Origin of the sequence: Burkholderia sp. BCC1977, assembly GCF_905339595.1 — a bacterium.
Taxonomy (GTDB): domain Bacteria; phylum Pseudomonadota; class Gammaproteobacteria; order Burkholderiales; family Burkholderiaceae; genus Burkholderia.
In genome coordinates, this window is sequence record NZ_CAJPGQ010000003.1 from 1 (window position 1) to 112,384 (window position 112,384).

104 protein-coding genes and 2 pseudogenes (1 of these 106 cut by a window edge) are annotated in these 112,384 nt (G+C 69.0%); 56 read left to right on the plus strand and 50 right to left on the minus strand.

Translation table 11 applies throughout. The features are described from left to right. Positions 1-422: beta-ketoacyl synthase N-terminal-like domain-containing protein (locus tag U5771_RS03700; protein WP_049020472.1), on the minus strand; the 422-nt coding region annotated here is incomplete at its 3' end. A gap of 227 nt (positions 423-649) precedes the next feature. On the opposite strand from U5771_RS03700, the gene U5771_RS03705 reads away from it, so the two are divergent. Then, positions 650-1,438, plus strand: coding sequence for an IclR family transcriptional regulator (locus tag U5771_RS03705; protein ID WP_321806074.1), 789 nt, complete (start codon positions 650-652; stop codon positions 1,436-1,438). 240 nt (positions 1,439-1,678) lie between these two features. On the opposite strand, the gene U5771_RS03710 is transcribed toward U5771_RS03705, so the two are convergent. Further along, positions 1,679-2,794, minus strand: coding sequence for a succinylglutamate desuccinylase/aspartoacylase family protein (locus U5771_RS03710; RefSeq protein ID WP_322022713.1), 1,116 nt, complete (start codon positions 2,792-2,794; stop codon positions 1,679-1,681). 44 nt (positions 2,795-2,838) lie between these two features. Continuing rightward, on the minus strand, positions 2,839-3,612 hold the full coding sequence (locus U5771_RS03715) for a transporter substrate-binding domain-containing protein (RefSeq protein ID WP_322022714.1): 774 nt from the start codon (positions 3,610-3,612) through the stop codon (positions 2,839-2,841). 154 nt (positions 3,613-3,766) lie between these two features. On the opposite strand from U5771_RS03715, the gene U5771_RS03720 reads away from it, so the two are divergent. Then, on the plus strand, positions 3,767-4,687 hold the full coding sequence (locus U5771_RS03720; protein WP_322022715.1) for a LysR family transcriptional regulator: 921 nt from the start codon (positions 3,767-3,769) through the stop codon (positions 4,685-4,687). A 34-nt stretch (positions 4,688-4,721) separates the two neighbouring features. On the opposite strand, the gene U5771_RS03725 is transcribed toward U5771_RS03720, so the two are convergent. Both U5771_RS03725 and U5771_RS03730 read right to left on the minus strand, forming a co-directional pair. After that, positions 4,722-6,053 carry an MFS transporter gene (locus U5771_RS03725; protein ID WP_322022716.1) on the minus strand — a complete coding sequence of 444 codons (1,332 nt, stop codon included), beginning with the start codon at positions 6,051-6,053 and terminating at the stop codon, positions 4,722-4,724. A gap of 58 nt (positions 6,054-6,111) precedes the next feature. Beyond that, positions 6,112-7,302, minus strand: coding sequence for a M20 aminoacylase family protein (locus tag U5771_RS03730; RefSeq protein WP_322022717.1), 1,191 nt, complete (start codon positions 7,300-7,302; stop codon positions 6,112-6,114). A gap of 229 nt (positions 7,303-7,531) precedes the next feature. Here U5771_RS03730 and U5771_RS03735 point away from each other — a divergent pair, with 229 nt between their 5' ends. The 3 genes from U5771_RS03735 to U5771_RS03745 all read left to right on the plus strand — a co-directional run bounded on the left by U5771_RS03735 (position 7,532) and on the right by U5771_RS03745 (position 9,863). After that, complete coding sequence (locus U5771_RS03735; RefSeq protein WP_322022932.1) at positions 7,532-8,170, plus strand: TetR/AcrR family transcriptional regulator; 639 nt, start codon at positions 7,532-7,534, stop codon at positions 8,168-8,170. A 45-nt stretch (positions 8,171-8,215) separates the two neighbouring features. Next, complete coding sequence (locus U5771_RS03740) at positions 8,216-9,199, plus strand: MDR family oxidoreductase (RefSeq protein WP_322022718.1); 984 nt, start codon at positions 8,216-8,218, stop codon at positions 9,197-9,199. Between the two features lie 85 nt (positions 9,200-9,284). Next, entirely contained in the window at positions 9,285-9,863 is a 579-nt protein-coding gene (locus tag U5771_RS03745; protein ID WP_322022719.1) for a peroxidase-related enzyme, read from the plus strand. Between the two features lie 148 nt (positions 9,864-10,011). On the opposite strand, the gene U5771_RS03750 is transcribed toward U5771_RS03745, so the two are convergent. Both U5771_RS03750 and U5771_RS03755 read right to left on the minus strand, forming a co-directional pair. After that, positions 10,012-10,878, minus strand: coding sequence for an SDR family NAD(P)-dependent oxidoreductase (locus U5771_RS03750; protein ID WP_322022720.1), 867 nt, complete (start codon positions 10,876-10,878; stop codon positions 10,012-10,014). A 187-nt stretch (positions 10,879-11,065) separates the two neighbouring features. After that, positions 11,066-11,644: a TetR/AcrR family transcriptional regulator gene (locus U5771_RS03755; protein WP_322022721.1), complete on the minus strand. Its 579-nt coding sequence runs from the start codon at positions 11,642-11,644 to the stop codon at positions 11,066-11,068. Positions 11,645-11,848: 204 nt separating this feature from the next. On the opposite strand from U5771_RS03755, the gene zwf reads away from it, so the two are divergent. Further along, entirely contained in the window at positions 11,849-13,324 is a 1,476-nt protein-coding gene (zwf, locus tag U5771_RS03760; protein ID WP_322022722.1) for a glucose-6-phosphate dehydrogenase, read from the plus strand. A gap of 175 nt (positions 13,325-13,499) precedes the next feature. On the opposite strand, the gene U5771_RS03765 is transcribed toward zwf, so the two are convergent. Next, on the minus strand, positions 13,500-14,444 hold the full coding sequence (locus U5771_RS03765) for a LysR family transcriptional regulator (protein WP_322022723.1): 945 nt from the start codon (positions 14,442-14,444) through the stop codon (positions 13,500-13,502). Between the two features lie 101 nt (positions 14,445-14,545). Between U5771_RS03765 and U5771_RS03770 the strand changes: the two genes are divergently transcribed. The 13 genes and pseudogenes from U5771_RS03770 (at position 14,546) to U5771_RS03830 (ending at position 27,779) form a co-directional block, all read left to right on the plus strand. After that, positions 14,546-15,748, plus strand: a complete 1,203-nt coding sequence (locus U5771_RS03770) for an MFS transporter (protein WP_322022724.1) — start codon at positions 14,546-14,548, stop codon at positions 15,746-15,748. A gap of 29 nt (positions 15,749-15,777) precedes the next feature. Further along, a complete protein-coding gene (locus tag U5771_RS03775) occupies positions 15,778-16,101 on the plus strand; it encodes a MoaF-related domain-containing protein (RefSeq protein ID WP_322022725.1) in 324 nt (107 codons plus the stop codon). A 16-nt stretch (positions 16,102-16,117) separates the two neighbouring features. Further along, a complete protein-coding gene (locus U5771_RS03780) occupies positions 16,118-17,086 on the plus strand; it encodes a TIGR03571 family LLM class oxidoreductase (RefSeq protein WP_322022726.1) in 969 nt (322 codons plus the stop codon). 146 nt (positions 17,087-17,232) lie between these two features. After that, a complete protein-coding gene (gene dkgB, locus U5771_RS03785; RefSeq protein WP_322022727.1) occupies positions 17,233-18,039 on the plus strand; it encodes a 2,5-didehydrogluconate reductase DkgB in 807 nt (268 codons plus the stop codon). A gap of 64 nt (positions 18,040-18,103) precedes the next feature. Further along, positions 18,104-19,219 carry an alkene reductase gene (locus U5771_RS03790; protein WP_322022728.1) on the plus strand — a complete coding sequence of 372 codons (1,116 nt, stop codon included), beginning with the start codon at positions 18,104-18,106 and terminating at the stop codon, positions 19,217-19,219. Positions 19,220-19,238: 19 nt separating this feature from the next. Further along, positions 19,239-20,201 carry a cyclase family protein gene (locus tag U5771_RS03795; protein ID WP_322022729.1) on the plus strand — a complete coding sequence of 321 codons (963 nt, stop codon included), beginning with the start codon at positions 19,239-19,241 and terminating at the stop codon, positions 20,199-20,201. A 117-nt stretch (positions 20,202-20,318) separates the two neighbouring features. Continuing rightward, positions 20,319-21,101 (plus strand): SDR family oxidoreductase, encoded by a 783-nt coding sequence (locus U5771_RS03800; protein WP_322022730.1) that lies wholly within the window; start codon positions 20,319-20,321, stop codon positions 21,099-21,101. Positions 21,102-21,187: 86 nt separating this feature from the next. Continuing rightward, a pseudogene (locus tag U5771_RS03805) lies at positions 21,188-21,550 on the plus strand (TetR/AcrR family transcriptional regulator); the annotation flags it as partial. Positions 21,551-22,027: 477 nt separating this feature from the next. Next, positions 22,028-23,416, plus strand: coding sequence for an NCS2 family permease (locus U5771_RS03810; protein ID WP_322022731.1), 1,389 nt, complete (start codon positions 22,028-22,030; stop codon positions 23,414-23,416). 238 nt (positions 23,417-23,654) lie between these two features. Next, the gene (locus tag U5771_RS03815; RefSeq protein WP_322022732.1) at positions 23,655-24,248 is read left to right on the plus strand and encodes a hypothetical protein; all 594 of its coding nucleotides are present in this window, start codon (positions 23,655-23,657) and stop codon (positions 24,246-24,248) included. Between the two features lie 228 nt (positions 24,249-24,476). After that, entirely contained in the window at positions 24,477-25,397 is a 921-nt protein-coding gene (locus tag U5771_RS03820) for a LysR substrate-binding domain-containing protein (protein ID WP_322022733.1), read from the plus strand. A 225-nt stretch (positions 25,398-25,622) separates the two neighbouring features. Beyond that, positions 25,623-26,405: an ABC transporter substrate-binding protein gene (locus U5771_RS03825; RefSeq protein WP_322022734.1), complete on the plus strand. Its 783-nt coding sequence runs from the start codon at positions 25,623-25,625 to the stop codon at positions 26,403-26,405. A 258-nt stretch (positions 26,406-26,663) separates the two neighbouring features. Continuing rightward, a complete protein-coding gene (locus tag U5771_RS03830) occupies positions 26,664-27,779 on the plus strand; it encodes a succinylglutamate desuccinylase/aspartoacylase family protein (RefSeq protein ID WP_322022735.1) in 1,116 nt (371 codons plus the stop codon). A gap of 216 nt (positions 27,780-27,995) precedes the next feature. Here the strand turns inward: U5771_RS03830 and U5771_RS03835 are convergent, their stop codons facing one another. Next, positions 27,996-28,802, minus strand: coding sequence for a MetQ/NlpA family ABC transporter substrate-binding protein (locus U5771_RS03835; protein WP_322022736.1), 807 nt, complete (start codon positions 28,800-28,802; stop codon positions 27,996-27,998). Positions 28,803-29,109: 307 nt separating this feature from the next. On the opposite strand from U5771_RS03835, the gene U5771_RS03840 reads away from it, so the two are divergent. The 9 genes from U5771_RS03840 to U5771_RS03880 all read left to right on the plus strand — a co-directional run bounded on the left by U5771_RS03840 (position 29,110) and on the right by U5771_RS03880 (position 38,113). After that, positions 29,110-30,270 (plus strand): porin, encoded by a 1,161-nt coding sequence (locus U5771_RS03840; RefSeq protein WP_322022737.1) that lies wholly within the window; start codon positions 29,110-29,112, stop codon positions 30,268-30,270. A 219-nt stretch (positions 30,271-30,489) separates the two neighbouring features. After that, the gene (locus tag U5771_RS03845; RefSeq protein WP_322022738.1) at positions 30,490-30,750 is read left to right on the plus strand and encodes a DUF2866 domain-containing protein; all 261 of its coding nucleotides are present in this window, start codon (positions 30,490-30,492) and stop codon (positions 30,748-30,750) included. Positions 30,751-30,874: 124 nt separating this feature from the next. Then, a complete protein-coding gene (locus U5771_RS03850; RefSeq protein ID WP_322022739.1) occupies positions 30,875-31,258 on the plus strand; it encodes a DUF6232 family protein in 384 nt (127 codons plus the stop codon). A 71-nt stretch (positions 31,259-31,329) separates the two neighbouring features. Beyond that, complete coding sequence (locus U5771_RS03855; RefSeq protein ID WP_322022740.1) at positions 31,330-31,557, plus strand: hypothetical protein; 228 nt, start codon at positions 31,330-31,332, stop codon at positions 31,555-31,557. A gap of 266 nt (positions 31,558-31,823) precedes the next feature. Next, entirely contained in the window at positions 31,824-34,097 is a 2,274-nt protein-coding gene (locus U5771_RS03860; RefSeq protein ID WP_322022741.1) for a TonB-dependent hemoglobin/transferrin/lactoferrin family receptor, read from the plus strand. A gap of 49 nt (positions 34,098-34,146) precedes the next feature. Further along, on the plus strand, positions 34,147-35,238 hold the full coding sequence (locus U5771_RS03865) for a hemin-degrading factor (RefSeq protein ID WP_322022742.1): 1,092 nt from the start codon (positions 34,147-34,149) through the stop codon (positions 35,236-35,238). Then, positions 35,235-36,161 (plus strand): helical backbone metal receptor, encoded by a 927-nt coding sequence (locus U5771_RS03870; RefSeq protein ID WP_322022743.1) that lies wholly within the window; start codon positions 35,235-35,237, stop codon positions 36,159-36,161. Before U5771_RS03865 ends, U5771_RS03870 begins: the two co-directional genes overlap by 4 nt. Before the next feature lie 15 nt (positions 36,162-36,176). Next, a complete protein-coding gene (locus tag U5771_RS03875; protein ID WP_322022744.1) occupies positions 36,177-37,265 on the plus strand; it encodes an iron ABC transporter permease in 1,089 nt (362 codons plus the stop codon). A gap of 17 nt (positions 37,266-37,282) precedes the next feature. Continuing rightward, positions 37,283-38,113, plus strand: coding sequence for a heme ABC transporter ATP-binding protein (locus tag U5771_RS03880; RefSeq protein ID WP_322022745.1), 831 nt, complete (start codon positions 37,283-37,285; stop codon positions 38,111-38,113). 36 nt (positions 38,114-38,149) lie between these two features. Here U5771_RS03880 and U5771_RS03885 read toward each other — a convergent pair whose 3' ends face one another. Further along, positions 38,150-38,761 carry a trimeric intracellular cation channel family protein gene (locus tag U5771_RS03885; RefSeq protein ID WP_322022746.1) on the minus strand — a complete coding sequence of 204 codons (612 nt, stop codon included), beginning with the start codon at positions 38,759-38,761 and terminating at the stop codon, positions 38,150-38,152. A gap of 8 nt (positions 38,762-38,769) precedes the next feature. Continuing rightward, on the minus strand, positions 38,770-40,884 hold the full coding sequence (locus U5771_RS03890; RefSeq protein WP_322022747.1) for a PBP1A family penicillin-binding protein: 2,115 nt from the start codon (positions 40,882-40,884) through the stop codon (positions 38,770-38,772). A 208-nt stretch (positions 40,885-41,092) separates the two neighbouring features. On the opposite strand from U5771_RS03890, the gene U5771_RS03895 reads away from it, so the two are divergent. Next, positions 41,093-41,887 (plus strand): aminoglycoside phosphotransferase family protein, encoded by a 795-nt coding sequence (locus U5771_RS03895; RefSeq protein WP_322022748.1) that lies wholly within the window; start codon positions 41,093-41,095, stop codon positions 41,885-41,887. A gap of 112 nt (positions 41,888-41,999) precedes the next feature. Here U5771_RS03895 and U5771_RS03900 read toward each other — a convergent pair whose 3' ends face one another. From U5771_RS03900 to U5771_RS03920, 5 genes are all read right to left on the minus strand, one after another. Next, positions 42,000-42,836, minus strand: a complete 837-nt coding sequence (locus U5771_RS03900; protein ID WP_322022749.1) for a bifunctional allantoicase/(S)-ureidoglycine aminohydrolase — start codon at positions 42,834-42,836, stop codon at positions 42,000-42,002. 876 nt (positions 42,837-43,712) lie between these two features. After that, the gene (locus tag U5771_RS03905; RefSeq protein WP_322022750.1) at positions 43,713-44,156 is read right to left on the minus strand and encodes a hypothetical protein; all 444 of its coding nucleotides are present in this window, start codon (positions 44,154-44,156) and stop codon (positions 43,713-43,715) included. Between the two features lie 356 nt (positions 44,157-44,512). Then, positions 44,513-45,172 carry an isoprenylcysteine carboxylmethyltransferase family protein gene (locus U5771_RS03910; protein WP_322022751.1) on the minus strand — a complete coding sequence of 220 codons (660 nt, stop codon included), beginning with the start codon at positions 45,170-45,172 and terminating at the stop codon, positions 44,513-44,515. A 166-nt stretch (positions 45,173-45,338) separates the two neighbouring features. Next, positions 45,339-45,506 (minus strand): hypothetical protein, encoded by a 168-nt coding sequence (locus U5771_RS03915; protein ID WP_322022752.1) that lies wholly within the window; start codon positions 45,504-45,506, stop codon positions 45,339-45,341. Positions 45,507-45,762: 256 nt separating this feature from the next. After that, positions 45,763-46,182: an HIT family protein gene (locus U5771_RS03920; protein ID WP_322022753.1), complete on the minus strand. Its 420-nt coding sequence runs from the start codon at positions 46,180-46,182 to the stop codon at positions 45,763-45,765. 288 nt (positions 46,183-46,470) lie between these two features. On the opposite strand from U5771_RS03920, the gene U5771_RS03925 reads away from it, so the two are divergent. Beyond that, positions 46,471-47,646, plus strand: coding sequence for a hypothetical protein (locus U5771_RS03925; protein WP_322022754.1), 1,176 nt, complete (start codon positions 46,471-46,473; stop codon positions 47,644-47,646). A gap of 193 nt (positions 47,647-47,839) precedes the next feature. After that, the gene (locus U5771_RS03930; RefSeq protein ID WP_322022755.1) at positions 47,840-49,249 is read left to right on the plus strand and encodes a serine hydrolase; all 1,410 of its coding nucleotides are present in this window, start codon (positions 47,840-47,842) and stop codon (positions 49,247-49,249) included. A gap of 63 nt (positions 49,250-49,312) precedes the next feature. On the opposite strand, the gene U5771_RS03935 is transcribed toward U5771_RS03930, so the two are convergent. The 4 genes from U5771_RS03935 to U5771_RS03950 all read right to left on the minus strand — a co-directional run bounded on the left by U5771_RS03935 (position 49,313) and on the right by U5771_RS03950 (position 52,474). Continuing rightward, positions 49,313-49,936: a glutathione S-transferase gene (locus U5771_RS03935; RefSeq protein WP_322022756.1), complete on the minus strand. Its 624-nt coding sequence runs from the start codon at positions 49,934-49,936 to the stop codon at positions 49,313-49,315. A gap of 141 nt (positions 49,937-50,077) precedes the next feature. Further along, positions 50,078-50,548 (minus strand): DUF2269 domain-containing protein, encoded by a 471-nt coding sequence (locus tag U5771_RS03940; protein WP_322022757.1) that lies wholly within the window; start codon positions 50,546-50,548, stop codon positions 50,078-50,080. Next, positions 50,545-51,798, minus strand: coding sequence for an SDR family oxidoreductase (locus U5771_RS03945; RefSeq protein ID WP_322022758.1), 1,254 nt, complete (start codon positions 51,796-51,798; stop codon positions 50,545-50,547). The genes U5771_RS03940 and U5771_RS03945 overlap by 4 nt, the downstream gene beginning before the upstream one ends. 142 nt (positions 51,799-51,940) lie before the next feature. Continuing rightward, a complete protein-coding gene (locus U5771_RS03950) occupies positions 51,941-52,474 on the minus strand; it encodes a GbsR/MarR family transcriptional regulator (RefSeq protein WP_322022759.1) in 534 nt (177 codons plus the stop codon). Positions 52,475-52,687: 213 nt separating this feature from the next. Between U5771_RS03950 and fabV the strand changes: the two genes are divergently transcribed. Then, positions 52,688-53,890: an enoyl-ACP reductase FabV gene (gene fabV / locus U5771_RS03955; RefSeq protein ID WP_322022760.1), complete on the plus strand. Its 1,203-nt coding sequence runs from the start codon at positions 52,688-52,690 to the stop codon at positions 53,888-53,890. 58 nt (positions 53,891-53,948) lie between these two features. Here fabV and U5771_RS03960 read toward each other — a convergent pair whose 3' ends face one another. Next, positions 53,949-54,653 (minus strand): SDR family oxidoreductase, encoded by a 705-nt coding sequence (locus tag U5771_RS03960; RefSeq protein WP_322022761.1) that lies wholly within the window; start codon positions 54,651-54,653, stop codon positions 53,949-53,951. 343 nt (positions 54,654-54,996) lie between these two features. Between U5771_RS03960 and U5771_RS03965 the strand changes: the two genes are divergently transcribed. Further along, positions 54,997-55,581 carry a TetR/AcrR family transcriptional regulator gene (locus tag U5771_RS03965; protein ID WP_322022762.1) on the plus strand — a complete coding sequence of 195 codons (585 nt, stop codon included), beginning with the start codon at positions 54,997-54,999 and terminating at the stop codon, positions 55,579-55,581. A gap of 34 nt (positions 55,582-55,615) precedes the next feature. On the opposite strand, the gene U5771_RS03970 is transcribed toward U5771_RS03965, so the two are convergent. Together U5771_RS03970 and U5771_RS03975 are read right to left on the minus strand one after the other, a co-directional pair. Further along, positions 55,616-56,194, minus strand: a complete 579-nt coding sequence (locus U5771_RS03970) for a hypothetical protein (protein WP_322022763.1) — start codon at positions 56,192-56,194, stop codon at positions 55,616-55,618. Between the two features lie 165 nt (positions 56,195-56,359). Beyond that, positions 56,360-56,890, minus strand: a complete 531-nt coding sequence (locus U5771_RS03975; RefSeq protein ID WP_322022764.1) for a GNAT family N-acetyltransferase — start codon at positions 56,888-56,890, stop codon at positions 56,360-56,362. Positions 56,891-57,086: 196 nt separating this feature from the next. On the opposite strand from U5771_RS03975, the gene U5771_RS03980 reads away from it, so the two are divergent. From U5771_RS03980 to U5771_RS03995, 4 genes are all read left to right on the plus strand, one after another. Beyond that, entirely contained in the window at positions 57,087-57,464 is a 378-nt protein-coding gene (locus tag U5771_RS03980; RefSeq protein WP_322022933.1) for a metalloregulator ArsR/SmtB family transcription factor, read from the plus strand. Continuing rightward, on the plus strand, positions 57,427-57,912 hold the full coding sequence (locus U5771_RS03985; protein WP_322022765.1) for an SRPBCC family protein: 486 nt from the start codon (positions 57,427-57,429) through the stop codon (positions 57,910-57,912). Before U5771_RS03980 ends, U5771_RS03985 begins: the two co-directional genes overlap by 38 nt. 118 nt (positions 57,913-58,030) lie before the next feature. Further along, entirely contained in the window at positions 58,031-58,507 is a 477-nt protein-coding gene (locus U5771_RS03990) for an SRPBCC family protein (RefSeq protein ID WP_322022766.1), read from the plus strand. Positions 58,508-58,712: 205 nt separating this feature from the next. Continuing rightward, positions 58,713-59,351, plus strand: coding sequence for a 2-hydroxychromene-2-carboxylate isomerase (locus tag U5771_RS03995; RefSeq protein WP_322022767.1), 639 nt, complete (start codon positions 58,713-58,715; stop codon positions 59,349-59,351). A gap of 23 nt (positions 59,352-59,374) precedes the next feature. On the opposite strand, the gene U5771_RS04000 is transcribed toward U5771_RS03995, so the two are convergent. Further along, positions 59,375-60,358 (minus strand): LysR family transcriptional regulator, encoded by a 984-nt coding sequence (locus U5771_RS04000; RefSeq protein WP_322022768.1) that lies wholly within the window; start codon positions 60,356-60,358, stop codon positions 59,375-59,377. A gap of 100 nt (positions 60,359-60,458) precedes the next feature. Between U5771_RS04000 and U5771_RS04005 the strand changes: the two genes are divergently transcribed. Both U5771_RS04005 and U5771_RS04010 read left to right on the plus strand, forming a co-directional pair. Further along, on the plus strand, positions 60,459-61,691 hold the full coding sequence (locus U5771_RS04005) for an MFS transporter (RefSeq protein WP_322022769.1): 1,233 nt from the start codon (positions 60,459-60,461) through the stop codon (positions 61,689-61,691). Between the two features lie 430 nt (positions 61,692-62,121). Continuing rightward, the gene (locus U5771_RS04010; protein WP_322022770.1) at positions 62,122-62,817 is read left to right on the plus strand and encodes a phosphatase PAP2 family protein; all 696 of its coding nucleotides are present in this window, start codon (positions 62,122-62,124) and stop codon (positions 62,815-62,817) included. A 136-nt stretch (positions 62,818-62,953) separates the two neighbouring features. Here U5771_RS04010 and U5771_RS04015 read toward each other — a convergent pair whose 3' ends face one another. Together U5771_RS04015 and U5771_RS04020 are read right to left on the minus strand one after the other, a co-directional pair. Continuing rightward, entirely contained in the window at positions 62,954-63,613 is a 660-nt protein-coding gene (locus U5771_RS04015) for a glutathione S-transferase family protein (protein ID WP_322022771.1), read from the minus strand. Between the two features lie 128 nt (positions 63,614-63,741). Continuing rightward, complete coding sequence (locus U5771_RS04020) at positions 63,742-64,812, minus strand: MBL fold metallo-hydrolase (protein ID WP_322022772.1); 1,071 nt, start codon at positions 64,810-64,812, stop codon at positions 63,742-63,744. A gap of 243 nt (positions 64,813-65,055) precedes the next feature. Between U5771_RS04020 and U5771_RS04025 the strand changes: the two genes are divergently transcribed. Both U5771_RS04025 and U5771_RS04030 read left to right on the plus strand, forming a co-directional pair. After that, positions 65,056-65,961, plus strand: a complete 906-nt coding sequence (locus tag U5771_RS04025; protein WP_322022773.1) for an HTH-type transcriptional regulator ArgP — start codon at positions 65,056-65,058, stop codon at positions 65,959-65,961. 165 nt (positions 65,962-66,126) lie between these two features. Next, on the plus strand, positions 66,127-66,339 hold the full coding sequence (locus U5771_RS04030) for a DUF1059 domain-containing protein (RefSeq protein WP_322022774.1): 213 nt from the start codon (positions 66,127-66,129) through the stop codon (positions 66,337-66,339). Positions 66,340-66,464: 125 nt separating this feature from the next. Here the strand turns inward: U5771_RS04030 and ltaE are convergent, their stop codons facing one another. Beyond that, a complete protein-coding gene (gene ltaE / locus U5771_RS04035) occupies positions 66,465-67,478 on the minus strand; it encodes a low-specificity L-threonine aldolase (RefSeq protein ID WP_322022775.1) in 1,014 nt (337 codons plus the stop codon). A gap of 443 nt (positions 67,479-67,921) precedes the next feature. On the opposite strand from ltaE, the gene U5771_RS04040 reads away from it, so the two are divergent. Genes U5771_RS04040 through U5771_RS04050 form a run of 3 tightly spaced genes read left to right on the plus strand, consistent with a single transcriptional unit; the run spans position 67,922 to position 70,522 of the window. Next, a complete protein-coding gene (locus tag U5771_RS04040) occupies positions 67,922-69,334 on the plus strand; it encodes a cytochrome ubiquinol oxidase subunit I (protein WP_322022776.1) in 1,413 nt (470 codons plus the stop codon). A gap of 29 nt (positions 69,335-69,363) precedes the next feature. After that, positions 69,364-70,371, plus strand: a complete 1,008-nt coding sequence (cydB, locus tag U5771_RS04045; protein WP_322022777.1) for a cytochrome d ubiquinol oxidase subunit II — start codon at positions 69,364-69,366, stop codon at positions 70,369-70,371. Then, positions 70,343-70,522, plus strand: a complete 180-nt coding sequence (locus U5771_RS04050) for a hypothetical protein (protein ID WP_322022778.1) — start codon at positions 70,343-70,345, stop codon at positions 70,520-70,522. The genes cydB and U5771_RS04050 overlap by 29 nt, the downstream gene beginning before the upstream one ends. A 45-nt stretch (positions 70,523-70,567) precedes the next feature. Here U5771_RS04050 and U5771_RS04055 read toward each other — a convergent pair whose 3' ends face one another. From U5771_RS04055 to U5771_RS04090, 8 genes and pseudogenes are all read right to left on the minus strand, one after another. Continuing rightward, positions 70,568-70,894: a helix-turn-helix domain-containing protein gene (locus tag U5771_RS04055; RefSeq protein WP_322022779.1), complete on the minus strand. Its 327-nt coding sequence runs from the start codon at positions 70,892-70,894 to the stop codon at positions 70,568-70,570. A gap of 15 nt (positions 70,895-70,909) precedes the next feature. Beyond that, on the minus strand, positions 70,910-71,053 hold the full coding sequence (locus U5771_RS04060) for a hypothetical protein (protein ID WP_322022780.1): 144 nt from the start codon (positions 71,051-71,053) through the stop codon (positions 70,910-70,912). Positions 71,054-71,132: 79 nt separating this feature from the next. Beyond that, positions 71,133-71,255: pseudogene (locus U5771_RS04065) on the minus strand (YqaE/Pmp3 family membrane protein); the annotation flags it as partial. Between the two features lie 124 nt (positions 71,256-71,379). Further along, positions 71,380-71,835 carry a TIGR00725 family protein gene (locus U5771_RS04070; protein ID WP_415859387.1) on the minus strand — a complete coding sequence of 152 codons (456 nt, stop codon included), beginning with the start codon at positions 71,833-71,835 and terminating at the stop codon, positions 71,380-71,382. 70 nt (positions 71,836-71,905) lie between these two features. Continuing rightward, positions 71,906-72,736 carry an ABC transporter permease gene (locus tag U5771_RS04075; RefSeq protein WP_322022782.1) on the minus strand — a complete coding sequence of 277 codons (831 nt, stop codon included), beginning with the start codon at positions 72,734-72,736 and terminating at the stop codon, positions 71,906-71,908. Positions 72,737-72,746: 10 nt separating this feature from the next. After that, on the minus strand, positions 72,747-73,835 hold the full coding sequence (locus U5771_RS04080) for an extracellular solute-binding protein (protein ID WP_322022783.1): 1,089 nt from the start codon (positions 73,833-73,835) through the stop codon (positions 72,747-72,749). Between the two features lie 35 nt (positions 73,836-73,870). Continuing rightward, entirely contained in the window at positions 73,871-74,902 is a 1,032-nt protein-coding gene (locus tag U5771_RS04085) for an ABC transporter ATP-binding protein (RefSeq protein ID WP_322022784.1), read from the minus strand. Between the two features lie 7 nt (positions 74,903-74,909). Then, positions 74,910-75,761: an ABC transporter permease gene (locus U5771_RS04090; protein ID WP_322022785.1), complete on the minus strand. Its 852-nt coding sequence runs from the start codon at positions 75,759-75,761 to the stop codon at positions 74,910-74,912. A 161-nt stretch (positions 75,762-75,922) separates the two neighbouring features. Here U5771_RS04090 and U5771_RS04095 point away from each other — a divergent pair, with 161 nt between their 5' ends. Further along, complete coding sequence (locus U5771_RS04095) at positions 75,923-76,819, plus strand: LysR substrate-binding domain-containing protein (protein WP_322022786.1); 897 nt, start codon at positions 75,923-75,925, stop codon at positions 76,817-76,819. 101 nt (positions 76,820-76,920) lie between these two features. Here the strand turns inward: U5771_RS04095 and U5771_RS04100 are convergent, their stop codons facing one another. After that, a complete protein-coding gene (locus U5771_RS04100) occupies positions 76,921-78,597 on the minus strand; it encodes an alkaline phosphatase family protein (protein ID WP_322022787.1) in 1,677 nt (558 codons plus the stop codon). Positions 78,598-78,848: 251 nt separating this feature from the next. Here U5771_RS04100 and U5771_RS04105 point away from each other — a divergent pair, with 251 nt between their 5' ends. Then, positions 78,849-79,070, plus strand: a complete 222-nt coding sequence (locus U5771_RS04105; protein ID WP_124611411.1) for a hypothetical protein — start codon at positions 78,849-78,851, stop codon at positions 79,068-79,070. A 65-nt stretch (positions 79,071-79,135) separates the two neighbouring features. Here the strand turns inward: U5771_RS04105 and U5771_RS04110 are convergent, their stop codons facing one another. Together U5771_RS04110 and U5771_RS04115 are read right to left on the minus strand one after the other, a co-directional pair. Beyond that, positions 79,136-82,936, minus strand: coding sequence for a DUF748 domain-containing protein (locus tag U5771_RS04110; protein ID WP_322022788.1), 3,801 nt, complete (start codon positions 82,934-82,936; stop codon positions 79,136-79,138). A gap of 152 nt (positions 82,937-83,088) precedes the next feature. Next, complete coding sequence (locus U5771_RS04115) at positions 83,089-84,528, minus strand: DUF1254 domain-containing protein (protein WP_322022789.1); 1,440 nt, start codon at positions 84,526-84,528, stop codon at positions 83,089-83,091. Between the two features lie 382 nt (positions 84,529-84,910). Here U5771_RS04115 and U5771_RS04120 point away from each other — a divergent pair, with 382 nt between their 5' ends. After that, complete coding sequence (locus tag U5771_RS04120) at positions 84,911-88,003, plus strand: heavy metal translocating P-type ATPase (RefSeq protein ID WP_322022790.1); 3,093 nt, start codon at positions 84,911-84,913, stop codon at positions 88,001-88,003. A 166-nt stretch (positions 88,004-88,169) separates the two neighbouring features. On the opposite strand, the gene U5771_RS04125 is transcribed toward U5771_RS04120, so the two are convergent. Beyond that, positions 88,170-88,649, minus strand: a complete 480-nt coding sequence (locus U5771_RS04125) for a GNAT family N-acetyltransferase (RefSeq protein WP_322022791.1) — start codon at positions 88,647-88,649, stop codon at positions 88,170-88,172. Positions 88,650-88,843: 194 nt separating this feature from the next. Between U5771_RS04125 and U5771_RS04130 the strand changes: the two genes are divergently transcribed. After that, complete coding sequence (locus U5771_RS04130) at positions 88,844-90,049, plus strand: MFS transporter (RefSeq protein ID WP_322022792.1); 1,206 nt, start codon at positions 88,844-88,846, stop codon at positions 90,047-90,049. Positions 90,050-90,134: 85 nt separating this feature from the next. Here U5771_RS04130 and U5771_RS04135 read toward each other — a convergent pair whose 3' ends face one another. The 3 genes from U5771_RS04135 to U5771_RS04145 all read right to left on the minus strand — a co-directional run bounded on the left by U5771_RS04135 (position 90,135) and on the right by U5771_RS04145 (position 92,828). After that, entirely contained in the window at positions 90,135-90,290 is a 156-nt protein-coding gene (locus U5771_RS04135) for a hypothetical protein (protein ID WP_006481665.1), read from the minus strand. A gap of 175 nt (positions 90,291-90,465) precedes the next feature. Further along, positions 90,466-92,025 (minus strand): flagellar hook-length control protein FliK, encoded by a 1,560-nt coding sequence (locus U5771_RS04140; protein WP_322022793.1) that lies wholly within the window; start codon positions 92,023-92,025, stop codon positions 90,466-90,468. Positions 92,026-92,129: 104 nt separating this feature from the next. Continuing rightward, on the minus strand, positions 92,130-92,828 hold the full coding sequence (locus U5771_RS04145) for an MgtC/SapB family protein (RefSeq protein WP_322022794.1): 699 nt from the start codon (positions 92,826-92,828) through the stop codon (positions 92,130-92,132). Positions 92,829-92,939: 111 nt separating this feature from the next. On the opposite strand from U5771_RS04145, the gene U5771_RS04150 reads away from it, so the two are divergent. Further along, positions 92,940-94,049 (plus strand): AGE family epimerase/isomerase, encoded by a 1,110-nt coding sequence (locus U5771_RS04150; RefSeq protein WP_322022795.1) that lies wholly within the window; start codon positions 92,940-92,942, stop codon positions 94,047-94,049. Here the strand turns inward: U5771_RS04150 and U5771_RS04155 are convergent. Beyond that, positions 94,022-95,650 (minus strand): methyl-accepting chemotaxis protein, encoded by a 1,629-nt coding sequence (locus U5771_RS04155; protein WP_322022796.1) that lies wholly within the window; start codon positions 95,648-95,650, stop codon positions 94,022-94,024. The two genes, U5771_RS04150 and U5771_RS04155, sit on opposite strands and share 28 nt — an antisense overlap. Before the next feature lie 273 nt (positions 95,651-95,923). On the opposite strand from U5771_RS04155, the gene U5771_RS04160 reads away from it, so the two are divergent. Continuing rightward, positions 95,924-96,367: a PaaI family thioesterase gene (locus tag U5771_RS04160; RefSeq protein ID WP_059467287.1), complete on the plus strand. Its 444-nt coding sequence runs from the start codon at positions 95,924-95,926 to the stop codon at positions 96,365-96,367. A 33-nt stretch (positions 96,368-96,400) separates the two neighbouring features. Here the strand turns inward: U5771_RS04160 and U5771_RS04165 are convergent, their stop codons facing one another. The 3 genes from U5771_RS04165 to U5771_RS04175 all read right to left on the minus strand — a co-directional run bounded on the left by U5771_RS04165 (position 96,401) and on the right by U5771_RS04175 (position 99,344). Next, positions 96,401-97,192, minus strand: coding sequence for a hypothetical protein (locus U5771_RS04165; RefSeq protein ID WP_322022797.1), 792 nt, complete (start codon positions 97,190-97,192; stop codon positions 96,401-96,403). Positions 97,193-97,340: 148 nt separating this feature from the next. Continuing rightward, complete coding sequence (locus U5771_RS04170; RefSeq protein WP_322022798.1) at positions 97,341-98,384, minus strand: CaiB/BaiF CoA-transferase family protein; 1,044 nt, start codon at positions 98,382-98,384, stop codon at positions 97,341-97,343. 195 nt (positions 98,385-98,579) lie between these two features. Beyond that, complete coding sequence (locus tag U5771_RS04175) at positions 98,580-99,344, minus strand: IclR family transcriptional regulator (protein WP_322022799.1); 765 nt, start codon at positions 99,342-99,344, stop codon at positions 98,580-98,582. Between the two features lie 135 nt (positions 99,345-99,479). On the opposite strand from U5771_RS04175, the gene U5771_RS04180 reads away from it, so the two are divergent. The 6 genes from U5771_RS04180 (at position 99,480) to U5771_RS04205 (ending at position 106,021) form a co-directional block, all read left to right on the plus strand. Next, positions 99,480-100,262 carry a crotonase/enoyl-CoA hydratase family protein gene (locus U5771_RS04180; RefSeq protein WP_322022800.1) on the plus strand — a complete coding sequence of 261 codons (783 nt, stop codon included), beginning with the start codon at positions 99,480-99,482 and terminating at the stop codon, positions 100,260-100,262. Positions 100,263-100,333: 71 nt separating this feature from the next. Next, positions 100,334-101,554 (plus strand): CoA transferase, encoded by a 1,221-nt coding sequence (locus tag U5771_RS04185; RefSeq protein ID WP_322022801.1) that lies wholly within the window; start codon positions 100,334-100,336, stop codon positions 101,552-101,554. Continuing rightward, positions 101,551-102,351, plus strand: a complete 801-nt coding sequence (locus U5771_RS04190; protein ID WP_322022802.1) for an enoyl-CoA hydratase/isomerase family protein — start codon at positions 101,551-101,553, stop codon at positions 102,349-102,351. Before U5771_RS04185 ends, U5771_RS04190 begins: the two co-directional genes overlap by 4 nt. Positions 102,352-102,445: 94 nt before the next feature. Further along, positions 102,446-103,498 carry a porin gene (locus U5771_RS04195; protein WP_322022803.1) on the plus strand — a complete coding sequence of 351 codons (1,053 nt, stop codon included), beginning with the start codon at positions 102,446-102,448 and terminating at the stop codon, positions 103,496-103,498. Positions 103,499-103,508: 10 nt separating this feature from the next. Further along, positions 103,509-104,831, plus strand: a complete 1,323-nt coding sequence (locus U5771_RS04200; RefSeq protein WP_322022804.1) for an MFS transporter — start codon at positions 103,509-103,511, stop codon at positions 104,829-104,831. Positions 104,832-104,866: 35 nt separating this feature from the next. Further along, positions 104,867-106,021, plus strand: coding sequence for an acyl-CoA dehydrogenase (locus U5771_RS04205; protein ID WP_322022805.1), 1,155 nt, complete (start codon positions 104,867-104,869; stop codon positions 106,019-106,021). A gap of 427 nt (positions 106,022-106,448) precedes the next feature. On the opposite strand, the gene prpF is transcribed toward U5771_RS04205, so the two are convergent. The 4 genes from prpF to prpB form a co-directional block, all read right to left on the minus strand. Next, the gene (prpF, locus tag U5771_RS04210) at positions 106,449-107,639 is read right to left on the minus strand and encodes a 2-methylaconitate cis-trans isomerase PrpF (RefSeq protein WP_322022806.1); all 1,191 of its coding nucleotides are present in this window, start codon (positions 107,637-107,639) and stop codon (positions 106,449-106,451) included. A gap of 26 nt (positions 107,640-107,665) precedes the next feature. Beyond that, a complete protein-coding gene (gene acnD / locus U5771_RS04215; protein ID WP_322022807.1) occupies positions 107,666-110,260 on the minus strand; it encodes a Fe/S-dependent 2-methylisocitrate dehydratase AcnD in 2,595 nt (864 codons plus the stop codon). 80 nt (positions 110,261-110,340) lie between these two features. Further along, entirely contained in the window at positions 110,341-111,513 is a 1,173-nt protein-coding gene (gene prpC / locus U5771_RS04220; RefSeq protein ID WP_322022808.1) for a 2-methylcitrate synthase, read from the minus strand. 116 nt (positions 111,514-111,629) lie between these two features. Next, positions 111,630-112,384: the 3' portion of a methylisocitrate lyase gene (gene prpB / locus U5771_RS04225; protein ID WP_322022809.1), read on the minus strand. Its footprint extends 139 nt past the window's final position; 755 of the gene's 894 nt are visible here — the last part of the coding sequence; the start codon falls outside the window, past its right edge; it ends in the stop codon at positions 111,630-111,632.

The window sequence follows — 112,384 nt, forward strand, 5'->3', positions numbered from 1 at the left end:
TAGATGTCGGCCTGGCGCGCGAACGCGCTGGCGGCCTTGCCCATCACGAACGGCGCACGCGTCATGCTCTCGACGCCGCCGGCCACCATCAGCGCGGCCTCGCCCGACTTGATCGCGCGCGCGGCCACGCCGACCGCGTCCATCCCGGAACCGCACAGGCGGTTGATCGTCGAACCCGGTACGCCCTCCGGCAGGCCCGCGAGCAGCGCGGACATGCGCGCGACGTTGCGGTTGTCCTCGCCGGCCTGGTTCGCGCAGCCGTAGATCACGTCGTCGATCGCCGTCCAGTCGACGTCGCGGTTGCGCTCGACGAGCGCCTTGAGCGGCACCGCGCCGAGGTCGTCGGCGCGCACGCCGGACAGCGCGCCGCCGTAACGGCCGATCGGGGTACGAATCGCATCACACAGAAAAGCTTCGGTCATCAGTGTCTCCGGTCTCATGCAAGGCTGGGAAGTGATTGGAACGCGCCCCTTGCATTGCCCGCCGGGATGCGCTTAAATGTTCTATATACGAACATAAGATCGTGTATCGAACGTTCAACGCATCATAGGGAGTGCGGGGACGACCTGTCAAGCGCCCGGTCCGCGGTGCGGTTGGCGTGTCAGGCCCCATGCGCTATCTTCTCGGCTGCACGACAATCCAACCGTTCATGACAACCGAAGACATCCAGACGAAACCGGGCGACTCGTATGTGCAGTCGTTCGCGCGCGGCCTCGCGGTAATCCGCGCATTCGACGCCCAGCGCCCGGAGCAGACGCTCACCGAGGTCGCCTCGGCCACCGGGCTCACGCGCGCCGGCGCACGCCGGATCCTGCTGACGCTGCAGACGCTCGGCTACGTCGAGGCCGACGGCCGGCTGTTCCGGCTCACGCCGAAGATCCTCGAACTCGGCTTCGCGTATCTCACGTCGATGCCGTTCTGGAATCTCGCCGATCCGGTGATGGAGCAGTTGTCGGCACAGATCCACGAAAGCTGCTCGGCCGCCGTGCTCGACCGCACCGAGATCGTCTACGTGCTGCGCGTGCCGACCCACAAGATCATGACGATCAACCTGTCGATCGGCAGCCGCCTGCCCGCATACTGCACGTCGATGGGCCGCGTGCTGCTGTCCGCGCTCGACGACGCGGCGCTCGACGAAACGCTCGCGCAGAGCGGCATCCGTGCGCATACACCGCGCACGATCACCGACATCGGCGAGCTGAAGGCGACGATCGCGCAGGTGCGCCAGCAAGGCTGGGCCGTGGTTGATCAAGAACTCGAAGTGGGCCTGATGTCGATCTCCGCGCCGATCCGCAACCGGCGCGGGCAGGTGATCGCCGCGATGAACATCAGCGGCAACGCGCAGCGGCACACCGCGAAGCAGATGGTGAAGGAGTTTCTCGGGCCGCTGCAGCAGGCCGCGCAGACCGTGTCGGAACTGGTGGCACGGCGCGGGTAACGGCGCAACGCGATGGCCGGACGGGCGAGACGGCCATTCGCGGACGCAAATCGCGGACGCAAAAAAAGACGGGCGGCACCTCGCCGCCCGTTCAATGCTCTGACTCTGCAGTAACACCCATCTCACGGTACACGGAGCAAACTCCGCGCCGATCAATTTAGTGACGCGGCCAAGCCCGGTCAATCTGACGAGAACGAAAATGCACGGCGCCGCTCGGACACCGAGCCCGCCCGGAACCGCTCACGCACCGAGCAGCATGCCCTTGCGCACCGGCACCGTGCCCGTCACGCGCCCGAGCGGCGCGCCGGCCGTCACGAAGCGGATCGCGCGGCGCATGTAGAACACGCCGTCGGTGCCGCTCGACACCGTCGTGATCGCGTCGGTCAGCGGATCGACTATATCGAACAGCGGATCGCCGGCGCGAATCGTCGCGCCGATCGCCGCACGGTGCACGAGAATCCCGCTCACCGGCGCGTAGAACTGCTCGCTGCCCGCGAGCGGCGTGGCCGGCGCGGCGAGCGGCGGCAGCGGCGTGCGCTCGCCGCGCACCGCGCCGCACCACACCAGATAGTCGACGAGCGCATCGGCATCACGCGCCGCGTATTCATGCGTCACGTCGCGCTGGCCGCGGCATTCGACCGTCACGGCCACCGTGCCCGCCGCCATCGGCGTGCGTTCCGGCAGGTGCTGCCGCAACTGCGTCCACAGCAGGTGATGCGCATCGTCGAACGCGTGGCCGCCCGAATCCTCGGCGAGCAGCGACACCTCCGCGCCGAGATAGCGCGCGAGCGGCTCGACCTGCGGCCATGCCGAGTCGCTCGTGTATACGTGCATCACCGCTTCGAGCGAGCAATGCAGGTCGATCACGACATCGGCGTCATGCGACAGCTTCAGCAAGGCAAGCTGCAACGCATCGAATTCGGTACGCGGCGCGATCGCGTCGAGCGCCGCGCCGACGCATTCGCGCACGATCGCGCGATTGCGCTCCGGGTCCGTGCCGAGCCGGTCGCGCGCCCGCGCGGCGATGTCCGCGAGCGGCAGGAAGCCGCGATTGAAATTGCGCCCGCTCGCGAGATCGAACCGGCCGATGAATTGCCCGAGCAGATGGTGGTTGAGGCCGACCGGGTTCGCGACCGGCACCAGCACGATCCCGGCCGCGAGCCGGCCGGCCGCGTCGAGCTGCGCGAGACGCTGCTTGAGCACGACCGCGGCGAGCATCGCGGGCGTCTCGTCCGCGTGCAGCGCGGCCTGCAGGTAGATCTTGCGGCCGGCGTCGGCCGGCCCGAAATGAAAGCTCGTCAGCGTGCGCTGCGTGCCGATCGACGGCGACAGGAGCGGCGTGGTGCGAATCTGCATCGATGGTCTCGAATGAAAAATACGGGGAAAACGGCGCGTGCGGCTCAGTCGCCGTACGGGTTGAAATCGAAGTACTGCTTCGCGATGCGGTCGTACGTGCCGTCCTTCAGCATCGACGCGATCGCGCCGTCGATCGACGCCTTGAGCGCCGTATCCGACTGGCGCATCCCGATGCCGACGCCGCGATCGCCCAGGTCGAGCGGCGCGCCGACGAACGCGAAGCCCTTGCCCTTCGGCTGGCGCAGGAAGCCGTAGTCGGCTTCCACCGTGCCGAGCAGCGCGGCGTCGAGCCGGCCGTTGACGAGATCGGCGAACACGTCGTCCTGGCTCTTGTACGGCACCACGCCGACGCCGGCCGGCGCCCAGTGCGCAAGCGCCCACGATTCGAACTGCGTGCCCGACTGCACGCCGACGCGCTTGCCGGCCAGCGACGCGGCCGTGCTGCCGAGCCCGCGCTCGGGCCGCGCGACGAGCCGCGACTTGAAGCGGAACAGTTTCGACGAGAACAGAATCTGCTTCTCGCGCTTCTCCGTGATCGCCATCGACGACAGGATCGCGTCGATCTTGCGCGCCTGCAGCGCCGGAATCATCCCGGAGAACTCGAGCTCGACCCACTGGCAGCGCAGTTGCGCGCGGCGGCAGATCTCGTTGCCGAGATCGACGTCGAAGCCCTTCAGGCTGCCGTCGGGCGCCTTCGCGTCCATCGGCGGATAGGTCGGATCGATGCCGAGGCGCACCACGTGCGCGTCGAGCGCGTGCGCGGACGTGCCCGCGAAGCCGATGCACAGGGAAACCAGCGGAACGAGGAAGGGGCGCAAGCGTGGCACACGTTTCATGGTCGACGGAGGGCAGGAAGAGGGACAACCGGCATGAGCCGGACTGCCTGCGATCGTAGTGCGCGCGCGTCGCCGCCGGAACGCGTGGCTGTCTTATCATGATCAGTATTTCCGATCACCGGCCTCGCGCTCGACCATGGCGTTCACGCTGTCCCAGCTCCGCATCTTCCAGGCCGTCGTCGAACACGGCAGCCTGCGCGCCGCCGCTCGCGCGCTCGACCTCGCGCAGAGCGGCGTCACGCAGCAACTGCAGAGCCTCGAAGCGTCGCTCGGCGCGACGCTGTTCACGCGCACCAATCGTGGCATCGTGCCGACGGCCGTCGGCCAGCGGCTGCTCGCGCGCTCGGGCGCGATCCTCGGCGAATGCGAGCAGGTCGAGCACGAGATCCGCCAGCTGAGCGGCGCGTACGAAGGCACCGTCACGCTCGGCCTCGTGACCGAACCGCTGATCGATGCGTTCGCACCGGTGCTGACCGCGTTCCGCGCGCGCTTCCCGAAGGTCGACGTGCACCTGCGCACCGGCACGTCGCGAATGATGATCGGCTGGCTGCGTGAGAACGCGGTGGATTTCGCGATCGCGCTCGTCGCGAAGCAGACCGACACGACCGGTCTCGCGGTCACGCCGCTGCATGCGTCGGCGCCGGTGGTCGTGTGCCGCGGCGGCCATCCGCGGCAGCACGCGCTATCGCTTGCCGAGCTGGCCGACTACGCATGGGTGTCGACGCGTTCGCCGAACCTGAGCGCCGATCCGGTCGTCAACCGGCTGCTCGCGTACTTCGACGCGCACGCTCAACCGGCGCCGAAGATCATCGCGACCGTCGAAGGGATGTTCGAGACGCTGCAGCTCGTCACGCAGACCGATTGCCTCGCGCTCGAATCCGAAGCCGTGACGCGGCACGGGCCGTTCGCGGGCGCGCTCGCGAAGGTGCGGGTGCGCGAGCAGGCGGAATCGCAGGAAGTCTGCCTGCTGCAGCGCGCAGCCGTGCCGTTGACGCCGGCCGCGCAGGAACTGGCGACGATGCTCGCGTCGTACCTGAGGACCGTGCGCGGGCGGTAATCCAGGCGCGGATCACCGCCCGCGGCGGCGCACGTCAGTCCATCGACTCGCGCGCCGTCTCGCGCAGCATCGCGACCGCGATCAGCGACAGCACCACGCACGCGGCCACATAGCCGGCCGGCGCGAGCTTGCTGCCGGTCGTCGTCACGAGCCAGGTCGCGATCAGCTGCGCGGTGCCGCCGAAAATCGTCACCGCGAGCGCATACGCGATCGAGATGCCGGTCGCGCGAACATGGCGCGGCAGCGATTCGCACATCAGCGCCATTTCCGATGCCGACCCGAGCGAATAGAACAGCAGCATCAGCGCGGTCAGCGGCAGGATCACCGACAGCGTCGGATGATGGTTCATCAGCCAGAACGCCGGGAACAGCAGCAGGACCAGCACGCCGCGCCCGACGAAGATCGGCATGCGCCGGCTGCCGAGGCGGTCCGACAGCCAGCCGAACAGCGGACACGTGACCAGCATCACGCAGCCCGACGCGACGCCGACGAACATCGACAGCTTCATCGGCAGGCCGAGCGTATGGATCGCATAGGTCGGCATGTAGAAGGTCAGGATGTAGGTCGACACCGTGCCGCCCATCACCGTCAGCATCAACAGCAGCACCGTGCGCGTGTGCTGCGAGAACAGCTCGCGCAGCACGCCGCGTTCGATCCCGTGATGGCTGTCGCCGGGCGCATCGTCCGCGAGCCGCCGGCGCAGATACATGCCGACCGGCGCGATCAGCACGCCCACGAGGAACGGCAGGCGCCAGCCCCAGCCCTCGAGCGCGTCCTTCGTCAGCGTGTTCGACAGCAGCGCCGCGAAGCCCGAGCCCATCAGCGCCGCGCCGCCCTGCGTCGCGAGCTGCCAGCTCGCGCGGAACGCGCGGTGCGACGTGCCGCCCTGCTCGATCAGCGTGGACGTCGCCGCGCCGAACTCGCCGCCCTGCGAGAAACCCTGCATCAGCCGCGCGCAGACGACCAGGAGCGGCGCGGCCACGCCGACCTGCGCGTAGGTCGGCGCGATCGCGATCAGGCCGGTGCCGAGCGCCATCAGCATGATCGTCAGGTTCAGCGCGGCCTTGCGGCCCTTGCGGTCCGCATAGATGCCGAGCACGACGCTGCCGAGCGGCCGCGTGAAGAAGCCGGCGGCGAACGTCGCGACCGACAGCAGCAGCGACGTGGTCGGATCGCTCGACGGGAAGAACAGGTGGCCGATCAGCACCGCGAAAAAGCCGTACACGGTGAAATCGAAGAACTCCAGCCAGTTGCCGATCACGGCCGCCGCGATCGCGCCGCGCTTCGTGACGGCCGGTGCGCCGCGCGTATCGGTTCCGGCGGCCCCCGTCGACGCGGGGTGCAGCGCGAGATGGTCTTTCTGCATCGTTCCTGGCTCCTCTCAATGCGGCCGGAAGCGCCGGCCGCGCGCTACCGCTGGGGGGTTACTGCCCGAGGTAACGCTCCACGAGGCGTGTCCAGAACGCCGCGCCGATCGGCAGATTGCGATCGTTGAAGTCGTACTTCGGGTTGTGCACCATGCAGCCGTCCTCGCCTTCGCCGTTGCCGAGCCGCACGAACGAGCCGGGCCGCTGCTGCAGCATGAACGCGAAATCCTCGCTGCCCATCAGCAGGTCGGCCTGCTCGACGACGTGCGCGTCGCCGACCAGCTCGCGCGCGACCTGCGCGGCGAAATCCGTTTCGGCATCCGTATTGACGACGACCGGATAGCCTTCGATGTACTCGACCTGTGCGGTCGCGCCGTAGCTCGCGGCCTGCGACTCGGCGAGCTCGACGATGCGGCGCTTGAGCAGCGCGCGCACGTCGGGGCTGAACGACCGCACGCTGAGTTCGAGGCGCGCGCCGTGCGGGATCACGTTGTTCGCGGTGCCCGCGTGCATCGAGCCGACCGTGACGACCGCCGGCTGCGACGGGTCGACATTGCGCGCGACGATCGTCTGCAGCGCCATCACGATGCTCGCCGCGACCACCACCGGATCGACCGTCAAATGCGGCCGCGCCGCGTGGCCGCCGACGCCCTCGATCGAGATGATCGCCTTGTCGCCGGCCGACATGAACGGGCCGCGCCGCGTGAGGAACACCCCGGGTGCCGCGCCCGGATGGTTGTGCATGCCGAACACCGCATCGCACGGAAAGCGCTCGAACAGGCCGTCGTCGATCATCTTCTTCGCGCCGCTGTCGACGCCGTGCTCTTCCGCCGGCTGGAAATACAGGTGCACGGTGCCGGAGAAATTGCGCGTCTTCGCGAGGTGCTGGGCCGCGCCGAGCAGCATCGTCGTGTGGCCGTCGTGGCCGCATGCGTGCATCTTGCCGTGCGTGCCGCTCGCATACGGCAGGCCGGTCGCCTCGAGGATCGGCAGCGCGTCCATGTCCGCACGGATGCCGATGCGGCGCGTGCCGCCGCCCGCGCGCAGCGTGCCGACGACCCCCGTCTTGCCGACCCCGCGCGTGACCTGCCAGCCCCATTGCTCGAGCTTGTCCGCGACGAGCGCGGCCGTCTCGTGCTCCTCGTACGCGAGTTCCGGGTGGTGGTGAATGTGATGGCGGATTTCGCGCAGCCCGCCGGCGGCGGGCATCAGATCCTCGATTTCGGTGAATCGGACGTCGGTGGTCATCAAGCGGCTCCTGCTGATCGTCAGCGTGTCAGCCGCACGCGAACGGTTGCGTGCGGGAAAGCGAGCCACTATAGCGAGCCGATATCGGTTCAATAAGATGCGGAATTTTTCACCGCGATAAGCTTTATTAATCAGGGTTAATACGGGTAACAGCGGCCTGGCGTGCCGCGAACGCCGCAATCGACACACGCGCGATTGATTTTTGAGACGAACGGTCTATTATTCGCCCATGGACGTTCGAACTGATCCGCCTCGCCGCCGCGGCAGGCCGCCGAAGCAGCACGAAGACCTCGTCGCGACGCGTGACATGCTGTTGCGCACCGGGCTGGAAGTGCTCACCGAAAAGGGCTTTTCCGCCACCGGGCTCGACGAGATCCTCGGGCGCGCCGGGGTGCCCAAAGGCTCGTTCTATCACTACTTCGACAGCAAGGAAGCGTTCGGCCTCGAGCTGATCGATCGCTACGCCGAGTTCTTCGCGCGCAAGCTGGACCGTCATTTCAGCCAAACGGAACGCTCGCCGTTACAGCGCGTGCGCGCGTTCGTCGACGATGCGCGCGACGGCATGGCCCGCTACGGATACAGCCGCGGCTGCCTGATCGGCAACCTCGGCCAGGAAATGGGCGCGCTGCCCGAGAGTTTCCGCGCGCGTCTGCGGGCGACATTCGAGGACTGGCAGCGCCGGCTGGCCGAGTGCCTGGTCGCCGCGCGGCAAGCCGGCGAGCTGGCGGCCTCGGCCGATCCCGCCGAGCTGGCCGCGTTCTTCTGGATCGGCTGGGAAGGCGCCGTGCTGCGCGCGAAGCTGGAACGCAGCGACGAGCCGCTCGCGCTGTTCGCACGGTGTTTCTTCAATGGCTTGCCTCGCCGCTGAATTTTTTTTCCATTAACCAGACGATCGGTCTAGAAAGGAGGACGGATGTTCCAGGGCATCGTGATCGACAAGGACGAGACCGGTCAGCACGCGCGGCTGCAGACGCTGGACGACGCGCAGCTGCCCGCGGGCAACGTGACGATCCGGGTCGGCTATTCGACGTTGAACTACAAGGACGGGCTCGCCATCACCGGCAAGAGCCCGGTGGTCCGCAAGTTCCCGATGGTGCCCGGCATCGATCTGGTCGGCGAGGTCGAGCACAGCACGCATCCGGACTACCGTGCAGGCGACCGCGTCGTGCTGAACGGCTGGGGCGTCGGCGAAACACACTGGGGCGGCCTGGCGCAGAAGGCACGCGTCGACGGCGACTGGCTGGTGCCGCTGCCGTCCGCGTTTTCGCCGCAACAGGCGATGGCCATCGGCACGGCGGGCTACACCGCGATGCTGTGCGTGATGGCGCTGGAACGGCATGGCGTGCGCCCGGACGATGGCGAGATCGTGGTGACCGGCGCGGCCGGCGGCGTCGGCAGCGTCGCCACCGCCCTGCTCGCACGGCTCGGGTATCGCGTCGTCGCCGTGACCGGCCGCCCGGCCGATGCCGACTACCTGCGGCAGCTCGGCGCGGCGGAGATCCTCGACCGGTCGCCATTCAGCGCGCCCGGCAAGCCGCTCGGCAAGGAACGCTGGGCCGGCGCGGTCGACGTCGCGGGCAGCCACGTGCTCGCCAACGTGTGCGCGACCACGCGCTATCGGGGCGTGGTGACGGCCTGCGGCCTGGCCGCCGGCATGGACTTCCCGGCCACCGTCGCGCCGTTCATCCTGCGCGGCGTGACGCTCGTCGGCATCGACAGCGTGATGTGCCCGCGCGCCGAACGTCTGGAGGCATGGCGCAGGCTCGCGTCCGATCTCGATGTCGAGAAACTGGGCACCATCAGCCACCAGGTGGGCCTCGCGGACGTCATCCCGCTCGCCGAGGACCTGATCGGCGGCAAGGTGCGCGGCCGCGTCGTCGTGGACGTCAACGCGTGACGCGCGCAACGGCAACGCGTCGTTTCATGCCCGGCCGACGGCGCGCGCGTCGCGTTCGCCCGAGCCACTTTATCCAGGAGACCTCATGACCGCTGCAGACAACGCGCCCATCAGCCGCTTCCCGGTGCCGGCGCTGGAAGACCTGCCCGACGACGTGCGCGAACGGATCGCGACCGTCCAGGAAAAGTCGGGCTTCATCCCGAACGTGTTCCTCACGCTCGCGCATCGCCCGGACGAGTTTCGCGCGTTCATGGCGTACCACGACGCGCTGATGGACAAGCCGGGCAACCTGACCAAGGCCGAACGCGAAATGATCGTCGTGGCCACCAGCAGCGTGAACCAGTGTCAGTACTGCGTGATCGCGCACGGCGCGATCCTGCGCATTCGCGCGAAGGATCCGCTGATCGCCGACCAGGTCGCGACCAACTACCGGAAGGCCGACATCACCGCTCGCCAGAAGGCGATGCTCGACTTCGCGATGAAGGTTTCGCAGACCGCGCACCGGGTCGGCGAAGCGGACTTCGATACGCTGAAGTCGCATGGCTTCACCGAGGAGGACGCCTGGGACATCGCGGCGATCTCGGCGTTCTTCGGGATGTCGAATCGCCTCGCGAACGTGACGAACATGCGGCCCAACGCCGAGTTCTACGCGCTGGGGCGGTAACGGCCGCCGGCAACGGCGATCGCGCTCGAAGACCGGGCGTGCAGGTGCCCGGTCTTCCGCCGGCCGCCGCACTCAGTGGCACTGGCGCCGGCGGCCGGCGCGGCGCTCACACGCGCCCTCGATGCCGCGGTTCCGGTGCCGGTCTGGCCTACTTCAACGCGTCCAGCTCGACCGGCAGCTTCACGTCCGGGAACATCGTGGACAGCGTCGTATCGCGCCACCGCGCCGCCTCCTCCGCGCGCTCCGTTTCCGCCTGCTGGCACACGAACAGCGCATCGCCGCCAAGCAGCAGGCGCATCGGCACGTCGTCGCGACGCGACAGCTCGACGATCAGCGCCGCGATCCGCGCGGGATCGCCGACCTCGTGGCCGCCGTACGTGCCGAGCAATTCGAGCATCTTCCCGACCGACGGCTGATAGTCGGGCAGCAGGCCGTCGACCTCGCGCCTCGCCTCCGCGGCCCATTCGGTCCGCATGCCGCCCGGCTCGAGCGTGCAGACGCGCACGCCGAACGGCGCGACTTCCTTCGACAGCACGTCGCTGAACCCGCCGACCGCCCACTTCGCGGCCTGGTACGCGGACAGGCCCGCCATCGACGTGCGCCCGCCGACCGACGACACCTGGAAGATGTGACCCGCGCGCTGCGCGCGCATCGTCGGCAGCACCGCGCGCGTCAGGTTGACCACGCCGAACAGGTTTGTCTCGATCTGGTCGCGGAAGTCGTCCGCCCCCATCTGCTCGAACGGTGCCGTATGACCGTAGCCCGCGTTGTTCACCAGCACGTCGATACGGCCGAATGCGTCGCGAGCGGCCGCCACCGCATGCGCCGCCGCCGCCGCGTCGGTCACGTCGAGCGCCATCGGCAGCAAGCGGTCGCCATACCGTTCTTCCAGATCCGCGAGCCGCGCGGGATCGCGCGCACCGGCCACCAGCCGGTCGCCCGCCGCCAGCACCGCTTCCGCGATCCAACGCCCCAGGCCGCGCGCGGCCCCTGTTACCAGCCAGACTTTCGACATTTTCCACTCCTCGACAAAGTTGAAACCACACAAATGAATGATTACTCACTCATTAATATGAGCGATGAGACGATCGTTTTCGCCGTGCCACGCCCTGCCTGAAACCGCGTTTCATCGATGCGGCGACGCCCGCCCCCTTGCGCCGCCGATCCCCCGTCTTCGGCTTGCCGTTACGCCGACCGCTCGCTCACACCGCGTGCAGCACGGCCCACAGCGCACGAAACCCGGCCTCCCGGTACCCATCGGCCAGCGCCGGGTCGCGCGCGATCGACTCCATCGCCGTTTCCGCGATCGACGTGAACAGCGCCGCGCAGAACGCGTGCGCGTCGTCGGCGCTCAGCCCGCCCGCCGCCGCGACCTGCGTACGCAGCAACGCGCTGATCGCACCGAACCCTTCGGCCCCGGCCGCGCGATGCGCGTCGTCGATGCGGCCGCTCACGCCGAGCTGCAGCAACGCCCGCCGCCCGTCCGGATTCGCGACGCCCCACGACACATAGCCGTTCCACGCATGCCGCATCGCCTGTTCGGCCGGCGCGTGCTCCGGAAACCCGGTCATCATCGCGTCGCGCATGTCGGCCTTCAGGCTCAGGTACAGCGCGTTCAGCAGCGCATCCTTGGTCTCGAAATAGGTGAACACCGTGCCTTCCGCGACGCCGGCGAGCCGCGCGATACGCGCGGTGGTCGCGCCCGCACCATCCTCCGAGAGCGCGCGGGCGGCGGCGGCGAGGATGGCGTCGTGCTTGTCGGGACTGCGCGGTCGGGCCACGGTCGATTCCTTTAATGAGTGAGCGCTCAATCATAATCGTACCGACGCATGTCATGCAAGCCCTGTTACATACGGAGGAACCCATACGCAATCGATCAAAAGCGTGCACTATTAGCGTTTTCACGTACTGGCGCGCCAACGCACCGGCGCCCGGCGCTTCGACGTTCGTTCCACGCTCACACCGCTTCAGACCGCGAATCACTCATGACGAATAAGCCCAACCAGACCGAAGCCGACCAGCCCGTCGACATGATCATCTTCGGCGGCGGCGGCGACCTGGCCGCCCGCAAGCTGTTGCCCGCGCTGTACATGGCGCACCTGCACTGCAACCTGCCGCCGGAGACGCGCATCATCGCGGTCGGCCGCCGCGACTGGGGCATCGACGGCTATCGCAAGTTCATGGACGAGCAATCGCGCCCGTTCATCGACGACAAGGCCTTCGACGCCGACGCGTGGAGCCGTTTCCTCGACCTGTTCCAGTACGTGCTGATCGACGTGAGCGCGCCGGAAGACTACGCGCGCCTCGCCGAAGCGGCGCGCAGCGACGCGATCCGCGTGTTCTACCTGTCGACGTCGCCGGAGCTGTTCACGACGATCTGCGACAACCTGTCGGCCGCGCACCTCGTCGATGCGCGCTCGCGCGTCGTCCTCGAAAAGCCGCTCGGCCACGATCTCGCGTCGGCGAAGGCGATCAACGACGCGGTCGGCAAGCATTTCGCGGAATCGCAGATCTACCGGATCGACCACTACCTCGGCAAGGAAACCGTGCAGAACCTGATGGTGCTGCGCTTCGGCAACCCGATCTTCGGGCCGCTGTGGCAGGCGCCGAGCATCCGCAGCGTGCAGATCACGGTGGCGGAAACGGTCGGTGTCGGCAGCCGCGCGGGCTTCTACGACCATACCGGCGCGCTGCGCGACATGGTGCAGAACCACCTGCTGCAACTGCTGTGCATCGTCGCGATGGAGCCGCCGGTGTCGCTCGACCCGGACGCCGTGCGCGACGAGAAGCTGAAGGTGCTGCGCTCGCTGCGGCCGATGGCGCTGTCGGACGTCGCGCGCGATACCGTGCGCGGCCAGTACACGGCCGGCGCGGTCGACGGCCAGCCGGTCAAGGGCTATCTCGAGGAAGACAACGTGCCGGCGGACAGCCACGCGGAGACCTTCGTCGCGCTGCGTGCGCACCTCAACAACTGGCGCTGGGCGAACGTGCCGTTCTTCCTGCGCACCGGCAAGCGGCTGCAGCGCCGCCAGTCGGAAATCGTGATCGAGTTCGCGGACATGCCGTTCTCGATCATCCCGAGCGGCCCGCGCCACTACAGCAACCGCCTCGTGATCCAGCTCCAGCCGGAAGAGTCGATCCAGTTGCAGATGCTCGCGAAGGAGCCGGGCAGCGGGATGAAGATGGTGCCTGTGAGCCTGAACCTCGACCTGCAGCAGGCGATTCCGGAACGGCGTGCGGAAGCGTACGAACGGCTGCTGATCGACGTGATCCGCGGGCGCCTCACGCACTTCATGCGCCGCGACGAACTCGAGGCCGCATGGTCGTGGGTGGAGCCGATCCTCAATGGCTGGAAGCAGCTCGGCGACCGCCCGCGCCTGTACACGGCCGGCACGTTCGGGCCGGCGGCCTCGTCGGCACTGCTGGCGCGCGACAACATGTCGTGGTCCGAAGAGGCGTAAGAAGCGCGACACGCGACGGCAGGTCGGCGGCGCAAGCGCCGTCGGCATGCCGGATCACATCGGCGTGCCCGCCGCACACCGCCCGCCGCCCCGCCGTTCGCTTCGGCCAGCGGAAGTCCGCCGAGCTGTCCCGCGCCGGAACGGTACCCGGCGGCAACGACGCAGCCGCCTCGGGCTACACCGTCCCCATCCACGCAGCCTTGCGCCGCGCCGGCGCACCGCTGCCGCTGCTCCCGCCGCCCAGCACCTCGATCATGTAATCGACGAACGACGCGATCCGCGACGAAATCGCGGTATTCCGGTAATACACCGCGTTGATCGGCTGTTCGACGTCGAGCGTCTGCCGCGCGAGCACCTGCACGAGCCGGCCGGCCTCGCGATCCTGCGCGGTCATGAAATCCGACAGGCACACGACGCCCGCGCCTTCCAGCGCGAGCTGCCGCAGCGTCTCGCCGCTCGACGACCAGATGCCGGGCTCGATGCGGCTCGGCTCGCCGTCCGCGCCGAGGATCGGCCACACGTTCAGCGATTCGGGCTGCGTGAAGCCGAGCAGCGTGTGCTTGCCGAGATCCTCGACCTTGCGCGGCTGGCCGTGCGCTTCGATGTATGCAGGACTCGCGAGGATGCGCAGCCGGCTGTTGCCGATCCGCCGGCTGTGCAGGGTCGAATCCTTGAGCCGGCCGATCCGGATCGCGACGTCGGTGCGCCGCTCGAGCAGGTCGATGATCCCCTCGTTGCTGTTCAGCTCCAGGTCGACCTTCGGGAAGCGTTCGCGGTAGCCGCGCACGAGCGGCACGATCACGTGCAGCATGAACGGCGTCGCGGCGTCGACGCGCAGCCGCCCCGACGGCATCTCGCGCCGCGCGAGCATCTGCTCCTCGGCGTTCTCGACCGATTCGATGATCGCGCGCGCATCCTGCAGGAACGCGCGCCCCTCTTCGGTCAGTTCGAGCCGGCGCGTGGTCCGGCGCAGCAGCGTGGTCTTCAGCTTCTCCTCGAGCCGCGCGAGCGTACGGCTCGTGGCCGACACGGTGAGGTCGAGCTGCTGCGCGGCGGCGGTGATCGAACCGGTGTCGACCACGGCGGCATAGGCCTGGAGTTCGTCGAGCGTGATCTTCATTGTTGATCTGAAATCAAAACAATTTGGTTTATAGACCAGTTTTTCCGCAAAAGTAAAGGCGGCACACTGCGATCCATCCTTACCGGAACCTGGATCCCATCATGCCACTCGCCCTGCTTGCGCTGACCATCAGCGCCTTTGCCATCGGCACGACCGAATTCGTGATCGTCGGGCTGATCCCGACGATCGGCGCCGATCTCGGCGTCAGCCTGCCGTCGGCCGGCCTGCTCGTCAGCCTCTACGCGCTGAGCGTCGCGATCGGCGCGCCGCTCCTCACCGCGCTCACCGGCCGCGTGCCGCGCAAGACGCTGCTCGCCGCGCTGATGGCGCTCTTCACGGTCGGCAACCTCGTCGCGTGGCAGGCGCCGACCTACGAATCGCTGATCGTCGCGCGCGTGCTCACCGGCCTCGCGCACGGTGTGTTCTTCTCGGTCGGCTCGATCATCGCGACCACGCTCGTGCCGAAGGACAAGGCCGCCAGCGCGATCGCGACGATGTTCAGCGGGATGACCGTCGCCTTCGTCGCCGGCATTCCGCTCGGCACCTTCATCGGCCAGCACTTCGGCTGGCGCGCGACGTTCCTGATCGTCGCGCTGTTCGGCCTCGTCGCGTTCCTCGGCGCGGTGGCCTTCGTGCCGCGCGGTCTCCCGCAGACGCCGCCGGCGCCGCTCGCCCGCCAGTTCCGCGTGCTCACCCAGCCGCGCCTGCTGCTCGTCTATGCAATGACGGCGGTCGGCTACGGCGGCTCGCTGATCGCGTTCACCTACATGGCGCCGCTGCTCGAACAGATCGCCGGCTTCACGCCGTCGCAGGTCAGCCTCGTGCTCGTCGGCTACGGCGTGTCGGTCGCGTTCGGCAACGTCTGGGGCGGCAAGCTCGCCGACAGCGTGGGCCCGGTCAAGGCGCTCAAGCGGATCTTCCTGCTGCTCGCGATCGTGCTGCTCGCGCTGACCTTCACGGTGCACGTGAAGTGGCTCGCGGTGCTGACGATGCTCGCGTGGGGCGCGGTCGCCTTCGGCAACGTGCCGGGCCTGCAGGTGTACGTCGTCAAGCAGGCGCGCCACTTCGCGCCGGACGCCGCCGACGTCGCATCGGGCTTCAACATCGCCGCGTTCAACCTCGGCGTCGCGGGCGGCTCGTCGCTCGGCGGCCTGATCGTCGCGAACGTCGGCCTCGGCCATACGCCGTGGATCGCCGCGGTCGTCACCCTTGGCGCATTCGCGCTGACCGCGCTGAGCGGCCGCCTCGACCGCGGCCAGGGCCTGCCCGAACGCACGGCCGAACCCGTCGAACTCGCCCATTGAACGTCGTTTTTCTACAGGAACTCACCATCATGAACGCATCGACCCAACGTCCGCCGTTCGCCGGCAAGACCTTCGAAGTCCGTTACGACGGCCTCACCGCCCTCAATGCATATGACGAGGACGGCCTGCACATGCGCTACGAGATCACCGAAGGCGCGTATGCCGGCGCGAAGGGCGAAGTCGCCTGCACGTGGCAGCACATCGCCGGCGAGACCTACGCGATCTCGTGGCAGGAAGCCGACCGCGCGACGGTCGTGCACATCGACGATTTCGCCGCCGGCACGTCACGCTCGTTCTTCACCGCGTCGTCGCTCGACTTCTACAGGCTCGAAGGCAGCCTGCGCGCAGTCTGAACGGAGGCGCCCGGCCATGTCCCCCTCGCTCGACACGCTCGCCGACGGCGGCTTCAGCATCGGCATCGAACTGCCGCTCGACAACGACTGGTCACCGGCCGGCGACGCGAAGCGCCAGCATGACGGCCGCCGCCCCGGCGTGCCCGACCTGGAGCGCCACGCGGCGCTCGCGCGACTGGCCGACACGCTCGGCTTCCGCGCGCTCTGGGTGCGCGACGTGCCGGTGTACGACCCGTCGTTCGGCGACGCCGCGCAGGTGTTCGAGACCTTCTCGTATCTCGGCTACCTCGCCGGCATCACGCGCGACATCCTGCTCGGCACCGCGGCCGTCGTGCTGCCGCTGCGCGAACCGCTGCTGACGCTGAAATCGGCCGCGACGATCCAGGAACTGAGCCGCTCACGCCTGCTGCTCGGCGTCGCGAGCGGCGACCGGCCGGTCGAATATCCGCTGTTCGGCCGCGACTTCGCGTCGCGCGGCGCGAATTTCCGCGACCAGATCGCGCTGCTGCGCGACGGCGCGCGCGCTCACCTCCCGCAGGGCCTCGACGTGCTGCCCGCCGCGCGCTCGCCGGTGCCGCTGCTCGTCGCAGGTCTCGCGCAGCAGACGCCCGCCTGGATCGGCGAACACATGGACGGCTGCCTCGCGTATCCGGGCACGCCGGCCGACCACCTGCAACGCGTCGCGAACTGGCGCGCGGTAGCCGGCAACAAGCCGTACGTGAGCTTCATCCACCTCGACCTCGCGGCAGACCCGCACGAGCCGCTGCAGCGGCACCGTTTCGGCGCACGCGCCGGGCGCATCGCGCTGACGGACGAGCTCGCGGCGATGCGCGACGCGGGCGTGCAGCACATCGGCCTGCATTTCCGCCGCAACCGCCGTCCGCTCGACGAGACGATGGCCGAGATCGCGTCGGAGGTGCTGCCGGCATTCCATGCGAATGCGAAGACCGCTGCCGGCACGAACGCGCGGACGGGCGCCGCTTGAGGCCGGTGCCCCGGCAGCCGGCCCGACTCACGACTGATATTTGACTTTAAATCAAATATTTTTGACCTCTAAAGGCGTTTATCTCACTAGTTCCAAGCGCCAGAATGACTTCCATACCGCAACAGCCCCCCTTTCAGGAGCACATGATGAGCAACATTCCCGCATTCGGCCTCGGTACGTTCCGCCTGCAAGGCCAGGTTGTCATCGACTCGGTCCGTAACGGCCTCGAAGTCGGCTACCGCGCGATCGACACCGCGCAGATCTACGGCAACGAAGCCGAAGTCGGCGAAGCGATCGCCGCGTCGGGCGTGCGCCGCGAAGACCTGTTCCTCACGACGAAGATCTGGGTCGACAACTACGCACCGGAAAAGCTGGTCGCCAGCCTCGAGGAAAGCCTGCGCAAGCTGCGCACCGAGTATGTCGACCTGACGCTGATCCACTGGCCGGCCCCGGGCAACGGCGTGTCGGTCCAGGCATTCATGACCGCGCTCGCCGAAGCGAAGGCGAAGGGCCTCACGCGCCGGATCGGCATCTCGAACTTCAACATCGAACTGACGAAGGAAGCGATCGCGGCCGTCGGCAAGGAGGCGATCGCGACGAACCAGATCGAACTGAGCCCGTACCTGCAGAACCGCAAGCTGGTCGAGTTCCTGAACGCAGAAGGCATCCACGTGACGTCGTACATGACGCTCGCGTACGGCAAGGTGCTCGGCGACCCGGTGATCGGCGCGATCGCGCAGCGTCACGACGCGACGCCGGCGCAGGTCGCACTGGCATGGGCACTGCAGCTCGGCTACTCGGTGATTCCGTCGTCGACCAAGCGCGAGAACCTCGCGAGCAACCTGCTCGCGCAGACGCTGCGCCTGAGCGACGAAGACATGGCGCAGATCGCCGCGCTCGAGCGCAACGGCCGCGAAGTCGACCCGGCCGGCCTCGCGCCGAAGTGGGACTAAGCGCGCCGCCCTCTCTACCGACCCGTCCGCGGCCAGCCAGCCGCGGCACCGACAGGACACCATCATGACCCAGGACCCGCTTTTCCAACCGCTGCAATTCGGCGCGCTGACGCTGCCGAACCGCATCGTGATGCCGCCGATGACGCGTTCGCGCGCCAGCCAGCCCGGCGACGAAGCCAACGAACTGATGGCCGCGTATTACGCGCAGCGCGCGAGTGCGGGCCTGATCGTCAGCGAAGGCACCTATATCGCGCCGCTCGGCAAGGGCTACGCATGGACGCCCGGCATCCATACGCCGTCGCAGGTCGCCGGCTGGCGCAAGGTGACGGACGCCGTCCACGCCGCGCACGGCCGCATCTTCGCGCAGCTCTGGCACGTCGGCCGACTGAGCCACACGAGCCTGCTCGGCGGCCGCCAACCCGTGTCGTCGTCGCCGCTCCAGGCGAAGGGCGTGAACGTGTTCGTCGCCGGTGAAGACGGCAGCACGCCGGGCTTCGTGCAGGCCTCCGAGCCGCGCGCACTGACCCTCGACGAGATCCGCGAGATCGTCGATCAATACCGCGCCGCCGCCCGCAACGCGATCGAGGCAGGCTTCGACGGCGTCGAGCTGCACGGCGCGAACGGCTATCTCGTGAACCAGTTCATCGACTCGAACGCAAACACGCGCACCGACGCGTACGGCGGCTCGCTGGAAAACCGGCTGCGCTTCCTGCGCGAAGTCACGCAGGCGCTGATCGAAGGCACCGGCGACGCATCGCGCGTCGGCATCCGCCTCGCGCCGCTGACCACGCTGAACGGCTGCGTCGACGACGATCCGGAAACGACCTATCTCGCCGCCGCGAAGCTGCTCGGCGAACTCGGCGTGGGCTACCTGCACATCGCGGAAGCCGACTGGGACGACGCGCCGCTGATGCCGGTCGAATTCAAGCAGCAGTTGCGTGCCGCGTACCCCGGCGTGCTGATCTATGCCGGCGCCTACACCGCCGAGCGTGCGCGCGAAGCGATCGCCGCCGGCTGGGCCGACCTCGTCGCCTTCGGCCGCCCGTTCGTCGCGAACCCCGACCTGCCCGAGCGCCTGCGCACCGGTGCCACGCTCGCGCCGCACGACCGCAACACGCTGTTCGGCGGCGGCGCACAGGGCCTGACCGACTATCCGACGCTCGCGCAAGCCGCGGCGTAACGATCCACAGGAGTCCGGAATGAAAGCAACGCTCGCCCGGCTCGCGCTCGCCGCGATCCTGCCGTTCACGGCGGCCCAGGCAGCGCACGCCGCGCCGGCCGCACCCGCGGCCGACTGGTATCCGTCCGTGTACGGCGCGCACGACGAAATCGGCGCGGCCAACCTGCTGACGCCCGACGTCATCAAGCAGGCGGTCGGCCTCGTGAAGGCCGGCAAGACCTATCCGCTGGCCGTGCCGGTGGACAAGGACCTGCCGGCGTTCCGCCACCGCAGTTTCCGCCTGTACAACGTGCAGGTCGGCCAGCAGGCGGGCAAGAGCCTCGGCCCGAACAAGTTCACGTTCAACGACGAACTCGTCAACGCGTGGACCGGCGTCGGCACGCAGCTCAACGGCATCGGCCACATCGGCATCGACAACGTGTACTACAACGGCAACAAGGCAGCCGATTTCGTGACCGTCGACGGCGTGAAGAAGCTCGGCGTCGAGAAGGTGCCGCCGATCGTCACGCGCGGCGTCGTGCTCGACATGACTGCCTACTACGGCAAGCCCGTCGTGCCGGGCGGCACCGAGTTCACGGTCGCCGACATCCAGGCCGTGCTGAAGAAGCAGGGGCTGACGCTGCGCAAGGGCGACGTCGTGCTGTTCAACACCGGCTGGCTCGAGCTGATCGGCAAGGACAACCAGCAATTCCTCGACGTCGAGCCGGGCATCGGCATGGAAGCCGCGAAGTGGCTCGCCGACCAGGGCATCGTCGCGTTCGGCGGCGATACGTGGGCGTCCGAGGTCTATCCGAATCCGCACACGAAGGACGAATTCCCGATCAACCAGTACATGCTCGCGAAGCGCGGCATCTACAACCTGGAGCTGATCGACAGCCGCGCGCTGGTGCGCGACCACGCGTGGGAATTCCTGTTCGTGCTCGGCCAGCCGCTGTACGTGGGCTCCACGCAGGTCAACATCAACCCGGTCGCGATCCGCTGATCCCGCGGGCCGCTCGTCAACCGGTTGCCGGCGGCCCGCAACAACGCTTTCCCTTTCCGGCGCCGCCGGCTTCTGCCGGTGGCGCCGTTCCTTTTGCAGGTTTTGCAGGAACTCAGCATGAGCACGCAAGCATCGAAACTCGCCCTCGTCACCGGCGGCTCGCGCGGCATCGGCCGCGCCACGTCGTATGAGCTCGCGCGACAGGGCTGCATCGTCGCGGTCCACTATCGTGCCGATCGCGCCGCGGCGGAGCAGACGCTCGCCGGCATCCGCGAACTCGGCGGCCGCGGCTTCGCGATCCAGGCCGACCTCGACGCGCCGGACGGCGTCGCCACGCTGTTCGACGCGCTCGACCGCGCCGTCGCCGAACAGAACCTGCCGGCCACGCTCGACGTCCTCGTCAACAATGCCGGCGTCGCCGACGGCGGCACGCTGGACGAGACATCGGTCGAACTGTTCGACCGGCAGTTCTCGCTGAACGTGAAAGCGGTGTTCTTCACGACGCAGCAGGCCGTGAAGCGCATGCCGCGCGGCGGCCGGATCGTGAACCTGTCGAGCGTGCTGTCCAGCCGCGTGTTCGAAGCCGGCGGCAATTTCAGCGCGATTTCCGCGTACGCCGCGTCGAAAGCAGCGGTCGACACGCTGACGCGCCACTGGGCGGTCGAACTCGGCCCGCGCGGCATCGTCGTCAACGCGGTCGCGCCCGGCCCGGTCGATACCGACATGAACGCGAGCTGGCTGCGCACCGACGACGGCCGCGCGACGATGACGGCGGCCAGCCCGCTCGGCCGCGTCGGCACGCCGGAAGACATCGCGGGCGTGATCGGCTTCCTCGCGAGCCCGGCGTCGCAATGGACGACCGGCCAGGTCATCGACGCGAGCGGCGGCTACCGCCTCTGAAGCCGGTGATGCAGGTGCCGCCGGGTCGACCGGCGGCACGGATCGGCCGCCCGCGGTGCGCGCCGCGCGGCCCGCAGGCTTCACACGTGCTGCAAGACCCGCGGAAGACGGCGCCCGCGCGACTGCGCACCGCCGTCCGCGCGTTCACCCGTTCGGAATGTGACGAGGCGCCCATGCGCATCGCGCTCGACGACGCCGCGCCCCTTTATCGCGACGCCCCCGAGGCGCAGGAAGTCAAGGTCGCGGGCCATCGGATCTTCAGTGCGTGCATCCGAGAAGCGCTGCCCGGCGTGCCCGACGCCACGCATGCGCTCGCCTGCGAGCTGATCATGACGACGCTCACGCCGGGCGGCCGCGCGCTCTCCGAAACCGAACCCACGCCGGCGGAAATCGACACCTGCTCGGCCGCGATGGCCGCCATGTTCTGCGCGCATCTCGCGCGCCGTTGAGACAACAAAGGCAACACCGCATGCGAGCGCATCTCGCGCGCGGCCCCGGTATCATCCGGATGCAGGTTGCGCGCAGCCGTTTTCACGCATCTGCGCAGCCTCAATGAAAGACATGCGTAAGACTCGATGCCTCCCCCCTTCCCGCCCTGCCCGCCGGCCCCGCATTCAAATAATCGCCTTAACGGATTCGAACTAGGCGTATACACGCGTTCCGCGACGACGAAGCCCCGTTGCACGCCGATATAAGCGCTGCGACATGCGCTGCATGCTCGTCCCCCAATGGGACGTGATGGGCCGTTCGCCTAACCTTCGCTACGGCAAAGCACACGTGACGAGGTCGACCGCACCACGCGTCGTACGACGCGACACACGCGTGATGCGTCCCCACGACGCAGCCGATCATTCCAACCAGATTCGAGACACCCTGACGACGGTCCGCCACGGGCCGTTTCAGCATGCTGATAAAGGAGCAAGCTCATGAGTGATACCCCGGTGCAGCCGACGGTCGGCGTCGGCGCGGAAGAAACGGACTACGGCACCAAGGGAGTCATCGACCGGTATTTCGGCATTTCGTCGCGCGGCAGCACGCAGCGTCGCGAAATCGTCGCGGGCGTGACCACTTTCCTCGCGATGGTCTATTCCGTGTTCGTGGTGCCCGGCATGTTCGGCAAGGCCGGCTTCGACACGAGCGCGGTATTCGTCGCGGTCTGCCTCACCACCGCCTTCGGTTCGCTGCTGATGGGCCTGTGGGCGAAGCTGCCGATCGCGATCGGCTGCGCGATTTCGCTGACGGCGTTCACCGCGTTCGGCCTCGTGCTCGGCAAGGGCCTGCATCCGACCGTCGCGCTCGGCGCCGTGTTCCTGATGGGCCTCGTGTTCACGGGCATCTCGGTCACCGGCGTGCGTTCGTGGATCCTGCGCAACCTGCCGGCCGGCGTCGCGCACGGCACCGGGATCGGCATCGGCCTGTTCCTGCTGCTGATCGCGTCGAACGACGTCGGCCTCGTGATCAAGAATCCGGGCGCCGGCCTGCCGGTCTCGCTCGGCCAGATCACCGCGTTCCCGGTCATCATGTCGGTCGTCGGCCTCGCCGCGATCTTCGGGCTCGAGAAGCGTCGCGTGCCGGGCGGCATCCTGCTCGTCGTGGTCGCGATCTCGCTGATCGGCCTCGTGTTCGATCCGGCCGTGAAATACCGCGGCATCTTCGCGCTGCCGTCGCTGAGCGCGCCGGGCCACGCATCGCTGATCGGCGCGATGGACATCCGGGGCGCGCTGTCGATGGCCGTGCTGCCGAGCGTGCTGGCGCTCGTGATGACCGCCGTGTTCGACGCGACCGGCACGATCCGCGCGGTCGCGGGCCAGGCGGGCCAGCTCGACGAGAACGGCCGCATCATCAACGGCGGCCGCGCGCTGACCGCTGATTCGATCAGCTCGATCTTCTCCGGCTTCCTCGGCGGCGCGCCGGCGGCGGCCTACATCGAGTCGAGCGTCGGCGTGGCCGCCGGTGCGAAGACGGGCCTCGCGGCCGCGGTGGTCGGCGTGCTGTTCCTGGTCGTGATGTTCTTCTCGCCGCTCGCGGGCCTCGTGCCGTCGTACGCAACGGCCCCCGCGCTGATGTACGTCGGCCTGCTGATGCTCGGCAGCGTGAGCAAGCTGCACATGGACGACATGGTCGATGCGATGTCGGGCCTCGTGTGCGCGGTGTTCATCGTGCTGACCGCGAACATCGTGACCGGCATCATGCTCGGCTTCTCGACGCTCGTGATCGGCCGCATCGCCAGCGGCGAATTCCGCAAGCTCAACGTCGGCACCGTGCTCATCGCGGCCGTGCTCGTCACGTTCTATCTCGGCGGCTGGGCGATCTGACCGCGAATCATGCGCGACGTCGCCGGCAGAAGGACGGCGCGCATCGGGACGACAGCGTCTCCTCCACCATCGTCGTCGATGGTCTCCGGGCCTGGAAACGCATGTTTCCAGGCCTTTTTTGCCGGTGCGGCCGGGGTTCCGTCGTGCCGTCCGGCCGAGACGGAGCGCGGCGGCAGCGTGCGTCGCATCGCGAATCCGAGCGCGGTGCTACGATCGCGCTTTGTCCTCCGGAACGCTCATGAATCCGTTCGGCATCGTCTCCGAATCCGACACGCGGACCGCGGCGCGCAAGCCGCCGTTCATCCCGTCGTTCAGTTTCGTCGAGGTTCATGAGTCGCGGCCGATCGACGCGTCGCCGTCGCGCATCATCGACGCCGTGGCCGCGCTCGACATGCGCGCCGATCCGGTCATCGACGCGCTGCTGGCCATGCGCGAAGCGCCGGCGGCCATCGCCCGCGCGCTGCGCAACCGCCCCGCCCAGGCCGAGCCCGCCCCCTTCGGCTTCGATACGTTCACGCTGCTGCATCGCGACGACACGTCGTTGTCGCTCGGGCTCGTCGGACGCTTCTGGCGCCCGACACCCGACGTGCGGACGATCGACGACGCCGCGGCCTTCGGTCGGCACGACGATCCGAATGACGCGAAGCTGGTGCTGCGGTTCGAGGTCGTCGGACTGCCCGCCGGCACGCGACTGCTGCGCACCGAAACCTTCGTGCACTGTCCGAGCGCGCGCACGCGCCTGCTGTTCCTGCCGTACTGGCTCGCGATCCGGCTTGCGAGCGGCTGGATCCGTCGCCGCACACTCGCGGCCGTCGAACTGGCGCTCGCCTGATACGCGGGGTCGGCGTCCGACCTCGACGGGATGCGCCGCATCGCGATGGACGGTGCCACACGCACGCCCCGTCATTGGCAATCCTGATCGGTTCGCCGTCGGTCGCGGCGAAAGGATGCCGCGCACCGCCCCGCGATTTTTGTTCCGCCCCACGCCCGCCGCCGCGGCGCGCTACCCTATCGATCTTCGCGCCGGCGCCCCGGCCCGCCGCCAGATCCGAACCGATCGATGACCCGCATCCGAAACCACCTGAACATCGCGCAGCTCCAGGCGTTCGTTTCCGCCGCGCATCACAAGAGCCTGCGCGCCGCCGCGCGCGAACTCGGCGTCACCCAGCCCGCGATCACGCATACGATCCGCGAACTCGAAACGGCGCTGAACGCGGAACTCCTCGTGCGCAGCGTGCGCGGCGTCGAGCTGACCGCGTGCGGCCATGCGCTGCTGCCGCGCGCCGAGCAGCTGCTCGGCGACATACGCCGCACCGTCGAGGCCGTCGAGCAGGTGAAAGGGGAAATGTCGGGGCGCGTCGCGGTCGGCACGATGCCGTCGATCGCGCTGACCGCGCTGCCGCACGCGGTCACCGCCTTCCGCCGGTCGATGCCGAACGTGAGCCTGCATCTGGAGGAAGTGACGGTGCCGGACGCGCTCGCGCAGCTGCGCAACGGCACGCTCGACATCGCTGCGATGCACCATGTGCCCGCGCTCGACCGCGATTTCACGCAGGTGCCGCTGCTGTCGACCGAATTCACCGTCGTGATGCGCGAAGGCCACCCGCTCGCGCACGCGCGCCGGTTAGAGGAATTGCTCGACGCCGAGTGGATCGTCACGGTCGGCGCCGAGCAGTTCCCGCACAGCGTGATGATCGCGATGTTCGAGGCGCGCGGGCTGCCGTTGCCGAAGCGCCTGCTGCGCTCGCCGATGTCGTTCGCGGTGACGCTCGGGCTCGTCGCGCGCTCCGACGTGATCGGCTGCTTCACGCGCCCGCTGGCCGCGATGGTGGCGCCGCTCGGGATCCGCACGGCCGAACTCGACGAAAGCATGCCGCGCTTCGACCTGTCGATCATCGCGCGCCGCGACCTGCTGCCGACGCCGGCCGTGACGCAATTCGTCACGTGCCTGCAGCGCGCGGTCAACGAAACGCTCGGTTGAATCGTTCCTTCGTCTGAAACGGTCGCACACCGCACGCGCGGCCGTCGGGTCCGGTATCGGGGCTTGTCCTAGGCGCCCTGCCGGTATTTTGTCTTGATAATCTTGCGCACGTCGCGCGTCCGCATCGGGCAGCGAAACGGACAGTCCGACGCGAAGCCGCGCCGGACCGAAGGCTTACGGCGCGGCACAACCGCGCACCCATCGAACAAAACGAGGAGTCACCGAGTGAAAAAGATTCTTGCGGCTGTGACCGTGGCCCTGCTCGCCGTATCGGCCGGCACTGCATACGCGAAGGACTGGACGACCGTGCGCTTCGGCGTCGACGCAAGCTACCCGCCTTTCGAATCGAAAGATGCGAGCGGCAAGGTGGTCGGCTTCGACGTCGATCTCGGCAACGAGATCTGCCGCCGCATGAACGCGAAGTGCGTGTGGATCGAAAACGACTTCGACGGGATGATCCCCGCACTGAAGGCACGCAAGTTCGACGGCGTGCTGTCGTCGATGTCGATGACGCCGGCGCGCCAGGAACAGATCGCGTTCTCGTCGAAGCTGTTCAACACGCCGACGCGCCTCGTCACGAAGAAGGGCACCGGCCTGATGCCGACGGCCGAATCGCTGAAGGGCAAGTCGGTCGGCGTCGAGCAGGGCACGATCCAGGAAACCTATGCGAAGACGTACTGGGCCGCGAAGGGCGTGAACGTCGTGCCTTACCAGAACCAGGACCAGGTCTACGCCGACCTGATCTCGGGCCGTCTGGACGGCGCGCTGCAGGACGCGGTGCAGGCTGAAATCGGCTTCCTGAAGACGCCGCGCGGCGCGAACTTCGATTTCGCCGGCAAGGACATCGACGATCCGAAGACGCTCGGCAACGGCGCCGGCATCGGCCTGCGCAAGGAAGACGCCGACCTGAAGGCAAAGATCGACGGCGCGATCGCCGGCATGCGCAAGGACGGCACGTACGACAAGATCGCGAAGAAGTACTTCGATTTCGACGTGTACGGCAAGTAACACCGCGCAACGCGCGCTTCGCAACCGCGCAGACGGGCTCCGCAAGGAGCCCGTTTTTTTTGCTCGCGCGCGACCGAAAGCCGCGGGAAACGCATGAACGAAGGGCCGCGGCAACGTTATTTTTTACGCGCCAACCCGATGATTCATAAAGGAAAACGACGCACCCGGGGCGCGGTTTGATAGGTTCGCGGAAGGCAACGTACAATCGATCTTCCACGCATACCGGATCACTCGCGGCTGCGCCGCCCTCCCCTCATCATGCAAACGCAGACCCATCCGCTGATTTCCCCCGCCGTCGGCACCGAACGCCAGATCACGAGCTTCCACTACGGCCCGCGCGGCGGCAAGAAGGTCTACATCCAGTCGTCGCTGCACGCGGACGAACTGCCCGGCATGCTGGTCGCCGCGCTGCTGCGCCGCAAGATCGCCGCGCTCGAGACGGCCGGCAAGCTGCGCGGCGAAGTGGTCATCGTCCCCGTGCCGAACCCGATCGGCCTGTCGCAACACGTGTTCGGCGATCACCTCGGCCGCTTCGAGCTCGGCTCGATGCAGAACTTCAACCGCAATTTCTACGATCTCGCGGCGCTCGTGCTGCCGCGCATCGAAGGCCACCTGACGAACGACGCGCAGCGCAACCTCGCCGCGGTACGCGCCGCGATGCGCGAGGCGCTCGACGAACAGAAGCCGCGCACCGAGCTCGAATCGCAGCGCCTGGCGCTGCAGAAGCTCTCGTTCGACGCCGACATCGTGCTCGACCTGCATTGCGACAGCGACGCGGTGATGCACCTGTATACGAACCCCGATCTGTGGGAAGACGTCGAGCCGCTGTCGCGCTATCTGGATGCGCAGGCGTCGCTGCTCGCGCTGAATTCGGTCGGCAACCCGTTCGACGAGATCCACAGCTTCTGCTGGTCGGATCTGCGCAACCGGTTCGGCGATCGCTTCCCGATCCCGAACGGCGCGATTTCCGTCACGGTCGAACTGCGCAGCGAGCGCGACGTGTCGTACGAACTGGCAGAGAAGGATTCGCAGGCGATCGTCGAATACCTGACCGAGCGCGGCGTCATCGACGGCACGCCCGCGCCGCTGCCGCCGCTCGCGCATCCGGCCACGCCGCTCGCGGGCACCGATCCGCTCGTCGCGCCGGTGTCGGGCGTGATCGTGTTCCGCACGCCGGTCGGCGCGTGGATCGAGGCCGGCCAGGACGTGGCCGACATCGTCGATCCGCTGACCGATCGCGTGATCACGCTGAAGAGCAGCGTGTCGGGCGTGCTGTACGCGCGCCAGATCGTGCGCTTCGCGACCGCCGGGATGGAAGTCGCGCGGATCGCCGGCGCGACGCCGATCCGCACCGGGTCGCTGCTGTCGGCCTGAGCCGCTTGGGCCCGCTTGGGCCCGCTTGGGCCGCTTGGGCCGCTTGGGCCGCTTGGGCCGCTTGGGGCCGCTTGGGGCCGCTTGGGGCCGCTCGGGCCGCCTGAACGGCCGGCCCGCGCGCCGCACGACGCGCACCAACGAAATCGCCCGCTTGCGCGGGCGATTTGCTTTTCCGCGGCGGCATGCCCGGCGACGCGGCCGGGCAACGCCTGGCGTTCAGAACGCCGGCACGATCGCGCCGCCGAACTTCTGGTCGATGAACTTGCGCACGTCGGCCGATTCATAGGCCGCGACGAGCTTCTTCACCCACGGCTTGTCCTTGTCCTGCGCGCGCACCGCGATCAGGTTCGCGTACGGCCCGCGCAGGTCCTCGATCGCGATCGCATCCTTCACCGGCGTGAGCCCGGCCTTCACCGCGTAGTCGGTGTTGATCGACGCGGCATCGAGGTCGGGCAGCGCGCGCGGCAGTTGCGCGGCGTCGAGTTCGACGATCCTGATCTTCTTCGGATTCTCGGCGACGTCGAGCGGCGTCGCATTGACGCCGTTCGTGCCGGCCCCCGCCTTCAGCTTGATCACCCCGTATTTCTGCAGCAGCAGCAGCGCGCGGTTGCCGTTCGACGGATCGTTCTGGATCCCGACCTTCGCGCCGGCCGGCAGGTCCTTCAGCGACTTGAGCTTGTTCGAATAGAAGCCCATCGGCGCAGTGTAGGTCAGCCCGACGTTGACGATCCGGTAGCCGCGCTGCTTGATCTGGCTGTCGAGGAACGGCTGGTGCTGGAAGCCGTTCGCATCGAGGTCGCCCGAATCGAGCGCGGCGTTCGGCTGCACGTAGTCGTTGAATTCGATGACCTTGATCGCGAGCCCTTCGCGAGCGGCGACCTTCGTCACCTCGGTCCAGATCTGCGCGTCGGGGCCGCTCATCGTGCCGATCTTCAGCGTCTGCGGGTCGGCGTGCGCGCCGGGCGCGGCAAAAGCCAGCGCCGCGGCAAGCGCGCCGAGGCCGGTCAGGATCGAACGTCGCATGGTGTCCTCTTGTCCCGTGTCGTTGTTGAAGCGCGCATCGTGGCACGGGGCCGGAACGGCACCAACCAAGCTTATTTCATGTGCATATTCCTGATCTCGATCGAATCTCAGGCGGAATCGGTATAACTCCCGGCTGTACAACCGGGCAGAATCCAGTGTCGCATCGGCACCACAGAATCGTCATATGACAAAGGCTGTCACATTCATTACGTGGCCCGCCGATAAAGTTGCGACCGGTCCGTGAAAGCGCCCATAGAGAGCGCCGGAACCGCAACTGGACACGCCATTTATTCGCTCGGAGAATCCTTTGAACAAGAAACTGTTGACCATCGCCGTCCTCGCAGCAACGACCGGCGCGGCGCACGCACAAAGCAGCGTGACCCTGTACGGTGTCATCGATGCCGGTATCAGCTACGTGAACCACAGCAAGACCGCGAACGGCGGCAGCGGCAAGCTGTTCAAGTACGACGACGGCGTGGCCCAGGGCAGCCGTTGGGGCCTGCGCGGCACCGAAGACCTCGGTGGCGGCCTGAAGGCGATCTTCGTGCTCGAAAACGGCTTCAACAGCGGCAACGGCACGATCGGCCAGGGCGGCGCGATCTTCGGCCGTCAAGCCTACGTCGGCCTGAGCCAGTCGCAATACGGCACGGTCACGTTCGGCCGCCAGTACTCGTTCTCGACCGACATCCTCGGCTCGAACTACTCGACCGGCGGCAACACGGTCGCGGGTAACTACGCGTACCACGTGAACGACATCGACCAGCTCACGTCGAGCCGCATCAACAACTCGGTGAAGTTCCAGAGCGCGAACTACGCCGGCTTCACGTTCGGCGCGTTGTACGGCTTCTCGAACTCGACCGACTTCGCCGGCGCACCGTCGACGACGACGGGCACCACGACGACGGCCGGTTCGTCGCGTGCATACAGCTTCGGCCTGAACTACGCGAACGGCCCGTTCGCCCTCGGCGCCGCTTACACGGACATCCGCTTCCCGAGCCAGTCGACGCCGGCATTCTCGACGTCGATCGCGAACATCGCGCTGACGAACATCCGCGACCTGCGCACGTACGGCGTCGGCGGCCGCTACATCTTCGGCCCGGCAACGGCATGGCTGCTCTGGACGCGTACGCAGTTCACGCCGATCGCGGCTGGCGCATCGGGCACGTTCTACAACGCATATGAAGCAGGCGTGAAGTATGCGATCACGCCGGCCCTGTCGGCAGCAGTCGGCTATACGTACACGAACGCCACGCAAAGCGGCAACTCGGCACACTGGAACCAGGGCAATATCGGCCTCGACTACGCACTCAGCAAGCGTACGGACGTGTACGGCCTGGTCATTGGGCAGAAGGCGTCGGGCAACAACGTGCAGGCGCAGATCGGTTCGAGCACGAGCTACTTCAGCACGTCGGGCAACGGTTCGACGAACCAGATCGCCGCTCGCGTCGGTATCCGTCACAAGTTCTAAAGCATCCGCTTAACTATCCGCTCATCTTGCGGATGACGACGGCAAGAAGCGCCCCGCTCCATGCGGGGCGCTTTTTTATGGGCTTTTAAGTTTCGCTTAATTCTGGGCTGAGAGGATGCTCTCACCCCCCCTGTTGGCCGCCTGAGCATCGGCGGCTTTTTTTTTAGACCCACTACGGCACCACCAACAACTGCCCACAAGACAGGATCGGAGGCCAAGATGATCGAAGATACCGTTTTCAACCATCTGCACGCGATTCTGACGCGCCGGCACTCGCTGCCGGTCCAGAGCTGCCGCGTGTCGGTGGAAATGCAGCGTCCGTGGGGCCGCCCGTACCGGCTCGTCGAATGGACGATGCATCTCGACGCGCCCGCGCGGCGCCAGATCGTGCCGGCCGAATCGACCGACGAAGAGATCGCCGAAGTCGTCGCGTCGCACGTGCCCGGCCGCCTGTACGGCGACGGCCGGCTGCAGTTCTGATTTCCCCTCGTTACCCGTCGCTGCCCGCATCGCGGCCGGCCCGCACGCGTCGTGCGGCACTCGGTCTCGTTTGACGCGGCAACGAAGTCTGCTACGCTGCGCGTTTTCGTCCACGCACCATACGATGGAAAACGCATTCAACGAACGCGGCGTGATGATCACGCGCAACGGCCTGTCGGCCGCCGGGCAGGTCTTCCCGCTGCGTGACATCCGCAACGTCGACGTCGTCAAGATCCCGAAGAATCGCCTCGTGCCGTGGCTGATCTCGCTGATCGGCGTGGTCACCGCCATCGGCGGCGGCATCGGCGCATCGAGCGCCGCGCTGGTCGTCGGCGTGATGCTCGCCGTCGTCGGCTATCTCGCCTGGACCACGCAGGACATCACGTACCGGCTGATGGTCGAGATGCCCGACGGCAAGCGCGAAGCGCTGTCGAGCGTCGACGCCGAGTTCGTCGAGCGCGTCGCGCAGGTCGTGCGCGATGCACGGACGGCAACGGCCGCCGGCTGATTTCCGCTGCGTGCGCCGACCACCTACTATTGAATGAGCGGCACGACGCCGCGTCGTTCGAGGAGGTCGGCATGAACCCCCAATCGCTGTCCGGCATGCTGCGCGCGCAGGAACTGCTGCTCGTCTCGATGATCCGGTCGCTTCCTCCCGACGCCCGCAGCGCGCTCGTCGACCTCTACGCCGAACAGCTCGCGTTCGCCGAACAGGCCGGCTTCGAAGGCCACGGCGATCGCGCGACGCATGACGCGTTCATCGCGCATGCACGCAACCTGCTGATCCGCATCGAATCGCTGGCCTAGGGCCTCTGCTCACGCCAATAGCGGGCCCGAACCGGCCCGCTTCTCCCGAATTTATCCCCGCGCGGCTCGCCCGATCCGCGCCGACGGCGCGCGCCGGCATGCGCCGTTTCCGTCCTTGTATTGATAATAATTCTCATTTACACTGGTGAAGTTATCAGTTGCCTTTCAATTCGCCGTTCGCCGCGTGTCGCGCGCGAACGGGCCAGCCAGGTGAACGCGTCACCCAGCCAGCCTTCGGGCTAGTTATCGTCAATGGGAGACCACCTGTGCATTGCTATCCGCTGGCGCGGCGGCCGATCTGTGCCGCGCTGTTCGGCGCGTTCGGCCTGTCCGCCGCCCCGGCCCACGCCGATTCGTCGCCGCAAGGCGCCAACCCGCCACCTGCCGTCCTGACCACCGCCGCCGCGTCCACCCGCGGCGATGCGGCACTGCTCGACCCCGTCACCGTCACGGCCACCCGTACCGCCACCGCCGCGAGCCGCACGGCCGCGTCCGTGTCGGTGATCACCGACGACGATCTCGAGGAACAGCAGGCCGCCAACATCAAGGACGCGCTGCGCTACGAGCCGGGCGTCACGGTGCGCCGCACCGCATACCGCCCCGGCAGCGCCGCGCTCGGCGGCGGCCGCGACGGCGATTCGAGCATCAACATCCGCGGCCTCGAGGGCAATCGCGTGCTGCTGATGGAAGACGGCATCCGCCTGCCGAACGCGTTCTCCTTCGGGCCGCTCGAAGCCGGTCGCGGCGACTACGCGGATCTCGACACGCTCAAGCGCATCGAGATCCTGCGCGGGCCGGCGTCGGCGCTGTACGGCAGCGACGGGCTGACCGGCGCGGTGAACTTCATCACGAAGGATCCGCGCGACCTGCTGTCGATCTACGGCAAGCCCCGGTACTTCTCGTTCCGGCCGAGCTACGACTCGGCCGACCGCAGCATCGGCGCGACGGTGTCGGCCGCGGGCGGCAACGACCGCGTGCAGGGGATGATCATCGCCGACGGCCGGCGCGGCCACGAGGTCGACACGCGCGGCAGCAACAATTCGGCAAGCACGCTGCGCACGACGTCGAACCCTCAGGATGTCTATTCAGAATCGCTGCTCGGCAAGCTCGTGCTGACGCCCACCGCGCGCGACACGATCAAGTTCACCGCCGAAACCGTGCAGCGCCGCGTGAGCACCGACGTGCTGTCCGCGATCAACCGGCCGGCCACGCTCGGCCTCACGACCCACGACCGGCTCGAGCGCAACCGCTTCAGCGTCGACTACGACTTCCGCGACGATGCGTTCCGGTGGTTCCAGACCGCGCACGTGCAGTTCTATTACCAGGACGCGAAGCAGGACCAGACCGCATTCGAGACGCGCGGCACGCAGCCTTCGCGCTCCCGCGACAACCAGTACCAGGAGCGCACGTTCGGCGGCTCCGCGTTCGCCGAAAGCGGCTTCTCGACCGGCCCGCTCGCGCACAAGCTGCTTTACGGCGTCGACGGCAGCCTGTCGCGCGTGACGAACCTGCGCGACGGCACGGTGCCGGGCGTCGGCGAAGCATTCCCGAACAAGGCGTTTCCCGATACCGACTACACGCTGTTCGGCGCGTTCGTGCAGGACCAGATCGGCTATGGCCGCCTGCTCGTCACGCCGGGGCTGCGCTTCGATACGTACCGGCTGAGCCCGACGCAGAACGATCCGCTGTTCACCGGCACCGCGGTGTCGACGAGCGCGAACGAAGTGTCGCCGCGCGTCGCGGTGCTCTACGAGATCACGCCCGCGCTGATTCCGTATGCGCAGTACGCGCACGGCTTCCGCGCACCGACGCCCGACCAGGTGAACAGCAGCTTCTCGAACCCGGTGTACGGCTACACGTCGATCGGCAATCCGAACCTGAAGCCCGAGACCAGCGACACGTTCGAAGCGGGCCTGCGCGGCAAGGCCGGCACCGGCTACGGCGTCGTGCGCTACAGCGCGGCCGCGTTCACCGGCCGCTACCGCAACTTCATCTCGCGCACGACGATCGCGGGCAGCGGCCGCCCGGCCGACCCGTTCGTGTTCCAGTACGTGAACTTCGCCGACGCGCGCATCCACGGCCTCGAAGGCCGCGCCGAATGGATCATGCCGAACGGCATCACGCTGAAGACGGCGATGGCGTTCACCCGTGGCTCGACGCAGAACGACGGCGCGGCGAGCCAGCCGCTGAACACGGTCAATCCGTTCTCGGCGGTGTTCGGCGTGCGCTACGAACCTGGCGAACGCTGGTTCGTGCAGACCGACCTGCTGTTCCAGGCCGCGAAACGCGACAAGGACATCGACAAGTCCGACTGCTCGAACAAGGCGTGCTTCGCGCCGCCGTCGTCGTTCGTCGTCGACCTGCGCGGCGGCTACCGCTTCAACAAGCACGTGAGCGCGACGATCGGCATCCGCAACCTGTTCGACCGCAAATACTGGAACTGGTCGGACGTGCGCGGCATCGCGGCCGATTCGCAGGTGCTCGACGCGTATACGTCGTCCGGACGCACCGTCGCCGTCAGCATGAAGGTGGATTTCTGATGCGCGCGGTCGCGCGTTCCTACCCAACCGTTACTTGAAGGAGTCCGACATGATGCATTCCGCCCTTCCCGGTCAGCCGGCCACGCCGGCCCGCGCATCCGCCGCGCTGCGCGACGCGTTCGTCAAGCTCAAGGCCGAGCGCCAGCTGCGCAACCGCGACGTCGCGCAGGCACTCGGCGTCAGCGAAGGCGAGGCGCTCGCCGCGTTCGTCGGCGAGCACGTGGTGCGGCTCGACGCGCGCTTTCCGGCGATGTTCGAGGAAATGCCGCGCCTCGGCCGCGTGATGGCGCTCACGCGCAACGACACGGCCGTCCACGAGAAGGACGGCGAATATGCGCAGATGAGCCACGACGGCCCGGTCGGCCTCGCGCTCGGCGACATCGACCTGCGCATCTTCTACCGTCACTGGGCATCCGCGTTCGCGGTGCGCGACGAGACCGCGCACGGTCCGCTGAAGAGCCTGCAGTTCTTCGACGCGCAAGGTCATGCGATCCACAAGGTCTACCTGCGCGCGCACAGCGATCACGCGGCGTACGACGCGTTCGTCGAACGCTGGCGCGCGGCGTCGCAGGAGCCGGGGCTCGACGTCGTGCCCGCCGCGCCGAAAACGCCCGAGCGGGCCGACACCGAGATCGACGTCGCGGGCTTTCGCGCCGCATGGGATGCGATGACCGACACGCACCAGTTCTTCGGCATCACGCAGCGCTTCGGCGTGAGCCGCATGCAGGCGCTGCGCCTCGCCGATCCGCGATACGCGTATCCGGTCGAAGCCGCGCGCGCATTGCGTCACGTGCTCGAACAGGCCGCGCGGAGCGGCCAGCCGATCATGGTATTCGTCGGCAATGCGGGGATGATCCAGATCCACACGGGCCCGGTCGCGAACGTGCGCGAGGTCGGCGCGTGGATCAACGTGCTCGACCCGGGCTTCAACCTGCACGTGCGCGAGGACCTGATCGCCACCGCGTGGGTCGTGAAGAAGCCGACGAGCGACGGCATCGTCACGTCGCTCGAACTCTTCGACCGGCAGGGCGACCACGTCGCGCTGCTGTTCGGCGAGCGCAAGCCGGGCCAGGTCGAACGCGACGACTGGCGCGCACTCGTCGCGACACTGCCGTCGGCGGCACGCGGAGACGCGCGGTGAGCGCGCGATCGTTCCTGCCGCGGCGCCGCGTCGTGCTCGCGAGCGCGGTCGCCGGTGCGCTCGCGGGCGCGCTGCCCGGCCGGGCGTTCCCGCAAACCTCCCAGGCCGCGCGGAAACGCGTCGTCGTGATCGGCGGCGCGCTCGCGGAAACCGCGTTCGCGCTCGGCGGCGCCGACGCGCGCGGTTTCCACGGTTTCCGGCTCGTCGGCACCGACACGACCTGCACGTACCCGGACGCCGCGAAGCGCCTGCCGAAGGTCGGCTACCAGCGCGCGCTGTCGGCCGAGGGGCTGCTGTCGCTGCGCCCCGATCTCGTGCTCGCGTCGGCGGAAGCCGGCCCGCCCGCCGCGATCGCGCAGGTGAGAAGCGCGGGCGTCGCGGTCACGACGTTCGACGAGCGGCATGACGTCGATTCGGTGCGCGCGAAGATCACCGGCGTCGCGCAGGCGCTCGACGTGCGCGACGCGGGCACCGCACTGCTGCAGCGCTTCGATCGCGACTGGCAGGCCGCGCGCGACGCGGTCGCCGCGCGCGTGCCCGGCGGCGCGCAACCGCCACGCGTGCTGTTCGTGCTGAACCATACCGGCAACCAGGCGCTCGTCGCCGGCCAGCGCACGGCCGCCGACGCGATGATCCGCTATGCGGGCGCGCGCAATGCGATGCAGGGCTTCGATCACTACAAGCCGCTGACGACCGAGGCGCTGGCCGCCGCCGCCCCCGACATCGTGCTGATCTCCGACGAAGGGCTCGCGGCGGTCGGCGGCCGCGCCGCGCTGCTCGCCGCGCCCGGCTTCGGCGCGACGCCGGCCGGCCGCGCGCGGCGCGTCGTGTCGCTCGATGCGCTGTTCCTGCTCGGCTTCGGCCCGCGCCTGCCGCTCGCCGTCACGACCCTGCACCGACGCCTGTCGGATGCGCTCGCCTGATTCCGGATCGTCACGATGCCCGCTCATGCTTCGCCTTTCCCCGCGCCGTCGCACGTAGCGCGTGCGGGCGCCGCGCGCGTCGGCACATCGCGCCGCGCCGCACCGTTCGCGCTGGCCGCGCTTGCCGTCCTCGTGTGCGCCATGTCCGTCGTCGCGCTGTGCGTGGGCGCTTACCGCATTCCGTTCGCGGAGGCCTGGGCCGCGCTGAGCGGCGCCCCGGCCGCGCAACAGGCGCGTGCGGTGCTGTTCGACATCCGCGCGCCGCGCGTCGTGCTCGCGCTGCTGGTCGGCGGCGGCTTCGGCGCGGCCGGCGCCGCGATGCAGGCGCTGTTCCGCAATCCGCTCGCCGACCCGGGGCTCGTCGGCGTGTCGAGCGGCGCGGCGCTCGGCGCAACGACGACGATCGTGCTCGGCCCCGCGCTGTTCGCCGCGCACGCGAGCGCAGCCGTGCTGCCCGTCGCCGCGTTCGCGGGCGCGCTCGCGGTCGCGGCGCTGGTCTACCGGCTCGCCGCGTCGCGCGGCCGGCTCGCGCTGCCGCTGCTGCTGCTCGCCGGCATCGCGATCAACGCGCTGGTCGGCGCGGCGATCGGGCTGCTCACGTTCGTCGCCGACGACGCGCAGTTGCGCTCGCTGACGTTCTGGAGCCTCGGCAGCCTCGGCGGCGCGCAATGGTCGGCGCTGGCGGCCGTCGCGCCGTGCGTCGCGATCGGCTGCGTGCTGCTCGCGCGCGACCGCGACGCGCTGAACGCATTGCAGCTCGGCGAGACCGAGGCGCTGCATCTCGGCGTGCCCGTGCAGCGGCTCAAGCGGCGCGTGCTCGTCGCGGTCGCGCTCGCGGTCGGCGCGCTCGTGTCGTGTGCGGGCATCGTCGGTTTCATCGGCCTCGTCGCGCCGCACTGCGTACGCCTCGCATGCGGCCCCGACCAGCGCGTCGTGCTGCCCGGCGCCGCCTTGCTCGGTGCGCTGCTGACGCTCGCCGCCGATCTCGCCGCGCGCACCGTCGCCGCGCCCGCCGAGATTCCGCTCGGCGTGCTCACCGCGCTGCTCGGCGCACCGTTCTTTCTCGCGCTGCTGTGGAAGAGCCGCGGCGCGCTCGGCGGCTGACCCTTCACGCCCTCATCATGCTGACCGCCCATCATCTCGACGTCGCCCGCCGGCACCACGCCGTTCTGCACAACCTGTCGCTGTCGATCGAACCCGGCCGCGTGACCGCGCTGCTCGGCCGCAACGGCGCGGGCAAGAGCACGCTGCTGAAAACCTTCGCGGGCGAACTGACCGGCAGCGCCGCGCCGAACGGCGTGCGCGTGACCGGCGACATCACGCTGAACGGCGAACCGCTCGCGCGCATCGACGCGCCGCGGCTCGCGTGCCTGCGCGCCGTGCTGCCGCAGGCCGCGCAGCCGGCGTTTCCGTTCAGCGTCGACGAAATCGTGCTGCTCGGCCGCTATCCGCATGCACGGCGCGGCGGCGCGCGGCACTCGATCGCACACCGCGATCGCGACATTGCCTGGCAGGCGCTCGAACGCGCGGGCGCCGACACGCTCGTCGGCCGCGACGTGACGACGCTGTCGGGCGGCGAGCTCGCACGCGTGCAGTTCGCGCGCGTGCTCGCGCAGCTGTGGCCGGACGACGACGCGCCGGAAGCGGGCCCGCGCTACCTGCTGCTCGACGAGCCGACCGCCGCGCTCGATCTCGCGCATCAGCACCGGCTGCTCGATACCGTGCGCACGGTCGCGCGCGAGTGGCGGCTCGGCGTGCTCGCGATCGTCCACGACCCGAACCTCGCCGCGCGGCACGCGGATACGATCGCGCTGCTCGCGGACGGCACGATCGTCGCGCACGGCGCGCCGCGCGACGTGATGACCCCCGCCCATATCGCGCGGTGCTACGGGTTCGCGGTGAAGATGGTGGAAACGGGCGACGGGGCGCCGCCGGTCATGGTGCCGGCGTAGAACACGCGCATCGTCGCATCCGCGCGGCAACCTCGCTCAATGCTCGACGTCCGCGACACCGAACGTCCGCATCTTCCACCCGAGCCGCACGGCCAGCATCCGCGTCGTGAAGCCCGCCGCCAGCGCGACCACCGTCGCGAACCCGGCGTCGATGCCGAGATGCTGGAGCCCGACGTACAGCGTGCCCGTGAAGAACGCGACGCTCGCGTACAGTTCCTCGCGCAGAATCAGCGGCATCTCGTTGCACAGCAGGTCGCGCAGCATCCCGCCGCACACGCCGGTGATCGCGCCGGCCAGCACGACGATGATCGGCGCGGTGCCCGTCGACGCGCCGATGTCGCAGCCGATGATCGTGAACGCCGCGAGGCCGATCGCGTCGACGGTGACGAACAGCGTCTTCATCCGCGCGACGTGCCGTGCGGCCCACGACGCGACCGTCGCCGCGGCGAGCGTGATCACGAGGTACTCGGGATGCGCGATCCAGCCGAGCGGATAGTGTCCGAGCAACACGTCGCGCACGGTGCCGCCGCCGAGCGCGGTCACCGCGCCGACGAGCGCGAGCCCGAAACGGTCCATCCCGCGCCGCATGCCCATCAGCGCACCCGACATCGCTTCCGCGACGATCGCAATCAGATAAAGCGTATGCATCGCGCGCCTCAGTCTTCCGTACGGAACAGGTCGAGCACGCGTTCGCGCTCGGCCGCATCGACGGCCGCGGGCATCGGCTCGTCGGGCTTGCCGTGCTCGTCCGGCGCATCGGACACGGGCGCACCGCCACAGGCAAAACGGCTGCGGACGAACGGCGGCATGTCGGCGGTGCACGCGCCGTGCGTGTACTCGGCGTACACGAAATCGCCGTCGACGAGCGCGACGTCCTGCGGCGGCGTCGCATCGACCGGCGTGCGTCCGTCGACGGCCGTCTTCATGTAGTCGAGCCAGACCGGCAACGCGAGCGTCGCGCCGGTCGCGCGTCCCATCGGGCGCGGCGTGTCGTAGCCGAGCCACGCGACCGCGACGATGCCCGACGAATAGCCGGCGAACCACACGTCCTTCGAGCCGTTCGACGTGCCGGTCTTGCCGGCCGCGTCGTCGCGACGCAGCGCCAGCGCGCCGCGCGCGGTGCCGGCCCGCACGACGTCGCGCAGCATGCTGTCCATCACGAACGCGTTGCGTGCCGATACGACGCGCGTGCCGTCCGGCGCCGACGCGTCGTACAGCGCGCCGCCGTGACGCTGCTTCACCGACAGGATCAGCCGCGGCACCATCCGCCTCCCGCCGTTCGCGAACACGCCGTATGCGCTCGCGAGCTCGAGCGGCGTCACCGAACCTGCGCCGAGCGCGAGCGGCAGCGACGCCGGATTGCGCTGCGCGTCGAAACCGAAGCCCACCGCGTGCTGCTGCACGTAGCGCGCGTCGGCCGCCTGCATCAGGTTGACCGCGACGAGGTTCTTCGAGCGCACGAGCCCGCGCCGCACCGGGATGAAGCCCTCGTAGCGGTTGCCGAAATTGCGCGGACGCCACGGCCGCGCGCCGGTTTCCGCATGCGTCAGCGTGCGCTGCGTATCGTCGACCAGCACCCCCGGGAAGTAGCCCTTCTCCAGCGCGGCCGAATAGACGAACGGCTTGAAGCTCGAACCCGGCTGGCGATACGCCTGCAATGCATGGTCGAACACGTTGCGGTTGAAATCCGCGCCGCCGACGAGCGCGAGCATGTCCCCCGTCGCCGCATCCAGCGACACGAGCGCGCCTTCGAGCCCGTTGCGCGCATCGCGCTTTCCGGGCTGGCGGCGCAGCGTACGCGCGAGTGCGGCTTCGGCCGCGCGCTGGTCGCGCATCGAGACCGTCGTGGTCACGTCGAGGCCGAGCGTATAGGCATCGTCGTGAAAGCGCTCGACCATCATCCGGCGCGCGCGCTCCGCGACGTACGGCGCCGCGACGATGCCGGGCGGCGGCGTGGTCGCCAGCGCGATCGGCGCGTCGACCGCCGCGCGATAGGTCGCATCGTCGAGCTCGCCGAGCGCATGCATGCGGCCGAGCACGTAGTTGCGCCGCACGGTCGCGCGCGCCGGATTGACGACCGGGTTGAACGCGGACGGCGCCTTCGGCAGCCCGGCGAGCACGGCCGCTTCGCCCGCGCTCAGCGCATCGAGCGGCTTGCCGAAATACACGTTCGCGGCGGCCGCGAAACCGTACGCGCGCTCGCCGAGATAGATCTGGTTCATGTACAGCTCGAGCAGCTTGTCCTTGCCGTATTCGCGCTCGAGCTTGACGGCCATCAGGATCTCGGCAAGCTTGCGGCTCAGCACCTTGTCGCGCGTCAGGTAGAAGTTGCGCGCGACCTGCATCGTGATCGTGCTGCCGCCCTGCCCCGGCTGCCCGGTCACGACGTTCGCGAACGTCGCGCGCGCGAGGCCGGCGACGTCGATCGCGCCGTGCTGGTAGAACTTCGCGTCCTCGGCCGCGAGCAGCGCGTGGCGCATCAGCGGCGGAATGCGCTCGAGCGGCACGAACTCGCGGCGCTCGATGCCGTACTCGGCCAACAGGTCGCCGTCGCGCGAGAAAATCCGCAACGGCAGCGCGGGACGGTAGGCGGCCAGATGTTCGACGGACGGCAGTTGCGTCCAGATGCGGTGGATCGTCCATGCGCCGATGCCCGCGCACGCGAGCGTCAGGCCGAGCAGCGCGCCCGCGAGCATGCGCCATGCACGGCGGCGCGGCGATGCGGGGGGCGGGGCCGATGGCGGCGGAGGGGGGGCGGTGTGGTCGGTCATGCGGGCTCCTTCTTCGATGCGGCGACCACGGGCGCAGCAGGCGCCCGTCGGTCACGAAAGGCGCGCATTGTCGAAGGGATGCCGGAATACCGGAACATTCTTTAGCCAAAGTTTGGCTGGCTAAATTTTATTTAGGAAAGGATGCGCGGGCGGCCGTGCCGGTCGAACCGCGCGGCGCGTGAGCCGGTTCGCCTGTACCATCGTCTGCATGTTCGACACATACCTGCGCCTGTGGGATCTCGTTCCCGACGGCGGCCCCATCCTGACCGCGAGCGGCGGCGTGCTGCCTGTCGTCTGGCACGCGCGGCCCGCGATGCTGAAGGTTGCGACCTGCGACGAAGAGCGTCGCGGCAATGCGCTGATGACCTGGTGGAACGGGGATGGCGCCGCGCGCGTGTGGTTGCACGACAGCGACGCGGTGCTGCTCGAACGCGCGCAGCCGACGCCGACGCTCACCGCCCTGTCCGCCGCGGGCCACGACGACGATGCGATCCGGATCGCGTGCAACGTGGTCGCGCGGCTGCATGCGCAACGCGCACCGGCATCGCCCGCGGTCGTGCCTCTGCCCGACTGGTTCCACGCGCTGCTGTCGCACGACACGGACGACGACGTGTTGCGGCGTTCGGGCGCGGCGGCCCGTCGGTTGCTCGCCGTGCCGCCCGTCGACGCCGTCGTGCTGCACGGCGACATCCATCACGGCAACCTGCTGCATTTCGGCGATCGCGGCTGGCTCGCGATCGACCCGAAGGGGTTGCGCGGCGAGCGCGCATTCGACTACGCCAACCTGTTCTGCAATCCCGCGCACGACATCGCGGTCGATCCCGCCCGCTTCGAGCGGCGCGTCGTGCTCGTCACCGAGGCCGCGCAGCTCGACCGGCGCCGGCTGCTGCAGTGGATTCTCGCGTGGGCCGGCTTGTCGGCGGTCTGGCTGATGGAAGACGACCTGCCGGCCGATACGCGGCTGCAGGTCGCGAAGCTGGCCGCGAACGCGCTCGATGCATAGCGCGCGACGCCCGCCACCCTGCCACGACTTCGGCCGCATCGATCCGCATCGCCGATGAAAAAAACCCGCCGGCATGCACCAGCGGGTTGTCGTGTCCGACGCGCGCGACGCTTTAGCGCGCGGGATTCAGCGTCAGGTTCATGTGACGGTTCACATCCTTGTACAGCAGGTAACGGAAGCGGCCGGGGCCGCCCGAATAGCACGCCTGCGGACAGAACGCGCGCAGCCACATGAAGTCGCCCGCTTCCACCTCGACCCAATCCTGGTTCAGGCGATAGACGGCCTTGCCTTCGAGCACGTACAGGCCGTGCTCCATCACGTGCGTCTCGGCGAACGGAATCACGCCGCCCGGCTCGAACGTCACGATGTTCACGTGCATGTCGTGCCGCATGTCGCTCATGTCGACGAAGCGCGTCGTCACCCATGCGCCGTTGGTGCCCGGCATCGGGATCGGCTCGACGTCCTGCTCGTTGGTCACGAACGCTTCCGGCAGCGGAATGCCGTCGACGACCTGGTAGTGCTTGCGGATCCAGTGGAAACGCACGGCGGCATCGCTGACGTTGTGCAGCGTCCAGTCGGCGCCCGGCGGAATGAAGGCATAGCCGCCCGGCTTCAGCGTGTGCTGCTTGCCCTGCAGCGTCAGCTCGGCCTCGCCCTCGACGACGAACAGCACGGCTTCGGCGTTCTTGTCCTGCTCGGGCTTGTCGCTGCCGCCGCCCGGGTTCACTTCGACGATGTACTGCGAGAAGGTTTCGGCGAAACCCGACAGCGGACGTGCGATCACCCACAGGCGCGTGTGGGTCCAGAACGGCAGCCAGCTCGTGACGATGTCGCGCATCACGCCCTTCGGAATGACCGCGTACGCCTCGGTGAACATCGCGCGATCGGTCAGCAGATCGGTCTGCGGCGGGTGGCCGCCATGCGGCGCGTAATACGTTGTCTTAGACATAAGGCATCCAGGCAATGGGTTGGTCCGGCCCCGGGTCGCAACGGCAGGCGCGGCACGCGCGTGGGGCACGCATGCGGCGGCGGGACATCGTTGCCGGGGTGGCTTGAAGGCGCGGGCGCCTTCGTTCGGTCGGCCAGGCTTCGCGACGGGTCCGCCCGGTTCAGCGGGCGGGGCGCTCCATGCTTGCGGGTCCGGCGGCCGGGTCGCGGACACTCGGGGTCATGCGGCGGGGCACGGGGGACGGCACGGTTCGATTCCGTACGCGGGCAGCGTTGACGATAGCGAAGTCGATCCTGATCGACCAATTAAATGTTGCGATGACATCCATTCGATTTCCCACTACCCGCCGGCACCCGCGACGGCCGGTGAGCGCGTGTCGCGGACGATCGGCGCATCAGGGAAATCCTGACGCCGGGGGCAATGTGCAGGCTCGCGGAAACGGTGCGGTGACGCGGGCCGCGCGCGTCGAACGCACGCATTCGGCCAGGTCGCGACGCACGCGGTTACGCCGCTGGAGGACGCCCCCGACGACCGGCAAGCGCACGGCGACGGAGCGCTGCGTGCGGACCACGCGACCCGTTGCGGCCATGATCGGTCGACGCGTCGATCAGCGATATCGAAACGGGGTGAGCCGAACCTGCCCGGCTGCATGTCGATGCAACTGGCGATTTCGTCTACAGGCGGGAAAAGTCAAGCGGGAGAGAGGGTGCCAACCCGTCGAACGAGGCTGGGCATGGACTGCTGAAGGCGGTGAAGACTGCCGGTCTTGCCGGTGACGGCGGCCCGGCTGAAGCTGCCGGGCCGGCTGTCGGATCGGGTGCCGACGCGTCGGGCGCGCCGGTGCGCAAGCCGCGCACCGTGCCGCGCCCGCGGCGATCAGTCCCAGTCGCGGTGATGGCGATGCTTGCGGTGACGATAGCCGCGATCGCCGTGGTCGCCGCCGCGGTCGTACGAGTTGCGCGACAGGTTGCCGCCCAGCGCCGCGCCGGCGCCGCCGCCGGCGGCTGCGCCCAGCAGGCCGCCCGTGCGGCCGCCCATCGCGTTGCCGGCCGCGGTACCCGCGCCGCCGCCGAGTGCGCCGCCGATGATCGCACCGGTGCGCTCGCGACGGTTCGACGTCACGGCACCACCTGCGCCACCGCCGATCGCGCCGCCGATCACGGAGCCCGTGCTGCCGCCGACCGCGCCGCCGACCGCTGCGCCGGCAACCCCGCCGAGCGCGCCGCCAAGCGCGTTGTTCAAGTCACCGGCCATTGCCGGCAGTGCGGTCGCGCCGGTCAGCACGGCGACGACGAGAGCGGGGGCGATTTTCTTCCACATTCCCGTATTCTTCCTTGTTCGCAATCTGGTTATTGAAGGTCCGCTCGATACGACGATCTGAATCGATCGACGTCGATGCCGGCATTGTGCCGAATCCCGGACCAATTCATTTCATTGAGCTTGCGGCGAAGAATAGCACCGGTCGAGCCTGCTTGCCGTCGACATTCTGGTAACAAGTTGTTTACCGAAAGAGGATCGGAAAAGCTTGCCTGAAACCGCCGGAAAAGCCCGTCGGCCGGGGCTCCGACCGAGGGGCGGCGGCGCTCGATGGCGGTGCGGGAAGCGCCCGTCGCGCGGGTTCAGACACACGTGGCAACACATCGGGGGCGCCACGAGCCGGCCGGGACGAACGAGGGTCAGTACACGCCCGGAAGCAGCCGCCACGTATGCGCGCAGTACGCATCGTACTCGGCACCGAATTGCGCGCGCAGCAGCGCTTCCTCGGAACGGATGCGGGCGACCAGCGGGATCATCGTCAGCGCGACGAGCAGCAGCCCGACGCCCGAGCGGAACGCGAACGCCCAGCCGGCCGCATTGACGAGCAGGCCGAGATAACTGGGGTTGCGGATTCGGCGATAGATGCCGTCCGTCACGAGCGTGTGGCCCGGCTGGATCGCGACGAGCCCGCTGAAGCGCTTGCCGAGCACGAACACGGGCCAGATGCGCAGCACGCCGCCCGCGATATACAGCACGACGCCGATCCAGCGCACCGTGTCGCCGCCGAAGGTCCACACGTCGAGCCGGTCGGTCAGCGCGGGCAGGTAGGCGAGCAGGAACCCGCTGGCCGCGAAGGCCCCGAGCACCCAGCGGTTGTCGCGGTTCTCGCGCTCGCCGGCGCTCAGGTTGCCTTCGGTGAACAACGCCGCGACGGCCAGCGCGAGCGTCGCGACGGCGATGACGGTCAGTTGCGGATGCGAGAAGAAGGCGGCGAACCCGCCGATGCCGAGCACGGCGAGCCCGAGATAGACGAGCGTGGAAACGCTCGCCACGATTGCGACCTTGCGTGTCACGGCCATGGCTGCCTCGCCGGAGTGGGCTTTCCTGTGAAGTATAGGAACCCGGGCGGGCAATGCGCACGCGCGCCGTCATGCGGCGCGCGAGTCGTCCCTGCGAGAAGCGGCGGCGGCGCGCCGAACGACGGGGTCGATCGGCGTGCGGGGCATGCCCGCGCCCGCCGCGCGGTCAGCGGATGCGGAAGTTGCCGCCGATCCCGACACTGACGGGCGGCGCGTAGTAGGCCGGCGCATAGCCGTAGTAGGCCGGCGCGGGCGCGTAGTAGCCGTAAGGCGGCGCGACGTAGCAGCCGGACAGGCCACCGATCAGCGCAAACGTGATGAGAACTTTGTACATGGCTCGATTCCCGGCGAAGAGGGCACGTTGCATCTCGCGAAAGCCACGCCGTCGCAGCCTGCGACGGCCGGCACGGAAGAGACAACCGGCCCTTCCTGTCGCTCGATGAAGCAATGCGCGGAGTCTAGCGCCGGGGCCGCCGGAGCGAGTTTCGCGAGCCGTTACACGTGTTACGTCGTGTGACCGCTGAAACAGGTGCGAACGGCGTCACGGCACGCGCCCGCTGGCGCCGCCCGAACCACGAGCCGCATGCGCGTTACACGAAACGGGCGCGGATGCGCTGCGCGACCGATTCGAGCGCGGCCGCGTCGGCGATGTCGCGCGCGTGCATCCGCAAATCGACGCCTTCCCAGCGCGGAATCACGTGGAAATGCACGTGCGGGACCGTCTGGCCCGCCGCCGCGCCGTTGAACTGGCCGATGAACACGCCGTCCGGCCCGAGCGCCGCGCGTACGGCCGCCGCGACGCGCTGCGTCATGCGGATGCCGGCCGCGGCCGCGTCGCCGGACAGCTCGAAGATCTGCGCGGCCGGCTCTTTCGGGATCACGAGCACGTGACCGTCGGCCTGCGGCATGAGATCCATGATCGCGAGGGTCGCGTCGTCTTCGGCGACCTTCACGCACGGCAGTTCGCCGCGCAGGATCCGGGCGAACGGGTTGTTGTTGTCGTAGGACATGGCGTTTTCCGATTGTTGCGATTGCGGTTTGACGAGGAACGATGCCGGACGATTATCGGCCGACGGCGGGTCGGATTTCAACTTGTCAGGCCGTGTCGCCGTGACGGTGAACAATGCGCGCCGGCTCGCACGCAGCGCCCGTCACCGGATGGAATATTCGGCCGTCACCATCCGTTTATTGCAAGTGCGGGTTCGCGCGGCAAGACCGCGAACCCGCGCCGGACATCCGTCGGCTGCGCAGGCCGGCAGCCGGGATGACTGCTCGCGCTCATCAACCGGAGTCATGCCATGGACCCTCTCCCCTCCTGTCGTTCGCCCGCCCCGCCCGTGTTTGCCGTTCAGCCGCCGGTCCTCGCGCACGCCTGTCGCACGATGGCGCGCACGCTATGCCGCGCGGCTTGCGGCGCCGGGCTGGTCGCGTTGTCGTCGGCTTTCGCGTGGGCCGGCGGCGGCGACGTCATCCTGCCGGTCTCGTCGGTCACCGCGTCGACCGTGCCCGCCAACGGCGACGTCAATCCGTACGGCATCGCGTTCGTGCCGCGCGGCGTGCCGAGCTGGAGCACGCTGAAACCAGGCGACGTCGTCGTGTCCAACTTCAACGCGGCGTCGAACGCGCAAGGCACCGGCACGACGGTCGTCAAGCTGTCGCCCGGCAATACGCCGGCGACGTTCTTCCAGGGCAGCAATCTCGGCCTGACGACCGCGCTCGCGGTGCTGCGCAGCGGCTTCGTGCTGGTCGGCAACGTACCCGCGCCGGACGGCAAGACCGTGGTCCCGCCCGGCTCGCTGCTCGTCATCGGTCCGCAAGGCAATCTCGTCACGCAACTGTCGAGCGGCACGCTGCTCGACGGGCCGTGGGACATGACCGTGATCGATCGCAGCCCGCGCGTGACCGCGTTCGTGTCGAACGTACTGAACGGGACGGTCGCACGGATCGAGCTGATGATCGGCAACGACGGCGTCAGGATGCTGCCGAGCTCGCGGATCATCGCGTCGGGCTACGTGAACCGGACCGATCCCAATGCGCTCGTCGTCGGCCCGACCGGCCTCGCGTACGACCCGAACATCGACGTCCTGTATGTCGCCTCCACCGGCGACAACGCGGTGTTCGCGATCCAGAACGCCGCGACGACGAATCGCAACGGCGGCGTCGGACGGATGATCTACTTCGATGCGGCGCACCTGCACGGCCCGCTCGCACTGGCGCTCGCGCCGAACGGCCATCTCGTGACCGCGAACGGCGACGCGGTCAACCCCGACCCGCTGCAACCGAGCGAGATCGTCGAATTCACGGTGGACGGGCGCTTCGTCGCGCAGATGCAGGTCGATACCGTGCCGGGCGCGGCATTCGGACTCGCGTTCGGACACGGCAGCAAGGGCCAGCCGGAATTCGCGGCCGTCGACGACAACACGAACACCGCGACGGTCTGGACACTGCGCCTGGACAACAACAACGCACAATGACGCAGCACGTGAACGGGCCGCATGCGGCCCGTTCGAACCTGCGCGATCGACACATGCGATTCGCACACGCCGGGCACCATGCCGCCTGATCGACGCCGCCCGGCGTCACCCGCCCCGCGATTGCCACCGCTCGCCCGAACCTGCGACACTGCCGGATCGTTGCCGGCCGGCACGCCACCGAGGACGCTCGCGCATGACGATCCCCTTCAAATCGCTGATCCTGCGCGGCGCCGCCGTCGCGCTCGTCGCCGCGGTCGGCTACACCGGCTACATGCTGTCGCGGCTCGCCCCGATCGCGACGGGCTATGCCGCGAAGGCGCTGTGTTCCGGCGTGTTCGTGTCGGGCCGTCCGGCCGCGTCGGTGATCGACGTCGACATCATGGCCGGCGTGCATCCGCTGCTGAAGCTGGTGCGCCCGTCGATCGATCCCGAGCATCATCGCGCCGTCGCGACCTTCGCCGGTTTCGCGCAGCGCGAGGCGGACTTCCGGCCCGGGCTCGGCTGCACGCTCGCGCTCGGGCCGTCGCCCGGCGTGCTGCCGGCCGCGCTGCCGCCCGTCCCCGATCCGCCACCCGCGCAAGCGGCGCCGGTCGCCCTGCCCGCACCGCCCGCCGGCATCGACGCACGCAAGCTGCAGACCGCGCTCGACCGCGCATTCGACGAACCCGACCCGGCGCGGCCGCGGCGCACCCGCGCGGTCGTCGTGATGTGGCGCGGCCAGGTGATCGCCGAACGCTATGCGCCCGGCTTCACGGCCGACACGCCGCTGCCCGGCTGGTCGATGACGAAGACCGTGACGGCCGCGCTGGCCGGCATGCTCGTCGCGCGGCACCAGCTGTCGCCGGAGGCGTCGGCGCTGCTGCCCGAATGGCGCGACAGCGGCGATCCGCGCGCGGCGATCACGCTCGACGAGCTGCTGCGGATGACGAGCGGCCTGCAATTCAACGAGGACTACGACGACCCGCTGTCCGACGTCGCCGTGATGCTGTTCACGCAGCCGGACACCGCGCGCTTCGCGTCGGCCAAGGCGCTCGCCGCGCAGCCCGGCACGCAGTGGTACTACTCGAGCGGCACGAGCGCGATCGTCGCGCGCGTGATGCGTGTCGCGATGGGCGGCAGCGAGGACGACTACCTCGCGTTTCCGCGCCGCGCGCTGTTCGCGCCGCTCGGCATGCGCAGCGCGGTGTTCGAGCCCGATGCGGCCGGCACGCTCGGCAGCGCGTCGTTCATGTATGCGAGCGCGCGCGACTGGGCGCGCTTCGGGGAGCTTCTGCGGCAGGACGGGGTGTGGGACGGGCAGCGGTTGCTGCCGGAAGGCTGGGTGCGCTACCTGACGCGCGCGACGCCGCTGTCGACGCGCGAGGAATTCGGCGCGCATCTGTGGGTGAAGGTGCCGGAGCCGTTCAACGATCGCGATCCGCACGCGAGCCCGCTGCCCGCCGACGCGTTTCATGCGGTCGGCCATGAAGGCCAGTTCGTGAGCGTGGTGCCGAGCCGCGAGCTGGTGGTCGTGCGGCTCGGGCTGTCGCGACCGGAATCCGCGTGGAATCACGAGGCGTTTCTCGCGCGCGTACTCGCGGCCGTACCGGCTTCCGGCTCGTGATGGCCGCGGGGCGGCGGCGGCATTCAGGCCGCCACGCCGCCGCCGCGCGCGACAGGCGATGCGTTACGGGTTCGCGCTGCCCGCGTATTGCTTGAAGCCTTCGCGTGTCGCCAGACGGTCGATGTAGCGCTGCACCGCCGGGAAATCCGGATGCTCGAACGGCGTGCCGAACCAGCGGTTCACCGACAGGCCGATTGGAATGTCGGCGAGCGTGAAGCGGTCGCCGGCCACGAACGCGCCGGTCGCTTCGAGTTGCGCGTTCAGGATTTGCATGTGCTTCGTCCAGCCCGCGATCGACTGCGCGATCGCCGCCGGGTCCTGGTGATCAGGCGACTTGCGCACGAGGCCGAGGAACGCGCCGACCCACGAACGGTTCAGGTCCGTGCCCTGCCAGTCGATCCACTGATCGACCCGCGCGCGCGCCTGCGGCTCGCCCGGATAGAGCGCGTCGCCGCCATAGCGGTTCGCGAGATAGCGGATGATCGTGTTCGACTCCCACAGCACGAAGTCGTCGTCCTTGATGACCGGCACCAGGCCGTTCGGATTCAGCGCGAGGTAGGTCGGGTCGTTGGTCGTGCGAAAGCCCGCGCCCCAGTCTTCCTGTTCGAACGGCAGGTTGAGTTCGGTGCACAGCCACAGCACCTTGCGGACGTTGATGGACGGGATCTTGCCGAGGATGTGCAGCATGCAGGCTCCTTGTGAGGTCGAATGCGAAGTGTGCGGGGCGCGCGACACGGCCCGGACGCGCTCCCGTCGAAGTTATACACGAGCGCGCGGGAATCGACAGGGCTTCAGGCGCAATCGGTATTGCCAGCCCCGTTGCCTCGCTCACATCGGCTTCACCACCATCAGGAAATAGACGGTCAGCATCGCGAAGAACGCCGGATAGCCGAGCCGCTCCCAGCGCTTCGCGTAGCGCCAGTAGCGCGCCGGCAGCGCGGCGTCGCCGTTCGCATGCGCGAGCTTCGCCATCGCGGCCAGCTCGATCTGCAGCCACACGACCGGCAGCCAGCACGCGCCCGCTACCGCGTACAGCACGATCGACGCGACGAGCCACGGCGTCGTCCAGGGCCAGCCGGCCGTATGCGCGAGCCACAGCCCGGACGCGGGCTGGAACAGCACGGCCGGCGTCGTGAACCACCAGTCCGCGCGCACCACGAGGCGCGACACGGCGGCGATCGCCGGCACCGAGCGCGTGCGGTTCGCGAAGAACAGGTAGAACGCGGTGCCGAAGCCGGTGCCGACCATCAGCACCGAGGACAGGATATGCAGCGTCTTGATCACGAGATAGGTGTTCATGCGTGTTCTTCTTCTGAAAACAGGATCAACAGGATCGCGAGAATCGGCACGTTCTTGAGCACGGGACCGAACGGCTCGGCGAGCAGGCCGGGCATCGTGACCGCGATGACGACCGAATACGCGACGATCAGCGCGGCTTGCGCGGCCCACAGACGGCGGGACGGCACGGCGATCGTTGCCACCCCGAACGCGAAGTCCAGCGCGCATGCGGCGTAGAGCGCGATCAGCGCGGGCAGCCCGGTCAGGTGCGCGCGGGCGAGCATCGCGAGGCTGTCATGCCGCGGATGGATGAACGCGCTGACGATGGCCGTCCAGATCCAGACGATCGCGAGCGCGCCCAGCAGCAGCGGCCGCCGCCACATCGCGAGCGCGTCGCGGCGCAGCGCGAGCGCGTCCGCGCCGATGAAATTCCGCAGCCCGCGTGGCGGCCGGCCGAGCACGGCCGCGAGCGCCGCGGGATCGCCGGTGTTGCCGCCGCGCAGCATCGTCCACGTGTCGCGGGTCAGCATCGCGCCCGGCAGCGTGCCGAGCAGCGCGGCCGCCGCACCGACCAGCGGGCCCGGCAGCGCGATGCGCGCCGCCGGCGGGAAGCCCAGCGCGGCGCGATAGACGCTCAGCATCTCGCGGTACTCGACTTCATCGCCGCCGACCGCGTCGATCACCGGGTTGCCGGCCGCCGGTGCATCGACGAGCCGCGCGACGAGTTCGGCGAGATCGTCGACGTGCACGGGGCGCAGCCGTTGATGGCCGCCCGCCGGCAACGCGTGCACGGGCAGGCTCGCGAGCATCCGGAAGAACCGTGCGGACGTGCCGGACGGCCCGTAGACGAGCGCCGGACGCACGATCCGGCAATCGAGCGGCAGCGTCTGCAGGAAGGTGTCGGCTGCGTACTTGCTGGCGAAATACGGCGTATCGCCGCGCTCGACGCCCAGCGCCGAGATCTGGATCACGCGTCGCACGCCGGCACGGCAGCATGCGGTGAAGAGCGCGCTGGGTGCCGCGCGATGCACGGTGTCGAACGTCGCATCGCGCCGGTCGGCGAGGATCCCGACCGCATTGATCACCACGTCGACGCCGCCCAGCCGGGCAAGCCACGCGTCGGGATCGTCATCCTTCGCGAAGTCGATCGCGACGTCGCGCGGGCCGACCGCATGCCGCACGCCGCGCAGCACGCGATGGCCGCCGGCTTCGAGCCGCGCGCCCAGCGCCCGCCCGATGAAGCCGTTCGCGCCGCAGACGAGGATGTTCATGTTGCGCTCCGCGGTGCGGCATGCCGGTGGATCGAGACAATGGCCGCGCTCATTTTTCATCCTTTATTTACAGTTATTTCTGTAACGACAGAAATTTCAATTTCAAAAAAAGCGGGCTGCGTGCCCGCACGTCCGGTGCCGCCTACTTCGACGACTTGCGCCTGACCGTCTGGCTGATCTTCGCGCCGATCCCGAGCGCCTTCATCAGCGTGTCGGGCTTGAGCCGCAGCATCTCGTCCGACCAGGTCGTGAGCGTCTCGACGAACTGCAGCGTGTCGCGGATGCGCTGCTCGGTCTCGCGGCTCTCGTCGGCGATCTCGGGGCGCGTCAGGCAATCGCGCAGCACCGTGAGCGTCGGTTCGATCTCGCGCTGCCGCCGCCCTTCGACGATCAGCTTGAACAGTTCCCAGATGTCGGTCGAGGTCTCGAAGTGGTCGCGGCGATCGCCCAGCACGTGCACGACCTTCGCGAGCCGCCACGCCTGCAGTTCCTTCAGGCTGGTGCTGACGTTGGAGCGCGCGACGTTGAGCGTCTCGGCGATCTCGTCGGCCGCGACCGGCCGGCCGGCCAGGTACAGCAGCGCGTGAATCTGCGAGACGGTGCGGTTGACGCCCCACCGCGAGCCCATTTCGCCCCAGTGGAGAATGAATCGTTCGGCAATCGGTGTGAGTTCCATGTCGGTGAATTTAGTTTTTTCAGTTATTTCTGTCAATAGAGAAATAACCACCACCCACGCCACCCACGCGCATCGCCGCCTCGACGGTCCGCCCCTGGCCGACCGCGACCGCCGTCGCCGCCCGCCTTTCCCGCCCTGCCCGCCCGCTTCCATTACAATGCGCGGGATTTTTCCGATTTCAGGCCGTCCCCGCCTTTCTGACTAGAGGTTCCCATGATCATCAAACCGCGCGTGCGTGGCTTCATCTGCGTGACGACTCATCCGGTCGGCTGCGAAGCCAACGTCAAGGAACAGATCGACTACGTGACTTCGCACGGCCCGATCGCCAACGGCCCGAAGAAGGTGCTCGTGATCGGCGCGTCGACCGGCTATGGCCTCGCCGCCCGGATCTCGGCCGCATTCGGCTCGGGCGCGGACACGCTGGGCGTGTTCTTCGAGCGCGCCGGCAGCGAAACGAAGCCGGGCACCGCCGGCTGGTACAACAGCGCCGCGTTCGAGAAGTTCGCCGCCGAAAAGGGGCTCTATGCGCGCAGCATCAACGGCGACGCCTTCTCCGACAAGGTCAAGCAGATCACGATCGACACCATCAAGCAGGATCTCGGCAAGGTCGATCTGGTCGTCTACAGCCTCGCGGCGCCGCGCCGCACGCATCCGAAGACGGGCGAAACGATCAGCTCGACGCTGAAGCCGGTCGGCAAGTCGGTCACGTTCCGCGGCCTCGACACCGACAAGGAAGTGATCCGCGAAGTCTCGCTCGAGCCGGCGACGCAGGAAGAGATCGACGGCACCGTCGCCGTGATGGGCGGCGAGGACTGGCAGATGTGGATCGACGCGCTCGCTGAAGCCGGCGTGCTGGCCGACGGCGCGAAGACGACCGCGTTCACGTATCTCGGCGAGCAGATCACGCACGACATCTACTGGAACGGCTCGATCGGCGAAGCGAAGAAGGACCTCGACAAGAAGGTGCTGTCGATCCGCGACAAGCTGGCCGCGCACGGCGGCGATGCGCGCGTGTCGGTGCTGAAGGCCGTCGTCACGCAGGCGAGCTCGGCGATCCCGATGATGCCGCTCTACCTGTCGCTGCTGTTCAAGGTGATGAAGGAACAGGGCACGCACGAAGGCTGCATCGAGCAGGTGTACGGGCTCCTGAAGGACAGCCTGTACGGCGCGACGCCGCACGTCGACGAAGAAGGCCGTCTGCGCGCGGACTACAAGGAGCTCGATCCGCAAGTGCAGGGCAAGGTCGTCGCGATGTGGGACAAGGTCACGAACGAGAACCTGTACGAGATGACCGACTTCACGGGTTACAAGACCGAGTTCCTGCGCCTGTTCGGCTTCGAGATCGCCGGCGTCGACTACGACGCGGACGTGAACCCGGACGTGAAGATCCCGGGCATCATCGACACCACGGTCTGACGATGGCCGGACCCGCCGCGCGCACGCGCGGGCGGCGGGCCGTCTTCCGCAGGCGACGTCAGAGCGGCGTCGCCTCGTCCAGATACACGCCGGCCGACAGCGTGGCCTTCACCTGCCGCGTGAAGTCGTCGGTCGACACCTCCTCCGCCCCGGATTCGATCGCGTCGTACGCCTGCCGCACGACGTCGGCCGGCGTCGCCTTGGGCACCTCGAGGCCGCGCGTCAGGTCCGTATCGATGAAGCCGGCATGCAGCCCGACCACCTGCGTGCGCTGCTCCCGCAGCGAATGCCGCAGCCCGTTGGTCAGCGCCCACGCAGCCGACTTCGACACGCCGTAGCCCGACAGGATCGGCCGGTTCACCCAGCTCGCAACCGACAGCACGTTCAGGATCGCGCCGCCGCCATGGCCGGCGAGCGTTCCCGCGAAGGCGCGCGACATCGCCAGCATCCCGAACACGTTGGTTTCGAGGTGGTCGCGCAAGGCGTCGACCGCGCCGTCGTCGGTCAGGCTGCCGAGTCGCGCGATGCCCGCGTTGTTGATCAGCAGCGTGACGTCGCGCGCCGCGTCGGCGGCCGCGGCGACCGCCGCCGGATCGGTCACGTCGAGCTTCACGGGCACCACGCCCGGCAGCGTCACGCTGGCCGGATCGCGCGCGCCCGCATAGACCTTGCGCGCCCCGCGTTCGAGCGCCTGCTTCGCGAACTCGCGGCCGAGCCCGCGGTTCGCGCCCGTGACGAAAACGACTGCACCTTCGATCTTCATGATCGTTCCTGTCGGATAGAGGACCCGTTCGCGCCGGTTCGCCGCGCGCTCGGAATCCGGTGAAAAAACACGCTGCCATCGCGTACCGAACCGTTGCTCCGCCGGTGCCGGAGCGCGGGCTGTCGTGCCGCCCGCGCCCTTGCGCCCCCAGACCGGGACCGACGTCCATCCGTGCCGCGCCGCCCCGCTCGCTTCGTTTCGTTCGCGAAGTCGGCTACACTGGATGTCAATGTCGATCACCATTGTCTTTGCGGTGCATTGTGTCAGCGCGAATTCGACAAGTCAATGGCGATCACCATTGTGTTTTTCAATCGACGCAATTGCCGGAATGAGGGAGGGATCGATGGGCGTCTCGAGACAACAGGCTGCCGAAAACCGCAACGCGATCATCGCGGCCGCCGAGCGGCTGTTCCGGGTGCGCGGTGTCGACGCGGTGGGGTTGACGGAGCTGATGAAGGAAGCCGGCTTCACGCAGGGCGGCTTCTACAACCACTTCAAATCGAAGGATGCGCTGGTCGCCGCGGTGATGGAGAAGGCGATCCAGGACCGCGCGGATTCGCCGAACGCCGGCAGCGTCGCGAAGCAGGCGACGGCGTACCTGTCGTCCGCGCATCGCGACAACGTCGAAGCCGGCTGCCCGCTGTCCGGCTTCGCGGGCGATGCGCCGCGGCTGACCGACGCTGCGCGCGCGTGCTATACGCACGGCGTCGCCGCGTATCTCGACCGGCTGGAACGGATGGTGGCCGCGGAAGGCGCGGCCGCAGCGGACACGCGCCGCGACGCAATCGCGGTCTTCAGCCAGATGGTCGGCGCGCTCGTGCTGTCGCGCGCGATCGCCGGCACCGATCCGGCGCTGGCCGACGAGATTCTCGATGCGGGGCGACGCACGCTCGGCGCGCGGCCCGACGATCCGGCCGTGCCCGCATAGCGGCGCGGCGGCACACGCGCGTCGCGCGCGATCGCTATTCCACGGCCCTTGCGGCGTCCCACAGCGGCTGCTGGCCGAGGGCGGCATGCCACGCCGCGAATTGCGTGCGCCACGACTCGAACGGCTCCGTCAGCGGATGACGCGGATCGTCGCTGAGCGCATACGCCATCCCCTCGATCAGCCAGCGCGGCTTGGTCGCGACCGCGAGGTTGCCGAGCACTTCGGCCTGACGGTGATGAATCAGCTCGTGCGCGAGAAAGTAGGTCTGCCAGCCGCGCGGCGCGACGACCACGCCGAAATCCCCGAGCGTCAGTGCCGCGCGTTCGCCGAGACCGAACTGGTCGGCACACGCGCGCGTCGAGCAGAACACGACGCGCGGCGCGTCGCGAAACCGGCCCACGGCCGCCTCGGCACGCGCATAACCGGCACGATAAAGCTGCTGCGCGGCGCCGAACTTCGCGGCATCGTCCGTGCAGATGTCCGCGCTCGGGCATGACACACCGGGCAGCAGCGCGGGCGCGACGACGCGCAGCGGCTTGACGAGCGCGTAGGCGGCGATCGGCAGCGCGACGAGCAGGCCCGTGAGGGCGAAAGCGACATGGGAGCGTTTCATCGAGGCGGTGATTCCGTTGGCATGGCGGTGGCGTGTCCAGCACGAATATATCGGAGCCGCGCCGCCGCCGACCGGCTTTTCTTTGCCGCCCGGCCGCCGATCCGGCGCCGCGCGCCGCTGCACACGCGCCGATCGCGAACCGGATCGTGATCGCATCTGGCCCCGTTACGCGAGCTGCTTGTGAAAATACGTCGTCGCGCACAACGCGCCGTCGGGCATCAGCGCATAGTTCGGCACGACGCCGACGCGCTGCCAGCCGGCCCGCTCGTACAGCCGCTCGGCATCGCTGCCCGTCACGGTGTCGAGCACGAGCACGGTCTTGCCGGCGTCGCGCGCGGCGTCGTCGGCGGCCGCCAGCAGCCGCGCGGCGACACCCTGCCGGCGTGCATGACGCGACACGAGCATCTTCGCGACATCCGCGCGATGCGGCTGGTTCTCCGGCTGCCCGGTCACGAGTTGCACCGTGCCGACGATCCGGCCGGCCGCGTCCTCGGCGACCAGCAGGATGCGCTCACCGCTCGCGACGCTGTCGGCAACCCGCGTCCAGAACGCGACGGCGGTCGAGCGTTCGATCGGCAACATGAAGCTGACGGACGCGCCGCCTTCGACGCAATCGATCAGCACGTCGGCCAGCGCGTCGATGCAGGCATGCGCTTCGCTCGCGTCGACGCGGCGGACGGTCACAGGTTCTGTCATACCCTCTCCGGTATATCAGGCGGGGCACGCGTTCGGTCGGCGTGCGCCCGGATCGCATGGAATGCCGGCCTGCGCCCGATCCATGCGCAACGCCGGCGAGTGCCCGGCAGCACGGCGCCCAACCCGGTCGGCGCGTGTTACCACCCCATCATCCTAAGCGATGAAAATTCCCGTTGCATCGCCTATACTTAGCCGCATGGCTAACTTTCAACCCGGTATCAGCGACGTATTCCACGCACTCGCCGATCCAACGCGCTGCGCGATCGTCGGCGCGCTCGGCAAGGGCCGGCGAACCGTTTCGGAACTGGCCGCGCCGTTCGACATGGCGCTGCCGTCGTTCATGAAGCACGTCGCGGTGCTCGAGCGCAGCGGCCTCGTCACGACCCGGAAAGCCGGCCGCTCGCGCACCTGCGAGCTGGTCGGCGGCCGGCTGGCGGAAGCCGAGCAGTGGCTCGCCGCGCAGCGCGTGCTGTGGGAAGCGCGCGCCGATCGTCTCGTGGAATTCGTCGAACGCCGTCACCAGGAGGAGCAAGCGCATGTCAGCCAGCCACGTCGACCCCGCCGAAGCCCATGACCTCGTCATCACGCGCACGCTGCGCGCGCCGCGCCAGGCGCTCTGGCGCGCCTGGACCGACCCCGAACTGCTGAAGGAATGGTGGTGCCCGAAACCGTGGACCACTGAAGTACGTGCGTTCGACCTGCGCCCGGGCGGCGCCTTCCACACGTTCATGCGCGGCCCCGACGGCGGCACGAGCGACAACCCCGGCTGTTTCCTCGACATCGTGCCGGAAGCGCGGATCGCGTTCACGTCGATGCTCGCGGGCGGCTGGCGGCCGCAGGTGCCGTGGCTGGGCTTCACGGCCATCATCACGATGGCGGATGACGCCGCCGGTTGCCGCTACGAGGCGCGCGTGATGCATCCCGACGCCGCGACGCGCGAGCGCCACGAGGCGCTCGGCTTCTTCGAGGGCTGGAACCTCTGCATCACGCAACTCGACGAATTCGCGGCCGCATTGCGCTGAATACGCACGTGCGCGGGCCATTGCATGCCGCCGCGCGCGCGCCTAGGATTCCTGAAGGAAGCATGACGACACGCCGGCCTCCGGCGTGCACCGTCGCGCGCGCTCCGCGGGAGGCCACATGCTGCAGATGCACACGCATTCGACCCGGGTCAGCCGGCACCTGAACGCGCCGCGCGGGCGCGTCTACCGCGCGCTGCTCGATCCGCACGCCGTCGAACAATGGAAAGTGCCGGACGGCATGACGTGCCGCGTGCTCGCCTACGACGCACGCGAAGGCGGTGCGCTGCGCGTGTCGCTGAGCTATGACGAACCGTCGGACGGCACCGGCAAGACCACCGCGCACACCGACACCTATCACGGCCGCTTCGTGACGCTCGTGCCCGACGAGCAGATCGTCGAAATCGACGTGTTCGAAACCGACGATCCGATGCTGCGCGGCGCCATGACGATCACGATCACGCTGTCCGACGAAGCAGGCGGCACACGCGTCGATGCGGTGCACGACGGTGTGCCGCCGGGCGTGCCGGCAGCCGACAACGAAACGGGCTGGCGGATGGCGCTCGCCCGGTTGGCGGCGCTGGTCGAGACGGGCTAGCGCGCGTGTGCATCACGCGGTGACGCGTGACGCCAGCCGCGACCGCCGCCGCGCCGGCGTTGTCACCGGCCGTGGTCCTGCCCGCTCGCGCCGGCAGCGCGAAACGCCGCCGCGTGCGACACTGGCGCGCCACCGCGTGCATCGCCCGCCGGCCCGCCCGGCCGCCGCACGCGCCCACCCGGATTCGCACGAGGAGACCACCGCGATGAACGCCGCGCGCACCGCCACCTGGTATTTCGATTTCGTTTCGCCGTTCGCGTACCTGCAGCAGGAACGGTTCGACCAGTTGCCGCCTGCCGCCGCCTACGAGCCGAAACCGATCGTGCTCGGCGCGCTGCTCGCGCACTGGGGCCAGAAAGCGCCGGCCGAGATCGCGGCAAAGCGCATCTTCACCTATCGCCACGCGCAGTACCGCGCCGACAAGCTCGGCATTCCATTCCGGATGCCGCCCGCGCATCCGTTCAACCCGATCCGGCCGCTGCGTCTCGCGATCGCGATGGGCAACACGCCCGATGCGATCCGGCGGATCTTCCGGCATATCTGGCGCGACGGTCAGGATGTATCGACGCCGGAGGGCTTCGCCGCGCTGTGCGAGGCGGTCGGCTTTCCGGAAGGCGTGACGGCCGTCGACGCGCAAGCGGTGAAGGACGCATTACGCGCGAACACCGATCAGGCAATCGCGCACGGCGTGTTCGGCGTGCCGACCTTCGAACTCGACGGCGACCTGTTCTGGGGCGACGATGCGACCGACATGTTCGTCGACTGCGCGACGTCGCGCGCATGGCTCGACTCGCCCGAAGTGCGCCGCATCAGCGCGTTGCCCGACGGCATCCGGCGCGGCTGACGGCACGCGCGACGACCCTCGGCTTAGATGTCGCGCCCTTCGACGAGCGACGGCACGGCGTCGCGCATCATCGCGACGAAGCGCACGAGCCGCGACGGATAGAACTGCGCGTGCGGGTAGGTCAGGTAGACCGGCAACGGCGCGGCCTGCCAGTCGGGCGCGAGATGCACGAGCTCGCCGCGCGCGAGATGGTCCGCCAGCAGCCACGACGAACCGACGCACGCACCGACACCGAGCAGCGCCGCGCTGCGCAACGCATAGAGGTTCGCGGTCGTGAAGCGCGGACGGATCGCGATGCGACGCGTGTCGCCCGTGACGGCGTGCGTCAGCGTCAGCTCGGTCCGGTAGTACGTGCGCAGCGCGAGCCACGGCAGCGCGGCGAGCGCGTCGGGATCGGCGGGGATGTCCGCGCCGTTCAGCACGGACGGCGCGGCCACCACGAAGCGCGGCACCTTCGTCAGCCGGATCGCGACGACGCCCGGATCGGTCGGCTCGCCCACCTGGATCGCGCAGTCGATCCCGCTGCCGACGAAATCGCGCACGTCGTCCTGCAGCAGCCATTCCACCGAGACGCGCGGGTAGTCGCGCAGGAACCGCGCGAGCGGCGCGACGAAGCGCTCCTGCCCGAATGCATGCGGCACCGCCACGCGCAACAGGCCGTCGGGCTCCTCCTGCGCGCCGCGCAGGTCGGCCTCGAACGCCGCCCAGTTCGCCAGCAACTCCTTCGCGCGCGTGAAGCAGCGCTCGCCGTCGACGGTCAGCCGCATCGCATGCGTCGTCCGCTGCAGCAGCCGCATTCCGAGCGAGCGTTCGAGCGCCTGCAGCCGCCGGCTGATGGTCGGCTGCGTCGTGTGCAGCTGCGCGGCGGCCGCCGACAGGCTGCCGGCCTCGACTATGCGTACGAAGGTTTCCATCAACTCGAAACGATAGCTCGCACCGTCGACGGGCACTGTCTGAATGCGCGGAGACCCGCCAGCAGCGGGCGAATCGGGGATTTTCTCGGTCATTCGTCAAGCGTATAACAAATCTGCGCCGGGCGGCACTACCGTGGCCGGCCGCCGATCGGCACACTCGCGTCCATTCGTTACCCAAACAAGGATGTACGCGATGTCCACCCCGACCCGTCTCGACCCCGCGCCCCGCGCGGCCCATGCACCGGCCCACGCGGCCGCCTCCCCGATGCCCGACCGCCGGCTCGTGCTGCTGCTCGCCGCGGCGGCCGGTCTCGGCGTCGCGCCGCTCTACTATGCGCAGCCGATGCTCGCCGCGCTGGGGCCCGATCTCGGCGCGTCGGCGCGCGCGATCGGTTTCGTGCCGACGCTCACGCAGCTCGGCTATGCGCTCGGCATCCTGCTGCTCGCGCCGCTCGGCGACCGCTTCGACCGGCGCCGCGTGATCGTGACGAAAGCCGCCGCGCTGGTCGTCGCGCTGCTGCTCGCGGCGGTCGCGCCGTCGCTCGGGCTGGTGCTGGCCGCGAGCTTCGCGATCGGCCTGAGCGCGACCATGGCGCAGGACGTCGTGCCGGCCGCCGCGACGCTCGCGCACGACACGCATCGCGGCCGTATCGTCGGCACGGTGATGACGGGGCTGCTGCTCGGCATCCTGCTGTCGCGCGTCGTCGCCGGCTTCGTGGCGGAGACGGCCGGCTGGCGCGCGATGTTCGCGCTCGCGGCCGCCAGCGTCGCCGCGATCGGCGTCGTGGCCGCACGCGGGCTGCCGCGCTTCGAGCCGACCACGCAGCTGTCGTACCGCGCGCTGATCGGGTCGCTCGGCGAACTGTGGCGTCGTCATCCGGCGCTGCGTCGTGCCGCGCTCGCGCAAGGGCTGCTCTCTATCGGGTTCAGCGCGTTCTGGTCGACGCTCGCGGTGATGCTGCACGGCGCGCCGTTCCACCTCGGCAGCGCGGCCGCCGGCGCATTCGGCCTCGCGGGTGCCGCCGGCGCACTGGCCGCGCCCGTGGCCGGACGCCTGGCCGATCACCACGGTCCCGAGCGTGTCACGCGCATCGGCATCGGGATCGCGACGGTGTCGTTCGCCGCGATGGCCGCCGCGCCGCTGCTGACGCCGCATGCGCAGCTCGCGCTGCTCGCCGCCGCGACGATCGGTTTCGATCTCGGCGTGCAGGCCACGCTGATCGCGCACCAGGCGATCGTCTACCGGATCGATCCCGCGTCGCGCAGCCGGCTCAACGCGGTGCTGTTCGTCGGCATGTTCATCGGGATGGCGGCCGGTGCCGCGCTCGGCAGTTCGTTGCTCGCGCAACTGGGCTGGAATGCGGTGATCGTACTGGCCGTGACGACGTCGCTGGCGGCGTTGGCCGTGCGCATCTGGCGCCGGTAATTCACCGGCATCGCGCAGACGAGGCGGGCAGGCCCACAGGGCTTGCCCGCCTTTTCTTTTTGTTTTCGTTCGGTGCTGCGCGGCCCGGCGCGGCGCGGCAGATCCGTGCGGGACGCGGCGCGCATCCGGTCATCCGGTGCAAGGTCCGCGATCGCTCACCGAATTGCCTAGTTCAACCGATTATTTTTCACCGATGCCCGGGAACGCGCGCGCAACCGTCAGAGGATTCGACATGACCGCGCCGCGCGGCCTTCTCCAATCCGGCCCCACCAGGAAATCGCGATTTCTCAGGGGATTCCCGGTATTTTTTCCCATTTTCTTCGAAATTACCGGTGACATACTTGCCCCCCATTGCGCTCCAGTGCGAGCGCGCTTCCTGATCCTTGCCGGCCGCATGTCATGTGCTGCGTGTCCGCCGGGGCCGCAGAACATGAACGATTTCGACACCACGATCCAGATCTTCCTCACCCACATCACGTTCGGACCGCTGATGAACCACGCGATCCGCGTCATCGCCGGCCTCTATACGTTCAAGGGCTTCATCCTCATCCCCGTGCTGTGCTGGCTGTGGTTCCAGCCGGGACCGCAGCGCGACCGACAACGCGAGCTGGTCATCGCGACGGTCACGAGCGGGCTCGTCGCGCTCGCGTTCGGCCGGTTGCTCGCGAAAGTCCTGCCGTTCCGCGTGCGGCCGATCTACAACCCCGACCTGCACCTGCACTTCCCGTCCGAGGAACTGCGTGCGGCCACGCTGCAGGCCTGGAGTTCGTTTCCGAGCGATCACGCGATGCTGTGGATGGCGATCGCGACGGGCATCTTCATCATCGCGCGCCGCGTCGGCGTGCTCGCGCTGCTGTATGCGGTCGTGTTCATCTGCGTGCCGCGCGCGTATCTCGGCTATCACTACCCGACCGACCTGATCGCCGGCGCCGCGATCGGCATCGCGATCGCGTGGCTGCTGACGCGCGATCCGATTCGCTCGCGCTTCGCGCCACAGGTGCTGGAGGCGATCCGGCGCTTCCCCGCGCCAGCCTATACGCTCGCGTTCCTGCTGTGCTTCGAGCTGATCACGCAGTTCGACGAACTGCTGACGCTCGCGCAGTCGGTCAAGCATACGACGATGTAACGGGACGGCGCCGCCATGCATCCGCTGCTGTCGTCACGACGCCCGCGCACACGTTGCCGGCCCTGCGCGGCGGCATCGCGCCCGGCGCGCGCCGCCGTCCAGATCGTCGTCGCGGCGGCAACGGCGGCCGCGCACGTCAGTCGCGATCGGGCGCCCCGAGCGGGAAGAACGCACGATACGGCCGCGCTTCGTCGACCGCACGCGCGAACGACGGCCGCGCAAGCAGCCGCTGGCGATACGCGATCACGTTCGCGAACGACGGATCGATCCGGTGCGTCCAGTCCGCGTAGAACAGGAACGGCGCCGCGCCGCAGTCGGCGAGGCTGAAGCGGTCGCCGGCCGCCCATTCGCGATCGGCCATCGTGCGATCCAGCCATGCGTATGACGATTCGAGCATCGCGCGCGCATCGGCGACGCCCCGCGCATCGCGCTCGTGTTCCGGCCGCAACGCATCGAACACGACCTTCTGCTGCGGCGTCGATACATAGTTGTCGAAGAAGCGATCCATCATCCGCACTTCCAGCGCCGCGCGCCGGTCGTCGGGCACCAGCCGCACGGGGCCCGGATGGTAGAGATCGAGATGCTCGACGATGATCGTCGCCTCGATCACGGTGCGGCCCGCGTCGACGAGCACCGGGAAGCGCTTCAGCGGCCACAGCGCGGCCAGTTCCTGCATCGGTTTCGGATCGTCGTGCGCGAGCACGCGATACGCGAACGGCGTGCCGTTCTCGTACAGCGCGGTCAGCACCTTCTGGCAGTAGGACGAAAAGGGATGGGCGTAAAGCGTCGGCGTCATCGCGTGCTCTCTCGGGGTGTCGGCGCCGCGTCATGCAGCGCCACGTGAACGGATACCTTGACGACGAGCGGCGCCAGGACGATTCGACACCGGTCCGAACATTTTTCCGTTGCGCTGTGATCGCGCCGCTACGACCGACCGTCCATCACGACGCGGCCCTCGCCCCGCCAGCGCAGCATCCCGCCGCCGAGGTTCGCGACGGCCTCGAAGCCGGCCTTCAGCAGGATCACGGTCGCCTGCGCGGAGCGGCCGCCCGCGCGGCATACGGTCACGATCGGCCGGTCGCGCGCGAGCTCGCCGGTGCGCGCGGCCAGTTCGCCGAGCGGAATCGGCGTCGCGCCGGGCAGGTGGCCGAGCGGGCCGGTGAATTCGTCCGGCTCGCGCACGTCGACCACCTGCACCGCCGGCAGGTGATCCTCGAGCCACTGCGGATCGATTTCCCAGAATCCGGCGAACGTATAGGCGAGCGGCGCCCAGTCGGGCACCGTCTGCACGTCGGGCGCGTTCGCGGCAACGCCGCACTGCAGGTTCGCGGGCACCGCGACGTCGATCTGGCGCGGATGCGCGAGCCCGAGGTTGCGCATGTAGCCCGCGAAATCGTCCTCGCTGAGATCGCCGCCGAGGCGCGGATTGAAACGCCGCTCCTCGCCGACGCTCGTCACCGTCAGCCCGCGATAGTCGTGCGCGGGGTATAGCAGGCAGGCCGCCGGCAGGGTGAAGAGCCGGCCGTGCACCGCGCGATACAGCGCGCGCGGGTCGCCCTGCTGGAAGTCGGTGCGGCCGGTGCCGCGAATCAGCAGGCAGTCGCCGGTGAACGCCATCGATTCGTCGTCGAGCACGAGGCTGATGCAGCCGCTCGTATGGCCCGGCGTCGCGCGCACGGTCAGGTAGCGCGGGCCGAATGCGCAGCGATCGCCGTCGTTCAGGTAGCGGTCGGCGCCCTGCGCGCCGCTCGCCGCCGAAATCGCGATCGCGCTGCCGGTGCGCTGCTTCAGCAGCCACGCGCCCGTCACATGATCGGCGTGCACGTGGGTATCGACGGTCGCGACGAGCCGCAGCCCGAGTTCGTCGAGCAGCGCCGCATCGCGGCGCACCTGCTCGAACACCGGGTCGATCAGCAGCGCTTCGCGCGATCCGCGGTCGGCGAGCAGATACGTGTAGGTCGACGATTGCGGGTCGAAAAGTTGCCGGAAGATCATGGCGAAGGCGCTCCGTCGGCTGGGCGTGTCGGTTGGGTGGAGGGTGCGGATCATGCGGATGCTGCAACCCGCCCCGGCTGTGTCGCCGGTGCGCGGGGCACGCGTTCCTACAGCGTAGTTCAAAACACGCGCGCCACCGGCATCGTTGCACGCGGCGAGACGTCATGCCGCGCCCGGACCGTCGCGCACACTGCCTTACACTACCGCCTGTTCTCGTCTTACGTTCACAGGAATTGCGTCGACATGTCGATGACGATCGATCCGAAGCAGGCGGCCGCGCTGCTGGCCGTCGCCGACACCGGCAGCTTCGAGCAGGCCGCCGTGCGCCTGCACGTGACCGCGTCCGCCGTCACGCAGCGGGTCCGCGCGCTGGAAGCGAGCCTCGGCACGCCGCTGGTGCTGCGCACGCGGCCGTGCCGGCCGACGGTGGCCGGACAGCGCGTGCTGCAGCACCTGCGCCGCGTCGCGCTGCTGCAGGCCGACCTGCAAAGCACGCTCGCGACCGAGCGCGAATCGCCGATCTCGGTCACGATCGCGCTGAACTCCGACAGCCTCGGCACCTGGTTCCTGCCCGCCCTGACGTCGGTGCTCGCGGGCGAGCGCATCCTGTTCGAGCTGATCGTCGAGGACCAGGACCACACCTTCGCGCTGCTCGAAAGCGGGATGGCCGTCGGCTGCGTGACGACCGAGCCGAAGCCGATGCGCGGCTGCGTCGCGACGCCGCTCGGCACGATGCGCTACCGGCTGCTCGCGGCGGCCGCGTTCGCGGCGCGCTGGTTTCCGCGCGGCCTGAATCGCACGAGCGCGCGCCATGCACCCGTCGTCGCGTATTCGCGGCGCGACACGCTGCAGTCCACGTTCCTGAAGGAGAAGTTCGGGTTGCCCGAAGGCGCGTATCCGTGCCACTACGTGCCGGGCACGCACGCGCATTTCGCGGCGGTGCGGCACGGGCTCGGCTACGCGATGGTGCCGGAGCCGCTGCTCGGCGGCGCACCGCTCGACGCCCAGGGGCTCGTCGATCTCGCGCCGCTGTATCCGACCGACATCGCGCTGTATTGGCACGCATGGACCGTGCAGTCGCCGACCATGGCGTCGCTGTCCGCGCGGGTGGTCGAAGCGGCGCGCCGATTGCTCGCACCGCTGCCGTGACGAACGGGTGATCGGCACCGCCGGCACGGCAGGCGGTGCGGGCCGCGTGGCGGCAAGAAACCCCGCCGCGCCGCCTATACTTTTTTCACCGGCCTCGCGAACGCGCCGCGCGGCCGATCGCGCAGATCCGGCCGTTCCCGTTCCCTTTCCCGTGAGGAGAACATCATGTCCCGCCGCTATATCGATTGCCGCGAGTTTCCCAGCGCGATGAATTGCTCGGTCGCAATTTCCGCCGACTCCGACAACGAACTGCTGGAAGCCGCCGTGCAGCATGCGGTCTCGGTGCACCAGCATGCCGACAGCGCCGAACTGCGCACGCAACTGAAAGCGCTATTCCACGACGGCACCCCGCCGGTCGACATGCCCCGGCCAGCGTAATCCGCCGGTACACCAGACGTCGACGGACGGGCGTGCCGCGTCGCACCCGTCGCCGCCACACGCCCGCCACACGCCCGCTTCGCGCCACGTCGCGCCGGCGCCCCCGCCGGCCGGCGCATGCCGCGTTACGCGCGCCGTTGCGCGAAATACGCGCCGACCGCGTCGATGAAGGTGTCGATGTCCGCGCGCGACACGTCGCAGTGCGTGACGAAGCGCGACGCGTACAGCATCTGCGTGAGGATCCCGCGTTCCTTGAGCCACGCCTCGAGCGGCGCGCAATCGGCTTCGGGGAATTGCGCGAACACCATGTTCGTCGCGTGCGACAACACCTTCACCGGCTCGATGCGCGCGAGGCCTGCCGCGAGATGCGCGGCGTTCGCGTGATCGTCGGCCAGCCGCTCGACGTTGTGGTCGAGCGCATACAGGCAGGCCGCCGCGAGGATGCCCGACTGCCGCATCCCGCCGCCCAGCACCTTGCGCCAGCGCTGCGCGCGCTCGACCAGTGCGCGATTGCCGATCAGCACCGAACCGACCGGCGCGCCGAGCCCTTTCGAGAAACAGATCGACACGGTATCGAACGGCGCGCACAGTGCCGCGATCGGACGGCCCGACGCGACGGCCGCATTGCACGCGCGCGCGCCGTCGAGATGCGTGGCCAGCCCGCGGCTGCGCGCGAGCGCGACGGCTTCCTGCACATAGCCTTCCGGCAACACCTGGCCGCCGATCGTGTTTTCGAGCGCGAGCAGCCGCGTGCGCGCGAAGTGGTTGTCGAGCGGCTTGATCGCCGCGGCGATCTTCGCGAGCGGCAGCGTGCCGTCGGGTGCGTTCTCGATCGGTTGCGGCTGGATGCTGCCGAGCACGGCCGCGCCGCCGCCTTCGTACTTGTAGGTGTGCGCGAGCTGGCCGACGATGTATTCGTCGCCGCGTTCGCAATGGGCCATCAGCGCGGCCAGGTTGCTCTGCGTGCCGCTCGGGAAGAACAGGCCCGCTTCCTTGCCGGCCCGCTCGGCCGTGACCGCCTGCAGACGCAGCACGGTCGGGTCGTCGCCCCATACGTCGTCGCCGACTTCGGCGGCAGTCATCGCGGCCAGCATTGCCTGGCTCGGACGTGTCACGGTATCGCTGCGTAAATCGATCATTTTCGTGCCCTGAGTGAACGGGGACCGGAACCGATGCGCCCGGCCCTGCCGAAACGAGACTCAGAGTGTACGCAATTCGTGCGGCGCGTGCCGATGGCCGGATGCTCGCCGCGGCGGGCAGCCGGCGGCCCTACCCGATACCCGGCGACACCGCACCGCGCACCGACGTCTCCGCACCCACCGCATCGTTCCGATGATGCGACGCGCCATATTGCCGCACGTGCGGCAGACCGCCACGCCGCGGCCGCCTGCGACACGAACGGCGTTCTTGATACGAATCAACGATTTATCCCGAAAATGCGCGCGGCGGGCTGGACATCTGCGACGAGTTGGCACATTTCGCGGCGCAACATCGCGATCCATACTCCAGCCAACCCCGATGCCCGTCGGCCGGGGTCCGCCGGCACCCCGCCGGCGGGTATCGTCAGCCTCGGTCAACTGGTATGGACACCGCATTTTCGGCCCTCGATCTGGCCCGCCTGCAATTCGCGTTCACCGTCTCCTTTCACATCGTCTTCCCGGCGCTGAGCATCGGCCTCGCCAGCTTCATCGCCGTGCTCGAATATCGCTGGCTGAAGACCGGCAAGCAGTACTACAAGACACTCTGCCTGTTCTGGTCGAAGATCTTCGCGGTCGCGTTCGGGATGGGCGTGGTCTCCGGCGTCGTGATGAGCTATCAGTTCGGCACCAACTGGTCGGGCTTCTCGAGCTTCGCCGGCTCCGTCACCGGCCCGCTGCTGATGTACGAGGTCATGACCGCGTTCTTCCTCGAGGCCGGCTTCCTCGGCATCATGCTGTTCGGCTGGAATCGCGTGAGCCCGCGCGCGCACTTCGGCGCGACGCTGATGGTCGCGATCGGCACGCTGATCTCGACGTTCTGGATCCTCGCGTCGAACAGCTGGATGCAGACGCCGCAGGGCTTCGAGATCGTCGACGGCCGCGTCGTGCCGACCGACTGGTTCGCGATCATCTTCAACCCGTCGTTCCCGTACCGCCTGTTCCACATGGCGATCGCCGCGTTCATCGTCGCCGCGCTGGTGGTGGCCGCGACGGGGGCATGGCACCTGCTGAAGGGCCGCCGCGACAAGGGCGTGAAGAAGATGTTCTCGATGGCGCTGTGGCTGCTGCTGGTGCTCGCGCCGCTGCAGGCCCTGATCGGCGACCAGCACGGCATCAACACGCTGAAGCACCAGCCCGCGAAGATCGCCGCGATCGAGGGGCTGTGGGAAACCGAAAAGGGCGGCACGCCGCTCAACCTGTTCGGCATTCCGGACATGAAGGCGGAAACGACCCGCTACGCGGTGAAGGTGCCGCACCTCGGCAGCCTGATCCTCACGCACAGCTGGGACGGCGAGATTCGCGGGCTGAAGGACTTCCCGCCCGAGGACCGGCCGAACTCGACGGTGGTGTTCTGGAGCTTCCGGATCATGGTCGGCCTCGGCTTCGCGATGATCGGTCTCGCCGCGCTCGCGTGGCTGCTGCGCCGCCGCGGCAGCCTGTATGAATCGAAGTGGTTCCAGCGCTTCGCGCTCGTGATGGGCCCGACCGGTTTCGTGTCGCTGCTCGCGGGCTGGGTGACGACCGAGGCAGGCCGCCAGCCGTGGGTCGTGTATGGCGTGATGCGCACCGCGCAGGCCGTGTCGCCGCTGTCGGTGCAGCAGGTCAGCCTGTCGATGATGACGTTCGTGATCGTCTACTTCCTCGTGTTCGGCACCGGCGTGTACTACATGCTGAAGCTGATGAAGGCCGGCCCCGCGCTGCCCGACGCAAAGCACGACGACACACCGGACACACGCCCCGATCACACCGCGCGCCGCCCGATGTCGGCCGTCGACGAGCTGATCGAGACCGTCTGAGCCCCCCATATTCGCAAACGAGAAAACCTATGGACGTCACCGTAATCTGGGCCGCGATCATCGCATTGGGGCTCTTCATGTACGTCGTGCTCGACGGCTTCGACCTCGGCATCGGCATCGTCTTCCCGTTCTTCCCGGACGAGAAGGAACGCGACCTGATGATGAACACCGTCGCGCCCGTGTGGGACGGCAACGAGACGTGGCTCGTGCTCGGCGGCGCCGGGCTGTTCGCGGTGTTCCCGATCGTCTATTCGACGGTGCTGTCGGCGCTGTACCTGCCGCTGATCTTCATGCTGGTGTGCCTGATCTTCCGCGGCGTGTCGTTCGAGATCCGCGCGAAGGCGCGACGCACGAAGCAGCTGTGGGATCTCGCGTTCATCGGCGGCTCGGCCGGCGCGACGCTGTTCCAGGGGATCGCGCTCGGCGCGTTCCTGCAGGGCATCGACGTGAAGGACGGCGTGTACGCCGGCGGCGCATTCGACTGGCTCACGCCGTTCAGCCTGCTGACGGGCCTCGGGTTGATCGTCACGTACGCGCTGCTCGGCTGCTGCTGGCTCGTCGCGAAGACGGAAGGCGACCTGCAGCGGCGCCTGCATCGCGTCGTGTGGCCGCTGACCGTCGTGCTGCTCGGCTTCATCGCGATCGTCAGCCTGTGGACGCCGCTGCAGGATCCGGCCATCGCGCAGCGCTGGTTCGAATCGGGACTGTTCTGGCGCCTGCTGCCGGTGCCGTTCCTGGTCGCCGGGTGCGCGGTGTGGATGCGTCGCGCGGTGCGCGACCGGCACGACATGACGCCGTTCGTGCTCGCGCTGGCACTCGTGCTGCTCGGCTACGTCGGCCTGCTCGTCACGATGTTCCCGTATGCGATTCCTCAGACGATGACGATCTGGGAAGCGGCGGCGCCGCGGTCGAGCCAGACCTTCACGCTGGTCGGCGCAGCGGTTATCCTGCCGATCATCATCGCCTACACGACGATGGGTTACTGGGTATTCCGAGGCAAGGTGCGCCATGAAGACCAGCATTACTACCACCACTGATCCCGCCGCCCGCCAGCCCGACGCGCCGCGGCCGCGGATGCGCGGCTGGATGTGGTTCGTCGTCCTGTGGGCGGGCGGCGTGCTCGGCGCCGTCACGCTCGGCTATGCGTTCAAGATCTTCATGAACCTGACGCTGTTCGCGGTGAAGTAGGCGGCGCAGCCTGTATCCCGTCCAGACGCATCGCGCATCCGTCAATCACGCGGCGGATGCGCCGTCCCCGCCACCACGGTACGGATCATGCGGCAGCCGCCGCACGACGCCGAGCTTCAATCCCAGCATGCCGAATATGCGGTTCATGGTCTGAACCGTTCCGTCGCTGCGACCCTGTTCGATATCCTGAATCGTCTTCGTCGATACGCCGGCAAGCTTCGCCATTTCGGCGCTCGTCAGCCGCATCGTCTTCTTCAAATGACGCACCGATTCGCGTAGCGGCCATTCGGGATGCGCGAGAACGTCCTCGATCGCCTGGCGCCGCAGCGCAAGCTGTTCGGGAAGCGACATCGCGTTGTAGCGTTTGTCCATGGTGTCGCGTCTGGGCTAGCGCAATGAGTCGAGCTCGCCGGCGAGCCGCTCGAGACCGGGTTTCAGAAAAGCGTGCACGTCGTGTTCCAGCCCGAAATCAACACCGTGATCGGCGATATCCTGCAGACGCGGCGCCAGTGCACGCAGGCGCATCTGCAATACGTGACGATCGAGCGCAACATGCGAATCCTCCGATTGCGGTTCGCTCGACTGGACGACGGCGTCAAGTACCCTCGCCCAGTCCGGTCGGCAGCCAGCCGATGATCGTGAGTTGGAGGATCAGGCAGATGATCCCGGCGATCGGACGGCCGATCGTGAAGAACTGGAACCACGGCAATAACAGGGCAAGCAGCAGGCGCATCTGGAATCCTCGCGAAGCGTCATTGAACGTTGATGCCCGAACAATATGGCGAGTCGCGCGCCGGTTTCAAGTCCGAAGTCTGCGCCGACGCTCGCCGCACGAGATGCCGCTCCCGCCACCGCCCCTATGCCGAATCGCTCAGCCACTGCGCGGCACGCGCGACGAGGCGGTCCGCTTCGTCGAAACGCTCGACGCCCGCCACCTGCGGCGCGTCGCAGATCGCGAACACCGGCTTGCCCCATTGCAGCCCCAGCGCGATTTCGGACAGCGTGCCGAGACCGCCGCCGACCGCGATCAGGCACAGCGACGCGCGTGCGATCAGCGCATTGCGTGTGATGCCGAGCCCGGTCGGCAGCGCGACCGACAGGTACGGATTCGCGTCCCGCGCATCGTCCTCGGGCAGCAACCCGATCGCGCATCCGCCCGCGGCGCGCGCGCCGCGCGCGGCGGCCTCCATCACGCCCTGCTTGCCGCCGCCGACGATCGCGATGCCCGTCGCCGCGATCCCGTGCGCGATCCGCTCGGCGACGGCGAGCTGCGTGTCCGTCGCGTCGCGCGGCCCGATCACGCCGACCGGCATCCGGTGCCGGTGTGCGCCGCGCTGTCGCTGCGCGAGTTGCTCCAGCGCATCGCGCGTGTCGTCCGACCATTCAATGACGTCGTTGCCGTGCAAGTCCTTCCCCCAGTGCAAGAACGCAGGTGCAAAGCGCCGTCAGCACGATCGACAGTACGGCGGCCTGCGAGAAATCGGTCTGTCCGTCGGACAGCTTCAGGTACATCAGCAGCGGCAGGATGTTGACCTGCGTGCCGGCCAGCGCGAGCGCCGTGCCGTACGTGCCGAGCGCGATCGCACCGACGAGGCACCACGCCGACGCGATCGACGGCCACAGCTCGCGCCACGCGACGTCGATCCACGCGCGCCACGGCCGCGCGCCGAGCGTCAGCGCCGCCTCGAGCGGCCGCCGGTCGAGATTCGCGAGCGCCGGGTAGAGCATCAGCGCGACGCGCGGAATGAGGTAGTACGCATAGGCGAACGCGAGCCCCGGCATCGTGTAGATCGCGCCGCCGACCACGGTCGGGTCCGCGCCGAGCGACGCCAGCAGCATCGTCACGAAGCCCGCGCGGCCGAACACGAGGATGAAGCCGTACGCGATCACGAGGCCGGAGAAGGCAAGCGGCACGCCGAGCAGCGCGAGCGACCAGCGGCGCCGCGCCGGCGACTGCCCGGCCAGCACGAACGCGACCGGCACGCCGACGGCGACGGACAGCGTGCCGGCGCCGAACGCGAGCGCCAGCGAACGCACGATCGCGTCGGCGACGAGCGGATCGCCGAACACCGCGGCGAACGCGCGACCGCCCCCGTCGAACGCGGCGCCGACGAGCGCGGCGAGCGGCAGCACGAAGCACACCGCGAACAGCCCGGCCGCCGGCACCGCGCCGTAGCGGCGCAGGACGCCGCGCTGCATGGACGAAACCCGCATCGCGCGCCCCTTACTTGCCGAGCGTGGCCTGCGACCAGAGCTGGTCGACTTCGGCCTTGTGCGTCGCGGCCTTCGCGACGTCGAGCGGACGCACCTGCGGCGCATTCGGCAGCTTCGCGGCGACGTCCTGCGCGACCGGCGTGCCGGGCACGGCCGGACGCACGAAGCCCTGCGCGAACAGCCCCTGCCCGACGTCGCTCATCACGAGGTTGAGCCACAACTGCGCGGCGGCCGGATTCGGGCCGTTCTTCACGAGACTCATCGCGTACGGTGCCGACACGCTGCCGTCCTGCGGGATCACGACTTCGGCCGCGTCGCCCATGCCGTCCGCGTACTTGGCCTTGAGCCCGTCGTTCTCGTAGCCGATCAGGATCGGAATCTCGCCCTTGACGAATTTCGCGTACGGCGTCGTCCCCTCGACGCGCAGCACGTTGCCCGCCTGCTTCAGCTTGCCGAAGAAATCCGCGCCCGGCTTCGGGTTGTCGACGCTGCCGCCGTTCGCATAGGCGGCGGCGAACACGGCGACCTGTCCCTGCCCGGTCGAGCGCGGATCGAGATAGACGACCGCATTGCGATACTCGGGCTTCAGCAGGTCCGACCAGCGCTGCGGCACGTTCTTCACGAGCTTCCTGTTGACGAGCAACGCGATGTTCAGCGAATGCACCGCGAACCAGCGGCCGTCGGCCGCGCGGAACACCGTGGGCAGCTTGTCGAAATTGACCGGCTTGAACGGCGCGACGACGTCCTTGGCCGTCGCATCGAGCGCCGACGCCGCAAAGTAGTACGCCGTGTCGGCCTGCGGGCGGCGTCGCGACTTGTCGAGCGCGACGACCGTGGCCGCCGAGCCGATGTCGTTGTACGTGATCTCGACCTTCGGGTAGCGCTTGCGGAATTCGGCGAACAGCGACTTCCAGTTCGCCCATTCCGGGCCCGTGTCGAACGACACGACGAGCCCTTCGTCGGCGGCCTTCTCGTACAGCGCGTCCTCGCCGGGATACAGCGGCGCGGCCTGGGCCAGCGCCGGCGCGAGGGTCGCGAACGCGCAGAGCGCCAGCAGGCGGCGGCGCGTCGCATGAAGAAAGTGGCGGCGTGCAGACATCGTGATTCTCCGTTGAATGAATAGGTCGCCCGCGCTCACGCGGCGGGCAGCACGAGCAGATGGCGCGGCTCGATCGACACGCAGCGCGCGGGAAGTTCGCGCCCCTCGCCGAGCAGTGCGTCGGTCGCGCCGGCCGGTACGAAGTCGAAGCGCTGTGTCGCGCCGAAGTAGCGCACCTCGCCGACCCGGCCGTCGATGCGGTTCGCGACGGACTCGGGTGGATCGGGCTGCAGGTGTTCCGGCCGGATCAGCACCTCGACCGGGTCGCCCGGCCGGTGCGCACCCGTATCCGCGCGCAGCGTCGTGAACCGCACGTCGACCGCGCCATGCGCGAGCACGCGGCCGCGCAGCAGCGTCGAATGGCCGACGAAACGCGCGACCTGCGCGGTCGCCGGACGCTCGTACAGGTCGCGCGGGGTGCCGGCCTGCAGCATGCGTCCGCCGTCGACGATCGCCACGCGATCGGCCATGCTGAGCGCTTCATCCTGGTCGTGCGTGACGAGCAGCGTCGTCGCGCCGCATGCGCGCTGCAGCGCGCGGATCTCGTCGCGCAGCTGGTGGCGAATGCCGGCGTCGAGCGCCGCGAGCGGCTCGTCGAGCAGCAGCAGCTTCGGTTCGATCACGAGCGCGCGAGCCAGCGTGACGCGCTGCTGCTGCCCCCCGGACAGCAGCGCCGTGCTGCGTCCGGCCTGCGCGGCGAGGCCGACGCGTTCGAGCATCTCGAGCGCGCGGCGGCGGCGCGGCGCCGCGGCCACGCCGCGCATCTTCAGGCCATAGGCGACGTTTTCGACGACCGACAGGTTCGGAAACAGCGCGTAGTGCTGGAACACCATCCCGACCTCGCGCTGCCACACCGGCACGCCGGCCATGTCGCGGCCGCCGATCGCGATACGGCCGCCGTACCCGTCGAGCAGGCCGGCGGCGAGGCGCAGCAGCGTCGATTTGCCGGAGCCGCTGCGGCCCATCACGGCGAGCAGTTCGCCCTGGGCCGCGGACAGCGTGACCGCGTCGACGCCGTGACGGGCGCCCGGATACTGGAAGCTGACGTTTTCGAAATCGAGACTCATGACGGTTTCACTTCAGGCGTTGCACGGTGAGGACGGAGGCGAGCGTCGCGAGCACGGCGAGGACGAGCAGCACGACGGTGGCCGCGCAAGCCATCCCGGACGCGCCGTAGAACGCCTGCAGCAGCACGATCGGATAGTTGCGGTAACGGAAGCCCGCGATCAGGTTCGAGATCTGGAATTCGCCGATCGACAGCGCGGCGACCATCACGAGGCCGGAAAACAGGCTGTGCCGCAGATTCGGCAGCACGACCGTGAAGAACTGGCGCAACGGCGTCGCGCCAAGCGTCGCCGCACACGCCTCGAGATGCGCGAGCCCCAGGTGGCGCAGGTCGCTCAGCAGCGTCTGCAGCAGGTACGGCAGCGTCAGCACCGCGTGCGCGGCGATCATCAGCGGCAGCGTGCCGAGCCACGGCAGCGCATCGCCGCTGAAGATCGCGATGTAGCCGAACCCGAGCGTCAGCGCCGGTACCGCGATCGGCATCAGCATCACGATGCGCGCCGCGAAGCCGCGGCCGGCCAGTGCGCGGTGATGCAGCGCATAGGCGAGCGGCAGCGCCAGCACGGCATTGATCGCGCAGCAGGCGAGCGCGACGACGAGGCTCGTGCCGAATGCGCGGGTAAAGCTGCGATTCGCGGCCAGATCCGCGAACCAGTGCGACGTGATGCCGGTCGGCAGCAGCGTGTTCGTCCACGACTGGCCGACCGAGCCGATCAGCAGCAGCACGATCGGCAACGCGAGGTACAGCCCGAAGACCGCGACGAGCGCCTGCAGCAGCAGGCGTCCCGCCATCGCGCGCGGCCGTTTGTTACGACGAATCGGAATAGCTTCGGCAAGGGCCGGAGCGGATGGCGGATGCATGGCGAATCTCGCTGACGGACACGGAACGGGTCACGCAACGCCCGCCGGACAGGGCCGGCACGCGTTGTGATGACGGCCGCAGTGTGCGGATCCGACATGGCATCGTCATGAAAAAAACGTACAACGCCCGCATCGATCTGTGCCGGGAGGGAATAGCGGGGATGAAGCACCTGTATCCGAACGTGGCGGAGCTGCACGCGTTCGCCAGTTCCGCGAAGTACCTGAATTTTTCCTATGCGGCTCGCGAACTGGGCCTGACGCCAAGCGCGGTCAGCCGGCAGATCGCGAATCTCGAAACGCTGTTCGGCGTGAAGCTGTTCGTGCGCGAGGGGCGCGGGCTCGCGCTCACCCGTGCGGGCCAGGTGTACCACGCCCGCGTCGTCGGGCCGTTGCGCGAAATCGGCAACGCGTCGATCGAACTGCTGAGCGCACGCGAAAACAGCGACCTGCTGACGATCGCGAGCGTGCCGACATTTACGACCAAGTGGCTGGTGCCGCGCCTCGCGCGCTTTCTCGCCGCCGCACCGAGCGTCACGCTGAGCTTTCGCCGTCATCTCGCGCCCGGCGACGCGTTCCCGTTCGGGCTCGATGCGGCGATCCGCTACGGCGACGGTAGCTGGGAAGGCGTGCGGAGCGATTACCTGGACGGCCGGACCTTCGTGCCGGTCTGCACGCACGAATTCGCCGAACGGCATGCGCTGCGCGAGCCTGCCGACACCGTGGCGGCGCCGCGCCTCGTGCACGAGCAGGCCGGGATCGCGTGGTCCGCATGGGCGGAGCGGCATCGCGCGACGCAGATGAATGCGCTGGCCGGGCCACGCTTCGAACAGTATTCGGTGCTGATCCAGGCAGCGCAGGCCGGGCTCGGGCTCGCCCTGGTACCGCGCTTCCTGATTCTCGACAATCTCGCGGCCGGCACGCTGGTCGAACCGTTCGACGCGCCGGTCGACGTGGACGAGCAGGGGCACTACCTGTGCTACGCGCCGGAGCGCCTGGCAACCAGCGACGCGCTGAGGCGCTTCAGGGAATGGATGCTGGACGAATCCGCGCGCGCGTGAGCCGGGCCCGACGCGCGCGGTGATGCAGCACGACGCGCGGCGCCGCGCGTCATGGGCCGGCCGCCGCCCGCCAACGACAGCGGCGGCGCCGGCACGCTGCGTCAGTTGCCGAGACCCAGCCCCGGCAGCACGTGCGTGTTCTCGGCCACGACCGCGTGCAGCAGCTTCGGTTCGGCGCCGAGCAGCCCGAGGATCGTCGGCGCGACCTGCTTCGTGCCGACGGTATCGCTCACGGTACGCGCGCGATGGAGGCCCGGGTACGACACGAGCAGGCCGAGGTGGCTGTCGTCCGGCGCGTTGCCGCCGTGTTCCTCGTCCTTCTTCGTGCTCGACGTGTAGATCACGCCCGGATTCGGCTGGACGATGATGTCCGGCGTGCGGCCGTTGGCGGGATCGCCGAACCGGTCGGCCAGCGCCGCGCCGTAGAGGATATACGCCTGCGAACCGTCGGCGCAGATCCCCGGTGCGTTGCAGCCGAGGTTCGCCTTCAGCGTCTGCACCACGGCCGTGCGCTGGCTGCGGTCGCGCAGCCAGATCAGGCCGACGTCGTCGGTCTGCACGAAGCCCGTGCCGACCAGGCCCGAACCGTCGTTCAGGTTGCCCGTCGTCGTGTTGTTCTGGCCGAAGTTGCCGTTCGGGTCGAAATAGTTGTTCGCTTCGAGCAGCTTCGTCAGCGTGTCGCCGTTCTTCACGAGCTTCGTGTGATCGGTCGGCGACTGGCCGTGCTTCGCCGTGACGATCACGGCCGTCGACGTGTACAGGTTGCGCTGCTTCAGCTCGTTGACGATGCGGCCGATCGAGTTGTCGACGTACGTGATCGCGTTCGCGACCTGACCGTTCGGCGTGAAGTTCGCATCGAGATAGCCGCCGCCCTTCGCGACCGACGCCTTCTGCGCGACGCTGAGCGTCTGGAAGTTGCCGCCGAACAGCGTCGGCACCGGCGCGCTCTTCGTACCCGTCGAATCGCGGCCGTCGATCTGGTTGATCAGCGCCTGCACGTGCAGGTTGTCGAAGCGCGCGGTGTGCGAATAGACGTCGGTGTAGGCGGTGTTCGTCGCCGGGTCGATCGAGTTGATCTCGGTGCGCATCAGATCGTCGACGCCGGTGCCCGACGGGCCGTTCAGCCAGTCGTAGCCCCACGCGTGCTTGTCGGCCCACGCGGTGTAGGCGTTCGGCACGCCGGCCTTGACGGCCTCGAACACCGTGTTGGTCTTCACGTAGTTGTGCGGATAGACCGGCACACACTGGCCGCCGACCTTCGCATGCGGAATCGCCTGCGGGTTGAATGCGCCGCCGCCATCGAGGTGCACCAGCGCGCCGCCGTTGAACGCATCGATGCCGGTCGTTTCGTCGAACACGACGTTCCAGCCCTGCTTGCCCGAGCAGGTCGTGTCGGTCGGCGCGTACAGGTTGCGGTCGTACGACACGTCGTAGAACAGGCCGGCCGTCTTCGGCGAGCCGCCCGTCACGAGCGCCGCGAGGCCGGGGAACGAGTCCGACAGGCCGGGCGTGTAGGCATTCGTGTACGTGACGCCGCTTTGCGCGAGCACCGCGAGGTTCGGACACGTATTCGCGCCGATGCAGCGCGCGAGATCCTGCTCGTGCAGGCCGTCGACGCTGATCAGCAGCACGTGCTTCACGACGCGCCGGCCGTGGCCGCCGTCCTCACCCTGACTGTTGCCGTCCTGCTGCGCCGCGTAGGCGCCCGCACTTGCGAGCGCCAGCGCGCCCGCCACCATCACCGCCATTTTTCGTTGCTTCGCGAACCTGGAAATCATCACCCCACCTCATCGATTGACGTTGAACCGCGTGACTTGCCGACAAGCGCGAAAAATATCGCCGCATCGTGGGGCGGTCGCATGAAGCGGGGCTTTCTGTTCTCTGTCAAACGTAACCAATCGCAAGCGACATCACGCGGTCGCAATGTGCCGCCTGCCCGGCCGCACCCGCATGCGGCCGGTTTTTTTTCGGGGTTGGCGCCCGACTATTGGCGTGTGATAAAGGGTTTTCCCTGACCCGGAGCACGAGTATGTCGACCCTGGAAGCTCTCCGGTTCGTGCTGGACGATGCACGCACCCCCGAAATCATTCGCCACCACGTCGTCGACGCGCTGCAGTACGCGTTGCGCAACTACGGCCAGGTATTCACCGCGAAGGAAGTCGAATGGCTCACGCAGTGGGACGATGCCCGCCTGCCGCTGGCCGCGAGGAAGGAACTGGACAAGCGCGAACCCGCGATCGAGGTGCGCTGACGGGAAGCGCGCCGCCGCGCCCGATTGCCGGTCGGGCGCGGCGGCGGCGGATGCTGGCGTAAGGCTTACTGCAGGCCGAAGTCGACGCGCGTCGTCGCGCCCTTGTCCTCGATGCCCTTCGCATCGAGCTTCGGCGCCACGACGAACATGCGGCTCGAATCGATCTTGCCGTCGAGGTACTGGCGCACGGCCTGCGCGCGCTGCTGCGCGAGCGCGCGCAGCGCGTTGTCGTCGGCTGGCGCGTGATCGGCGAGCGCCTTCTTCATGTCCGCATCGGGCAGCGTCTTCTGCAGGCCGATCAGGTTGCGCGGCTTCTTGAAGTCGGCGTCCTTGTACGCACGCGTCAGGTACTTGGTGTACTCGGCCGGCTCGACCTTCACCGACATCGGATCGATGCTCTCGCCCTGGCCGACCACGTCCTTCAGCTTCTGCTGGCGGACCAGCCGTTCGACGTACGCGTCGCGCAGCCCCGGCGTGTCCTTGGCGGGATCGACGCGGCCGATCAGGTCCAGCCGGATCGACGGCTTCTCGGTCAGCATCTTCACGACGGTGTCGAGCTTCTTCTGCTGCGCGTCGTCCAGTTCGTACGCGCCCGGCGCGAACTCGACGTAGCCGAGATCCTCGCCGCTGCCGCCGAACGCATTCGCGAGCAGCGTGAACGGCGACGTGACGGCCTTCGCGATCAGGTTCAGCACCGCGCGCCAGATCAGCCCGCCGACGCTGAACTCCGGATTCGACAGCGAGCCCGACACCGGCAGGTTCACGTCGATCTGGCCGCGCGTGTTCTTCAGCAGCGAGATCGCGAGCTTCACCGGCAGCTTGGTCGCGGTGTCGTTTTCGACGTGATCGCCGAAGGTGAGCTGGTCGATGAAGATGTGGTTGTTCGCCTGCAGCTGGTCGTTCGCGAGCTGGTAGTGCAGGTCGACGTTGAGCTTGCCCTTCGTGATCGGGTAGCCTGCGTACTTCGCCGAATACGGCGTCAGGTTGGTCAGCTCGATGTCGTGCGCGGTCGCCGTGAGGTCCAGCGCCGGCTTGTCGATCAGCGGATTCACCGAGCCCTTGATCGAGATCGGCCCGTTGCCCGCGAGGTTCGCGGCGACGTCGACCGGCGCGGACGTCGTCGAGTCCGTGCCGAACGCGCCGACCGTCCCCGTGATCGCGACCAGGTTCGCCGTATAGTTCGGCTTGATGAAGTTGTCGGTGTAGGTCACGCGGCCGCTCTGCAGCACGAGCTGGCCGAAATGCATGCGCACCGGATTCTGCGGCGGCGTCGCGGCCTTCACGACGACCGTCGCCGATGCGGCGGCCGGCGCGGACGCCTGCTGCACGGCCGCGGCCGATGCGGCCTGCGCGCCGGCCGGCGGCGTCATGCCCGGCGACAGCGGCACCGGTTCGGTCTTGCTCGCATCGCGCGTCAGCGACTGCGCGGGGCCCGTCTCCTTCGCGACGACGTCCTTCAGGTTCAGCCGCCCCTGCGCATCGAGCAGCACGCGGCCGTAGAAGTTCGAGAACGTCACGCGCGCGGCGTCGACGTCGGTGCCCTTCTCGTCGTAGTTCACCTTCAGGTTCGACAGCGCGAGCGAGCGCCAGCCGGCGAACGGGTCGGACGTCGCCTTGTCGAGCATCCGCACGTCGACCAGCGCGACATCGCCGCGATAGGTCGCGCGCGGCGTGTCCTTCACCTGCGCGAACGTCAGGTTGCCCTGCGCGTTGAGCAGCGCGCTCGCGATGGTCGCGTTCAGCGCGCTGCCGAAGTACGGCTCGAACGCGGCCGCATCGAGCCGGTTGCCGTTGATCTTCAGGCCGAGCTTCAGCGGCTGCGCGGTCACGTCGCCCGATACGTTCACCGAGCCCTTGCGGTTCAGCGTCGCCTTCAGCTGCACCGGCAGCGGCTTCGTCAGGTCGTCGCTGATCTTCTGCACCGACAGGTCGAGCGGCTTGATCGCGAGCTTCACCGGGCGCGGCGTCGACAGGTCCGTGAAGTTCGCGGACGATTCCTTCAGGTTCAGCGCGTCGATCCGGTAGTGCCACGACGGCGCGGCCGCCGCGGCCTTGTGCGCGACCGTGCGCGTGGGCACCGCCGCCTGCGCGGGTTCGGCCAGCGCCGCCAGGTCGATCTTGCCGTCCTTCAGGCGCTTCACGTCGAGCGCGAGCCCGGTCGCGTCGACGCTCGCGATTTCCGCGGTGCGCGCGGCGACGTCGACCTTCGCGATCTTCGCGCTCGCGTCGGGCAGCACGATCGCGGGCGCCTTCGCGTCCGGCGTCGCGAGCTTCAGCGACTTCAGGCTCACCGTGCTGTCGGCGACCTGCGCGTCGAGCGGCGTCTTGCCCCAGTCGGCCTTCGCGTTGACGCTCGCGCCGAGCGTGCCGTCGAGCACGCGCGCGCGGGTCGCCTCGCCGAGATACGGCTGCAGCGCCGGCAACGCGAGCGCGTCGACCGTCAGCTTCGTGTCGGCCTGCTTCGCCGCCAGGCTGAACGCGCCTTCGGCCTTCACGTCGCCGCCGCGCGACAGCGACGTCGACAGCGTGTACTTCGCGGGAGCCTTGCCCTGCAGCGTGAAGCCGTCGAGCGTCGCGGCAAGCTTCGTCAGCGACAGCGCGGTCGGCGTCGCCGGCACGCGGTCGTCGACGTTGATCGTGCCGCCGTCGATCGCGAAATGACGGATCGTCAGGTCGAGCGGCGGCGCTTCCTTCGCGGCGGCGTCGGCCTTGGCGCCGCTCGCGGCGGCAACAGCGGCGGCGCTCGAGGCTGCGGCGCCCGACGCGGCCGGCTGGCCCGCGTCAGCCTTCGGCGCGGCGCCCGGCTGGCCGGCGAGCTTCTCGACGTTCAGCACGCCCTGCTTGTCGCGCGCCAGGTCGACGACCGGCTGGTCGAGCCGGATCTCGTCGAAATGCAGCACGTTGCGCAGCGGCTCGAGGCCGGCGGCCGCGACGTGCACGCCGCGCGCGGCGAACAGCGGCGCGGACGCGCGGTCGGTCACCTTCGCGTCGTTCAGATCGACGGTGCCCGACACGCGCAGCGCGGGCGTGTCGCCGCTCATCACGAAGTTCAGCTTGAGGTCGCTGCTCAACAGGCCGCTCGTGACGATCACCGGCAGCTTCGCCGGCGCGTACGAAATCAGCTTCGGCACGTCGAGCCGGTCGAACGTCAGCGCGACTTCCGACTCGCGCGACTGCGCGAACGGCTTCGTCCTGCCGTCGACCGCGATCGGGCTGCCGTCGAACCGCGCGCGCAGCTTCGGCTGCACGAAGATGTCGGTCTTCGACGGCAGCGTCGCGATGAACGGAATGCCGAGCGTCCAGTTGTCGACCACGTGCTTTTCGTTCAGCAGGCGGTCGTCGAAGTCGATCCGGCCGTCGTTGACCTGGATGTTCGACACCGAGAAAGGTGTCGGCTTGCTTTCAGGTTTGGACGGCGTCGAGAACTTCTCGATCAGGTCGGTGAAATTGAAGCGCTGCGCGTCGTAGCGGACGATATGAAAGCGCGGCGAGTCGACGCGCACTTCGTTGACGATCGGCGCGCCGCGGAACAGCGACGACCACGACGGCCGCACGACGAGCTTGCCGATGTCGATGAAGTCGCCCTGGCCGCCACGCTCGCCAACGTGCACGCCGTCGGCTTCGAGGTTCAGCGTGTACGGGTTCAGCGCGACGCGCTGGATCGTGGACGGCCGGCCGAGCTGCTGGCTCAGTTGCTGTTCGGCGATGTGGCGGATCAGCGGCGGCGCCGCGAAGAACCCGAGCAGTCCGAATAAAACGAGGAAGATCAGCACGCCGAGGCCGATACGGCGGGTCCGGCGCGAGCGGGCAACGCCGCCGAGGGCATGGAGGGTCGAGGATACGGTTTCTTTGTCTGCGCTTGCCATGCTTGGATGCCTCGGAATTGGGTGCCGGGCCGCACCGGAAAACCGGCACGGCCGCGCACGCTATCCCGAAAGTATAGGCTCAGGTGGTGACGGAACGGCGTTTGGGCGCGAGCGCCGCGCCCGCGGATCGGACAGCGGCGGCGCCTATCCGTTCATTTCCGGACGACGGCGGGCGGCATCCACGCGCCGTCGCTCGCTTGCGGCTTCGGCGCGTACAGCCGCAGCGCGAGCGCGAAATCGGCGCGCGGCGCCGGCAGCCAGTTGGCCGCGCGCGCGCCGCCCGGCGACGCCGACACGACCACGTCGATCGAGCCGTCGTGGTTGCGGTGCAGCCGGTCGCGGTCGCCGAGCGAGCGGCGCGCCGCGCCGACGTCGGGCAGCGCGCCGTTCGCCGCGTACGGCGTGAGCGTCCAGAACCCGCGCACCGGCGGCAGCGCGCCCGGCGCGAAGTGCAGCACGTAGCGGTTCGCGCCGTTCAGCGGATGGCCATCGCTGTCGACGCGCACGAGCGCGAGCGTCTCGTCGTCGCGCGTCGCGGTGCCGAACTGCGTGTAAGCCGCGTACGCGCGCAGCGCGTAGTCCTGGCCGTACCTGCCGGCCGTGTCGCCGATCCAGCTCCAGCCGTTCGCGTTCAGCAGGTTCGACGGCGGCGTCGCGAGCCGCGCGCGCGCCTCGGCGACGCCGGCCGTCGCGGCGCTCAGGCGATCGCCCGTCCACGGCACCGGGTAGCCGGCCGTCACGCCGATGTCGTTCAGCTGTTCCTGCGCGTGCGCGTCGTCGGCCGGTGCCGGGTTGTCCTGCAGCGCCTGCGCGAAGCGCGTGAAGAACGCCTTCGGGTCGAGCGCGGCCACCTGTTCGGCCGGCGTGCCGCCGCTCGCCGCTTCCGACGGCGCGCTGCCCGCATGGACCGCGACCGACGCGCCGCGCGCGCTGCCCGTATAGACGGACAGCGGCACCACGCGGATCGCCCGTTGCAGTTTCTTCACGTTCGTGAGGTCGCGCCCGCCGCTCGTCTGCAGCCGCACTTCGAGCCACGCGTTGGCCGACGGCACGTCGACACGCAATGCGCCCTTCGGCAACGTGCCCTGCCAGTCCTTCGTGGCGAAGGCAATCGTTTGCGATCGCGCGGCGCCGCGAGCGCCACGTGCCGCCACGCTCGACCCCGACCACAGCACGTTCGTCCACATGTCGAGCGCGCGGGCATCCCAGTAGCGGCCGCGGGTGTCCGGCAGCGTCACGATCACCGGCTCGGCGCCGACGTCGAGCCAGCCGGTCGAGTCGAGCGTGTCGACGCCCGGCAGCGGCGGGTTGAGCGCGCCGACGGGCGGCAGCGCCTGCGCGTGACGCAGCGTGTTGAGCGGCGCCTGGCCCGGCTGCGCGCCGTTGCCGCCCGTCGCGGCTTCCTTCGCCACGTCCATCAGCACGAGCGGATACGCGTATACATAGGAGTCGGCCACTTCGGCGCGCATCCAGCCGGTTTTCCGCTGGATCGCGTCCGGTTGCGACGCGCATCCCGCCAGCAGCGCCGCCAGGGCCAGCGACGCGCCTGCCGCGCGCCGCGGAGAAATTGATTCTCGTAGGTTTTCAATCATTGAGTACTGGCCGAATATCGTTCTTGTCAGTCAACGCCTTGTTCGACTCACGACCGGCGAAAGCAAGGCACCCCAGCCTGCCCGGTCGCCGCTTCGCCAAACGGGCGCTGATGTCAGGCCGGTATCATAGCGCCTAAGGGCATCCCCCAATATGCCGAATAACGGGCGCGGCGGTAGCAGCACTGCCACCCGCCACGACTTCCGTTGATGCGGCCCCCTGTCGAGAGCAGCCGGCCGCCTGCGCGGGCCGGCATGACAGGCGAGAATAGGTCGGCCGTCGGCACGATCCTGTTATTGCATCGCCCCCCCTTGACCTTCCCATCATGGGAATGTTGATACTGGGGTCATTCGCGGCACGAACCGCGCTTTTGGGGAATCCGACATGACTGAACCACTTGCCTCCGCCGACGTGCAAACGATCGAACTGAGCGTCGACGGCATGCATTGCGGCGGCTGCACGGGCCGCGTGCAGCGTGCGCTGGCCGCCGTGCCGGGCGTCGTCGAGGCCGCGGTCGATCTCGACGCGCATGCGGCGACGGTGACCGTGCAGGACACGGTCGAGCCCGCGCAACTCGTCGACGCGGTCGGCGCAGCCGGCTACCGCGCGGCCGTGCGCGAAGCGGTAATCGATGCCGGTGCGGACGGGCACGCCGAGCACTCCGAGCACTCCGAGCACTCCGAGCACGCGGCGCGCGCGGAAGCCCGGCCTGCAACGGTGGCGACGGCGCCGACCGCACTGCCCGCGACCACCGCCACGATCGAACTCGATATCGACGGCATGACCTGCGCGTCGTGCGTGTCACGTGTCGAAAAGGCACTGGCGAAGGTGCCGGGCGTCACCCGTGCATCCGTCAACCTCGCGACCGAACGCGCGACGATCGACGCCGCGGCCGACGTTTCCGCGTCGCAACTGGCGGACGCCGTCAGGCAGGCCGGCTATGGCGCGACGCCGACGGCACCCGATGCCGCCGGCGCCACGATGCCTGCCGCCCCCGCCAGCATCGAACTCGATATCGACGGCATGACCTGCGCGTCGTGCGTGTCACGTGTCGAAAAGGCACTGGCGAAGGTGCCGGGCGTTACGCGTGCGTCGGTCAACCTCGCCACCGAGCGCGCGACCATCGACGCGGCGCCGGACGTTTCCGCGTCGCAACTGGTCGAAGCCGTGCAGCAAGCCGGCTACGGCGCGACACCGGTCGCCGCGACGCCGCCGGCCGCTTCCGGCGATCTCGAATTCGACATCGGCGGCATGACGTGCGCATCCTGCGCCGGCCGCGTCGAAAAGGCGCTGGCCGCGGTGCCGGGCGTCACGCGTGCGTCGGTCAATCTCGCGACCGAACGCGCATCGGTGCATGGCGCCGGCGCGCTCGACGCCGCCACGCTGATCGCGGCGGTCACGACGGCCGGCTACCGGGCGTCGCTCGCCGCCGCGCCGGACGCGGATGCCGCGACCCACGCCGAAGCCCGCGCCGGCGCCCCCGCGCAAGCCCCCGACGACCGCAAGCGCCGCGAAGCGATTCGCGAACGCAATCTGGTGATCGGCTCGGCCGTGCTGAGCGCACCGCTCGTCGTGCCGATGCTCGTCGCGCCGTTCGGCATCGACGCGATGCTGAACGGCTGGCTGCAGCTCGTGCTCGCGTCGATCGTCCAGTTCGGCTTCGGCGCGCGCTTCTACCGCGCCGCCTGGCATGCGGTGAAGGCACGCACCGGCAACATGGACCTGCTCGTCGCGCTCGGCACGTCGGCCGCGTTCGGCCTGAGCCTGTGGATGCTGCTGCGCGACCCCGCCCACCCGGGCCACCTGTATTTCGAGGCATCGGCCGTCATCGTCACGCTGGTGCGCTTCGGCAAATGGCTCGAAGCGCGCGCCAAACGCCAGACGACCGAGGCGATCCGCGCGCTGAACGCGCTGCGTCCGGACCGTGCACGCGTCGTCGAGCACGGCGTCGAACGCGACGTGCCGCTGGCGCAGGTGCGCGTCGGCACGACCGTCAGTATCCGTCCCGGCGAGCGCGTGCCCGTCGACGGCCGGATCGTGTCGGGCCGCTCGCACATCGACGAATCGCTGATTACCGGCGAAAGCCTGCCGGTGCCGAAGGACGACGGCGATCCGGTCACGGCCGGGTCGATCAACGGCGAAGGCGCGCTCGTCGTCGAAACCACCGCGATCGGCGCGGAAACGACCCTTGCCCGCATCATCCGCCTCGTCGAATCCGCGCAGGCGGAAAAGGCGCCGATCCAGCGGCTCGTCGATCGCGTCAGCGAAGTGTTCGTGCCGGCGATCCTCGGCATCGCCGTACTGACGCTGATCGGCTGGCTGATCGCCGGCGCCGGCACCGAAACGGCGATCCTCAACGCGGTCGCAGTGCTCGTCATCGCGTGCCCGTGCGCGCTCGGCCTCGCGACGCCCGCCGCGATCATGGCCGGCACCGGCGTCGCGGCCCGCCACGGCGTGCTGATCAAGGACGCGCAGGCGCTCGAACTCGCGCAGCGCGCCACCGTGATCGCGTTCGACAAGACCGGTACGCTGACCGAAGGCAAGCCGTCCGTGACGGCGTTCGACGCGGTCGGCATCCCACGTGAGCAAGCGCTCGCGCTCGCGGCCGCGGTCCAGCGGCAAAGCGATCACCCGCTCGCGCGCGCCGTGGTCGCCGCGCACGATGCGGACGTCGTGGCCCGCGGCGGCGCCGCGGGGTCGGCCGAGGTCGTCGCGGCCGATGCGCGCGCGGTGGCCGGACGCGGCGTCGAAGCGCGCGTCGACGGGCAGCTTCTCGCACTCGGCAGCACCCGCTGGCGCGATGAACTCGGCATCGTCGTGCCGCCCGAACTCGACGCGCGTGCCGCGGAACTCGAGCGCGGAGGCAACACGATTTCGTGGCTGATGCGCGCCGATGCACCGCGCGCGTTGCTCGCGCTGCTCGCGTTCGGCGACACCGTGAAACCCGGTGCGCGCGACGCGGTCGCGGCCCTGTCGGCACGCGGCGTCGCGAGCGTGCTCGTGACGGGCGACAACCGCGGCAGCGCGGCGGCCGTCGCGGCGTCGCTCGGGATCGGCGAAGTGCATGCGCAGGTGCTGCCCGACGACAAGGCACGCGTGGTGGCCGAACTGAAACGCACGCACGGCGGGATCGTCGCGATGGTCGGCGACGGGATCAACGACGCGCCCGCGCTCGCCGCGGCCGACGTCGGCATCGCGATGGCGACCGGCACCGACGTCGCGATGCATACGGCCGGCATCACGCTGATGCGCGGCGACCCGGCGCTCGTCGCCGATGCGATCGACATCTCGAAGCGGACGTACCGGAAGATCCAGCAGAACCTGTTCTGGGCGTTCGTCTACAACCTGATCGGCGTGCCGCTCGCGGCGCTCGGCTGGCTGAATCCGGTGATCGCGGGAGCGGCGATGGCGTTCTCCAGCGTCAGCGTCGTGACGAACGCGTTGCTGTTACGGAGATGGAAGGGGCGGGCGCGGTGATGCGGGCCGCGACGAGCGCCGGACCGTCCGATGGGCGTCCGGCGCTCGTCGGATGGAGCGTGGCTTGCCGGCCTGTGGGGCGCAAATCGCATGTGCGGCGTCGGGACCGACAACCGGAAGAAGGCCGGGAACACCGCCACGCGCGTCACCGACACACACAACGGCCTCAGCCCGAGACGACCGGCTTGATCAGCGTCGTCGTGATCGGCACGAAGCCGCATGCCCGATACAGCGCACGGGCAGCCGTATTGTGATTGAACACCGACAGCCCGATCTCGGTGACGCCATGACGGCGGGCCTCGGCCTCGAGTGCATCGAGCGCGCGCGTGGCCCAGCCCTGGCGGCGCCGGGTCGGGACGATGTCGAGGTCGTAGATGAACAGCGTCCGGTTCGGCCCTTCGGGCACGATCGCGTACCAGAGGTCGCCGACCGTGTCGCCGCTGGCGGCGTCGATCAGCTGGACGAGGGTCTGGCCGGCGGTGAGCAGGCCGTCGGGCAGCAGCGTGTCGAAGCAGGCGCGGGCGCGGCCCGCTGCGTCGTCGATCGCGTTCTGCCCGGATGACACGAGATCGCGCGCGTAGCCGTCGATGGCGCGCGCGCGGTATGCGTGGAATTCGCCGGCCGTCATCGGCCGCATCTGCAGCATGGCCCGGGTGTCGCGAGGGAAGTCGGACTTCCAGTGTAGCGGGACGGTCGCACCGGCGCGCGATGCCGATCGCGAAGGTCGCTGCGCTGGCGACCGGACCGGGAGATCGCCGGCCGCGCGGCGTCGATTCCCTATGCGTCCCCGCCGCATTCTGATTAAATGGCCGGCTCCGGGTATTCCGCAGAACAATAACGATGAGCGATCTGAAAGGCGACATCTCCGTCGCGGACACGCACACCCGCGACGCGACCCGCCGCCGCACGCTGTGGGCCGCCTGTGGCGCACACGCGGTGCATGACGGCCTGACGGACGTCATCTATGTGCTGCTGCCGATCTGGCAGGCGCAGTTCGCGATCAACTTCGCGCAAATCGGCCTGCTGCGCGGCGCCTATTCCGGGGTGATGGCGGGCTTCCAGCTGTTCGCGAGCCGCGCGGCAAGGCGCTGGGGGCGAGCGCGCATGCTGGTGGCCGGCACGGCCCTCGCCGGCGCCGCTTACCTGATCGCCGGCCAGGCCGGCGGACTGGCGACGCTGATGGTCGCGCTGGTGCTGGCGGGACTGGGCGCGAGCACGCAACATCCGCTGGCCTCTTCGATGGTCAGCGATGCCTATGACGCAGGCAGCGGCGTGAAGGAGGCGCTCTCCCAATACAATTTCGCCGGCGATATCGGCAAGACGCTGATACCCGGCGCGATCGGTCTTCTGCTGACCGTCGTGACGTGGCGCACGGGCACCACGCTGATCGGATTGATCGGTCTGGCTTCGGCCGGCCTGATGGCGTGGCTGATTCCGTCGCGGCACGTGGCTGCCGGGCCGCGCGGCAAAGCGCCGAAGGCCGCCGCCGCGCACGGGTCGACCTGGGGCTTGCGCGCGTTGCTCGCAACCGGAACCGTGGACAGCGCGGTGCGGATGGGCTTTCTGACGTTCTTGCCGTTCCTGCTGAAAAGCAAGGGGGCCGGCACCGCCGGTATCGGTCTCGCGCTGGCGCTGCTGTTCGTGGGCGGCGCGTTCGGCAAGCTGCTCTGCGGCTATCTGGGCGTGCGCATCGGCATGATGAAGACGGTGTGGCTCACCGAATCCGCGACGTCGCTGCTGATCGTGCTCGCCGTGTTTGCACCGCTGTTCGCGATGATGACGGCGCTGCCGTTGCTCGGACTCGCACTCAACGGAACATCGTCGGTGCTGTACGGCGCCGTGCCCGAACTGGCCGGCGAAGGAAAACGCGAGCAGGCGTTTGCGTTGTTCTATACCGGCACCATCGGCGCCGGCGCGCTGTCACCGGTTCTGTTCGGTCGCATGGGCGACATTGCGGGCGTGCCCGCGGCACTGCTTGCGCTCGCTTCGATTCTGCTGCTCACGCTACCGCTGTCGTGGTACGTACAGAAGGGACTGGATGCCTGACGCCGCGCAATCGATCCGGCCGCGCCCGATGGGCGAATCAGCGAATCAGCGAATCAGCGAATCAGCGAATCAGCGAATCAGCGAATCAGCGACGGTACAGGACGATCGGCACGAGGTGCGCACGACGCACGCGCTCGGCTTCGGCGCGACGCGCAGCGTACGAATATTCCGCGTCGAGCGGCAGGTGCGGGGAGACGAACAGGTCGTCGATCTTTTGCAGCAGGGCAAGAATGAAGCTCATGTGAGACTCCTGACAGATGGCGCTAGGGTTTTCCCTTAGATGGACTCCATTCTAAGGGTTTTCCCTGAACTCTGCCAGCGCACCGCATCAGTTTGCCGCACCCGCACCACCGCCGGCAGACGCCCCACCACGAGGCGCGTTGTCAGGCCGGGGTTTGCAGGTAGGGTCAGGTTATTTAGTGCGTTCGACGCGCGCGTTTCGCGGCCGCCGCCTCGCGGTTCGCGTTGCGCTGCAGCCGGTCGACCTGCGACAGCATCGCTTCGTGGTGTTCCGCGAGCGTCATCAACGTTGCCTGCTGCGTCGACAGATCGGCAGCCAGCCGGTCGATCCGCTGTTGCCGGGCGTCCAGTTCCTGCTTCAGGTGCGCGATCTGCCGCGTTTGCAGCACCAGTGCGACAAGCCCCGCGAACACAACGATCGCCAGCGCCAGCAACAGCCGGTTGACGCGACGCATCTCGCGATCGGCCGCCTGCTTGATGCCGGCCGTCTCGGCCTGCAGCGTGGCCAACCGATCCGACAGCGGGCGCAGATGCGTGTCCGGATCGAAGGCCGGCGCGCTCGGCGCGGCCGGTTGCGCACGATCCGCCGACGGCTTCGTCACGAACGACGCCGCGGACGCCACCGGCTGCACGACCGGCGAGGCCGGCGCGGCCGGCGAGGCGGCGGCTCGCGCGGCATCACGGGTACTCGCGGTCACTGGGGCCGCTGGGGCCACCGCGGGCTCGGCCGGTTCGGCGGTCGCCTGCGGTTCAGCGGATGGCGCAGTGTGCTGCGCCCGAGCCGCTTCCGACTCGGCGCGGACAGCCGCCGCTTCCGCCGCTTCCGCCGCTTCCGCCGCTTCCGCCGCTTCCGCCGCTTCCGGCGCTTCCGGCGCTTCCGGCGCCTCCGCCGCTTCCGGCGCCTCCGCCGCTTCCGGCGCCTCCGCCGCTTCCGGCGCCTCCGGCGCACCGCGCGCCGCTGTCGCGTCGCGCGCGCCGGCAGCCGCACGTCGCTTGCCGCCGGAGGATGCGCGACGTCCCTTCGTGGTCTCGCCGGGCGTCCGCACTGCCTCATCGTGTGTGACCGGCTCGGCGGCGCATTCGGCCTCGCCGCCTGCTGTCACGGGACGGTCGCCGATAACCGCTTCGGCCGCACCGCCCACCGCCCCGGCATTCGCCGTCGAACGGGCGGCGTTCGTCCCTGCCGCGTCGCCCGCTTCCGCCACGCTGCCGGCCTTCACCGGGCCGCCGTCGGTGGCCGGCTCATCGGCTGCGATCGCGGCGACACCTTCGGACAACCGCGCCTCGCCGCGCTTCGTTGCGTCGGCAGCAGACGCGGGCACGGCACCGGCATCGACCACCTCGCCGTTTCCACGCGCCGATGCAGACTCCGTCGTCGTCGCGACGTCGGAAGCCGGCTCCACCGCACCGGCGGCACCGCCCGGCGTGCCGAATCCATCCAGCGTCGCCTGCCGGCCGGCGTCCTCGCCATCCGGGACGGCAGCCACCGCCGCGGCGTCCGCCACCGCGTCAGCGCGCGAGACGAGCGGCGCACGCGCAGCCGGCTCGAGCACCGGATCGCCGAACAGGTCGAGCGTGCGCTCGTCCCGAGGCGCATCGCTGCCCGCCGCGCCACCGGACCGCGCGGTCGCCCTGGCGGCGGTGTCTGCCGCGGCCGCGACAGAGCGCGGACGCGAACGGGCCGACGAGCGGTCGGAGCGGGAACGGGAGCGAGGCAGGGAAACGGATTCGGTCATGGAGTCGGATGACAGGCCCGCGAACGCGGAACCGGAAGTCGAACGGAATCAGTGCCCGGCCATTGTCGCATGACCGATCGCCGATCCGGCCGATCGGATGCCGTCTATTCGTCGCCCGACAACCCGCTGCCTTCCTCGAATCGCGTCACGCCCGACAGCGCGCGCAGCTTGTCGCAGATCGCACGATATTCGAGATCCGACACGCGCCCGAGCGCGATGCGCACTTCGTCGTGCTCGCCCGTGTCGTCGGCGCGCTGCACGATGAATTGCTTCACGCGCGCGCTGTCGGGGCCGAGCGCCGCGTGCAGCGAATCGAACGTCAGCGCGCCGCTCACCACCGTCAGCGCGAGCTGGCGCCGCTGCCGCACCGTGAAGTAGCGCCGCTCGAGCGGCTTGATGCCGGCCAGGATGATCAGGATGATGATCGTCGCGGAAATCGCCGCGACGTACAGGCCGCCGCCCACCGCGAGGCCGATCGCGGCGACCGACCACAGGCTCGCGGCCGTCGTCAGCCCGCGCACGATCTCGCCGCGCAGCAGGATCGAGCCCGCGCCGAGGAAGCCGATGCCCGACACCACCTGCGCGGCCATCCGCGACGGATCGAGCACGATGTGTTCGCTGCTGCCCAGCACATCGGCGAAACCGAACGCCGACACGATCATGATGAGCGTCGAGCCGACACAGACCAGCATGTGCGTGCGCAGGCCGGCCGCCCAGGAAAGGCGCTCGCGCTCGATGCCGATGACACTGCCGAGCGCCGCCGCGAGAACCAGCCGCATCACGAGTTCCAGGTTGCCGAGCATCCGATTTCTCTCCTGTTTTGAGGACGGCCGCGCGGAATGGTTTATCCTTGGCCCCGGCCGCGCCGCTCCGGGCCGCGCCGACTCAATTCGATCCCAGCGCTCAACCCCGCCATGTCCGTTCCCGATTCCGCTTCCGCCCAGACCGCCCGATTGCGCGACCATCTTGCGCACGTCATCTTGCCGATCTGGCAGGGTTCAGGGTTCGACCACACGCTGCGGCTGCCGTTCGAGGCCGTCGATCCGGCCACCCATACACCGCTGCCCGTCACCCGTTATCGCGCAATGGCATGCGCGCGGCAACTGTTCGTGTTCGCGCAGGCTGGCAACACCGCGCACGCGGCCACGCTGTTCGATTCGCTGTGCAGCCGCTTCCGCGACCCGCGCCACGGCGGCTGGTTCTACAGCGTCGACGCGCAAGGCGCGCCGCTCGACACGACCAAGGACCTCTATACCCATGCGTTCGTCGTGTTCGCGTGCGCCGCCTGGCATGCGGCGTCGGGCGACGCCGCGGCGCGCACGGTCGCCGAGGACACCGCGGCACTGATCCAGGACCGCTTCGCGCCGCAACCGGGCGACGCGCTGCTCGACGCCGCGCGTCACGCCGATTTCTCGTCATCGGGCAGCGGCGCGCTGCAGAACCCGCTGATGCACCTGACCGAAGCATGGCTCGCGGCCGCCGATGCGTTCGGCGACGCGGCGTTCGACGATGCGCTCGCGCGCACCGCGCAGGCCGTCGAGCGCACCTTCGTCGATCCGGCGACCGGTTGCGTCGCCGAGCTGCCGCTCGGGGCGGCCGACAACCGCTTCGAGCCCGGCCATCAGTTCGAATGGTTCTATCTGGTCGACGCGGCCGGCGCGCGCCTGGCGCAAACCGGGCTCCCGGATGCACTCGCGCGCGCGTTCGCGTTCGCCGAGCAGCACGGAATCGATCCGCAGACGGGCGCCGTGTGCGCGGCGGTCGACGCGCAAGGCGCATGCATCGACGGCACGCAGCGGATCTGGGCGCAGACCGAATACCTGCGCGCACTCGCCACGCACGGCGGCACGCCGGCCTCCGCGCCGCTCGCACGGCAGATCGAGCACTTCGCCGCGCGCTTCCTGCATCCGCGCGGCTGGTTCGAGTGCAAGACGGCCGACGGGCAGGTGTCGCGCGCCGACATGCCGTCGACGACGCCCTACCACCTCGCGACCGCTTACGCGGCGCTGCCCGCCGTTTCGTAACCGGCGTCGGCGAACGACGACGACGCGCGCTCGTCGCGAACCCCGCGAGCCGCGCGCGCGTCGCCCAGTTCGAATACCGATACCGCCTGCATCAGGTGCGCGGTCTGGTCGTTCAGCGACGCGGCCGCCGCCGCGACTTCCTCCACCAGCGCCGCGTTCTGCTGCGTCAGCTGGTCCATCTGCGTGACCGCCTGGTTCACCTGCTCGATGCCGACGCTCTGCTCGACCGACGCGGCCGTGATCTCCGCCATCGTCTGGACGACCCGCGTGATCGACGCCGATACCGTCCGCATCGCGTCGCCGGCCCGCTCGACGAGTTCCGAGCCGCCGTCGATCTGCGCGACTGACTCCTCGATCAGCGCCTTGATCTCCTTCGCCGATTGCGCGCTGCGCTGCGCGAGCGAGCGCACTTCGCCCGCGACCACCGCGAAGCCGCGGCCCTGCTCGCCGGCCCGTGCGGCCTCGACCGCCGCGTTCAGCGCGAGGATGTTGGTCTGGAATGCGATGCCGTCGATCACCGAGATGATCTCCGCGATCCGCCCGGAGCTCTGCGCGATGCCGCGCATCCGGTCGATCACGCTGTCGACCACGCCGCCGCCGTGGCGTGTCGCGTCGAGCGCCGCGTCGGCCAGCGCGCTGGCCGCACGCGCGCTGTCGGTGTTCTGGCGGACGGTCGCGGTCAGTTCTTCCATGCTCGCGGCGGTTTCCTCGAGCGACGCGGCCTGGGTGCCCGTGCGCGCGGACAGGTCCGCGTTGCCGCCGGCGATCTCGCCCGCGCCGAGGTGGATCGCGTCGGACGCGTGGCGCACGGTGCGCACCGTGTCCGCGATGCTCGCCTGCATCGCGGCGAGGCCGCGCAGCATCCGGTCGATCTCGAACACGCCGCCCGCCCGCACGGCTTCGTCGAGCCGGCCCTGCGCGATCCGCTCGAAATGGCGGCCGGCTTCGTCCAGCGGCGCAACCACCGCGCGCCGCGCGGCCGCGTAGATGGCGGCGCTCGCCGCGAGCATGGCCACCAGCAGCACGACGCCGACCCACTTGAACCACTGCATCCCGCTGTCGATCGTGGCGAGCGCGCCGCGGCTCGACGCGCCGCCGTAGTCGACGAAGCGATGCAGTTCGGCGAGATACGCGTCCTGGAAGCCTTGGGTCGGCTGGTCGAGGAACGCCTGGATGTTGTCCGCGTCGAGGAACTGCACGAGTTCGCCCAGCGCGCCGCGCAGCGCGCGATAGCGCTCGGCGAGCGCCGCGACGCGCGCGCGGTTCGTTGCGTCGACCGCCCGCGCGGCCGTCAGCGCGGCGAACGCCTTGTCCGCTTCGGCGAGCGAAGCGCTGGCGTGGCGGATGATCTCGTCGGGTTTCGGGCCGCCGCGCACCATCCGCGTGCCGGCGCGCGACAGGTTCACGCGCGCGTCGAGCAGGCGCTCGGTCGCCTGGCTGGCCGCATCGACCTGCGCGATCGCGACGTTCGACAGATCGTCGACGCCGCTGCGCGTCGACGCGAGCGCCCAGAAGCCGAGCGCCTCGATCGCGAACAGAAAGAGGCAAAACACGGTCAACACGCCGAGCAGACCCGACGCGAGCTTGATTTTTCCGAACATGGGGGAGATTCCTGGAGAGCCGACGATGGAGCAATGCCCCGGCATTAGCGGCATTTCTTCGCCGGACTTTAGGCACGCCGGGCAGAAGCAGCCGGCCAGCCCCCCCACCATTCCCGTCGAATCGCCGGCAAACGAGGACGACTCACGCGTTCGACGCAATAATCGCGTCGCATCGCGCCGGCAATTGCACGAATTGCGGACGAATTTCCTTGCTTATCCGCGGCCCCCTTCCTAGAGTTCAGCGCAAGCGGACACGCATTGCGAGGGAAGTCGATGACGGACATCACGGACCACGCGCGCGGCGCATTGCGCGCGCAACCGTTCAGCATGCTGCTGGGCACGGAGCTGATGCACATCGGCGACAACGAAGTGTCGCTGTGCCTGCCCGTGCGGGAAGAGTTGCGGCAGCAGCACGGCTTCGTGCACGGCGGCGTGATCGGCTATCTCGCCGACAACGCGCTGACGTTCGCCGGCGCGCTCGTGCTCGGCCCGCGCGTCATCACCGCCGAATACAAGATCAACTACCTGCGGCCGGCCGTGAACGGCACGCTCGTCGCGCGCGCGAAGGTCGTCTACGCGGGCCGGCACCAGGCGACCTGCCAGTGTCACGTGTTCGTCATCGACGGCGATCACGAGCGGCTCGTCGCGATCGCGCAAGGCACGATCAACCGCGTCGGCGACGGCAAGATGCCGGATGCGCCGGAAGAAACGGCATAAGCCCGGTTCGCCGACGATCTGTTTCAGCGCACCCTAATCCTTCTCCTGGACCGAAAACTGAAACGGCGCGTCAGGACTTGCGAATCGAAGCCGAATGTCAGTCAGGACGGGGACGAAGCGTCTCCTGTCGAAGGCGTAGTACGACATCAAAAGGCCGATACGAGACTCCTGCGCGTCATCCAGCAGATAGCTGTTCCTCGGAAAGGCGAGCTTGCCCTCTTTTGTTGCCAATACGGCCCGACAGGACGAAAGCAGGCGGGGCAAATGGAGAAACATCGCATCCTTTTTTCCCGCCAATGGATTGATCAGCAGGTAAATTTGCCGATGGCGGCCCGCTTCACCCGATCCGCTGCCTTCCCCTTCCACGCAGAGCGCGGACGGACGATGGCGCGTCCGTTCAGCAAAGAACACGCTGGCGCTGCCGGGGTAAATGTCGATCGGATACTCACCCGAGAAAGTCGTTGCGTTCGAAAAGCGATAGATTCTGCCGCCGATCGCCATGCGGTTCCCCGCTAATTCCACGTGGACTTTCCTGCCCTCCGACTCGACGTGAAAATCGGCGTACACGTCACCGTCGCGGTCGGAATACAGTACGCTCGCGTCGCGCTCGACCGGGCCACCGAACACCCCACTCGACTGGCGCGCATAGAACGCGTCATAGCCGCTGTAGATCGTCGCGCCACGGGCGCTGCTGGCGACGGCAGCCAGGAGTGCCGCCAACATCACTGCCGATTTCATCGGTTTGCTTTTCCCCCGCTTGCTCTCAGGTAGGCAGGATCGTGCTGCAAAAATACCGTGCTGCCGTGCGCGGCCGTCGACACCCATGCCGAGTCGTAGCATCCGCGCGCACCGCCTGTTCATCGATCGGCAACGGCACAAGCCATCTCCCGCTTTGACTCCGCGCACCGTCGCGTTGCCCCAAGCCGGCAGTGCATGCTCCGCCACACAGCCGACTTCGGGATGCGCGTGAGCGTCACTCCCGCTGCAACGGCAGAAACCGCGGCGCCACGCGCGCCCGAATATTGCCGTTCTCGTCGGTACGGTAAATCCCGCGCGCCGCATTGTGCGGATGCGCCACCGCGTCGGCCACGCTCAGCACCGGCGCAAAGCACGCGTCCGTGCCTTCGAGCAGCGCGCGCCAGTGCGCGGACGGCTGCTGCGCGAACACCTCGGCGAAACGCGCCTTCAGCGCCGGCCAGCGCGCGCGATCGTACTGCGACGCCGGATCGACGTCGGTCAACCCGAGCCGCTCGACCAGCAGCGCATGGAACGGCGGCTCGAGCGCGCCGATCGTCACGCATTCGCCGTCCGCGCAGCGATACACGTCGTAGAACGGCGCATCGTGGAACAGGCTCGGCTGCGCGCCGTCGAGCTGCCCGTTCGCGCGCGCCCACAGCGCGAGCGAGCCGAGCATCGACACGATGTCGACGATCGCGCCGTCGACCACGCGCCCCGGGCCGCCGCCGCGCACGTCGAACAGCGCGCAGACGATCCCGAACGCGAGCCCGAGTGCGCCGCCCGCATCGCCGACGACGGTCGGCGGCACGCCGGGCCGGCCGTCGCGCGGCGCGGACAGCGACAGCAGCCCCGTCAGCGCGACGTAGTTCAGGTCGTGCCCGGCGGCCGTCGCGAGCGGCCCGTCCTGGCCCCAGCCCGTCATCCGTCCATACACGAGCTTCGGATTGCCGCGCGCGCAATCGTCGGGGCCGAGGCCGAGGCGCTCCATCACGCCGGGCCGCAACCCCTCGATCAGCGCGTCGGCCTGCGCGATCAGCGCGAGCGCCGCATCGCGGCCGGCCGGCGTCTTCAGATCGAGTTCGACGATCGTCTTGCCTTCGCGCAACAGGTCGCCGTCGCGGCCCTGCAACGCGTCCGGTGCGCTGGTGCGGCCCGCCGGACGCGCGATCAGCGTGATGCGCGCCCCCATCCCGGCAAGCATCCAGCCCGCGAGCGGGCCCGGGCCGAGGCCTTCGAATTCGACGATATGGACGCCGGAAAGCGGCGCGTTCAATGACATGGCGACCTCGCGGGAATGCAACCGGACAGGGGCAAAACGAAACAACGCTCCGATTCTATGCGAACGTGCGCGCCGCCCGCAGCGCCATCGCGCGAGCCCGCCGAGACGCCAGATTCACGTCGACGCCGGAGCAAACCCGCCGTCGTCCGCCCGATGTCGGTCGAGCCTGCCGCATGCGGACGCGTCGCCAAACCCCTAGCCGACCGCTTCGTCCATGCGCCCGGCCAGCGCGTCGCGCATCGCGAGCACGATCGCGTCGCGACGTTCGTCGATCCGCTCGACCGGCCCGGCGACGCCGATCGCGAGCGGCGTGCCGTTCCAGCCGTCGGCGATCACCATCGAGATCATCGCCGCGCCCTGCGTCACCGTATGCGCCGAATACGAATAGCCGAGCCGGCGCGTCTCTTCGACCTTGTCCAGCACCACGTCCTCGTCGATCGTCCTGCCCGATTTCCCGATCCGCCGGATGCTGCGCGACACGAGCCGGCGAATCGTGCTGTCCGGCTGCAGGCTCAGCAGCGCCCAGCCGAGCCCCGACATGCAGATCTCGCGGCGCGTGCCGATCGGCGCATAGAACTGGACCGGAACCCGCTGCGCGCCCGCAACGGCGTCGATGTACTGCACGTACAGGTCGCTCTGCACCGCGATCACGACGGCCTCCCGCGTACCGGCCGCCAGCCGTTTCGCCACGGCGTGCCAGTACCGGCGGCTGCCCGCCGCCGAATCGACGAGCGCTTCGCCGAGATTGACGAGCCGTGCGGTCGGCGCATACGCGTGCGTCCGTTCGTCGTACGACAGGTAGCCGAGCACCTTCATGCTGGTGAGCAGCGCCGCCGCGCTCGACCCGGGATAGCGGCAGCGCGTGGCGATCTCGCGCACGCTCAGCGGCCGCTGCAGCTCGCTGAACAGCTCCAGCACCTCGAACACGCGCGCCGCGCTCTTGACCACGTTTCCGCTCATCCCGTCCCCTCCGCGCCCGTCACGGCGGGCCCTTCCACGTATGTGGAACGGAATTTCCCGCCGCCAACCGTCGTGACGATACTAGGCTTCGGCCCGCGGCGTGAAGCCCCGCGGTACAGAACATACGGAGACATCATGTCAGCCTTTCTGATCCGTGAACGGCAGGGACCGATCCTGACCGTCACGATGAACCGCCCCGAAACGCGCAACGCCATTTCGGACACCGATGCGATCGATGCACTGGTCGCGTGCTGCGACGAAGCGAATCGCGACGAGTCGATTCGCGTGCTGGTCCTGACCGGCGCCGGCGCGGTGTTTTCCTCGGGCGGCAACGTGAAGGCGATGCGTGCGCTCGCCGAGTCGGACCTGCACGACCTCGCCGCGATCCGCACGCGCTATCGCCGCGGCATCCAGCGCCTCGCGCACGCGTTCCAGCAACTCGAAGTGCCGGCCATCGCGGCGATCAACGGGCCGGCCATCGGCGCCGGTACCGACCTCGCGTGCATGTGCGACATCCGCATCGCCGCCGACAGCGCGCGTTTCGCGGAAAGCTTCATCGCGCTCGGCCTCGTGCCGGGCGACGGCGGCGCGTGGTTCCTGCCGCAGATCGTCGGCGCGGCCGTCGCCGCCGAGATGTCGTTCACGGGCGACGCGGTGGACGCGCAAGCGGCGCTGCGCCACGGGCTGGTGTCGCGCGTCGTCCCCGACGGCGAGCTGCCGGCCCATGCGCACGCGCTCGCCGCGCGCATCGCGCGCCATCCGGGCACCGCGCTGCGCCTGACCAAGCGGCTGCTGCGCGAAGGCCGGCACACGAGCCTCGACACGCTGCTCGACCTGTCCGCGTCGTACCAGGCATTCGCGCACGCGACGCCCGAACACCGCGCGGCCGTCGAAGCGCTGTTCGCCGCGCGCGACTGAACCCGCGGCGCGCCGCCCGGCACGCCGCCGGCGAACGCCCGCATCGCCGACTATCGAAGGGAAACATCGTCATGATCATCAGCAACGAAGGCGCGCTCGCCGGCGTGCGCGTGGTGGACCTGAGCCGCGTCTATGCGGGCCCGTTCTGCACGCAGACGCTCGCCGACCACGGCGCGGACGTCATCAAGATCGAACCGCCGCAAGGCGACGAAACACGCGACTGGGGGCCCGCGATGCCGAGCGGCCTCTCCAGCTACTACTGGGGGCTCAACCGCAACAAGCGCAACCTCGCGCTCGACCTGTCGCATCGCGACGGCCGCGACGTGCTGTTCCGCCTGCTCGAGACGGCCGACGTGCTGGTCGACAACTTCAAGCAGGGCACGCTCGAACGCTGGGGCATCGGTTACGACGATTGCCTGCGCGAACGCTTTCCGCGCCTCGTCCATTGCTCGATCTCCGGTTACGGCACCGACGGCCCGCTCGCGCGGTTTCCGGGCTACGACGCCGTCGCGCAAGGGCTCGCCGGCTTCATGTCGATCAACGGCGAACCGGGCGGCATGCCGCTGAAGGTGCCGTTTCCGGTCGTCGATTACGCGGCCGGGCTGAATGCCGTGTCGAGCATCCTGCTCGCGCTGGTGGAGCGCACGCGCTCCGGCCTCGGACAGCACGTCGACATCGATCTGTTCAGCACCGCGCTGTCGATGCTGCATCCGGTCAGCACGAGCTGGATGGCGACCGGCGACGTTCCCGTCGCGACGGGGAACGTCTACGCCTCGATCGCGCCGTACGGCGTCTATCCGTGCAAGGACAAGCCGGTGGCGACGGGCGCGGGCAACAACCGCACGTTCGCGAAGATGGTCGAGGCGCTCGGCGTGCCCGAGCTCGCACGCGATCCGCGCTTCGTCACCAACGCACAGCGCGTCGCGCATCGCGACGCGCTCGACACGCTGATCGGGCAGCTGACCGCCGAACTGCCCGCCGACGAGGTCGTCGAACGGCTGATGCGCGCCGGCGTCGCGACGGGGCCGGTCAACACCATCGCGGACGGGTTCGGCCATCCGCAGGCGGCCCGCAACGCGATGCTCGTCAAGACCGACACCTATACCGGCGCGGGCATCCCGGCCAAGCTGTCGCGCACGCCCGGCTCGATTCGCCGGCCGCCGCGGCCGTTCGCGGCCGACACCGACGCGGTGCTCGACGCGCTCGGCCTCGACGCAGCCCGCCGCGACGCGCTGCGCAAGGCCGGCGTCGTTCATGACGAGCGCGCCACCACCACCGGGAGCCCGTCATGACCACGCCGCGCACGTTCTCCTCCCTGACCGGCGACGACGCCCCGTCGATCCTGCGCACCGACGACGACGGCATCGCGTGGCTGACGATCCATCGCCCGCACGTCGCCAATGCGCTGTCCGCCGACGCGATCCGGCGCCTGTGCGACGAACTCGTCACGCTCGACGACAACCCCGCGGTTCGCGCGATCGTGATCCGCGGCGCGGGCGACCGGGCCTTCAGCGCGGGCGTCGATCTCGGCGATCCCGAGATGCGCGGCATGCGGCCGATGCGCGGGCTGGCACGCAACGTGCACGAACTGATCCTCGAGCTGCGCAAGCCGACCATCGCGGCGATCAACGGCTACGCGATCGGCGGCGGCTTCGAGATCGCGCTCGCGTGCGACCTGCGGATCGCCGCCGATCACGCGTATTTCGCGCTGCCGGAAGCCAAGGTCGGGATGGGCGCGAACTTCGCGAGCGTACTGCTGCCGCGCATGCTGCCGCGCGCGGTCGCGATGGAGCTGCTGTTCACGGGCCGCCGCTGCGACGCCGACGAAGCGCTGCGCGCCGGGTTGCTGAGCCGGGTCGTCTCCGGCGCCGCGCTCGACGACACCGTGCGGGAACTGGCGCGGGCGATCGCCGCGAACGCGCCGCTCACGATCCGGCGCATCAAGGAAACGGCAACGCGCAGCTGGGGCCTGCCGGTTGCCGCGGCGCTGCGGCTCGACGTCGGCCCCGACGTCTACGCGAGCGAGGACCGGGTCGAAGGCGCCCGCGCGTTTCTCGAGAAACGCAAGCCGGTGTTCAAGGGACGCTGAGCCCGACGGCGCGCGGCCCCGTCCGCCGCGCGCCGTCGCTCGCCGCCCCGCACACGGGCGCGGCGCATAACAAACATGGAACGGAGACACATTCATGCAACGAAAAGCACTCCTGATCGGCGCATGCGCGCTGTGCACGCCGCATGCGCACGCGTCGTCGGTCACGCTGTACGGAATCGTCGACAGCTATGTCGAATTCGATCGCATCGGCAGCCTGTCGAGCTTCCGGCAAAGCGGCGGCGGCGGGGCGACGAGCCGCGTCGGGCTGACCGGCGTCGAGGATCTCGGCGGCGGAACCTCGACGAAGTTCGTGCTGGAAAGCGGCTTCTCGCCGGCCGACGGCTCGTTCCAGGGCGGCACGCTGTTCTACCGGCAGGCCTACGTCGCGCTGCAGGACACGCGCTACGGCGACCTGCGGCTCGGCCGGCAATACACGCCGTCGTTCTACATCGTGTACGAGGGCGACCCGTTCGGCCTGAACGAACGCATGTCGCCGCTCGCACTGCTCGCGACGTCGACGGACACGATCACCGCCAACACGACACCGCCGATTCCGCGCTTCAACCAGGCGGCGTCGTATCTCGGCCCGGACTGGAACGGCCTGCGCGTGATGGCCACCTACGGCTTCCCGACGCCGAACGCGCTGTCGACGCAGGCCGGCCGCAACTACGGCGCGGGGCTCCAGTACCGGATCGGCGGCCTCTATGTCGGCGCGGGCTTCCAGGACGACGTGTCGGCCGGCAATCTCGCGCCCGTCGTTCACCCGACGACCACCCGCCACTACGTGTTCGCCGCCCGCTACGCGTTCGCGCGGGTCAAGCTGTACGGCGCGTTCCTCCACGGCGCCAGCACGGCGCCCGGCCTGCCCGCGTTCTCGACGGCGAGCGTCGGCGCGGCGATCGACGTCGGCGCGCTCGACCGCGTGCTGGTGTCGGCCGTGCGCCGCGACGTGAAGGGCTCGGCGAACGACGCGACCGCGTTCGGTCTCGGCTACGACCATCCGCTGTCGAAGCGGACCGCGCTCCATGCCCGCTACCTGTACATGAAGAACGGCGGCGGCGCGCGCAATACCGTCGTCGCCGGCGTGCAACCGCGACCGGGCGGCACCGAACAGGTGCTGGCGCTCGGCATCACTCACCGCTTCTGACGGAGGGCCCATGACCCCGACCCTGTCCACCCCGGCCGGCGTGCGCGACGACGCGATGCCGGCGCTCTACCGCCGGATCTCGCGGCGCCTGCTGCCGTTCCTGATCCTCTGCTACACGCTGTCGTTCATCGACCGCATCAACATCGGCTTCGCGCACGCGCAGATGGCCGCCGAACTGCGCTTCTCCGACGCCGTCTACGGGCTCGGCGCGGGCATCTTCTTCATCGGCTACATGGCGTTCGAGATTCCGAGCAACGCGCTGCTCGCGCGGATCGGCGCGCGCCGGACCATCGCGCGGATCATGGTGCTGTGGGGGCTCGGCTCGGCCGCGACGATGTTCGTCGCGACCCCCGCGCAGTTCCACGTGTGCCGGTTCCTGCTCGGCGTGTTCGAGGCCGGCTTCTTCCCCGGCATCCTGTTCCATCTCGGCGCCTGGTATCCGCCGAAGCAGCGCGCGAAGGCGTTCGCGCTCTTCATGACCGCGCTGTACCTCGCGGGGATGATCGCGGGCCCGGTGTCGGGCGCGATCCTCACGTACCTCGACGGCGTCGCCGGCCTGAGCGGCTGGCAATGGCTGTTCGTCGTCGAAGGGCTGCCGAGCAGCGCGCTCGGCTTCGTCGCGCTGCGCTTTCTCGACGACCGGCCGGACGACGCGCGCTGGCTGTCGGCCGCCGACAAGGCCGCGCTGCGCGATGCGCACGCGCAGGCCGACGCCCACGCCGACGCCAGCGCGTTCCCGCAGCGGCCGCTGCTCGCGCACCGCGACTTCTGGTTGCTGTGCGCGGCCAATTTCTCGATCGCGGCAGCCGGCTATGCACTCGTGTTCTGGATGCCCGTGATCCTGCACCGCGGCGGCCTGCACGGCGCGATGCAGATCGGCCTGCTGTCCGCGCTGCCCTACCTGTGCGGCATCGTCGGCATGCTCGGGATGGGCTGGCGCACCGAACGCCGGCATGCGTGGCGCGAACACAGCGCGGCCGCGATGCTCGCGTGCGCGGCGACGCTCGTCGTGCTGGCGCGTCTCGACGGCGCCACGAACCTGACGATCGCGCTCTGCATCGCGGTCGCCACGCACGCGGCGACGCTGCCCGCGTTCTGGGTGCTGCCGGGGCTCGCGCTGCCGAAGCGTTCGATGGCGGTCGCGATCGCGGCGATCACGATGTCCGGCGCGATCGGCGGATTCGCGAGCCCGTTCCTGATGGGCGTGCTGAACGCCGCCACCGGCTCGATGCGCGGCGGGCTCTATCTCAACGCCGCGCTGCTCGCGGCCGGCTGCGTGGCGCTGCTCGGCACGCTGCGTGCCCGGGCGGCGTCCCCATCGCGCGCGGTCTGAGCGCGCATTCCTTTCACTCCTTCATCGATACCCCCATGAATTTCGAACTCGATCTCGACCACCGGATGATCAAGGATCTCGTCGCACGCTTCGTGAAAGACGAGCTGATGCCGCTCGAAGCGGCCGTGATGGCGCGCGAGGCCGACGGCCAGCGCTTCGCGCTGCTCGCCGACGAACGTGCGCGGCTCGACGAGCGCTCGCGGCAACTCGGTCTGTGGGGGCTCGACGCGCCGGTCGATGCCGGCGGCTCGGACCTCACGGCCGTCGCGATGGTCGGCGTGAACGAAGCGATCGGCACGACCGTGACGCCGTACATCCTGCCGCCCGATTCACCGAACCTGCGGATGCTGTGCGACGCCGCCGACGATGCGCAGCGCGCGCGCTACCTGGAACCGTACGCACGCGGCATCACCCGCTCCGCGATGGCGATTTCCGAGCCGGGCGCCGGCTCGGATCCGGGCGCGTTGTCGACGACGGCCGAGCGCGACGGCGACACGTGGGTGCTGAACGGCCGGAAGATCTGGATCAGCCACGCGAGCGAAGCCGACTGGACGATCGTGATGGCGCTGACCGACCGCAGCAAGGGCAAGCGCGGCGGCATGTCGGCGTTCATCGTCGAACGCGACACGCCGGGTTTCATCATCGAACGCCGCATTCCGATGATCGGCGGGCTGTCGACCTACGAAATCGTGCTGGAGGATTGCCGCATTCCCGCGACGCAGTTGCTGGGCCGCGAAGGCGCCGGTTTCGCGCCGATGCAGGCGCGCCTGTCGAACCGGCGGCTGGAGATGGCCGCATGGTGCATCGGCCGCGCCGAGCGCGCGGTCGCGCTGCTGTGCGACCATGCGAAACAGCGCAAGACTTTCGGCGTGCCGCTCGCCGAGCGCCAGGCGGTGCAGTGGTGGGTCGCCGACGCGCTGACGCAGATCCACGCGTGCCGCCTGATGACTTACGAAGCGGCCGCGCGGGTGGACGCCGGGCAGGATGCGCGCACGCAGATCTCGATGGTCAAGGTGTTCGCGACGGAGATGGCGTCGAGCGTCATCGATCATGCGATGCAGACGCTCGGCGCGATGGGCATGACGAAGGAGCTGCCGCTGCATCAGATGGCGAACGAAGCGCGGCTGATGCGCATCTTCGAAGGCCCGACCGAGGTGCATCGCTGGGTCGTCGCGCGCAGCGTGCTGTGACGCCGTCGTCGCCGGTTCGCCGGTCGGCGCGCGTTGCACCGTTTTCACCACGGAGTCGCGCCTTGGACACACGTCATCTCGTCGATCCTGGCATCCGTCCCTGGCTGGACGTCTGGCCGACCGTCACGCTCACCGTCGACAACCTCGCGCGGCATCGCGACCGCATCCTGCCGCTGCCGCCGGTCGACACGGTCGCCACCACGCTCCAGCTTCGGCGCGTGCCGGGCCGCGGCGGCGTGCCGGACGTGCCGGGCCGCGCCGGTCGCGCGTACCTGCCCGACGATGCGACGCGCGCGTATCGACGGCCGCGCGGCGCATCCCCACGACGCGCTGCGCCGCTTCCTGCACGGCCGACCGCAAGCGAAGCAGAATCGACAAGGGCGGCCGAAGCCGCCCTTGCTTGTCATCGGAACGACGACCGGAACGATCAGAATGCGTCGCCCGGCACGCGCACCCAGCCTTCCATCAGCACGCGCGCGCTGCGGCTCATGATCGCCTTTGTGACGGTCCATTCGCCGTTCTCGAGTTGCGCTTCCGCGCCGACGCGCAGCGTGCCCGACGGGTGCCCGAAGCGCACCGCGTTGCGTTCACCGCCGCCCGCCGCGAGGTTGACGAGCGTGCCGGGGATCGCCGCGGCCGTGCCGATCGCGACCGCCGCCGTGCCCATCATCGCGTGGTGCAGCTTGCCCATCGACATCGCCCGCACCAGCAGGTCGACGTCGCCCGCATTCACGCGCTTGCCGCTCGACGCGACATAGTCGGCCGGCTTCGCGACGAACGCGACCTTCGGCGTGTGCTGGCGCGTCGCGATCTCGTCGAGCGTGTCGATCAGGCCCATGCGCAGCGCGCCGTACGCGCGGATCGTCTCGAACTTCTCGAGCGCCTTCGGGTCGCCGTTGATCGCGTCCTGCAGCTCGGTACCCGTGTAACCGATCGCCTCCGCCTCGACGAAGATGGTCGGAATCCCCGCGTTGATCATCGTCGCCTTCAGCGTGCCGATGCCCGGCACGGCGAGGTCGTCGACGAGGTTGCCGGTCGGGAACATCGACCCGCCCGCGCCCTCTTCCTCGGCGGCCGGATCCAGGAACTCGAGCTGCACTTCGGCGGCCGGGAACGTGACGCCGTCCAGCTCGAAGTCGCCCGTCTCCTGCACCGCGCCGTTCGTGATCGGCACGTGCGCCACGATCGTCTTGCCGATGTTCGCCTGCCAGATCCGCACGGTCGCGACGCCGTCGCGCGGCACGCGCGATGCATCGACGAGGCCGCCGCTGATCGCGAACGGGCCGACCGCCGCCGACAGGTTGCCGCAGTTGCCGGTCCAGTCGACGAACGCGCGGTCGATCGCGACCTGCCCGAACAGGTAGTCGACGTCATGACCGGGCCGCGTGCTCTTCGACACGATCACCGTCTTGCTGGTGGACGACGTCGCGCCGCCCATCCCGTCGATCTGCTTGCCGTACGGATCGGGGCTGCCGATCACGCGCAGCAGCAGCGCGTCGCGTGCGGCGCCCGGCGTCTGCGCGGCGTCCGGCAGGTCCTGCAGCCGGAAGAACACGCCCTTGCTGGTGCCGCCGCGGAGATAGGTCGCCGGAATCCTGATTTGAGGAATGTGAGCCATGTTTGCGTTGTCCCTGTGTGACCCGGTCAAGCCGCCTGCGACGATTCGAGGAAGTCCTGCGCGAAACGCTGCAGCACGCCGCCCGCGTCGTAGATCGACACTTCCTCGGCCGTATCGAGCCGGCACGTCACCGGCACCTCGACACGCTCGCCGTTCTTGCGGTGAATCACGAGCGTGAGATCGGCGCGCGGCATGCGCTCGCCGATCACGTCGAAGGTCTCGGTGCCGTCGATGCCGAGCGTGGTGCGGTTCGTGCCCGGCTTGAACTCGAGCGGCAGCACACCCATCCCGATCAGGTTCGTGCGATGGATCCGCTCGAACCCTTCGGCGACGATCACCTCGACGCCCGCGAGCCGCACGCCCTTCGCGGCCCAGTCGCGCGACGAGCCCTGGCCGTAGTCGGCGCCGGCGATCACGATCAGCGGCTGCTTGCGATTCATGTACGTCTCGATCGCTTCCCACATCCGCATGACCTGGCCTTCCGGCTCGACGCGCGCGAGCGAGCCCTTCTTCACCGCGCCGTCGACGAGCGCCATCTCGTTGATCAGCGTCGGGTTCGCGAAGGTCGCGCGCTGCGCGGTCAGGTGGTCTCCCCGGTGCGTCGCGTACGAGTTGAAGTCTTCTTCCGGCAGGCCCATCTTCGCGAGGTACTCGCCGGCCGCGCTGTTGGCGAGGATCGCGTTCGACGGCGACAGGTGGTCGGTCGTGATGTTGTCGCCGAGCACCGCGAGGGGACGCATGCCCTTGAGCGTGCGCTCGCCGGCCAGCGCCCCTTCCCAGTACGGCGGACGGCGGATGTACGTGCTCTGCGCGCGCCAGTCGTACAACGGCGCCGCACGCTCGCCCGCATCGGCCGTGCGCGCGAACATCGGCTCGTAGACCTTGCGGAACTGCTCGGGCTTCACGCTCGATGCGACGATCGCGTCGATCTCCTCGTCGGTCGGCCAGATGTCCTTCAGCGTGACGGGCTTGCCGTCCTGGTCGTGACCGAGCACGTCCTTCTCGATGTCGAAGCGGATCGTGCCGGCGATCGCATACGCGACGACGAGCGGCGGCGACGCGAGGAACGCCTGCTTCGCATACGGATGGATGCGGCCGTCGAAGTTGCGGTTGCCGGACAGCACGGCCGTCGCGTACAGGTCGCGATCGACGATCTCCTGCTGGATCGTCGGATCGAGCGCGCCCGACATCCCGTTGCAGGTCGTGCACGCGAACGCGACGATGCCGAAGCCGAGCGTCTCGAGTTCCGGCAGCAGGTTCGCTTCTTCCAGATACAGCTCGACCGCCTTCGAGCCCGGCGCGAGCGAGCTCTTCACCCACGGCTTGCGCGTGAGGCCCTTCGCGTTCGCGTTGCGCGCGAGCAGCGCCGCGGCAATCACGTTGCGCGGGTTGCTGGTGTTCGTGCAGCTCGTGATCGCGGCGATGATCACCGCGCCGTCGGGCATCTCGCCCGCCTTCTCTTCCCACTGGCCGGCGATCCCGCGTGCGGCGAGATCGGCGGTCGGCAGCCGCTTGTGCGGGTTCGACGGGCCGGCCATGTTGCGCACCACGCTCGACAGGTCGAACGTCAGCGTGCGCTCGTACTGCGCGTTGGCGAGCGTATCGGCCCACAGGCCCGCCGCCTTCGCGTAGGTCTCGACCAGCTTCACCTGCTCGTCGCTGCGGCCGGTGAGGCGCAGGTAGTCGGTCGTCTGGCCGTCGATGAAGAACATCGCGGCCGTCGCGCCATATTCGGGCGCCATGTTCGAGATCGTCGCGCGGTCGCCGAGCGTGAGGCTCGCGGCGCCTTCGCCGCGGAATTCCAGATATGCGCCGACCACCTTTTCCTTGCGCAGGAATTCGGTCAGCGCGAGCACGACGTCGGTCGCGGTGATGCCGGGCTGGCGCTTGCCGGTCAGCTCGACGCCGACGATGTCCGGCAGGCGCATCCACGATGCGCGGCCGAGCATCACGTTCTCGGCTTCCAGCCCGCCGACGCCGATCGCGATCACGCCGAGCGCATCGACGTGCGGCGTGTGGCTGTCGGTGCCGACGCAGGTGTCCGGATACGCGACGCCGTCCTGCGCCTGGATCACCGGCGACATCTTCTCCAGGTTGATCTGGTGCATGATGCCGTTGCCCGGCGGGATCACGTCGACGTTCTCGAACGACTGCTTGGTCCATTCGATGAAGTGGAAGCGATCCTCGTTGCGGCGATCCTCGATCGCGCGGTTCTTCGCGAACGCGTCCGGATCGAAGCCGCCGCATTCGACGGCGAGCGAGTGGTCGACGATCAGCTGCACGGGCACGACCGGGTTCACCTTGGCCGGGTCGCCGCCACGCTCGGCGATCGCGTCGCGCAGGCCCGCGAGGTCGACGAGCGCCGTCTGGCCGAGGATGTCGTGGCACACCACGCGCGCCGGAAACCACGGGAAGTCGCGCTCGCGCTTGCGCTCGACGATCTGCTTCAGCGAATCGGCGAGGATCGCCGGATCGCAGCGGCGCACGAGGTTTTCGGCGAGCACGCGCGACGTGTACGGCAGCGTGTCGTACGCGCCGGGGGCGATCGCTTCGACCGCGGCGCGCGCGTCGAAGTAGTCCAGCGGCGTGCCGGGCAGGGGTTTGCGGTTGGCGGTATTCATGATGTGGGGCGGAATTCGGGGTAAGACGTTCCGCGCGCCGGCGGCCCGCATCACGGGCGCCGGCACGCGCGGCGGGCGTTTCAGCGCTTCTCGATCGGCACGAACTGCAGGTCTTCCGGACCGGTATAGTTCGCGCTCGGGCGAATGATCTTGTTGTCGACGCGCTGCTCGATGATGTGCGCGCTCCAGCCGGAGGTGCGCGAGATCACGAACAGCGGCGTGAACATCGCGGTCGGCACGCCCATCATGTGATACGACACGGCGCTGAACCAGTCGAGGTTCGGGAACATCTTCTTCGCGTCCCACATCACCGCTTCCAGGCGCTCGGCGATGCTGTACAGCTTCAGGTCGCCCGCTTCCTTCGACAGCTTGTGCGCGACGCCCTTGATCACCTTGTTGCGCGGATCGGAGATCGTGTAGACCGGGTGACCGAAGCCGATCACGACTTCCTTGTTCTCGACGCGGCGGCGGATGTCGGCTTCGGCGTCGTCCGGCGAGCTGTAGCGGCTCTGGATTTCATACGCGACTTCGTTCGCGCCGCCGTGCTTCGGCCCGCGCAGCGCGCCGATCGCGCCGGTGATCGCCGAGTAGATGTCCGAGCCCGTGCCCGCGATCACGCGGCCGGTGAACGTCGATGCGTTGAACTCGTGCTCCGCGTACAGGATCAGCGACGTGTGCATCGCGTCGACCCACGACTTCGACGGCGTCTTGCCGTGCAGCAGGTGCAGGAAGTGGCCGCCGATCGAGTCGTCGTCGGTTTCCGTCTCGATGCGCTTGCCGTTGTGCGAGAAGTGATACCAGTACAGCAGCATCGAGCCGAGCGACGCCATCAGGCGGTCGGCGATGTCGCGCGCGCCCGGCAGGTTGTGATCGTCCTTCTCCGGCAGCACGGTGCCGAGCACCGACACGGCGGTGCGCATCACGTCCATCGGGTGGGCCGACGCCGGGATCTGCTCGAGCGCGACCTTCAGCGCGTTCGGCAGGCCGCGCAGCGCGCGCAGCTTGGTCTTGTACGCGGCCAGTTCGGTCAGGTTCGGCAGCGTGCCGTGCACGAGCAGGTGCGCGATTTCCTCGAACTCGCACGATTCGGCGACGTCGAGAATGTCGTAGCCGCGGTAGTGCAGGTCGTTGCCGGTCTTGCCGACCGTGCACAGCGCCGTGTTGCCGGCCGTCACGCCCGACAGCGCCACCGACTTCTTCGGCTTGAATGCGCCTGCGGCGGCCGGTGCTGCTGCGTCTTTCGTCTCGCTCATGTTTTCGTTCTCCAATGGGTATCGGGGGTGTCATGTCGGCCGGGCCCGGCGCCTGTGCGCGCGGCCCGGCTTCATGCAAAGCGTTCCGGGAGCCGTGTCCCGGCGCGCGGGCCGCGTTACTTCTTGCCCTGCGCGAACAGCTCGTCGAGCTTGCGTTCGTATTCGTGATAGCCGAGGAAGTCGTACAGCTCGGCGCGCGTCTGCATCGTCGGCACGGCCGCCTTCTGCGTGCCGTCGCGACGCACCGTCTCGTAGAAGTTCAGCGCGGCCTTGTTCATCGCGCGATACGCGCCGCAGCAGTACAGCGCGATGTCGACGTTCGCCTCGCGCAGCTCGTCGACCGTGAAGAACGGCGTCGAGCCGAACTCGGTCAGGTTCGCGAGGATCGGCACCTTCACCGCGGCCTTGAAGCGGCGGTAGTCGTCGAGCGTCTTCATCGCTTCCGGGAAAATCATGTCCGCGCCGGCCTCGACATACGCCACCGCGCGTTCGATCGCCGCATCGATCCCTTCGGCCGCGGCCGCGTCGGTGCGCGCCATGATCACGAACTGGTCGTCGGTGCGCGCGTCGACCGCGGCCTTCACGCGATCGACCATCTCCTCGATCGGCACGACTTCCTTGCCCGGACGGTGGCCGCAGCGCTTCTGGCCGACCTGGTCTTCCATGTGCACGGCCGCGACGCCGGCCTTGATGAACGAGCGGACCGTGCGCGCGATGTTGAACGCGCCGCCCCAGCCCGTATCGATGTCGACGAGCAGCGGCAGGTCGGTCGCGTTGGTGATCCGGTTCGCGTCGATCAGCACGTCTTCCATCGTGCTGATGCCGAGATCGGGAATCCCGAGCGAATTCGCGGCGACGCCGCCGCCCGACA

Excerpts from the sequence above, each read along its gene's own strand:
- U5771_RS04000 (WP_322022768.1), bottom strand. The coding sequence starts at position 60,358 with ATGACCGAGAAAATCCCCGATTCGCCCGCTGCTGGCGGGTCTCCGCGC.
- acnD (WP_322022807.1), bottom strand. The coding sequence starts at position 110,260 with ATGAATACCGCCAACCGCAAACCCCTGCCCGGCACGCCGCTGGACTAC.
- U5771_RS03995 (WP_322022767.1), top strand. The coding sequence starts at position 58,713 with ATGAACGCCGCGCGCACCGCCACCTGGTATTTCGATTTCGTTTCGCCG.
- U5771_RS03790 (WP_322022728.1), top strand. The coding sequence starts at position 18,104 with ATGACCCAGGACCCGCTTTTCCAACCGCTGCAATTCGGCGCGCTGACG.
- U5771_RS03705 (WP_321806074.1), top strand. The coding sequence starts at position 650 with ATGACAACCGAAGACATCCAGACGAAACCGGGCGACTCGTATGTGCAG.
- U5771_RS03865 (WP_322022742.1), top strand. The coding sequence starts at position 34,147 with ATGATGCATTCCGCCCTTCCCGGTCAGCCGGCCACGCCGGCCCGCGCA.
- U5771_RS03890 (WP_322022747.1), bottom strand. The coding sequence starts at position 40,884 with ATGACCGACCACACCGCCCCCCCTCCGCCGCCATCGGCCCCGCCCCCC.
- U5771_RS03725 (WP_322022716.1), bottom strand. The coding sequence starts at position 6,053 with ATGCAGAAAGACCATCTCGCGCTGCACCCCGCGTCGACGGGGGCCGCC.
- U5771_RS04090 (WP_322022785.1), bottom strand. The coding sequence starts at position 75,761 with ATGCATCCGCCATCCGCTCCGGCCCTTGCCGAAGCTATTCCGATTCGT.
- U5771_RS04200 (WP_322022804.1), top strand. The coding sequence starts at position 103,509 with ATGACCCCGACCCTGTCCACCCCGGCCGGCGTGCGCGACGACGCGATG.
- U5771_RS04100 (WP_322022787.1), bottom strand. The coding sequence starts at position 78,597 with ATGATTTCCAGGTTCGCGAAGCAACGAAAAATGGCGGTGATGGTGGCG.
- U5771_RS03830 (WP_322022735.1), top strand. The coding sequence starts at position 26,664 with ATGCAAACGCAGACCCATCCGCTGATTTCCCCCGCCGTCGGCACCGAA.
- U5771_RS04005 (WP_322022769.1), top strand. The coding sequence starts at position 60,459 with ATGTCCACCCCGACCCGTCTCGACCCCGCGCCCCGCGCGGCCCATGCA.
- U5771_RS03740 (WP_322022718.1), top strand. The coding sequence starts at position 8,216 with ATGTTCCAGGGCATCGTGATCGACAAGGACGAGACCGGTCAGCACGCG.
- U5771_RS03770 (WP_322022724.1), top strand. The coding sequence starts at position 14,546 with ATGCCACTCGCCCTGCTTGCGCTGACCATCAGCGCCTTTGCCATCGGC.
- U5771_RS04040 (WP_322022776.1), top strand. The coding sequence starts at position 67,922 with ATGGACACCGCATTTTCGGCCCTCGATCTGGCCCGCCTGCAATTCGCG.
- prpF (WP_322022806.1), bottom strand. The coding sequence starts at position 107,639 with ATGGCTCACATTCCTCAAATCAGGATTCCGGCGACCTATCTCCGCGGC.
- U5771_RS03915 (WP_322022752.1), bottom strand. The coding sequence starts at position 45,506 with ATGTACAAAGTTCTCATCACGTTTGCGCTGATCGGTGGCCTGTCCGGC.
- U5771_RS03990 (WP_322022766.1), top strand. The coding sequence starts at position 58,031 with ATGCTGCAGATGCACACGCATTCGACCCGGGTCAGCCGGCACCTGAAC.
- U5771_RS03815 (WP_322022732.1), top strand. The coding sequence starts at position 23,655 with ATGAATCCGTTCGGCATCGTCTCCGAATCCGACACGCGGACCGCGGCG.
- U5771_RS04190 (WP_322022802.1), top strand. The coding sequence starts at position 101,551 with ATGACCACGCCGCGCACGTTCTCCTCCCTGACCGGCGACGACGCCCCG.
- U5771_RS03720 (WP_322022715.1), top strand. The coding sequence starts at position 3,767 with ATGGCGTTCACGCTGTCCCAGCTCCGCATCTTCCAGGCCGTCGTCGAA.
- U5771_RS04150 (WP_322022795.1), top strand. The coding sequence starts at position 92,940 with ATGTCCGTTCCCGATTCCGCTTCCGCCCAGACCGCCCGATTGCGCGAC.
- U5771_RS03800 (WP_322022730.1), top strand. The coding sequence starts at position 20,319 with ATGAGCACGCAAGCATCGAAACTCGCCCTCGTCACCGGCGGCTCGCGC.
- U5771_RS03970 (WP_322022763.1), bottom strand. The coding sequence starts at position 56,194 with ATGAAACGCTCCCATGTCGCTTTCGCCCTCACGGGCCTGCTCGTCGCG.
- U5771_RS03975 (WP_322022764.1), bottom strand. The coding sequence starts at position 56,890 with ATGACAGAACCTGTGACCGTCCGCCGCGTCGACGCGAGCGAAGCGCAT.
- U5771_RS04115 (WP_322022789.1), bottom strand. The coding sequence starts at position 84,528 with ATGATTGAAAACCTACGAGAATCAATTTCTCCGCGGCGCGCGGCAGGC.
- fabV (WP_322022760.1), top strand. The coding sequence starts at position 52,688 with ATGATCATCAAACCGCGCGTGCGTGGCTTCATCTGCGTGACGACTCAT.
- U5771_RS04120 (WP_322022790.1), top strand. The coding sequence starts at position 84,911 with ATGACTGAACCACTTGCCTCCGCCGACGTGCAAACGATCGAACTGAGC.
- U5771_RS03810 (WP_322022731.1), top strand. The coding sequence starts at position 22,028 with ATGAGTGATACCCCGGTGCAGCCGACGGTCGGCGTCGGCGCGGAAGAA.
- U5771_RS03895 (WP_322022748.1), top strand. The coding sequence starts at position 41,093 with ATGTTCGACACATACCTGCGCCTGTGGGATCTCGTTCCCGACGGCGGC.
- U5771_RS03835 (WP_322022736.1), bottom strand. The coding sequence starts at position 28,802 with ATGCGACGTTCGATCCTGACCGGCCTCGGCGCGCTTGCCGCGGCGCTG.
- U5771_RS04180 (WP_322022800.1), top strand. The coding sequence starts at position 99,480 with ATGTCAGCCTTTCTGATCCGTGAACGGCAGGGACCGATCCTGACCGTC.
- U5771_RS03855 (WP_322022740.1), top strand. The coding sequence starts at position 31,330 with ATGAACCCCCAATCGCTGTCCGGCATGCTGCGCGCGCAGGAACTGCTG.
- U5771_RS03745 (WP_322022719.1), top strand. The coding sequence starts at position 9,285 with ATGACCGCTGCAGACAACGCGCCCATCAGCCGCTTCCCGGTGCCGGCG.
- U5771_RS03980 (WP_322022933.1), top strand. The coding sequence starts at position 57,087 with ATGGCTAACTTTCAACCCGGTATCAGCGACGTATTCCACGCACTCGCC.
- U5771_RS03985 (WP_322022765.1), top strand. The coding sequence starts at position 57,427 with ATGTCAGCCAGCCACGTCGACCCCGCCGAAGCCCATGACCTCGTCATC.
- U5771_RS03965 (WP_322022762.1), top strand. The coding sequence starts at position 54,997 with ATGGGCGTCTCGAGACAACAGGCTGCCGAAAACCGCAACGCGATCATC.
- U5771_RS04010 (WP_322022770.1), top strand. The coding sequence starts at position 62,122 with ATGAACGATTTCGACACCACGATCCAGATCTTCCTCACCCACATCACG.
- U5771_RS03935 (WP_322022756.1), bottom strand. The coding sequence starts at position 49,936 with ATGCTGCACATCCTCGGCAAGATCCCGTCCATCAACGTCCGCAAGGTG.
- U5771_RS04030 (WP_322022774.1), top strand. The coding sequence starts at position 66,127 with ATGTCCCGCCGCTATATCGATTGCCGCGAGTTTCCCAGCGCGATGAAT.
- U5771_RS03730 (WP_322022717.1), bottom strand. The coding sequence starts at position 7,302 with ATGACCACCGACGTCCGATTCACCGAAATCGAGGATCTGATGCCCGCC.
- U5771_RS03845 (WP_322022738.1), top strand. The coding sequence starts at position 30,490 with ATGATCGAAGATACCGTTTTCAACCATCTGCACGCGATTCTGACGCGC.
- U5771_RS03920 (WP_322022753.1), bottom strand. The coding sequence starts at position 46,182 with ATGTCCTACGACAACAACAACCCGTTCGCCCGGATCCTGCGCGGCGAA.
- prpC (WP_322022808.1), bottom strand. The coding sequence starts at position 111,513 with ATGAGCGAGACGAAAGACGCAGCAGCACCGGCCGCCGCAGGCGCATTC.
- dkgB (WP_322022727.1), top strand. The coding sequence starts at position 17,233 with ATGAGCAACATTCCCGCATTCGGCCTCGGTACGTTCCGCCTGCAAGGC.
- U5771_RS04145 (WP_322022794.1), bottom strand. The coding sequence starts at position 92,828 with ATGCTCGGCAACCTGGAACTCGTGATGCGGCTGGTTCTCGCGGCGGCG.
- U5771_RS03900 (WP_322022749.1), bottom strand. The coding sequence starts at position 42,836 with ATGTCTAAGACAACGTATTACGCGCCGCATGGCGGCCACCCGCCGCAG.
- U5771_RS04080 (WP_322022783.1), bottom strand. The coding sequence starts at position 73,835 with ATGTCTGCACGCCGCCACTTTCTTCATGCGACGCGCCGCCGCCTGCTG.
- U5771_RS03775 (WP_322022725.1), top strand. The coding sequence starts at position 15,778 with ATGAACGCATCGACCCAACGTCCGCCGTTCGCCGGCAAGACCTTCGAA.
- U5771_RS04175 (WP_322022799.1), bottom strand. The coding sequence starts at position 99,344 with ATGAGCGGAAACGTGGTCAAGAGCGCGGCGCGCGTGTTCGAGGTGCTG.
- U5771_RS03940 (WP_322022757.1), bottom strand. The coding sequence starts at position 50,548 with ATGAACACCTATCTCGTGATCAAGACGCTGCATATCCTGTCCTCGGTG.
- U5771_RS04095 (WP_322022786.1), top strand. The coding sequence starts at position 75,923 with ATGAAGCACCTGTATCCGAACGTGGCGGAGCTGCACGCGTTCGCCAGT.
- U5771_RS03795 (WP_322022729.1), top strand. The coding sequence starts at position 19,239 with ATGAAAGCAACGCTCGCCCGGCTCGCGCTCGCCGCGATCCTGCCGTTC.
- U5771_RS04020 (WP_322022772.1), bottom strand. The coding sequence starts at position 64,812 with ATGATCTTCCGGCAACTTTTCGACCCGCAATCGTCGACCTACACGTAT.
- U5771_RS04070 (WP_415859387.1), bottom strand. The coding sequence starts at position 71,835 with ATGCCGGTCGGCGTGATCGGGCCGCGCGACGCGACGGACACGCAGCTC.
- U5771_RS04135 (WP_006481665.1), bottom strand. The coding sequence starts at position 90,290 with ATGAGCTTCATTCTTGCCCTGCTGCAAAAGATCGACGACCTGTTCGTC.
- U5771_RS03945 (WP_322022758.1), bottom strand. The coding sequence starts at position 51,798 with ATGAACATCCTCGTCTGCGGCGCGAACGGCTTCATCGGGCGGGCGCTG.
- U5771_RS03925 (WP_322022754.1), top strand. The coding sequence starts at position 46,471 with ATGGACCCTCTCCCCTCCTGTCGTTCGCCCGCCCCGCCCGTGTTTGCC.
- U5771_RS04165 (WP_322022797.1), bottom strand. The coding sequence starts at position 97,192 with ATGGGTGTCGACGGCCGCGCACGGCAGCACGGTATTTTTGCAGCACGA.
- zwf (WP_322022722.1), top strand. The coding sequence starts at position 11,849 with ATGACGAATAAGCCCAACCAGACCGAAGCCGACCAGCCCGTCGACATG.
- U5771_RS04085 (WP_322022784.1), bottom strand. The coding sequence starts at position 74,902 with ATGAGTCTCGATTTCGAAAACGTCAGCTTCCAGTATCCGGGCGCCCGT.
- U5771_RS04025 (WP_322022773.1), top strand. The coding sequence starts at position 65,056 with ATGTCGATGACGATCGATCCGAAGCAGGCGGCCGCGCTGCTGGCCGTC.
- U5771_RS04015 (WP_322022771.1), bottom strand. The coding sequence starts at position 63,613 with ATGACGCCGACGCTTTACGCCCATCCCTTTTCGTCCTACTGCCAGAAG.
- ltaE (WP_322022775.1), bottom strand. The coding sequence starts at position 67,478 with ATGATCGATTTACGCAGCGATACCGTGACACGTCCGAGCCAGGCAATG.
- U5771_RS03910 (WP_322022751.1), bottom strand. The coding sequence starts at position 45,172 with ATGGCCGTGACACGCAAGGTCGCAATCGTGGCGAGCGTTTCCACGCTC.
- U5771_RS04055 (WP_322022779.1), bottom strand. The coding sequence starts at position 70,894 with ATGGACAAACGCTACAACGCGATGTCGCTTCCCGAACAGCTTGCGCTG.
- U5771_RS04105 (WP_124611411.1), top strand. The coding sequence starts at position 78,849 with ATGTCGACCCTGGAAGCTCTCCGGTTCGTGCTGGACGATGCACGCACC.
- U5771_RS04195 (WP_322022803.1), top strand. The coding sequence starts at position 102,446 with ATGCAACGAAAAGCACTCCTGATCGGCGCATGCGCGCTGTGCACGCCG.
- U5771_RS04110 (WP_322022788.1), bottom strand. The coding sequence starts at position 82,936 with ATGGCAAGCGCAGACAAAGAAACCGTATCCTCGACCCTCCATGCCCTC.
- U5771_RS04050 (WP_322022778.1), top strand. The coding sequence starts at position 70,343 with ATGAAGACCAGCATTACTACCACCACTGATCCCGCCGCCCGCCAGCCC.
- U5771_RS03765 (WP_322022723.1), bottom strand. The coding sequence starts at position 14,444 with ATGAAGATCACGCTCGACGAACTCCAGGCCTATGCCGCCGTGGTCGAC.
- cydB (WP_322022777.1), top strand. The coding sequence starts at position 69,364 with ATGGACGTCACCGTAATCTGGGCCGCGATCATCGCATTGGGGCTCTTC.
- U5771_RS04160 (WP_059467287.1), top strand. The coding sequence starts at position 95,924 with ATGACGGACATCACGGACCACGCGCGCGGCGCATTGCGCGCGCAACCG.
- U5771_RS03875 (WP_322022744.1), top strand. The coding sequence starts at position 36,177 with ATGCCCGCTCATGCTTCGCCTTTCCCCGCGCCGTCGCACGTAGCGCGT.
- U5771_RS04205 (WP_322022805.1), top strand. The coding sequence starts at position 104,867 with ATGAATTTCGAACTCGATCTCGACCACCGGATGATCAAGGATCTCGTC.
- U5771_RS03880 (WP_322022745.1), top strand. The coding sequence starts at position 37,283 with ATGCTGACCGCCCATCATCTCGACGTCGCCCGCCGGCACCACGCCGTT.
- U5771_RS04185 (WP_322022801.1), top strand. The coding sequence starts at position 100,334 with ATGATCATCAGCAACGAAGGCGCGCTCGCCGGCGTGCGCGTGGTGGAC.
- U5771_RS04130 (WP_322022792.1), top strand. The coding sequence starts at position 88,844 with ATGAGCGATCTGAAAGGCGACATCTCCGTCGCGGACACGCACACCCGC.
- U5771_RS03930 (WP_322022755.1), top strand. The coding sequence starts at position 47,840 with ATGACGATCCCCTTCAAATCGCTGATCCTGCGCGGCGCCGCCGTCGCG.
- U5771_RS03850 (WP_322022739.1), top strand. The coding sequence starts at position 30,875 with ATGGAAAACGCATTCAACGAACGCGGCGTGATGATCACGCGCAACGGC.
- U5771_RS03820 (WP_322022733.1), top strand. The coding sequence starts at position 24,477 with ATGACCCGCATCCGAAACCACCTGAACATCGCGCAGCTCCAGGCGTTC.
- U5771_RS03960 (WP_322022761.1), bottom strand. The coding sequence starts at position 54,653 with ATGAAGATCGAAGGTGCAGTCGTTTTCGTCACGGGCGCGAACCGCGGG.
- U5771_RS04140 (WP_322022793.1), bottom strand. The coding sequence starts at position 92,025 with ATGACCGAATCCGTTTCCCTGCCTCGCTCCCGTTCCCGCTCCGACCGC.
- U5771_RS04125 (WP_322022791.1), bottom strand. The coding sequence starts at position 88,649 with ATGCTGCAGATGCGGCCGATGACGGCCGGCGAATTCCACGCATACCGC.
- U5771_RS03735 (WP_322022932.1), top strand. The coding sequence starts at position 7,532 with ATGGACGTTCGAACTGATCCGCCTCGCCGCCGCGGCAGGCCGCCGAAG.
- U5771_RS03750 (WP_322022720.1), bottom strand. The coding sequence starts at position 10,878 with ATGTCGAAAGTCTGGCTGGTAACAGGGGCCGCGCGCGGCCTGGGGCGT.
- U5771_RS04075 (WP_322022782.1), bottom strand. The coding sequence starts at position 72,736 with ATGCGGGTTTCGTCCATGCAGCGCGGCGTCCTGCGCCGCTACGGCGCG.
- U5771_RS03950 (WP_322022759.1), bottom strand. The coding sequence starts at position 52,474 with ATGGAACTCACACCGATTGCCGAACGATTCATTCTCCACTGGGGCGAA.
- U5771_RS03905 (WP_322022750.1), bottom strand. The coding sequence starts at position 44,156 with ATGTGGAAGAAAATCGCCCCCGCTCTCGTCGTCGCCGTGCTGACCGGC.
- U5771_RS04170 (WP_322022798.1), bottom strand. The coding sequence starts at position 98,384 with ATGTCATTGAACGCGCCGCTTTCCGGCGTCCATATCGTCGAATTCGAA.
- U5771_RS04155 (WP_322022796.1), bottom strand. The coding sequence starts at position 95,650 with ATGTTCGGAAAAATCAAGCTCGCGTCGGGTCTGCTCGGCGTGTTGACC.
- U5771_RS03780 (WP_322022726.1), top strand. The coding sequence starts at position 16,118 with ATGTCCCCCTCGCTCGACACGCTCGCCGACGGCGGCTTCAGCATCGGC.
- U5771_RS03885 (WP_322022746.1), bottom strand. The coding sequence starts at position 38,761 with ATGCATACGCTTTATCTGATTGCGATCGTCGCGGAAGCGATGTCGGGT.
- U5771_RS03710 (WP_322022713.1), bottom strand. The coding sequence starts at position 2,794 with ATGCAGATTCGCACCACGCCGCTCCTGTCGCCGTCGATCGGCACGCAG.